113 protein-coding genes (2 of these 113 cut by a window edge) are annotated in these 112,568 nt (G+C 54.9%); 81 read left to right on the plus strand and 32 right to left on the minus strand.

Translation table 11 applies throughout. From position 1 onward, the window contains the following. On the minus strand, positions 1–1,328 hold the 5' portion of the coding sequence (gene rmuC / locus ABFZ83_RS12375; protein ID WP_411816861.1) for a DNA recombination protein RmuC. It extends 448 nt beyond the left edge of the window; the window shows 1,328 of its 1,776 coding nt (coding positions 1–1,328); the start codon lies at positions 1,326–1,328; its stop codon lies off the left edge, out of view. A gap of 164 nt (positions 1,329–1,492) precedes the next feature. Between rmuC and def the strand changes: the two genes are divergently transcribed. The 3 genes from def to truA are packed head-to-tail and all read left to right on the plus strand — an operon-like array spanning position 1,493 to position 3,760. After that, positions 1,493–2,011 (plus strand): peptide deformylase, encoded by a 519-nt coding sequence (gene def, locus ABFZ83_RS12380; protein ID WP_411816862.1) that lies wholly within the window; start codon positions 1,493–1,495, stop codon positions 2,009–2,011. A gap of 33 nt (positions 2,012–2,044) precedes the next feature. Next, on the plus strand, positions 2,045–2,965 hold the full coding sequence (gene fmt, locus ABFZ83_RS12385) for a methionyl-tRNA formyltransferase (protein WP_411816863.1): 921 nt from the start codon (positions 2,045–2,047) through the stop codon (positions 2,963–2,965). A gap of 42 nt (positions 2,966–3,007) precedes the next feature. Beyond that, complete coding sequence (truA, locus tag ABFZ83_RS12390) at positions 3,008–3,760, plus strand: tRNA pseudouridine(38-40) synthase TruA (protein WP_411816864.1); 753 nt, start codon at positions 3,008–3,010, stop codon at positions 3,758–3,760. On the opposite strand, the gene dapE is transcribed toward truA, so the two are convergent. After that, the gene (gene dapE / locus ABFZ83_RS12395) at positions 3,739–4,893 is read right to left on the minus strand and encodes a succinyl-diaminopimelate desuccinylase (RefSeq protein WP_411816865.1); all 1,155 of its coding nucleotides are present in this window, start codon (positions 4,891–4,893) and stop codon (positions 3,739–3,741) included. The genes truA and dapE overlap by 22 nt on opposite strands. A 48-nt stretch (positions 4,894–4,941) precedes the next feature. Between dapE and ABFZ83_RS12400 the strand changes: the two genes are divergently transcribed. Together ABFZ83_RS12400 and ABFZ83_RS12405 are read left to right on the plus strand one after the other, a co-directional pair. Continuing rightward, the gene (locus ABFZ83_RS12400; protein WP_411816866.1) at positions 4,942–5,409 is read left to right on the plus strand and encodes a cupin domain-containing protein; all 468 of its coding nucleotides are present in this window, start codon (positions 4,942–4,944) and stop codon (positions 5,407–5,409) included. A gap of 36 nt (positions 5,410–5,445) precedes the next feature. Beyond that, a complete protein-coding gene (locus tag ABFZ83_RS12405) occupies positions 5,446–6,477 on the plus strand; it encodes a hypothetical protein (protein WP_411816867.1) in 1,032 nt (343 codons plus the stop codon). Here the strand turns inward: ABFZ83_RS12405 and dapD are convergent. From dapD to ABFZ83_RS12420, 3 genes are read right to left on the minus strand one after another with little or no spacing between them, the layout of a single operon-like run. Continuing rightward, positions 6,463–7,287, minus strand: coding sequence for a 2,3,4,5-tetrahydropyridine-2,6-dicarboxylate N-succinyltransferase (gene dapD / locus ABFZ83_RS12410; protein ID WP_411816868.1), 825 nt, complete (start codon positions 7,285–7,287; stop codon positions 6,463–6,465). The two genes, ABFZ83_RS12405 and dapD, sit on opposite strands and share 15 nt — an antisense overlap. A 9-nt stretch (positions 7,288–7,296) precedes the next feature. Then, positions 7,297–8,049 carry a pyrimidine 5'-nucleotidase gene (locus ABFZ83_RS12415; protein ID WP_411816869.1) on the minus strand — a complete coding sequence of 251 codons (753 nt, stop codon included), beginning with the start codon at positions 8,047–8,049 and terminating at the stop codon, positions 7,297–7,299. 11 nt (positions 8,050–8,060) lie between these two features. Beyond that, positions 8,061–9,083 carry a DUF1036 domain-containing protein gene (locus tag ABFZ83_RS12420; RefSeq protein WP_411816870.1) on the minus strand — a complete coding sequence of 341 codons (1,023 nt, stop codon included), beginning with the start codon at positions 9,081–9,083 and terminating at the stop codon, positions 8,061–8,063. A gap of 77 nt (positions 9,084–9,160) precedes the next feature. On the opposite strand from ABFZ83_RS12420, the gene ABFZ83_RS12425 reads away from it, so the two are divergent. The 8 genes from ABFZ83_RS12425 (at position 9,161) to dut (ending at position 18,064) form a co-directional block, all read left to right on the plus strand. Continuing rightward, positions 9,161–11,413 carry a primosomal protein N' gene (locus ABFZ83_RS12425; protein WP_411816871.1) on the plus strand — a complete coding sequence of 751 codons (2,253 nt, stop codon included), beginning with the start codon at positions 9,161–9,163 and terminating at the stop codon, positions 11,411–11,413. A gap of 92 nt (positions 11,414–11,505) precedes the next feature. Continuing rightward, on the plus strand, positions 11,506–12,063 hold the full coding sequence (locus tag ABFZ83_RS12430; protein ID WP_411816872.1) for an acyloxyacyl hydrolase: 558 nt from the start codon (positions 11,506–11,508) through the stop codon (positions 12,061–12,063). Positions 12,064–12,307: 244 nt separating this feature from the next. Then, positions 12,308–12,865, plus strand: coding sequence for a F0F1 ATP synthase subunit delta (locus ABFZ83_RS12435; RefSeq protein ID WP_411816873.1), 558 nt, complete (start codon positions 12,308–12,310; stop codon positions 12,863–12,865). A gap of 4 nt (positions 12,866–12,869) precedes the next feature. After that, the gene (gene atpA, locus ABFZ83_RS12440; RefSeq protein ID WP_411816874.1) at positions 12,870–14,399 is read left to right on the plus strand and encodes a F0F1 ATP synthase subunit alpha; all 1,530 of its coding nucleotides are present in this window, start codon (positions 12,870–12,872) and stop codon (positions 14,397–14,399) included. 15 nt (positions 14,400–14,414) lie between these two features. Next, positions 14,415–15,296 carry a F0F1 ATP synthase subunit gamma gene (locus tag ABFZ83_RS12445; protein ID WP_411816875.1) on the plus strand — a complete coding sequence of 294 codons (882 nt, stop codon included), beginning with the start codon at positions 14,415–14,417 and terminating at the stop codon, positions 15,294–15,296. A gap of 345 nt (positions 15,297–15,641) precedes the next feature. Beyond that, positions 15,642–17,060: a F0F1 ATP synthase subunit beta gene (gene atpD, locus ABFZ83_RS12450; RefSeq protein WP_411818835.1), complete on the plus strand. Its 1,419-nt coding sequence runs from the start codon at positions 15,642–15,644 to the stop codon at positions 17,058–17,060. Between the two features lie 6 nt (positions 17,061–17,066). Then, positions 17,067–17,462: a F0F1 ATP synthase subunit epsilon gene (locus ABFZ83_RS12455; protein ID WP_411816876.1), complete on the plus strand. Its 396-nt coding sequence runs from the start codon at positions 17,067–17,069 to the stop codon at positions 17,460–17,462. 119 nt (positions 17,463–17,581) lie between these two features. Then, on the plus strand, positions 17,582–18,064 hold the full coding sequence (gene dut, locus ABFZ83_RS12460) for a dUTP diphosphatase (protein WP_411816877.1): 483 nt from the start codon (positions 17,582–17,584) through the stop codon (positions 18,062–18,064). A gap of 72 nt (positions 18,065–18,136) precedes the next feature. Here dut and ABFZ83_RS12465 read toward each other — a convergent pair whose 3' ends face one another. Continuing rightward, positions 18,137–19,477, minus strand: coding sequence for a penicillin-binding protein activator (locus ABFZ83_RS12465; protein ID WP_411816878.1), 1,341 nt, complete (start codon positions 19,475–19,477; stop codon positions 18,137–18,139). Positions 19,478–19,567: 90 nt separating this feature from the next. Here ABFZ83_RS12465 and rsmI point away from each other — a divergent pair, with 90 nt between their 5' ends. The 13 genes from rsmI to ABFZ83_RS12530 all read left to right on the plus strand — a co-directional run bounded on the left by rsmI (position 19,568) and on the right by ABFZ83_RS12530 (position 32,273). Next, on the plus strand, positions 19,568–20,533 hold the full coding sequence (gene rsmI, locus ABFZ83_RS12470) for a 16S rRNA (cytidine(1402)-2'-O)-methyltransferase (RefSeq protein ID WP_411816879.1): 966 nt from the start codon (positions 19,568–19,570) through the stop codon (positions 20,531–20,533). After that, a complete protein-coding gene (locus tag ABFZ83_RS12475; RefSeq protein WP_411816880.1) occupies positions 20,523–20,900 on the plus strand; it encodes a YraN family protein in 378 nt (125 codons plus the stop codon). The genes rsmI and ABFZ83_RS12475 overlap by 11 nt, the downstream gene beginning before the upstream one ends. Before the next feature lie 102 nt (positions 20,901–21,002). After that, the gene (locus tag ABFZ83_RS12480; protein WP_411816881.1) at positions 21,003–21,545 is read left to right on the plus strand and encodes a BON domain-containing protein; all 543 of its coding nucleotides are present in this window, start codon (positions 21,003–21,005) and stop codon (positions 21,543–21,545) included. A gap of 48 nt (positions 21,546–21,593) precedes the next feature. Further along, on the plus strand, positions 21,594–22,538 hold the full coding sequence (gshB, locus tag ABFZ83_RS12485) for a glutathione synthase (protein WP_411816882.1): 945 nt from the start codon (positions 21,594–21,596) through the stop codon (positions 22,536–22,538). Between the two features lie 161 nt (positions 22,539–22,699). Then, complete coding sequence (locus ABFZ83_RS12490) at positions 22,700–23,917, plus strand: glycosyltransferase family 4 protein (protein ID WP_411816883.1); 1,218 nt, start codon at positions 22,700–22,702, stop codon at positions 23,915–23,917. A gap of 11 nt (positions 23,918–23,928) precedes the next feature. Next, entirely contained in the window at positions 23,929–24,894 is a 966-nt protein-coding gene (locus ABFZ83_RS12495) for a hypothetical protein (RefSeq protein WP_411816884.1), read from the plus strand. 125 nt (positions 24,895–25,019) lie between these two features. Beyond that, the gene (locus tag ABFZ83_RS12500; protein ID WP_411816885.1) at positions 25,020–26,201 is read left to right on the plus strand and encodes an LptF/LptG family permease; all 1,182 of its coding nucleotides are present in this window, start codon (positions 25,020–25,022) and stop codon (positions 26,199–26,201) included. Further along, positions 26,198–27,289 (plus strand): LPS export ABC transporter permease LptG, encoded by a 1,092-nt coding sequence (gene lptG / locus ABFZ83_RS12505; protein WP_411816886.1) that lies wholly within the window; start codon positions 26,198–26,200, stop codon positions 27,287–27,289. Before ABFZ83_RS12500 ends, lptG begins: the two co-directional genes overlap by 4 nt. Before the next feature lie 348 nt (positions 27,290–27,637). Further along, a complete protein-coding gene (locus ABFZ83_RS12510) occupies positions 27,638–28,057 on the plus strand; it encodes a flagellar biosynthesis repressor FlbT (protein ID WP_411816887.1) in 420 nt (139 codons plus the stop codon). A 267-nt stretch (positions 28,058–28,324) separates the two neighbouring features. Continuing rightward, positions 28,325–28,744 carry a flagellar biosynthesis repressor FlbT gene (locus ABFZ83_RS12515; protein WP_411816888.1) on the plus strand — a complete coding sequence of 140 codons (420 nt, stop codon included), beginning with the start codon at positions 28,325–28,327 and terminating at the stop codon, positions 28,742–28,744. 68 nt (positions 28,745–28,812) lie between these two features. Continuing rightward, on the plus strand, positions 28,813–30,084 hold the full coding sequence (gene mtaB, locus ABFZ83_RS12520; RefSeq protein ID WP_411816889.1) for a tRNA (N(6)-L-threonylcarbamoyladenosine(37)-C(2))-methylthiotransferase MtaB: 1,272 nt from the start codon (positions 28,813–28,815) through the stop codon (positions 30,082–30,084). 238 nt (positions 30,085–30,322) lie between these two features. Further along, positions 30,323–31,567 carry a signal recognition particle-docking protein FtsY gene (gene ftsY, locus ABFZ83_RS12525; RefSeq protein WP_411816890.1) on the plus strand — a complete coding sequence of 415 codons (1,245 nt, stop codon included), beginning with the start codon at positions 30,323–30,325 and terminating at the stop codon, positions 31,565–31,567. A gap of 13 nt (positions 31,568–31,580) precedes the next feature. Continuing rightward, entirely contained in the window at positions 31,581–32,273 is a 693-nt protein-coding gene (locus ABFZ83_RS12530; RefSeq protein WP_411816891.1) for an inner membrane-spanning protein YciB, read from the plus strand. On the opposite strand, the gene ABFZ83_RS12535 is transcribed toward ABFZ83_RS12530, so the two are convergent. Then, positions 32,270–32,803: an NUDIX domain-containing protein gene (locus ABFZ83_RS12535; RefSeq protein WP_411816892.1), complete on the minus strand. Its 534-nt coding sequence runs from the start codon at positions 32,801–32,803 to the stop codon at positions 32,270–32,272. The two genes, ABFZ83_RS12530 and ABFZ83_RS12535, sit on opposite strands and share 4 nt — an antisense overlap. Positions 32,804–33,113: 310 nt before the next feature. Here ABFZ83_RS12535 and ABFZ83_RS12540 point away from each other — a divergent pair, with 310 nt between their 5' ends. After that, positions 33,114–33,698 (plus strand): MarR family winged helix-turn-helix transcriptional regulator, encoded by a 585-nt coding sequence (locus ABFZ83_RS12540; RefSeq protein WP_411816893.1) that lies wholly within the window; start codon positions 33,114–33,116, stop codon positions 33,696–33,698. A 54-nt stretch (positions 33,699–33,752) separates the two neighbouring features. On the opposite strand, the gene ABFZ83_RS12545 is transcribed toward ABFZ83_RS12540, so the two are convergent. Next, complete coding sequence (locus ABFZ83_RS12545) at positions 33,753–34,280, minus strand: RNA methyltransferase (RefSeq protein ID WP_411816894.1); 528 nt, start codon at positions 34,278–34,280, stop codon at positions 33,753–33,755. Positions 34,281–34,378: 98 nt separating this feature from the next. Here ABFZ83_RS12545 and ABFZ83_RS12550 point away from each other — a divergent pair, with 98 nt between their 5' ends. Both ABFZ83_RS12550 and ABFZ83_RS12555 read left to right on the plus strand, forming a co-directional pair. Continuing rightward, positions 34,379–34,879 (plus strand): universal stress protein, encoded by a 501-nt coding sequence (locus ABFZ83_RS12550; RefSeq protein ID WP_411816895.1) that lies wholly within the window; start codon positions 34,379–34,381, stop codon positions 34,877–34,879. A gap of 2 nt (positions 34,880–34,881) precedes the next feature. Further along, a complete protein-coding gene (locus ABFZ83_RS12555) occupies positions 34,882–35,991 on the plus strand; it encodes an aminotransferase class V-fold PLP-dependent enzyme (protein WP_411816896.1) in 1,110 nt (369 codons plus the stop codon). On the opposite strand, the gene xth is transcribed toward ABFZ83_RS12555, so the two are convergent. After that, positions 35,986–36,789 (minus strand): exodeoxyribonuclease III, encoded by an 804-nt coding sequence (gene xth / locus ABFZ83_RS12560; RefSeq protein ID WP_411816897.1) that lies wholly within the window; start codon positions 36,787–36,789, stop codon positions 35,986–35,988. The genes ABFZ83_RS12555 and xth overlap by 6 nt on opposite strands. A gap of 80 nt (positions 36,790–36,869) precedes the next feature. Here xth and ABFZ83_RS12565 point away from each other — a divergent pair, with 80 nt between their 5' ends. Continuing rightward, positions 36,870–37,679 carry a sulfite exporter TauE/SafE family protein gene (locus ABFZ83_RS12565; protein ID WP_411816898.1) on the plus strand — a complete coding sequence of 270 codons (810 nt, stop codon included), beginning with the start codon at positions 36,870–36,872 and terminating at the stop codon, positions 37,677–37,679. On the opposite strand, the gene ABFZ83_RS12570 is transcribed toward ABFZ83_RS12565, so the two are convergent. From ABFZ83_RS12570 to ABFZ83_RS12590, 5 genes are all read right to left on the minus strand, one after another. Next, positions 37,666–38,262 carry a hypothetical protein gene (locus ABFZ83_RS12570; protein WP_411816899.1) on the minus strand — a complete coding sequence of 199 codons (597 nt, stop codon included), beginning with the start codon at positions 38,260–38,262 and terminating at the stop codon, positions 37,666–37,668. The two genes, ABFZ83_RS12565 and ABFZ83_RS12570, sit on opposite strands and share 14 nt — an antisense overlap. 336 nt (positions 38,263–38,598) lie before the next feature. Next, positions 38,599–39,369, minus strand: coding sequence for an outer-membrane lipoprotein carrier protein LolA (locus tag ABFZ83_RS12575; RefSeq protein WP_411816900.1), 771 nt, complete (start codon positions 39,367–39,369; stop codon positions 38,599–38,601). 110 nt (positions 39,370–39,479) lie between these two features. After that, complete coding sequence (locus tag ABFZ83_RS12580) at positions 39,480–40,151, minus strand: glutathione S-transferase (protein WP_411816901.1); 672 nt, start codon at positions 40,149–40,151, stop codon at positions 39,480–39,482. Positions 40,152–40,161: 10 nt separating this feature from the next. Beyond that, positions 40,162–41,280, minus strand: coding sequence for an NADH:flavin oxidoreductase (locus ABFZ83_RS12585; protein ID WP_411816902.1), 1,119 nt, complete (start codon positions 41,278–41,280; stop codon positions 40,162–40,164). Between the two features lie 296 nt (positions 41,281–41,576). Beyond that, a complete protein-coding gene (locus ABFZ83_RS12590) occupies positions 41,577–43,505 on the minus strand; it encodes an NAD(P)-binding protein (protein WP_411816903.1) in 1,929 nt (642 codons plus the stop codon). 308 nt (positions 43,506–43,813) lie between these two features. On the opposite strand from ABFZ83_RS12590, the gene obgE reads away from it, so the two are divergent. The 6 genes from obgE (at position 43,814) to ABFZ83_RS12620 (ending at position 50,315) form a co-directional block, all read left to right on the plus strand. After that, positions 43,814–44,869, plus strand: a complete 1,056-nt coding sequence (gene obgE, locus ABFZ83_RS12595; RefSeq protein ID WP_411816904.1) for a GTPase ObgE — start codon at positions 43,814–43,816, stop codon at positions 44,867–44,869. A gap of 69 nt (positions 44,870–44,938) precedes the next feature. Then, on the plus strand, positions 44,939–46,534 hold the full coding sequence (egtD, locus tag ABFZ83_RS12600) for an L-histidine N(alpha)-methyltransferase (RefSeq protein WP_411816905.1): 1,596 nt from the start codon (positions 44,939–44,941) through the stop codon (positions 46,532–46,534). 48 nt (positions 46,535–46,582) lie between these two features. Next, positions 46,583–47,110, plus strand: a complete 528-nt coding sequence (gene rsfS / locus ABFZ83_RS12605) for a ribosome silencing factor (protein ID WP_411816906.1) — start codon at positions 46,583–46,585, stop codon at positions 47,108–47,110. A gap of 20 nt (positions 47,111–47,130) precedes the next feature. Beyond that, positions 47,131–47,613, plus strand: a complete 483-nt coding sequence (rlmH, locus tag ABFZ83_RS12610) for a 23S rRNA (pseudouridine(1915)-N(3))-methyltransferase RlmH (RefSeq protein ID WP_411816907.1) — start codon at positions 47,131–47,133, stop codon at positions 47,611–47,613. Beyond that, positions 47,610–48,836, plus strand: coding sequence for a murein hydrolase activator EnvC family protein (locus tag ABFZ83_RS12615; protein ID WP_411816908.1), 1,227 nt, complete (start codon positions 47,610–47,612; stop codon positions 48,834–48,836). Before rlmH ends, ABFZ83_RS12615 begins: the two co-directional genes overlap by 4 nt. A 27-nt stretch (positions 48,837–48,863) precedes the next feature. Further along, positions 48,864–50,315 carry a S41 family peptidase gene (locus tag ABFZ83_RS12620; protein WP_411816909.1) on the plus strand — a complete coding sequence of 484 codons (1,452 nt, stop codon included), beginning with the start codon at positions 48,864–48,866 and terminating at the stop codon, positions 50,313–50,315. Between the two features lie 31 nt (positions 50,316–50,346). On the opposite strand, the gene ABFZ83_RS12625 is transcribed toward ABFZ83_RS12620, so the two are convergent. Continuing rightward, positions 50,347–51,273, minus strand: coding sequence for a DMT family transporter (locus ABFZ83_RS12625; protein WP_411816910.1), 927 nt, complete (start codon positions 51,271–51,273; stop codon positions 50,347–50,349). Between the two features lie 225 nt (positions 51,274–51,498). Here ABFZ83_RS12625 and ABFZ83_RS12630 point away from each other — a divergent pair, with 225 nt between their 5' ends. The 3 genes from ABFZ83_RS12630 to ABFZ83_RS12640 are packed head-to-tail and all read left to right on the plus strand — an operon-like array spanning position 51,499 to position 54,012. Then, positions 51,499–52,767 carry a divergent polysaccharide deacetylase family protein gene (locus ABFZ83_RS12630; protein WP_411816911.1) on the plus strand — a complete coding sequence of 423 codons (1,269 nt, stop codon included), beginning with the start codon at positions 51,499–51,501 and terminating at the stop codon, positions 52,765–52,767. Between the two features lie 52 nt (positions 52,768–52,819). Next, the gene (locus ABFZ83_RS12635) at positions 52,820–53,332 is read left to right on the plus strand and encodes an RNA pyrophosphohydrolase (protein ID WP_411816912.1); all 513 of its coding nucleotides are present in this window, start codon (positions 52,820–52,822) and stop codon (positions 53,330–53,332) included. After that, positions 53,326–54,012 (plus strand): RluA family pseudouridine synthase, encoded by a 687-nt coding sequence (locus ABFZ83_RS12640; protein ID WP_411816913.1) that lies wholly within the window; start codon positions 53,326–53,328, stop codon positions 54,010–54,012. The genes ABFZ83_RS12635 and ABFZ83_RS12640 overlap by 7 nt, the downstream gene beginning before the upstream one ends. Before the next feature lie 570 nt (positions 54,013–54,582). Here the strand turns inward: ABFZ83_RS12640 and coaBC are convergent. The 3 genes from coaBC to ABFZ83_RS12655 form a co-directional block, all read right to left on the minus strand. Continuing rightward, complete coding sequence (gene coaBC / locus ABFZ83_RS12645) at positions 54,583–55,818, minus strand: bifunctional phosphopantothenoylcysteine decarboxylase/phosphopantothenate--cysteine ligase CoaBC (RefSeq protein ID WP_411816914.1); 1,236 nt, start codon at positions 55,816–55,818, stop codon at positions 54,583–54,585. Positions 55,819–55,920: 102 nt separating this feature from the next. Continuing rightward, complete coding sequence (gene ubiB / locus ABFZ83_RS12650) at positions 55,921–57,486, minus strand: 2-polyprenylphenol 6-hydroxylase (protein ID WP_411816915.1); 1,566 nt, start codon at positions 57,484–57,486, stop codon at positions 55,921–55,923. 9 nt (positions 57,487–57,495) lie between these two features. After that, the gene (locus tag ABFZ83_RS12655) at positions 57,496–58,275 is read right to left on the minus strand and encodes a class I SAM-dependent methyltransferase (RefSeq protein WP_411816916.1); all 780 of its coding nucleotides are present in this window, start codon (positions 58,273–58,275) and stop codon (positions 57,496–57,498) included. 212 nt (positions 58,276–58,487) lie between these two features. On the opposite strand from ABFZ83_RS12655, the gene ABFZ83_RS12660 reads away from it, so the two are divergent. From ABFZ83_RS12660 to ABFZ83_RS12700, 9 genes are all read left to right on the plus strand, one after another. Beyond that, a complete protein-coding gene (locus ABFZ83_RS12660; protein WP_411816917.1) occupies positions 58,488–58,817 on the plus strand; it encodes an integration host factor subunit beta in 330 nt (109 codons plus the stop codon). Positions 58,818–58,883: 66 nt separating this feature from the next. Beyond that, positions 58,884–59,258: a LapA family protein gene (locus ABFZ83_RS12665; RefSeq protein WP_411816918.1), complete on the plus strand. Its 375-nt coding sequence runs from the start codon at positions 58,884–58,886 to the stop codon at positions 59,256–59,258. Between the two features lie 24 nt (positions 59,259–59,282). Then, positions 59,283–59,957, plus strand: coding sequence for a phosphoribosylanthranilate isomerase (locus ABFZ83_RS12670; RefSeq protein WP_411816919.1), 675 nt, complete (start codon positions 59,283–59,285; stop codon positions 59,955–59,957). 35 nt (positions 59,958–59,992) lie between these two features. Next, a complete protein-coding gene (locus tag ABFZ83_RS12675; RefSeq protein WP_411816920.1) occupies positions 59,993–60,616 on the plus strand; it encodes a histidine phosphatase family protein in 624 nt (207 codons plus the stop codon). Positions 60,617–60,646: 30 nt separating this feature from the next. Continuing rightward, positions 60,647–61,945 (plus strand): tryptophan synthase subunit beta, encoded by a 1,299-nt coding sequence (gene trpB / locus ABFZ83_RS12680; RefSeq protein WP_411816921.1) that lies wholly within the window; start codon positions 60,647–60,649, stop codon positions 61,943–61,945. A 228-nt stretch (positions 61,946–62,173) separates the two neighbouring features. After that, entirely contained in the window at positions 62,174–63,985 is a 1,812-nt protein-coding gene (locus ABFZ83_RS12685; RefSeq protein ID WP_411816922.1) for a hypothetical protein, read from the plus strand. Positions 63,986–64,097: 112 nt separating this feature from the next. Further along, positions 64,098–65,099, plus strand: coding sequence for an amidohydrolase family protein (locus tag ABFZ83_RS12690; RefSeq protein WP_411816923.1), 1,002 nt, complete (start codon positions 64,098–64,100; stop codon positions 65,097–65,099). A 195-nt stretch (positions 65,100–65,294) separates the two neighbouring features. Further along, positions 65,295–65,927 (plus strand): VPLPA-CTERM sorting domain-containing protein, encoded by a 633-nt coding sequence (locus ABFZ83_RS12695; RefSeq protein ID WP_411816924.1) that lies wholly within the window; start codon positions 65,295–65,297, stop codon positions 65,925–65,927. A 353-nt stretch (positions 65,928–66,280) separates the two neighbouring features. Beyond that, a complete protein-coding gene (locus ABFZ83_RS12700) occupies positions 66,281–66,760 on the plus strand; it encodes a YybH family protein (protein WP_411816925.1) in 480 nt (159 codons plus the stop codon). 51 nt (positions 66,761–66,811) lie between these two features. Here ABFZ83_RS12700 and ABFZ83_RS12705 read toward each other — a convergent pair whose 3' ends face one another. Beyond that, the gene (locus ABFZ83_RS12705) at positions 66,812–68,452 is read right to left on the minus strand and encodes a SulP family inorganic anion transporter (protein WP_411816926.1); all 1,641 of its coding nucleotides are present in this window, start codon (positions 68,450–68,452) and stop codon (positions 66,812–66,814) included. Positions 68,453–68,934: 482 nt separating this feature from the next. Between ABFZ83_RS12705 and ABFZ83_RS12710 the strand changes: the two genes are divergently transcribed. The 7 genes from ABFZ83_RS12710 to ABFZ83_RS12740 all read left to right on the plus strand — a co-directional run bounded on the left by ABFZ83_RS12710 (position 68,935) and on the right by ABFZ83_RS12740 (position 74,993). Then, a complete protein-coding gene (locus ABFZ83_RS12710; RefSeq protein ID WP_411816927.1) occupies positions 68,935–69,897 on the plus strand; it encodes a fatty acid desaturase in 963 nt (320 codons plus the stop codon). An 84-nt stretch (positions 69,898–69,981) separates the two neighbouring features. Further along, positions 69,982–71,289 (plus strand): amidohydrolase, encoded by a 1,308-nt coding sequence (locus ABFZ83_RS12715; protein ID WP_411816928.1) that lies wholly within the window; start codon positions 69,982–69,984, stop codon positions 71,287–71,289. 21 nt (positions 71,290–71,310) lie between these two features. Further along, complete coding sequence (locus tag ABFZ83_RS12720; protein WP_411816929.1) at positions 71,311–72,066, plus strand: glycosyltransferase family 2 protein; 756 nt, start codon at positions 71,311–71,313, stop codon at positions 72,064–72,066. A gap of 130 nt (positions 72,067–72,196) precedes the next feature. Then, positions 72,197–72,571, plus strand: coding sequence for a hypothetical protein (locus ABFZ83_RS12725; RefSeq protein WP_411816930.1), 375 nt, complete (start codon positions 72,197–72,199; stop codon positions 72,569–72,571). A gap of 128 nt (positions 72,572–72,699) precedes the next feature. After that, positions 72,700–73,923 (plus strand): argininosuccinate synthase, encoded by a 1,224-nt coding sequence (locus ABFZ83_RS12730; RefSeq protein WP_411816931.1) that lies wholly within the window; start codon positions 72,700–72,702, stop codon positions 73,921–73,923. A 5-nt stretch (positions 73,924–73,928) separates the two neighbouring features. Further along, the gene (ppa, locus tag ABFZ83_RS12735; protein ID WP_411816932.1) at positions 73,929–74,465 is read left to right on the plus strand and encodes an inorganic diphosphatase; all 537 of its coding nucleotides are present in this window, start codon (positions 73,929–73,931) and stop codon (positions 74,463–74,465) included. Between the two features lie 132 nt (positions 74,466–74,597). Further along, on the plus strand, positions 74,598–74,993 hold the full coding sequence (locus tag ABFZ83_RS12740; protein ID WP_411816933.1) for a hypothetical protein: 396 nt from the start codon (positions 74,598–74,600) through the stop codon (positions 74,991–74,993). An 8-nt stretch (positions 74,994–75,001) separates the two neighbouring features. Here the strand turns inward: ABFZ83_RS12740 and ABFZ83_RS12745 are convergent, their stop codons facing one another. Both ABFZ83_RS12745 and ABFZ83_RS12750 read right to left on the minus strand, forming a co-directional pair. Beyond that, on the minus strand, positions 75,002–75,298 hold the full coding sequence (locus tag ABFZ83_RS12745) for a YciI family protein (RefSeq protein WP_411816934.1): 297 nt from the start codon (positions 75,296–75,298) through the stop codon (positions 75,002–75,004). Between the two features lie 2 nt (positions 75,299–75,300). Further along, positions 75,301–76,311 (minus strand): NAD(P)H-dependent glycerol-3-phosphate dehydrogenase, encoded by a 1,011-nt coding sequence (locus ABFZ83_RS12750; protein ID WP_411816935.1) that lies wholly within the window; start codon positions 76,309–76,311, stop codon positions 75,301–75,303. Positions 76,312–76,376: 65 nt separating this feature from the next. Between ABFZ83_RS12750 and ABFZ83_RS12755 the strand changes: the two genes are divergently transcribed. Together ABFZ83_RS12755 and ABFZ83_RS12760 are read left to right on the plus strand one after the other, a co-directional pair. Next, positions 76,377–77,009 carry a TetR/AcrR family transcriptional regulator gene (locus tag ABFZ83_RS12755; protein WP_411816936.1) on the plus strand — a complete coding sequence of 211 codons (633 nt, stop codon included), beginning with the start codon at positions 76,377–76,379 and terminating at the stop codon, positions 77,007–77,009. A gap of 613 nt (positions 77,010–77,622) precedes the next feature. Continuing rightward, on the plus strand, positions 77,623–78,066 hold the full coding sequence (locus ABFZ83_RS12760) for an Rrf2 family transcriptional regulator (RefSeq protein WP_411816937.1): 444 nt from the start codon (positions 77,623–77,625) through the stop codon (positions 78,064–78,066). Between the two features lie 40 nt (positions 78,067–78,106). Here ABFZ83_RS12760 and tsaD read toward each other — a convergent pair whose 3' ends face one another. Then, positions 78,107–79,210 (minus strand): tRNA (adenosine(37)-N6)-threonylcarbamoyltransferase complex transferase subunit TsaD, encoded by a 1,104-nt coding sequence (gene tsaD / locus ABFZ83_RS12765; RefSeq protein ID WP_411816938.1) that lies wholly within the window; start codon positions 79,208–79,210, stop codon positions 78,107–78,109. A 130-nt stretch (positions 79,211–79,340) separates the two neighbouring features. Here tsaD and hemC point away from each other — a divergent pair, with 130 nt between their 5' ends. Genes hemC through ABFZ83_RS12785 form a run of 4 tightly spaced genes read left to right on the plus strand, consistent with a single transcriptional unit; the run spans position 79,341 to position 84,117 of the window. Beyond that, positions 79,341–80,312 (plus strand): hydroxymethylbilane synthase, encoded by a 972-nt coding sequence (hemC, locus tag ABFZ83_RS12770; protein ID WP_411816939.1) that lies wholly within the window; start codon positions 79,341–79,343, stop codon positions 80,310–80,312. Further along, the gene (locus tag ABFZ83_RS12775) at positions 80,309–81,031 is read left to right on the plus strand and encodes a uroporphyrinogen-III synthase (RefSeq protein WP_411816940.1); all 723 of its coding nucleotides are present in this window, start codon (positions 80,309–80,311) and stop codon (positions 81,029–81,031) included. The genes hemC and ABFZ83_RS12775 overlap by 4 nt, the downstream gene beginning before the upstream one ends. 59 nt (positions 81,032–81,090) lie before the next feature. Further along, positions 81,091–82,590 (plus strand): mitofilin family membrane protein, encoded by a 1,500-nt coding sequence (locus tag ABFZ83_RS12780; RefSeq protein ID WP_411816941.1) that lies wholly within the window; start codon positions 81,091–81,093, stop codon positions 82,588–82,590. 6 nt (positions 82,591–82,596) lie between these two features. Further along, a complete protein-coding gene (locus tag ABFZ83_RS12785) occupies positions 82,597–84,117 on the plus strand; it encodes a heme biosynthesis protein HemY (protein ID WP_411816942.1) in 1,521 nt (506 codons plus the stop codon). A gap of 2 nt (positions 84,118–84,119) precedes the next feature. On the opposite strand, the gene ABFZ83_RS12790 is transcribed toward ABFZ83_RS12785, so the two are convergent. The 3 genes from ABFZ83_RS12790 to nth all read right to left on the minus strand — a co-directional run bounded on the left by ABFZ83_RS12790 (position 84,120) and on the right by nth (position 87,419). Beyond that, positions 84,120–85,841, minus strand: a complete 1,722-nt coding sequence (locus tag ABFZ83_RS12790) for an AMP-binding protein (RefSeq protein ID WP_411816943.1) — start codon at positions 85,839–85,841, stop codon at positions 84,120–84,122. 112 nt (positions 85,842–85,953) lie between these two features. Continuing rightward, positions 85,954–86,649 carry an orotidine-5'-phosphate decarboxylase gene (pyrF, locus tag ABFZ83_RS12795; protein ID WP_411816944.1) on the minus strand — a complete coding sequence of 232 codons (696 nt, stop codon included), beginning with the start codon at positions 86,647–86,649 and terminating at the stop codon, positions 85,954–85,956. Beyond that, complete coding sequence (gene nth / locus ABFZ83_RS12800) at positions 86,646–87,419, minus strand: endonuclease III (protein ID WP_411816945.1); 774 nt, start codon at positions 87,417–87,419, stop codon at positions 86,646–86,648. The genes pyrF and nth overlap by 4 nt, the downstream gene beginning before the upstream one ends. Before the next feature lie 106 nt (positions 87,420–87,525). On the opposite strand from nth, the gene ABFZ83_RS12805 reads away from it, so the two are divergent. The 5 genes from ABFZ83_RS12805 to ABFZ83_RS12825 are packed head-to-tail and all read left to right on the plus strand — an operon-like array spanning position 87,526 to position 91,634. Continuing rightward, the gene (locus ABFZ83_RS12805) at positions 87,526–88,071 is read left to right on the plus strand and encodes a DUF2244 domain-containing protein (RefSeq protein WP_411816946.1); all 546 of its coding nucleotides are present in this window, start codon (positions 87,526–87,528) and stop codon (positions 88,069–88,071) included. 39 nt (positions 88,072–88,110) lie between these two features. Then, positions 88,111–88,653, plus strand: coding sequence for a hypothetical protein (locus tag ABFZ83_RS12810; RefSeq protein ID WP_411816947.1), 543 nt, complete (start codon positions 88,111–88,113; stop codon positions 88,651–88,653). Positions 88,654–88,668: 15 nt separating this feature from the next. Continuing rightward, a complete protein-coding gene (locus ABFZ83_RS12815; protein ID WP_411816948.1) occupies positions 88,669–89,109 on the plus strand; it encodes a VOC family protein in 441 nt (146 codons plus the stop codon). Between the two features lie 42 nt (positions 89,110–89,151). Further along, complete coding sequence (locus ABFZ83_RS12820; RefSeq protein ID WP_411816949.1) at positions 89,152–90,117, plus strand: ABC transporter ATP-binding protein; 966 nt, start codon at positions 89,152–89,154, stop codon at positions 90,115–90,117. Next, the gene (locus ABFZ83_RS12825; protein ID WP_411816950.1) at positions 90,114–91,634 is read left to right on the plus strand and encodes an ABC transporter permease; all 1,521 of its coding nucleotides are present in this window, start codon (positions 90,114–90,116) and stop codon (positions 91,632–91,634) included. Before ABFZ83_RS12820 ends, ABFZ83_RS12825 begins: the two co-directional genes overlap by 4 nt. On the opposite strand, the gene ABFZ83_RS12830 is transcribed toward ABFZ83_RS12825, so the two are convergent. After that, on the minus strand, positions 91,631–91,828 hold the full coding sequence (locus ABFZ83_RS12830) for a zinc-finger domain-containing protein (protein ID WP_411816951.1): 198 nt from the start codon (positions 91,826–91,828) through the stop codon (positions 91,631–91,633). The genes ABFZ83_RS12825 and ABFZ83_RS12830 overlap by 4 nt on opposite strands. Before the next feature lie 165 nt (positions 91,829–91,993). Between ABFZ83_RS12830 and ABFZ83_RS12835 the strand changes: the two genes are divergently transcribed. Then, positions 91,994–92,941, plus strand: a complete 948-nt coding sequence (locus ABFZ83_RS12835) for an ABC transporter ATP-binding protein (protein WP_411816952.1) — start codon at positions 91,994–91,996, stop codon at positions 92,939–92,941. Here the strand turns inward: ABFZ83_RS12835 and ABFZ83_RS12840 are convergent. Both ABFZ83_RS12840 and ABFZ83_RS12845 read right to left on the minus strand, forming a co-directional pair. Further along, positions 92,938–93,804, minus strand: coding sequence for a 1-acyl-sn-glycerol-3-phosphate acyltransferase (locus tag ABFZ83_RS12840; protein WP_411816953.1), 867 nt, complete (start codon positions 93,802–93,804; stop codon positions 92,938–92,940). The genes ABFZ83_RS12835 and ABFZ83_RS12840 overlap by 4 nt on opposite strands. 46 nt (positions 93,805–93,850) lie before the next feature. Further along, entirely contained in the window at positions 93,851–94,129 is a 279-nt protein-coding gene (locus ABFZ83_RS12845; protein WP_411816954.1) for an XrtV sorting system accessory protein, read from the minus strand. A gap of 237 nt (positions 94,130–94,366) precedes the next feature. Between ABFZ83_RS12845 and ABFZ83_RS12850 the strand changes: the two genes are divergently transcribed. Further along, a complete protein-coding gene (locus tag ABFZ83_RS12850; protein WP_411818836.1) occupies positions 94,367–95,950 on the plus strand; it encodes a phosphoenolpyruvate carboxykinase in 1,584 nt (527 codons plus the stop codon). A 38-nt stretch (positions 95,951–95,988) separates the two neighbouring features. On the opposite strand, the gene grpE is transcribed toward ABFZ83_RS12850, so the two are convergent. Together grpE and hrcA are read right to left on the minus strand one after the other, a co-directional pair. Then, entirely contained in the window at positions 95,989–96,648 is a 660-nt protein-coding gene (grpE, locus tag ABFZ83_RS12855; protein ID WP_411816955.1) for a nucleotide exchange factor GrpE, read from the minus strand. A 50-nt stretch (positions 96,649–96,698) separates the two neighbouring features. After that, on the minus strand, positions 96,699–97,724 hold the full coding sequence (hrcA, locus tag ABFZ83_RS12860) for a heat-inducible transcriptional repressor HrcA (RefSeq protein WP_411816956.1): 1,026 nt from the start codon (positions 97,722–97,724) through the stop codon (positions 96,699–96,701). Between the two features lie 151 nt (positions 97,725–97,875). On the opposite strand from hrcA, the gene rph reads away from it, so the two are divergent. From rph to ABFZ83_RS12875, 3 genes are all read left to right on the plus strand, one after another. Beyond that, on the plus strand, positions 97,876–98,589 hold the full coding sequence (gene rph, locus ABFZ83_RS12865; RefSeq protein WP_411818837.1) for a ribonuclease PH: 714 nt from the start codon (positions 97,876–97,878) through the stop codon (positions 98,587–98,589). 67 nt (positions 98,590–98,656) lie between these two features. Beyond that, positions 98,657–100,171, plus strand: a complete 1,515-nt coding sequence (locus tag ABFZ83_RS12870) for a mechanosensitive ion channel family protein (RefSeq protein WP_411816957.1) — start codon at positions 98,657–98,659, stop codon at positions 100,169–100,171. 102 nt (positions 100,172–100,273) lie between these two features. Continuing rightward, positions 100,274–100,831 carry a CC0125/CC1285 family lipoprotein gene (locus ABFZ83_RS12875; protein WP_411816958.1) on the plus strand — a complete coding sequence of 186 codons (558 nt, stop codon included), beginning with the start codon at positions 100,274–100,276 and terminating at the stop codon, positions 100,829–100,831. Positions 100,832–100,866: 35 nt separating this feature from the next. On the opposite strand, the gene ABFZ83_RS12880 is transcribed toward ABFZ83_RS12875, so the two are convergent. Beyond that, positions 100,867–101,469 (minus strand): PilZ domain-containing protein, encoded by a 603-nt coding sequence (locus ABFZ83_RS12880; protein WP_411816959.1) that lies wholly within the window; start codon positions 101,467–101,469, stop codon positions 100,867–100,869. Between the two features lie 200 nt (positions 101,470–101,669). On the opposite strand from ABFZ83_RS12880, the gene ABFZ83_RS12885 reads away from it, so the two are divergent. Beyond that, positions 101,670–103,793: a prolyl oligopeptidase family serine peptidase gene (locus ABFZ83_RS12885; RefSeq protein WP_411816960.1), complete on the plus strand. Its 2,124-nt coding sequence runs from the start codon at positions 101,670–101,672 to the stop codon at positions 103,791–103,793. Between the two features lie 65 nt (positions 103,794–103,858). Here ABFZ83_RS12885 and ABFZ83_RS12890 read toward each other — a convergent pair whose 3' ends face one another. Beyond that, positions 103,859–104,053, minus strand: coding sequence for a CsbD family protein (locus ABFZ83_RS12890; protein WP_411816961.1), 195 nt, complete (start codon positions 104,051–104,053; stop codon positions 103,859–103,861). 114 nt (positions 104,054–104,167) lie between these two features. Here ABFZ83_RS12890 and ABFZ83_RS12895 point away from each other — a divergent pair, with 114 nt between their 5' ends. The 9 genes from ABFZ83_RS12895 to ABFZ83_RS12935 form a co-directional block, all read left to right on the plus strand. Further along, positions 104,168–105,436, plus strand: a complete 1,269-nt coding sequence (locus tag ABFZ83_RS12895; protein ID WP_411816962.1) for a dicarboxylate/amino acid:cation symporter — start codon at positions 104,168–104,170, stop codon at positions 105,434–105,436. A gap of 268 nt (positions 105,437–105,704) precedes the next feature. Beyond that, a complete protein-coding gene (ffh, locus tag ABFZ83_RS12900) occupies positions 105,705–107,246 on the plus strand; it encodes a signal recognition particle protein (protein ID WP_411816963.1) in 1,542 nt (513 codons plus the stop codon). A gap of 5 nt (positions 107,247–107,251) precedes the next feature. Next, positions 107,252–107,671: a VOC family protein gene (locus tag ABFZ83_RS12905; protein ID WP_411816964.1), complete on the plus strand. Its 420-nt coding sequence runs from the start codon at positions 107,252–107,254 to the stop codon at positions 107,669–107,671. A 34-nt stretch (positions 107,672–107,705) separates the two neighbouring features. Next, positions 107,706–108,092 carry a 30S ribosomal protein S16 gene (rpsP, locus tag ABFZ83_RS12910; RefSeq protein WP_411816965.1) on the plus strand — a complete coding sequence of 129 codons (387 nt, stop codon included), beginning with the start codon at positions 107,706–107,708 and terminating at the stop codon, positions 108,090–108,092. A gap of 281 nt (positions 108,093–108,373) precedes the next feature. Then, positions 108,374–109,819, plus strand: coding sequence for an alanine/glycine:cation symporter family protein (locus ABFZ83_RS12915; protein ID WP_411816966.1), 1,446 nt, complete (start codon positions 108,374–108,376; stop codon positions 109,817–109,819). 83 nt (positions 109,820–109,902) lie between these two features. Continuing rightward, positions 109,903–110,607, plus strand: coding sequence for a P44/Msp2 family outer membrane protein (locus ABFZ83_RS12920; protein ID WP_411816967.1), 705 nt, complete (start codon positions 109,903–109,905; stop codon positions 110,605–110,607). A gap of 3 nt (positions 110,608–110,610) precedes the next feature. Continuing rightward, entirely contained in the window at positions 110,611–111,225 is a 615-nt protein-coding gene (locus tag ABFZ83_RS12925) for a LysE family translocator (protein WP_411816968.1), read from the plus strand. A gap of 123 nt (positions 111,226–111,348) precedes the next feature. Next, positions 111,349–112,311: a malate dehydrogenase gene (mdh, locus tag ABFZ83_RS12930; RefSeq protein WP_411816969.1), complete on the plus strand. Its 963-nt coding sequence runs from the start codon at positions 111,349–111,351 to the stop codon at positions 112,309–112,311. Positions 112,312–112,548: 237 nt separating this feature from the next. Further along, positions 112,549–112,568 carry the start of a hypothetical protein gene (locus ABFZ83_RS12935; protein ID WP_411816970.1) on the plus strand. Its footprint extends 481 nt past the window's final position, so only the first 20 of its 501 coding nucleotides appear in the window; its start codon is at positions 112,549–112,551; the stop codon falls past the right edge of the window.

A 112,568-nucleotide genomic window follows, 5' to 3' on the forward strand; every position in this document is an offset into this window, starting at 1 on the left:
AGCTTTTCAGCTGCATCGGCAATATGGCGCAGAACGATGCGGCGTAGTTCAGTTTCCTTCTCGCCTTGATTGGTGCGTCCGCGCGCTTCTTGCCACGCATCAAACGCCTCGACCGGAAAACGAGCATCAATGGCGATGGGCGCAACGACGCTTGGCATGGTGATGCACGCATCCGCCGTCCGCCCAGAGCTTAGAGAATGCCCAAGCACATAGCGTTGCGGCGGCAAGGCATCGCGCAATAAATCTGATAGTTGAACGCGGGCAGATGTGACTGCGCCGGAAAATGCAGGTGTCGCAGCGGCTTGGTTGCCTGACGGGATCTGGTCAATCCGTTTGGACAATCTATCAATCGCGCTATTCACAGCGCTGCGCAGGGCATCAAATTGCTCGCCCATGAGGTTCGCAAATTCCGTGAAGTGATCTTCTGATACACTGCCTTCGGGGTCTGGTGTTTCCTGCGCAGCGGCCGCCGCCAGATTGATCCGGTTTTGAAATTCGTCCGATAACGCTGAGAGGCGTTTTTCCATAGCGATCAAGGCTTCGGCCCTGTCGGTCATTTCTGCCTCTTGCTTGCGCAAGCCCAGCGTCATGACTTGTTCTGCTTCGCGATTGGCCCGGCGAAGATCATTTGCCAGTTGTTCCGCATCTTCTGCGCGCTTTAACGCCGCTTTTGCAGTTTCCTCGATCTGAGCGATCCGGTTCTCGTTTTCGGCGAGTGCCATGGCATTCATGACCGGGTGGGTTTCTGGTTCCGGTGCGGGCTCGGGTTCTGCCATCGGTTCGGGCGCTGGTTCACGGTGCGGTTCCGCCACTACCGGTTCGGCGGGGACAGGCGTTTCCGGGAAAAAACCTTCGTCGGCCATATCGCCCATAAATTCCGGTTGCGGCTCTTCTTTTTTGGCAGGCTTTTTCGCGAACAGTCCGGCAAAGGCAGATTTTTTCTGTTGCTTTGCGGTCGGTTCTGGTTCGGGCGCTTCGTGCTCTATCCGGATTTCGGTCTCCTCGACATGTTCGTCATGCCATGCTTCTTGCGGCTCGGCGTCGCCTTCAAAGGTAATCTCTGCGTCGTCTCCGGCGGGTTCGAAGAAATTCTGGTTTTTGTTTTTTTCGCGGTTCTTAGGCGGCGAAACCGTCACTCGCCCGCGAATAATCAGCATCAGGCCGATCACAAAAATAAGGATGAAAGCGCCAAAACCCGCCCACAAAGCGGGGCCGGGCCCATCAATGATTGGTGCCACGCTGGATGACGGGTCGTCGATCACTTCAGCCACGCCTTCACGGCCGTCGGTCTCCGATTGGACCGAAGGTGCCCGCATTTGCATCGTCATACCCCCACTCGGAACGCTACTCAGTGGGGCGAGTTTAGAGGAAAAGCGTATAAAAAGCGAGGGTTTAGCGTTAACCATAATTCGCCCGGCGGTTGCGTGACCGGTGCCCGCGGGGGCGCTAAGGCATCTTGACGATTGTGGGCGGCGGTCATAGGTGAAGACCTATGAGTATTAGACCGATTTTAACCGCTCCCGATCCGCGCCTGCGCGAAGTGTCAAAACCTGTCGATAAGGTTGACGACGAACTGCGCGCGTTGATGGATGACATGTTGGACACTATGTATGACGCGCCGGGTATTGGGCTGGCGGCGATCCAGATCGGTGTGCCGAAACGTGTGATCGTCATGGATCTGGCGGGCGAAGACGAAGAGCCTGCACCACGCTATTTCGTTAATCCGGAAATCCTTGATCCGTCGGAAGAAACCAACTTGCATGAAGAGGGCTGTTTATCCGTGCCCGAATTTTTCGATGCGGTTGAGCGCCCTGCGAAATGCCGGATCAAATTCCTCGATTACGATGGCAATGAACAGGTGCTAGAGGCCGAAGGCTTGCTTGCGACCTGCATTCAGCATGAGATGGATCACCTTGAAGGGGTCTTGTTCATCGACCATCTCTCACGCCTGAAGCGTGATCGGATTTTGAAGAAGCTCAAAAAAGAACAGCGCTTCGCAAAGGCGTCTTAAGCATATAATTTAAACAGAAAACGGAGAGCCGCCATGCGTCTCGCATTTATGGGAACGCCGGAATTCTCCGTACCGGTCCTTGCTGAATTAGTTGCTGCGGGCCACGAGGTGGCGGCTGTATATACGCGCCCACCTCAACCGTCCGGGCGCGGTCAAAAACTTCGCCCTTCGCCGGTAGAAGATTTCGCGCGGGGCCTCGGTATCGAGGTTCGTACGCCGAAATCGCTTAAATCAGCCGAAGAACAACAAGCCTTTGCGGCGCTCGATCTCGATGTGGCGATTGTTGTCGCCTATGGGCTGATCTTGCCGCAGGCGATCCTCGACGCGCCGCGACATGGCTGTCTTAATCTGCACGCATCGCTGTTGCCCCGTTGGCGCGGGGCTGCCCCCATCCAGCGGGCGATCATGGCCGGGGATGAAACGACAGGGGTTCAGGTCATGCAGATGGAGGCCGGGCTTGATACGGGGCCGGTTCTTTTATCAGAAACGGTGGCGATCAGTGCCGACGACACTGCTGGTACGTTACACGATAAACTCTCTGCGGTGGCAGCGCAGCTTGGGCCCCGGGCTTTGGCCGCGCTCGAACGCGGTGCCCTTGGGGCGGTCCCCCAATCTGATGATGGTGTGACCTATGCGGAGAAAATATCGTCACAAGAAGCAAGAATAGATTGGCAAAAATCAGCGGCTAAGGTCGATCAACATATTCGCGGCCTTGCGCCCTTTCCTGGTGCGTGGTTCGAATTTGATGGTGCGCGGGTCAAGGTTCTTTTGTCCGGGCTGGCCGAAGGCGAGGGCGCGCCGGGCGAGGTATTGGCTATCGGTGATAAGGTCACGGTCGCTTGCGGTGAGGGTGCGGTGGCGCTCAAGATGTTGCAAAAATCCGGCAAACGCGCGCAGCCAGCCGAAGAATTCTTACGCGGGTTTCCGCTCAGTGAAGGTGCGCGATTATCCTAGCGCGACTGAGCCTCGGATAAATGGGAAGATCATTGGTGCGCTATGCCGCGATATAAACTGACCATTGAATATGACGGGACCGGTTTTGTCGGCTGGCAGCGGCAGGAAAACGGTCCCTCGGTGCAGCAGGCGATCGAAGAGGCTGTCAAAAATTTCTGTGGCATGGAAACCAATATTCCTGCTGCGGGCCGGACGGATTCAGGTGTTCATGCACGCGGTATGGTCGCACATGTGGATATTGACCGTGCGTTCGAGCCGGGGAAAGTCCGTGATGCCATTAATTTCCATCTTGGGGCGCAACCAATATCGATCCTTTCCGCAGAGGCCGTAAGCGAAGAATTTCATGCGCGGTTTTCGTGTGTTCGGCGGTCATACGAATATCGTATCACCAATCGCAGAATGCCATTGGCATTGGATGTCAATCGGACTTGGCGCATCTGGCCAGCCCTAAATGCAGAGGCCATGGATGATGCAGCGCAGGTGCTTGTGGGGCGTCATGATTTCACGACATTTCGTTCGTCGAAATGCCAATCGGAGTCGCCGGTAAAATCACTTGAGCAAATTTCTGTCATGCGCGCGGGCGAAGATGTTTATATCCGCTGTGCGGCTCGTTCGTTTCTTCATAACCAAGTGCGGTCATTTGCCGGGACGCTTGTTGAAGTCGGCAAGGGAAAGTGGACCAAGCGCGACCTCAAAAAGGCGCTGGAAGCGGCGGATAGGGCCGCGTGTGGCCCGGTCGCGCCGCCCGAAGGGCTATATTTTCTGCGTGCTGACTATGAAGATGTAAACCGCTGATAATATTCGGTAATCAGCAGCTCATAAATATCCGTCAGCGTGCTCAGGTCACTCACGGCAATATGTTCATCGGTTTGGTGCATGGTTGCGCCAACCAATCCGAATTCGGCCACGGGCGCATAATCCTTGATAAAGCGCGCATCCGACGTTCCGCCAGAGGTCGATAATTCCGGTCGCCGACCGGTTTTATCTTCGACGCAATCGGCGATCAGTTTTAAAAACTCTGTGTCCGTCGTTAAAAATGCTTCACCCGATACAACGCAGTCGAGATTATATTCAAGACCGGTTTCTTTCGCCAGATGGTCTAATTTTTCGCGAAGCCAAATCTGGATGGTTTCGCCGGTCCAGGTTGGATTAAACCGAATATTGAAACGCGCGGTGGCTTTTGCTGGAATGACATTATGCGCCGGATTGCCGATATGAATGTCCGTAACCTGAAGGCTTGACGGCTGGAACCGTTCGTAACCTGCATCCAGCGGGGTTTCGCTTAGAAATAGCAATTTGCGCATCAGCGCCGGTGCCGGGTTTTTGGCGCGGTGCGGATAGGCCACATGCCCCTGCAAGCCGGTTACCGTCAGCCAGCAATTAATAGACCCGCGACGGCCAACCTTGACCATATCGCCCATAGCATCAGGATTTGAAGGTTCGCCAACAATGCAATGGCTTAAGCGGATATTCTGGTCGCGCATCCATTCGAGCGCTTTTTTGGTGCCGTTGACGGCCGGGCCTTCTTCATCGCCAGTGATCAGAAACGAAAGCGATCCTTTTACCTTGCCGGCTTCCAATGCTCGTGACGCCGCAGCGGCAAAGGCGGCGATGGCCCCCTTCATGTCCGATGCCCCGCGCCCCCACAACATGCCGTCATGGACGATGGCTTTGAATGGCGGCGTCGACCAATCGCCCTCGTCGCCTGGCGGGACAACATCTGTATGACCGGCAAAACATAAATGCGGTTCGCCTGATCCGATGGTCGCAAACAAATTGTCGACATCTTCAAAGGGGAGCCGCGTGCAGGAAAACCCTAGCGCTTTGAGATTGCGTTCCAAAAGGTCGAGTGCGCCCGCGTCGGTTGGCGTTACCGACGGGCAGCGGATGAGGTCACGTGCGAGTGATAATGGGTCGATTTCATTCATGCGCCTGAGGTAAACTAGGCGCGACGATGAAACAAGGAGGCGAGGACGATGCCAAAGCTAGAAATCGCAAATGCCCCGCAACGCACGGCATGTGCGTATCCAAAACCTTATGCGGAACACTGTCAGGGACGAACCAAAATCGCCATCGGTGATCTTGGTGGGCTTGACCAGTTCGGCGTGAACTATACACGGCTCGCGCCCGGCGCAGCGTCTGCTCATAAACATTGGCACGCCAAAGAAGACGAGTTGATCTACATGATCGAAGGCGAAGCGGTGTTGGTCGAGGATGATGGCGAAACAACGCTTCATGCGGGTGATTTTGCGACCTTCAAAGCCGGCGTGGCCAATGGGCATATGCTGGTTAACCGCAGCGCGATGGACGCGGTTTTTCTGGAGGTCGGGACCCGGTCACCAGACGACATATCAACCTATACGGACCCGGCAATTGATATGAGAATGGTCAAGAATGGCGGGGTTTGGAAGGCGCTGCACAAAGACGGCAAGCCGTATTCTTGATAAATTATCAATGGCTTTTCGCGTATAAGCGAAGGCATGAGTATTGTTCCAATCCATTTCGGGATCGATCTTGAGCCCGACACACCGCTGCCAGAAATTGGCAATGCGCCGTTTGAAAGCATCGGCTTTGCCTTTCGGGATATGTTTGCTCGCCGCCAAGAGATTGCGGACTGCACCCGAGCGGCTGTCCAATATGGCTGGTATGTGCGCATGGATGGCCATATCGAAAAGCTTTACGGCAGCCGCCATGCAATAGCTGACCGATATCAATCCGAGCTTGAAGCGGCGGCCGCTGCTGGAGACGAAATCGGAATGCATGTTCATGTTATGGAAAAACCGGAAGGCGGTGTCTGGCGGGCCAACTACGCAGACAGGGCCCGAACCGAAGACGAAATCGAAAAATCAGTCGAAGCCTATGAGGCATTTTTTGGCCGCAAACCACGATCAGCGCGTATGGGCGATATGTGGGCACAGGGCTATTGTGCAGAAAAATTCGAAGCGCTTGGGATTAGATATGATTTGTCCCTCGAAAGCGGCCTCCGGGCACAGGGTTTCGGGCGACTTTATCCGGGCACAAACAGTAAGGGCGTGCGCCAATCGTTGTTGGCAATGCCAGTGGTGCCGTATCAGCCATCGCGCTCGGAATTTCGTGAACCGGGCGGTGATGACGCGCGGGATATTTGGATGATCCCTTTGTCATCGGCTAAAAGATCGGATGTCTATAGCCCCGGCTATTGGATTATGTCGGCGGCGACCGCAATTTCGTCAGGGTTTAAGCGGAATACGGCGCGCATGGTCCTGCGTCCGCAAACCCAATACCAGCCGGGCGAGGTGCAGGCTGCCCTAAGGTCTTTGTTTGGTGAAATTGACAATCCTTGCGCCTGTCTCGTGATCCGGAACTTTGGCGTTCCGGACCGGGTCCATCATTTTATTGATGTCTTGTGCGAGATGGCAAAAGAACGTCAGATGCAGTTTGTCAGGCCGGATGATTATGTTCGTCTGACCATGGCGCAATCGCAACATGCAATTGCGCCATCAGAATTGCAGAAAAAATCAGTCGCGCAATAGTTCGTTTACGGATGTTTTTGCTCTCGTGCCTTCGTCAACCTGTTTGACGATCACGGCGCAATAGAGGCTCGGCCCGCCTTTATCAGAAGGTAGCGTACCCGGCACCACAACAGAATAGGGCGGGACTTCACCATAGGTGATTTCACCGGTAGCGCGATTAACAATTTTGGTTGAGGCCGTGATAAAGACGCCCATCGCAAGGACTGACCCCTCACGCACGATGACACCTTCAACCACTTCGGACCGCGCACCGATAAAGCAATTGTCTTCAATGATGGTCGGGTTCGCTTGCAGCGGTTCGAGGACGCCGCCAATCCCGGTGCCAGCAGAGATATGGCAGTTCTTGCCGACCTGTGCGCAGGAGCCAACTGACGCCCATGTATCGACCATTGTTCCCTCGCCGACATAGGCACCGATATTCACATAGGACGGCATCAACACCGCGCCCGGTGCAATATAGGCTCCGCGCCGCACTGTGGCCGGTGGTACTGCGCGGAAGCCGGCGTCGCGGAATTCTTTTTCTGTCCAGCCGGAGAATTTGGTTTCAACTTTATCCCACCACGGACCATTTGCCCCGTCGATAAGACGATTATCATTCAGGCGGAACGAAAGCAGCACTGCTTTTTTTAGCCACTGATTGACTTTCCACTTGTCGCCATCCGGTTCCGCAACGCGGGCAGAACCACAATCGAGAAGCGCCAATGCTGCATTGACGGAATCGCGAATTTCGCCTTCGGTGCTGGTTGATACGTCGTTGCGATTGTCCCAAGCGGAATTGATGATGGATTCGAGTGCGGCGTGATTGGTCATTGTGTCTCTTTAATTATCTAGGGCTGCGAGACCGATTTGGCTCGCTTCTAAAAAACGGGTCAGGTCGTCTGTCACATAGTGAATGTGCGGCGCGCTTTCGCCCGGTCGTGCCGGTCTCTTTGCTTGCGGCTCGTCATCCAGCCATGCGGCGTCTGAATGAACCAAAACTGTCGTCATGCCAAGGGCATGGGGCGCTTCGAGATTTTGAATGAGATCTTCAAACATGGCGGCGCGGCGCGGATTGATTTTATGGGCGGCCAGAAATTGCTCATAGGGCGCACGTTGCGGTTTTGGGGTGTAGCCCGCGGCCTTGATGTCGAAAATCTCGTCAAACTGATCAAGAATGCCCAGCGCGCCCGCAACATTCTCTGCATGTTTGACCGAGCCATTGGTGTAAATGAATTTCCGTCCTGGAAGGGCATTAAGCGCCTTTGCAAGCGCCGGGTTTTCGCTGATCGGGGCGAGGTCGATATCATGGACATATTCCATGAACTCATCCGGGCAGACGGCATGTTCATGCATCAACCCACTCATGGTCGTGCCGAAGGTGACGTAATAATCTTTTTGCAGGCGTCTCGCCTCTGCGTGGTCGAGCGTCAGGCGGTCCTTGATAAACGCAACCATTCGCGCATCGATCTGCGCAAAGAGCTGACACTCAGCTGCATAGAGCGTGTTGTCGAGGTCAAAGACCCAATTGTCGATATGGTCCCATTTGCCGATCGGGGTGCGGCCTCGCCCATTTTCCATTTTGTCGTCTGACACCTTGACCCAATCTATGGTGTTTCGGTCGTTGGTTGAGGCGCGGAAAACATTTCCGGCAAAAAGTCAAAGGTCGCTGACTCAGCGCCGCCAATTTCAAAACGGCGGAATTGCGCTTCGTCGAGTTCTTGATCTGCGCAACTAAGGTCGGTTTCTGATGTGAACATGATGGTGTTCACACAGAAAGACTTGCTGCCGCCCGTCAATTTCTTTTCTGACGCTGCATCTTCGATCAAGCCATAAACATAATAATGGTCTTTATCGAGCGCGCCTTTCAGAATTTTCGAACAATCACCGGGTTCGAGTTTCCACCACCCTTTTGAGCGATAATTTGCGTCATCAACAGGCTCGGCAATGGCGCTCCAGACCGGGTTGTCGGTTTTGTTGCAATAGAAAAAGCCAAGCTTCGCTTCGAGGGCATTGGCTTCTTCGATGAGCGCATCAATGACTTCGTCATCAATATTATAACCTTCGGGCAATCCTTTTTTACGGCGGAAATTCGCAAGCGCACGCTGCGTTTCCCGGCCCATCGCGCCGTCGATATTCCCGGCGTCGCTACCAATATCAGTCAACAATCGTTGCACACCGGCGACTTCGGCAGAATAGACCGTATAGGTGCTGGCTTCGGCAAAGTCGGTTTGCCATGCGCCGCCCGCTGCTTCGGTGACTTCGACGTTGAAGAATTTTCTCTGCCGTAACGGATCATCGCGGCAGACATCCTGATTTCGCAGGTTAAAGAAACCGGTATTCTCTACACAAAGCGCGGTGTCACCTGACCAGGTCCTTTGTGGGCCCTTGTGGCCAGGAATGGCTTCGGCATAAACAAAATACCGGCCGGGCTTGGCTTGTTCGGTCAAAACCACCTTGCACTGGCCCGGGCGCAGACGCCACCATCCCCTTGTGGCGAGCCGATCACCATCCACATATCCTATGCTCGCCGAGAGGGCATAGCTCGATTTATTGCAAAAACTGTATTTGGCGGATGCGCCGCCAGCACTTACAACAAAAACCAGAAGTGAGAGAAAAATGATACGCATTGCGCCTTGCCCACGGTTTACCGATTGGTCGTGATCGTAATTCAGCCGAAACTGCCCGCGGGATCAAGCGCACGACTATGAATAAGATGCAACAGCTTCTTTATCCTGAGCTCGCGTCAAGCGCGACAGCGCCTTCGGGTGATGCCGACGCGGGCCCGCGGGTGAGCGTTCTTTTTCCGCTGCCATTGCCGAAAGCCTATGATTATCTTTGCGATAGCGAGGAATTGCCGCCGGTGGGCAGTTTCGTCTCCGCACCCTTTGGCCCGCGCGAGGTAACCGGCGTGGTCTGGCCTGCCAATAAAGGCGAGGCCAAGAAAAAGAACGCCAAGGTTCAAAACCTTAAAACCATCAGCCGCGTGTTTGATGCGCCGCCGCTCGCGTCTGACCTTGTGGATTTCATTGATTGGGCCGCGGATTATACGATGTATCCCAAAGGCGCGATCTTACGCATGGTGATGCGGGTTAAAGATGCGTTTGACGGCCCGCGCATGCAGACCGCCTTTGTTGCCACTGGGGAAAAGCCGGCGCGCATAACGCCTAAGCGTGAAGCCGTCTTGGCGGCGGCTGGCGCTGAACCACAAACGGCTGCGCAATTGGCTGAAGCCTCGGGGATGAGCGAGGCGGTGGTGCGCGGGCTCGTCAGCGCAGGAAGCCTTGCCAAGGTCGAGGTCGATCCGGACCCGCCTTTTGATGCGCCGGATTTGATGCGCGCGGGGCCAACGCTTTCCGGTGATCAGCAATATGCCGCTGACTTTGTCGCCGAGATCATTGCCCGTGATGAGCATAAAGCCATTCTGGTCGATGGCGTGACCGGCTCCGGTAAAACGGAAGTTTATTTTGAAGCCGTGGCTGCGGCGCTACGCAAAGACCCGGATGCGCAAGCGCTGATTTTATTACCTGAGATTGCTTTGACCCTTCCCTTCCTTGAGCGGGTTGAGGCGCGCTTTGGGGCCGCGCCTGCGCCGTGGCATTCTGATTTGACCGGTGCCCAGCGGCGGCGCACTTGGCGACGCGTCGCAGAAGGACAGGCCCGATTGGTAGTCGGCGCGCGGTCGGCGCTCTTTTTGCCGTTTCCAAAATTGCAATTGATCGTCGTCGATGAGGAACATGACAGCGCCTATAAACAGGAGGAGGGCGTGATCTATCATGCCCGGGATCTGGCGGTGGCGCGTGGCGCGCGTGCGGGCTTTCCGGTTTTGCTGGCGTCGGCCACGCCATCACTTGAAACGGTCGTGAATGTCGATGAGGGCCGCTATGAAGCGGTGGGGCTGGCGGGGCGTTTTAATGATGCGCAGATGCCGGACATTTCACTGATTGATATGCGCGAAGATGCGCCCGATGCGGGAAAGTGGCTTTCGCCGCGATTGGTTGATGAGATCAATGCGAACTTATCCGCAGGCGAACAATCCCTGTTGTTTTTAAATAGGCGCGGCTATGCGCCGCTGACATTATGTCGGCGCTGCGGACATAAAATGACCGCCCCCGGATCAGATACGATGTTGGTTGAGCATCGTTTTGAAAATCGTTTGGTGTGTCATCACACAGGGTTCTCGATGCCAAAACCATCCGTATGCCCCGTATGTAAGGCGGTGGATTCTTTGGCGGCCTGTGGGCCGGGCGTTGAGCGCGTTGCCGAAGAGGCAAAGGAGCGTTGGCCCGACGCACGGATTGAGGTTTTGTCCTCTGATACTGCGCCGGGGCCGCGCACTATGCGTGCGGTGCTTGATGCGATGAAAGCCGGCGAGATTGATATTCTCATCGCAACCCAGGTTGCTGCCAAAGGACATCATTTTCCCAACCTTACGCTTGTCGGGGTGGTTGATGCTGATCTCGGGCTGGCGGGCGGTGATCTGCGCGCCGCAGAGCGGACCTATCAGTTGTTGTCACAGGTCACGGGCCGCGCGGGACGCGCAGAAAAGCCCGGCCGCGCCATGCTTCAAACCTATCAGGCGGATGCGGCGGTTTTACAGGCCTTGGCCTCGGGTGATCGCGATGCTTTTTTGGCGGCGGAGGCGATGGGCCGGCAGGAATTGGGTTTCCCGCCCTATGGCCGATTAGCCGCCGTGACATTGCGCTCACCCGATGAAGTGGCGCTCGACCGCGCGGCAAACGCTATGCGCGCAACGGCTCCGGTCGCTGATGGTATCGAAATTCTTGGCCCTGCGCGAACGCCGATCTATCGGTTGCGCGGGATCGCGCGCATGCGTCTTTTGGTCAAGGCACGGCGTAATGTGAATCTTCAGGCGTATTTGTCGGATTGGCTGAAGCGAACAAAAAGCCAAAGCGGCGTGCGGATTACCCTCGATATCAATCCCTATTCCTTTATGTGATCCGAATACACACAAATTTTGTGCGCTAGTAACCCTTGATTAACTCTATAAGCCTTTAAATTGGCGACAAGATTTGAGGGGGCCGTAAAGGCATGAGAATTATATCCGCAATTGCGGCGTTTTTATCCGTGTTCGGCATTGCGTCTGCAAGCTATGCAATCGTGCCGGTTGATGAAGTGCGTGCGGGTGTTTACGCGCAAAGCTGTTGCGGTATCGGATCCTCAAAAGAACAAGGTGTGGCGATCAATGCCGAAGCCGTGTTCGAGTCGCCTCGAATTTTGTCCGTACTCGGTTCACCGCGCCCTGTGATCGGTGCCACCGTCGCAACAGATTCTGATGCAACCAGTCAGATATACACTGGCCTTGAATGGCAGGTGAATGTCTCTCGCTGGTTTGTTTCTGCTGGTGCTGGTATAGCTGTCCATAATGGCGAAACTGACCGTTATGACCCGGTCGCGGACATCAATCGCGTAGACCACACCGTATTTTTCGGCTGCCGCGCGCTGTTCCGCCTTGCGGGCGATGTGGGGTATCGTTTGACCGACACGATTAGTGCGTCATTCCACTTCAATCACATCTCCAATGCCGGTCTTTGCAATGAAAATGAGGGTTTGGACCAGATGGGCCTTCGTCTTGGTTTCCGCCTCTAGGCAAAAACGCCCGCTTTGACCGCGCGGCATAAAAAAGACCAAAAAATTTTCCCCAGAATGTGCCTCCGTCAATCTGCCTCATGCAGCAATTGTTGCGTCACGGCGAGGGCCATGCTATCGCCTCGCCCGTTCTCGCATTGAAGGCGTGCGCAAGTTTTCGCGCTGCCTTCTTTTAGTATGTAATTTCATGGGCTTAGGTGTCGCCTTGTGGTGACGCCGAATTCAGCAGGAGCTAGCAGCGCACGTGTCAGCCAACCTTGCCTCAATATCCGGTGTCGCCGGTCGTTATGCGAACGCCTTGTTCGATCTCGCTACAGAAGCGGGCGCAGTCGATGCGGTCGAAAATGAGCTGAAAAGCCTGCAAGCGGCGATTGACGCCTCTTCAGAACTGAGCGCTTTCCTCCGTAGCCCTGTCTATGGTGTCGCAGAGCAGCTCGACGCGATGACGGCCCTTGCGGAAAAAGCGGGTTATTCCACGCTGACCGCGAATTTCCTTAAACTCGTTGCGAAAAATGGCCGCCTATCTGCGCTTTCCGATGCGATCCGCGCATATTTGGCGCTCGCAGCGAATGCGCGCGGGGAAGTCAGCGCTGATGCGGTGACCGCGGCCCCGATGAATGATGAACAGATCAAGGCGCTTCGCCTGGAAATTGAACGGATGGTCGGTAAGGCCGTCAATCTCGAAACCCGCGTCGACCCGGATTTGCTGGGCGGTCTTGTCGTCAAGATCGGCTCGCAGATGGTAGACGCATCACTGCGTACCAAACTCAATCGTTTGAAGACCGTTATGAAAGAGGCCTGAGGCTATGGAACTCAATGCGGCGGAAATTTCCTCCATTCTAAAACAGCAGATCAAAGATTTTGGCAAAGATGCCGAAGTCTCTGAAATCGGTCAGGTGCTATCCGTCGGTGACGGTATCGCCCGTGTCTATGGCCTCGACAATGTTCAGGCCGGTGAGATGGTCGAATTTGCCAATGGCATCAAAGGCATGGCCCTCAACCTCGAAGCTGACAATGTCGGTGTCGTTATCTTCGGCGAAGACCGCGAAATCGCAGAAGGCGACGTGGTCAAGCGGACCAAGTCAATCGTGGACGTTCCTGTGGGCAAGGGCCTTCTTGGCCGCGTTGTTGACCCACTTGGAAATCCAATCGACGGCAAAGGCCCGATTGAATCAACCGAGCGTCGCCTCGTTGACGTGAAAGCGCCGGGCATTTTGCCGCGTAAATCGGTTCACGAGCCAATGCAGACCGGTATTAAAGCCGTTGACGCAATGATCCCGATCGGTCGTGGTCAGCGCGAATTGGTCATTGGTGACCGTCAGACAGGTAAAACAGCGATCTGTGTTGATGCGATCCTTAACCAGAAAGACATCAACGCGTCTGGCGACGAGTCGAAAAAGCTTTACTGCGTTTACGTCGCGATTGGTCAGAAACGTTCAACGGTTGCGCAGATCGTTAAGACTCTCGAAGACAACGGCGCGATGGAATATTCTGTCGTTATCGCCGCGACCGCTTCTGAGCCTGCGCCGCTTCAGTTCCTTGCGCCATTTGCTGGCTGTGCGATGGCTGAATATTTCCGCGATAATGGCATGCACTCGCTGATCATCTATGATGATTTGTCAAAGCAGGCTGTTGCTTATCGCCAGATGTCACTTCTTCTTCGTCGTCCACCAGGTCGCGAAGCGTATCCGGGTGACGTTTTCTATCTTCACTCTCGCCTTCTCGAGCGCGCTGCGAAGCTCAATGACGATCACGGTGCTGGTTCGATGACCGCGCTGCCGATCATTGAAACGCAGGCGAATGACGTGTCGGCCTATATCCCGACAAACGTGATTTCGATTACTGATGGCCAGATCTTCCTTGAAACGGATCTGTTCTATCAAGGTATCCGTCCTGCGGTGAACGTGGGTCTATCGGTTTCTCGCGTTGGTTCATCCGCGCAGATCAAGGCCATGAAGCAGGTTGCCGGTAAGATTAAAGGTGAGCTTGCTCAGTATCGTGAGCTTGCTGCGTTCGCGCAGTTCGGTTCGGACCTTGATGCGACGACCCAGCGTATTCTTGCCCGTGGTGACCGCCTGACTGAGCTGATGAAGCAAGGCCAGTTCTCGCCGCTACAGGTCGAAGAACAAGTCGCCGTCATTTTTGCCGGTACGCAAGGCTATCTCGACGGTATCAAGGTTGATCAGGTTGGTCACTTTGAGCGCGAGTTCCTGCGTAAGCTGCATGCGGATCATTCTGATATTCTCAAGACCATCCGGGATACCGGCAAGCTTGATGACGATACGCAGGCGAAACTCAAAGACGTGCTCGACACGTTTTCAAAGAACTTTGCATAAGGACGCGGTGCCTCCATGCCCTCGTTAAAAGATCTTAAAAACAGGATCTCGTCGGTTAAGTCGACGCAGAAGATCACCAAGGCGAAGCAAATGGTCGCCGCAGCGAAACTGCGGCGTGCCGAAGAGCGCGCCAAGGAATCTCGTCCCTATACTGAGCGCATGGAAGCGGTTCTTGCGAATCTGTCTTCCAGTGCGAAGGACAATCCGAACGCGCCGGCATTGCTGCGCGGGACGGGCAAGGACGAAACACATCTTTTGATCGTCGCAACGGCGGACAAGGGTCTTTGCGGCGGTTTCAACTCGTCGATCGTTCGGCTAGCGCGCGAACGCATCACCGAGCTTCAAAGCCAAGGCAAAAAAATCAAAATCATTACCGTTGGGCGTAAAGGCGATGATCAGCTAAAACGTCTTTATGGTGATCTGATCGTTTGGAAGACCAACTTCCTTGATATCAAACAGGTTGGATTTGCGCAGGCGCATGAAATCGCCAATCAAGTTCTTTCAATGTTTGATGCCGGTGAATTTGACGTCGCCACACTGTTCTTTGGCAAGTTCAAAAATGTCGTGACACAGGTTCCAACGGCGCAGCAGATTATTCCCGCCCAAGCACCGGAAGGTATTGAGCCGCCGGATCTGAAAGGCGCGATCTACGCCTATGAGCCAGACGAAGACGAAATTCTTCGGGCGCTCTTGCCGCGCTATGTGGGTGTTCAAATTTTCCGTGCGCTTCTTGAAAATGTTGCCTCTGAACAGGCCGCGTCCATGTCTGCCATGGATAACGCGACCCGTAATGCTGGCGAAATGATCGAAGCGCTGAACCTGAAATACAACCGCGCCCGTCAGGCACAGATTACGACGGAGCTGATCGAGATTATTGCAGGTGCTGAGGCGCTGTAGCGCACAGCATCGAAACGAAACTGGTTCGCGGATGCGGCCAATTTGGAGGAAGATTTAGGATAAAATCGCGCAAAGCTTGCGTTTGATGAAATTTAGCCCCTAATATTGTTGCGGTGCAGCAATTTTGTCCGGAATGCCGGTGTTGGGGGGCATTTGAACGTCAAATCGCAGATTGTTCGATTTATCCTGGTGGTTATGCGCCTTTTGGTTGGAAAGCGGTCCTACACCGCGCTTCCGGCCCCAAGGCCAGAGCCAAACATTATTAACGACGGGCATCGTTTTGAAGGCAAGACGATAACAGCCCGGTACCAGAGTGAAGATCGTTTAAAGGCGAAGGACGAAAATATGAGCAACGAAGGCCGAATTTCCCAGGTGATCGGTGCGGTCGTGGACGTTGAGTTCGATGGCGACTTGCCGGGCATTCTGAATGCGCTGGAAACTGACAATAATGGGCAACGGCTCGTTCTCGAGGTTGCTCAGCATCTCGGTGAGAACACTGTTCGCACCATCGCGATGGACTCAACCGAAGGGTTGGTTCGTGGCGCGAAAGTTGTCGATACTGGCAATGCGATTTCTGTTCCTGTTGGTGACGGCACATTGGGCCGCATCATGAACGTGATCGGCGAGCCGGTCGATGAGATGGGCCCGATCCCACACACGGCGAAGCGCGAAATTCACCAAGAAGCGCCGCCATTCATCGAGCAGTCAACGGAATCAGAGATCCTCGAAACCGGGATCAAGGTTGTTGACCTCCTTTGCCCCTATGTGAAGGGTGGTAAAATTGGTCTCTTCGGTGGTGCCGGTGTTGGTAAAACCGTTTTGATCATGGAGCTGATCAACAATATCGCTAAAGCGCATGGTGGTTATTCTGTGTTCGCTGGTGTTGGTGAGCGTACCCGTGAAGGGAACGACCTCTATCACGAGATGATCGAATCCGGCGTGAACAAAGAAGGCGGCGGCGAAGGTTCAAAAGCGGCGCTTGTTTACGGTCAGATGAACGAGCCACCCGGAGCCCGTGCGCGTGTTGCGCTTTCGGGTCTGACGGTTGCGGAGCACTTCCGTGACGAAGGTCAGGACGTTCTCTTCTTCGTTGATAACATCTTCCGCTTTACACAAGCCGGTTCAGAGGTGTCTGCGCTTCTCGGCCGTATTCCTTCGGCGGTGGGTTATCAGCCAACACTCGCAACCGACATGGGTGCGATGCAGGAGCGGATTACCACAACAACAAAAGGATCGATTACATCGGTTCAGGCGATTTACGTTCCTGCGGACGACCTCACCGACCCTGCGCCGGCGACATCGTTCTCGCACCTTGATGCGACGACCGTTTTGAACCGTGCGATTTCTGAAAAGGGTATCTACCCTGCGGTTGACCCGCTCGATTCAACATCGCGTATTCTCGATCCGCGCGTCATTGGCGACGAACATTACGAAGTTGCTCGTGACGTTCAGGGTATCTTGCAGCGTTACAAAGCGCTTCAGGACATCATCGCAATTCTCGGCATGGACGAGCTTTCAGAAGAAGATAAGCTGGTTGTTGCGCGCGCCCGTAAGGTTGAGCGCTTCTTGTCACAGCCATTCTTCGTTGCGGAAATCTTCACCGGTTCACCGGGTAAGCTGGTTCCGCTTTCTGAAACAATCAAAGGCTTTAAAGGTCTTGTTGCTGGTGATTATGACCACCTGCCAGAGGCAGCGTTCTACATGGTCGGCGACATCAACGAAGCACTTGAAAAAGCTGAACGTCTCGCAGCGGAAGCGGCATAAAAACCCATGGCTGGAAAACTCCCTTTCAACCTAGTGTCGCCGGAAAAGGAACTGATCTCGGCTGAGGTCGATCAGGTCGATATTCCGAGCACAGAGGGATGGATCGGTGTTCTGCCGAACCATTCCCCGCTGATGACGACATTGGCACCGGGCATGGTTCGTATTCTCGATGGTTCAAATGAGAAGCGGGTGTTTGTCCGTGGTGGTTTCGCTGAAATCTCTCCTGCTGGCCTGACGGTTTTGGCCGAAGAAGCGATTGCATCAGAAGATCTCAATGCCGCGGAAATTGCTCAGCGTATCAAAGATGCTGAGGAAGACCTTGCCGATGCGGACACCGATGCAAAGCGATTAGCGGCGAACCAGTCGCTCACAAGCCTCAGGGAATTAGAGGCGGCTCTATAAGATCAAAACGCGGCCTTCGGGCCGCGTTTTTTTTTGCGCCATTTGGGAAAAGAAATCCCCAATTTCTTTTGCGAACAGGCGATAATCGGCAAAATCAAAGCATGATATCGGAGCCGAAAATGTCCGCGACAGCCCTAAAACATGAACCCGCACAAAGTAATTTGGTCGTGCAAATCAAAAGGTTACCTCATGGGGAGGGGCTTGATCTTCCGCGCTATGAGACCGAACTGGCCGCAGGCTGCGATGTTCGGGCGGCGGTCGAGGCGGCGATTACGCTCAAACCCGGCGAGCGCTATATGGTGCCCACGGGGATCGCGATTGCGATGTCGCCCGGGTGGGAGGCGCAGATGCGCCCGCGTTCAGGTTTAGCGGCGAAGTTCGGTATTTCCTGCGTTAACGCGCCCGGCACCATCGATGCGGATTACCGCGGCGAGTTAAAGGTCATTCTCATCAATCATGGTGCTGAGGATTTTACGATCAATCGTGGCGACCGGATCGGCCAGATGGTTTTTGCGCCCGTTTTCCAAGCCACCTTCGAAGAGGTTGAGGAGCTTGATGAAACCGTCCGGGGTGCGGGCGGGTTTGGCTCGACCGGCGTTTAAGCCAAAAAAGTTTCGATAAAAAAGCGGCCTCAACGGGCCGCTTTTTTTTGACTTTGCGTTTGTTCGCGCGTCCTAAAAGCCCGGCGCAAAACTCCGCTGTGCGGGGTCGATCACTTTGATGCCGCCCGGTTGAATTTCCAAAATCGCAAGACCGCGTTCGACCGTGCCGTCGGGGTTTAGCCTGAACAAACCATCCGCACCGAAATAGCCATTCGGATCGGTGATCGCTTCATCCGTAAACGGCGTACCGCGACGGCGATGGGTTGCGGCCAGGCGCGCCGACAACAATGTCGCGTCATAGGCAAGGGACGCAAGCCGTGGCGGCGGCGAGCCAAATGCGCCCCCAAAATGGTTTTCAAAATTGCGGGTGATCTCTGGGTCCGGACCGGCAAACCATCCGCCACGAAGGGCCGGTTCCCGCGTCAGGCGTGGATTGTTCCAGCTCGATACACCGAGAATTTTCACGCGGTTAATATCAACATTGTAATAGGGCAATAGCGGCGCAAGCGCGCGCAAAAGCGTGCCTTGTTCCGGCATCAAAACTGCCTGATAGCCTTGTGTGTAACCAGCTTCTTCCGGTGGCGGTGTGTCGCCATTGGCTTCGTAATCATGGCGCATTTCGACCGGAATGATTTCCATCGAGTACTGAGCAAGTCGCTTTGCCGGTGCAAGCATCGCATCCGGGTCTTGGTCATACCGCTCTTCGTGAACGATGACGCCGCCGCGGGTAAAGACTTCTTGGGCGAACGCCCCGGAAACGCGGTCGCCATAATTCGTACGCGGCGCAAGAACACCGAACCGCGTCAAATCTTGCGACATGGCAAATTCGGTAACACGGGCAATCTCAAGTTCCGGCGGAAAGCTAAGAAGATAAACGCCATTACCCGCTGCCGTTAGATCCGATGAAAACGCGATCATTGGCTTACCGGCAGCGCGCGTCACCACAGAGGCCGCTTCTACGGATTCGGAAAATAGCGGTCCAAGAACGATGTCCGCACCGTCCGTCAGCGCAGAGCGCGCTGCGGCGGCGGCACCTTCGGCATTCCCGCGCGTATCTTTCGGCATCAGGAGAAAGTTTTCACCGCCGGCGTCGAAAACCGCCAATTGCGCTGCGTCAAACATCGCCGAGGCGACACGGCGCGCGGCTTCGCTGTCTGCGGAAAACGGTAATAAAAGCCCAACGCGAATAGGGTCTTCGTCGCCCATATGCGGCGGACGAACGAAAGCGCGACGATCATAACGTTCGGCTTCCTGGCGATAATCATCCTGAATAGGGGCGCGATCTTCAAATTCCGGTTGGGCCGGTTCAGCGATTGTCGGCCCGGTGCGGGGCGGGGCGTCACTGGCGCAGGCGGCAATCGCACCAATCAGGAACAGCGCCAAACTCGTCTTCACAAATGTCGTCAATCGCATTCGATATTTTCCCTCGTCCGAGCCCCTCAAGGCCTGTTCGACCGTAAAACCCTAGGCGGGCGACATTAGCGGCGGCTGGTGGCTACGTAAATGTCCAGCGTGGCCCCGACCCGTAATGTTCTGGCAATACTGACCGATGCCCGACCAGCCCGATATTGGCCCAATACTGGATTGACGCCAGACGCCGCACCGTTCATGCCTAATCTGATGATCGGTAAGGACATATCACCAGAACCCGGCCTTTATGTGACAGCAACGCCAATTGGCAATCTTGCTGACATAACCTATCGGGCAGTGGCGATTTTAAAGGCCGCTGACCTCATTCTCTGTGAGGACACGCGGCAAACCGCAAAGCTTTGCGCCGCTTATGGGATCGATACCAAGCGGATGCCCTATCACGATCATAATGCGAGCCGGGTTCGGCCGGGGATACTCAAAAACCTCGCCGAAGGGGCGGTAATCTGTCTTGTGTCTGACGCCGGTACGCCGCTGATCTCTGATCCCGGTTATAAGCTGGTGCGGGATGCGCGCGATGCGGGTATTCGGGTATTCCCCGTTCCCGGTGCTGCGGCGGCGATTGCTGCGTTAAGCGCGGCGGGCGCGCCCAGCGATCAATTTCATTTTGCGGGGTTCTTGCCGTCCAAACAGGGGGCGCGGAAAAAATTGCTCGATGCGCTGGCGGGCATTGATGCGACCTTGATCTTTTACGAAAGTGCGTCTCGCCTTAGCCCGGCATTGGCGGCCATGGCCGAAAGCTTTGGTGACCGACGCGGGGTTGTCGCGCGCGAGCTTACGAAAATGCACGAAGAGTTTCGCGAGGATACGCTTTTAAATCTTGCGCAGGTCTATGCGGAAAAACCGCCTAAGGGCGAGATCGTGATTGTCGTCTTCCCGCCGGAGGCGATGGCGGCAGGCCCTGAAGATATCGATGCGTTTTTGACCGACGCCCTGACCCGCATGAGCGTCAAAGAGGCGGCGACCGAGGCCGCACAGCGTTTAGGCATTTCGCGCAAAGAGGCCTATAGCCGGGCGCTTGAACTCAAAGATGGCAAATAGGCAAAATAGCAAAGCCCGCCGCCAAGCGGAGCGGGGTGGCCGTCTTGCGGAAATTTGGGCAGCGTTGTTTTTGCGGCTCAAAGGCTTTTCGATCCTTGCCCAGCGGGTGCGCACCCCTGTTGGCGAAATCGATATCGTCGCCCGGCGCGGTTCGCTTTTGATTTTTGCCGAAGTGAAAGCGCGCCGCGATGTGTCGCTTGCGATTGCGGCAGTCACGCCCCAAAACCAGCGCCGAATTGGCCGCGCGGCGGGCCTGTTCCTTTCGCGTCATCAGGGCCTTGCGCAGTGCGCCGTCCGATACGATATCATCGCCATTGCGCGCTGGCGGGTTTGCCACGTGAAAGATGCGTGGCGTGATGAGTTTTAGGGGGTGATGACGCGGTTTTCTAAACTGCCGAAGAAGCCCATGCAGTAAAGATCGTTTCGGATGCGCCCTGAGTGTTCCGGTCGCCTGATAAGGAGCCTTCCCATGATGAATTCCGTTCTGTCCCGTATTGCCCTGTTGTTCGCCGCGCTGGCGATGAACGCATGTGCGTCCAGTCGTTCTCTTGATCAAAGCTTTTCTGACCTGTCTGGGAATGCGTCCTTGAAAAGCGTCCTTTTTGCGGATCGGACACATGATTATGGCGATGTCGATCTTACCCTTTATGAGGGGCGCTTATTGCTGACCGGTACGATGTTGTCCGAAGAGGGCCGCATCAAATTGATTGAAAATGCCTGGAAAGCGGACGGCATCAAGGAAGTGATCGACGAGGTTCAAATCGCCGAAAAGACCTCTTTCGGGCAGGGCTTCGAGGATACGCGGATCGATCAGGTTTTGCGGGCAAGACTGATCGGTGATGGCGTCGTCACCAGCAGCGATTATAAAATCGCCGTTTCAGGCGCTGTCGTCTATTTATTGGGCGCGGCCCGAAGTCAGAAAGAGCTAGATCAGGCGCTCCAGCTCGCGCGCTCTGTGGCCGGCGTTGAAAAAGTCGTGAGCTATGTATCCCTGCGCAGCGTAGTGCAGTAAGACCCCAGCATAAGTTCTTATTCGATAGTATAATTCAGGTTTTTTAGAATGTTGAAGATCGCCATCCAGATGGACCCAATCGAAGCGGTAGATGTTAATGTCGATACGTCTTTTGACATGGCGCTTGAGGCCTTTGGGCGCGGTCATTCAATCTGGGTTTATCAGCCCGCGATGCTTCAGCTTCATAATGGTGTTGTTTCTGCGCGGGCGCGCAAAGTTGAGCATCTTGATCGAAAACAGGGCGAGCATGTCACGTTAGGTCCTGCGGAGCTAATAAACCTCCATGAATTTGATGTGGTCCTTATTCGTCAGGACCCGCCATTTGATATGGCCTATATTACGGCAGCGCAGATATTAGAGCGCCTGGTGCCAGACGTCCTTGTGCTGAATAATCCGCGCTCTATTCGGGATGCGCCGGAAAAACTTTTCGTGACCGAGTTTAAAGATCTGACACCGCCAACGCTCATTACGAGTGATGAATTGGCGATCCGCGAGTTTCGCAAAGAGCATGGTGATGTGATCATCAAACCGCTCTACGGCAATGGCGGGGCCGGTGTGTTCCGTATGGCCCCTAATGACGGAAACTTTAATTCATTGCTTGAGATGTTTCTGGAAACCTATCGCGAGCCGATTATCGCCCAGAAATTTGTTCCCGCCGTCGTCAAGGGCGACAAACGGATCATCCTCTTGGATGGCGAGGCTGTTGGCGCGATCAACCGGGTTCCGGCGGCGGGTGAAACCCGCTCGAATATGCATGTTGGCGGCCGCGCAGAAGCGGTCGAAATGTCGGAACGGGATCAGGAGATTTGTGACCGGATCGGGCCGGTTCTCGCGGAGCGTGGTCTGGTATTTGTCGGTATTGACGTAATCGGCGAATATTTGACGGAAATTAATGTAACCTCGCCAACCGGTGTGCAAGAAGTGCGTAAATTTGGCGGAGCCGATATTTCGTCATTGCTTTGGGATTGGGCCGAAGGGCAACGCGAGGGTTAAAATCGCTCGGCGATGTCGTTCATCAGTTGATCACCGCGTCAGTTAGTGCTCTTTTCCGAGGCTGAACGGCAATGTATCAGGCGTGAACAAATGAGGCTGTGGGTTAGGCACCGCGCCGATTGACGACGATAAAGGCCAGGAAAGCAGTCCCGAGCGAAATCATGAATGCGCATTCACCGAACTCTGACCGCAAATTGCGGATCGCCCTTTTTTCCGGCAATTATAATTACGTCATGGATGGCCCCGTCCGGGCACTGAACACCTTGGTTGCCTATCTCGAGCGGATGGGCCACGAGGTTCTCGTTTTTGCGCCGACTTCGCGCGAGCCTGCCTTTGATCACTCAGGCACCTTGCTGTCGGTGCCCTCACTCGCTTTTCCCGGAAAGCGCAGTGAATATCGTTTCGGTTTTGGCCCACGCGGTGAGGCCAAGCGCCGTCTGGAGGCATTCAAGCCGGATCTCGTTCATATTGCGGCACCGGACTATTCGGGTCTGTTTGCACTGAACTTTGCCCGTAAAAACAAGATCCCCGCCGTCGCGTCGTTTCACACCCGATTTGATACCTATCCGCGCTATTACAATATGCGCTGGCTAGAGCAATATCTGACCAAATATCTGCGTTATTTCTATAATCGCTGTGAGCATGTTTATGCGCCGTCGCAATCAATGACGGACGAGCTGCGCGAAGATGGGATTGGCCGTGACATTCGCCTTTGGACCCGTGGTGTCGATGGTGATCTGTTCAATCCGAATAAACGTGATTACGCCTGGCGCGAAAAGAATGGTTTCCAGACGGATGATGTGGTCGTTGCGTTTGTGGGCCGTCTGGTGCTTGAAAAAGGGATTGACGTTTTTGTGGACGCGGTAAATCGCGCACGGAAAGTCTACCCATCGCTGAAACCGCTTGTGGTAGGCGAAGGGCCGGAACGGGAAAGCTTTGCAAAGCAGCTACCGGATGCGCATTTTGCCGGATATCTTCAGGGTGAAGATCTTGCGCGTGCTTATGCGAGTGCGGATATGTTCTTTAACCCAAGCATTACCGAGACCTTTGGGAATGTGACCTTGGAAGCAATGGCGTCTGGCTTGCCTTCGATTGGTGCGGCCGCTGCGGGTAGCAAATCGCTGATAAAGGATGGCACCACCGGCTTTTTGGCGGCCCCGAACGCAGAAGGCTTTGCGGAAAAACTGGCCGTATTGGCGAAGGATGCGGAATTGCGCAATCGCTTTGGCGAAACCGCGCGCGAGCATAGTAAGCGTTTCAGTTGGGATGCAGTATTGGCCGAATTGGTGGGGCATTATTTCGAGGCGCTCGAAAGTTTTGATCCATCAAAACCCGCCAAACAAGAACTGGGCGCGACCTCTCAACAGCGCGTCGCCTAAGATCCCGGTTAATGATGATCGCGCAGACAATGAAATCCACGGCATTAAAATTGCGCGATCAGTGGCGCATATTGCGTGAGCGCGATGATGTTCAAAAAGCGCTGAAATATATTCAGTACACCCTTTTAGGGCTGATTGTCGTTTATCTCCTGCACAAGCTGACCCAGGTTGGCTGGCTGGAGGTCATCAACGCCTTACCGGAATCGCCGTGGTTTTATTTCTTTTTTCTTTTGCGTTTTCTTGCCCTGCCGATTTCGGAAATCGCCATTTACGAAATTGTCTGGTCCCAGCCGCTGGTTCGGCATTTTTTCGTGTTCATTCGAAAGCGCGTTTATAATTTCGCCGTGATGGGGTATTCCGGCGAAGCGTTTTTGACGATTTGGGCCCGGCGCTGTCTGTCTTTGTCGAACCGGAAAATTCTTATCGGTGTCAAAGACAATAATTTGCTCTCGGCATTTACCTCTAACGCGGCGACGGTCATTCTCGTGGTCTTGCTCGCGGTGACCGGCGGGTTGAAGGCCGGGATCGAAGCCTTTCCCGGCGCTGGCTGGCTATTTGGACTGGCATTTTTGTCGGCGGCCACGCTGTCGGTCCTGGTGATGGTTTTTCGCGATAAATTGATGGCGCTGCCCAAAGGGGTGATGCCAAAGCTGATCGGGGTTCATAGCGGGCGGCAGGCGCTGATCATCTTATTGCATGCGGCCATGTATGCGGCGGCGTTGCCGGGCGCGCCGATCATGGCCTGGATGACTTTTATTGCGATGCAACTGGTGCTGAGCCGGGTGCCGTTCCTGCCTAATCAGGATATTGTGTATCTCGGCGCGGCGCTCAGCCTGTCGCCGATTGTTGGTGCCCCCGAAGCGGCAGTAGCGGGGATGTTAGTTGCAGAGGCCGGCCTTTCCCAGATATTCAATATTCTCATGTTTTTTGCGACTGCGCATTTAGCCCGAACGGGATTGCGGCCGGCGCAAGTTTAATATTGGGTGTTTTTGCGTCTTTGCCTTCCGAATTGGCCCGGAATTCGCTACAGACGCTTGATCTTAAAGACTGTCGGCAAACCGGCAGCTAATTTTAACTTTGCCGGGCGGGTGCGTTCTCACCTATGCATCTTATTGATCGCTACATTCTTCGCGCCGTCGCGACGCCCTTGATTTTGGCGTTATGCGTTGCTGGTGCGCTTTTGCTCCTTGAGCATATGTTGCGCCTTTTCGACTTTGTTTTGGCTGAACAAGGGCCCGTTGACGTCGTCTGGCAGATGCTCGCGAACCTGATCCCGCATTATTTGGGGCTTGCGCTGCCGCTTGGGGCGTTTCTCGGGATTATGCTGGCTTTCCGCAATCTCTCGATGTCGAGCGAGCTTGATGCGCTCAGCTCCAGCGGGGCTTCTTTCGGGCGGCTCTTGCGCCCCATTTATGGACTCATGTTCGTCCTGATGGTCTTTGACTTCCTGTTGGTGTCCTACATTCAGCCATTCGCCCGCTATGAATATCAACAAATCCGCTTTGACGTGACCAGCGGGGCCCTCGGGATAAAAATTCCCGCCGGTGAATTTATTAATATCAGCGATGACGTGACGATCCGGTTGGCCGAAATTAACCCCGCGACCCGTGACGCCAATCACGTTTTCCTCGAACGCCGCAGCAGTGACGGCAGCAAGACAATCATCACTGCGCGCTATGGCGCTATTTCGACGACCCCGGAAATCACATCGTTGCTCCTCAAATTGCAAGATGGTCGGCAGGTCATCATCAATGAGCTTGGCGACCGGATTCAGACGCTTAATTTCGATAGTTTCGATCTGGAGGTCGATCTTCCGGCGATTGGGGTCTTCCGGGCGCGCGGCGGTGACGAGCGCGAAGCAACCTTTGACGAAATTGTTCGGCTCTTACAAAATGAAACGCCGCAATCATCCGAGCTTTACAATGATTATCGCAGCGGCCTCCATTGGCGCATTCTTCATCCGCTCAGTTTTCTGGTCTTGCCGATTCTGGCGATCGCAATGGGCGTAACGGGCCGCCGCCGGGCGTCGAACCTGAAACCTGTGCTTGGGGTCGCGATCATGATTGTCTATCACGAGGTTCTGGAAGAGTGGGGCAAGGTCATGGCCGCCGACGGTGAGCTTTCGCCATTTGTTTCCATGTGGGGTGTGTTCTTTGCCTTCACGCTGGTATCCGGCATTCTTTATTCCGGCTCGATCGATCAGGCGCGCTCGGCGCGGGTGATGTCACGGCGGGCCGATGAAACAATCCGGATCGCGGGTTCCGCAGCGGAGCCTAGCCAATGATCACCATGCAGAACACTTTTATGCACTATGTGGGGCGGATGTTTGCAATCCGCTTTTTGGGCTTGTTGGTGTTCTTTGTCATCATCCTGCAAATGCTGGATTTGCTGAACCGGTCCGATGATATTCTCAGCGCCGAAGGGGCCGGCATGGATTCTATGCTGCGCTATATTTCGTTGCGTGCGCCCCAGATCGTCAGCCAATTCACCCCCTTTGCCGCATTGCTCGGGATTGTTCTAACCCTTGCGGGGCTTAGTCATACCAGTGAAATTACGATTATGCGTGCGGCCGGAATGTCTGTGCACCGGGTCTTGTTCCCGCTTGGGGTTTCCTGCGCAATCATCACGCTGGCGCATTTCACCTTCCATGAATTGGTCACGGTCAAGGCGTCGGAATCCCTCGATTATTGGGAGGTCAATGACTACGCCGTCGGCCTGCCGCCCGAAAGCGATACCCGTACGGATATTCGCATCAGCTATGATGGTGAAATCATTGCTGCCGATAGTGCGGTCCGGGTTGATGGTGCGGTGTTGTTGTCCGGCGTGACGATCTATGACCTTAATGATGATGGAATCATTACCGGCACGATCACCGCCCGAATTGCCCGTTATGAAGAGGGTGCGTGGCGGTTATTTGGTGCGCGGGAGCTAGATGCGGAAACGACGCAGGCCGCCGCGTCGGAAACCGTCATCTGGACCAATAGTTTGGACCCGGAACTTCTGTTTGCGATGACGCTTGAGCCAGATCAAACAACGATCCCTGAACTCGCCGCAAAAATAAACCAGCTCAACCAAGACCGGGCCGATACGCGCGCGCCAATGACATCCTTGCTCGGGCGCTTTTCAAAGCCAATGGCGACGCTGGTCATGCCGTTACTGGGGGCAATCGCCGGCTTTGGCGTTCACCGCCAGGGCGTATTGCTGATGCGTGCGGTTACGGGCGCGGCATTGGGCTTTGCGTATTTCGTCGCCGAGAACCTTGCGCTGGCCCTTGGGGCGCTCGGCGTAGTGCCGGCCATCATTGGCGCGTTTTTCCCGCTCGCTATTTTCATGGTGGTGGGCTTTTCGATTATCCTCTCGATGGAGAATTAGTGCGCTGGTACTAACGATTTCGCCCTCCAGCAGAATGCTTCACGGCTGGCCCGTATTTGGCTTCATTTCTATGGTTCATGGCAGTTTATATTCTAAATCTTCGCATCTAAAGTTGCGAAAAACACAATAAAAATTTTTGTCCCGTCCAAATCGTGCGGGTTTTGTCCTGAATTATTAGGGTGTGTGTACTATTCTTTATTTTGATAGTCTCAGAAAACAGGGTGTATAGTTGAGATAATTACAATTTTTTATTGCATTCCTATTACGAGCGTGTAATGTGCGTTTGCACGCATAGGTAGACAGTCTTTCGGTGAAAATGCATCGGTATAAGGCTGGGGGGGGCAATAATTGGCTGGCTTAATTCTAAAATTACGTCCGCGCGAAGAGCTATTGATAAATGGCGTTCTCATTGAAAACGGGGAAAGAAATACGCGCATTCGGATCAAAACAGAGGGCGCTAATGTCTTGCGACTACGGGATGCGCTGAGACCCGAAGAAGCCACAACGCCGGTGACCCGAGCCTACTATATCGCACAACTGGCAGTTGCAGGGCAGATCACCAATGACGAGGCGGCCTCGATTTTGTCGGTCGCGATCAGGGCAACCCGCGAGTTCCTGCCTGAGACAGATATTAGCGAATATGTCGAAAATCACGACTTTTATTCTGTCATGCGCGCTTTGCGGCAAGAAGCGTTGGCCGAGCGCGACGGGAATCCTTTAACGGGCTCCGATTGGCACCCGGAATTGTTGAAGCAAGCAGCCAGTTAACCGCCAGTCGGGTGCCGGCCAGGATGGTTTCGTTGCAGAATGCGGCGCATAAAAAAATTGGTATTTATTATTTAAATTGGCGCTGTTGGGCGAGTGTCGATTAAGTAAATCTCGGCCTGCCATTACCTGTCCTAAGTATAATACAAGTAAAGTTGTGAAAAACGCAATTCAGGTTGCGATTAATCGGGTTGTGTGGTTAAATATGCGCACGCATGAGTGGAATATCGCTCTAGAATAAAGACTTCAGTCTTTCCGGGAGCAGAACGAATGGCTGGCCTAATCATTAAATTGCGGCCCCGAGAGGAGCTGCTAATCAATGGCGTTCTAGTTGAAAATGGGGACCGAAACACGCGTTTGCGCATCAAAACGGACGGGGCAAATATTCTTCGCGTCCGTGATGCCCTGAGACCTGAAGAAGCCACGACCCCCGTAAAACGAACCTATTACATCGCCCAACTGGCGGTTGCGGGGCAGATCACCAATGTCGAAGCGGCGTCGATCCTGTCGGTTGCGATCAGGGCAACCCGCGAGTTCCTTCCTGAGGTCGAAATTAGCGAATATGTCGAAAATCACGACTTTTATTCAGTCATGCGCGCCTTGCGGCAAGAAGCATTGGCCGACCGCGTGGTGAATCCCGACGCGGATTCCGATCCGCACCCAGAACTGTTGAAAAAAGCCGCCGAATAGCAGGTTTTGCACAGGAAGTTCATGCCCCAACCTTGTGCTTGGGGCGATGATGCCTCACATAGCGCCGCATGGCTAAATCCACTGATTTCATAACGCTCGGTTGCCGCTTGAATGCGGCGGAAAGCGAAATGATGCGTCGCCTGGCGTCTGAAGCCGGTTGCGACGATGCAATCGTGGTGAATACCTGTGCGGTGACGAATGAGGCTGTTCGGACTGCGCGTCAGCGGATCAGACGGGCCAAGCGTGACCGGCCGGATGCGCGGGTGATTGTAACCGGCTGCGCCGCGCAGGTTGATCCGGATGCGTTCAACAAAATGCCCGAAGTGACTGCGGTCATCGGCAATCAGGAAAAACTTGAAGCCGATCAGTGGCAGCAATTGGCGAATGATCCTGCGCCGGTGATGCAGGTCAATGACATCATGTCAGCGCGGGAGACTGCGGGGCAGTTGATCGACGGATATGGCGATCGGGCCCGTGCTTTTGTTCAGGTTCAAAATGGTTGCGACCATCGCTGCACGTTCTGCATCATTCCTTATGGGCGGGGCAATTCCCGATCTGCACCGGTTGAAGAGGTCATTGAACAGACCAAGCGCCTGACCGATGCGGGGCACCGGGAGATCGTTTTGACCGGTGTTGATATTACGTCCTATGGGGCGGATCTCGACGGCACGCCGCGGCTGGGCGATCTGGTTGCCGCGATGCTGGATCGGGTCCCGGCGCTTTACCGGCTTCGGCTCTCGTCGATTGATGGCGCAGAAATCGACGAAGCGCTCTTTGAACGGATTACCGAGGACGAACGGGTCGCGCCGCATCTTCATCTTTCGCTTCAGGCCGGCGACAATATGATCTTAAAGCGGATGAAACGCCGCCATAGCCGCGAACAAGCGATTGAGCTTTGCGCTGCGGTGCGGGCGAAACGCCCGGACTTGGCGGTGGGCGCGGATGTTATTGTCGGCTTCCCCACGGAAACCGAGGCGATGTTCCAGCGCTCTATCGACATCGTCAAAGAGGCGAACCTTCAATATCTTCATGTGTTTCCCTATTCCGCGAAACAGGGCACGCCGGCGGCCCGTATGCCGCAGGTGGCGGGGAAGATCATCAAGGAGCGGGCGGCGCGGTTGCGCGCGGCGGGGCATGAAAACCTCGTTGCCTTTCTTGATGGGTTGATCGGCACCCGGCACATCGCCATTCAGGAAAGCGGCGGACGCGCGCGTTTGGGTAATTTTGCGCCGGTGGTTCTGGGCGACCGATCTGCTGCGGTGGGCGCATTGGTCGAGGTAGAGATCACAGGCCGCGATGGTGAAAGCCTGTTGGGCCAAGCCGTTAGGCCATTGTCATGAGCGGCATCCACGAAAAAAGCCGCCCTTTTCGGGGGCGGCTCTTTTTCGACATTTGGTTGGCGTTATTTGCCTGGTTTGCCAGTAGGTTTCGTAGCAGGTTTGCTAGCTGGTTTATTAACGGCAGGTTTAGCATTTGGTTTGGCGTTTGCCATTGTCGTCTCCATGAATGGGCTGAACAATTTCAGCCACGCATATATAATTGCACCGTATAGAAACTTTTCAAGAGGGTTTTAGGGCTGTGGCCAATAATTTTTTGTCAGGTTTGTTTGGAAAGAAGAAAAACAAAGAAGACGCTCCCGCGTCAGACGTGCCAGAGACAGAAGGGGCAGACGGGGTAGAAGCGCAAGAGCCCGCCGCGCCGCCGCAAGAGCCTGAGCCGGGCATAACCCCCGAAGCGACCGAAGACGCTGTGGCGGAACCGTCGGTAGCGGAAGAAACCCAAGAAGACCTAGAAACGCCTGAACCCCCGGCCTCGGTAGAAGCAAGCACCGAACCCGCGCCCGAGGCGCAGGACGATGATATACTTCCCGCACGGAGCGAAGCCCCTGCGCCGGAAAAGAAAAAGGGGTGGCTATCGCGCCTCAAGGCCGGATTGTCGCGCTCATCGGAGAAGCTGACCGAAGGCGTCACCGCGATCTTTACCAAGCGCAAGCTTGATGACGACACGCTTGAAGAATTGACCGATTTGTTGATTACGGCCGACCTTGGTGTACCGGCGGCGACGCGCGTGACCGAAGGGCTGGCCCGGGACAAATTCGATAAAGATGTCACCGATGAAGAAGTGCGGACCGCACTGGCGACCGAAGTCGCGTCGACTTTGCGACCATTGGAAAAACCGTTGGCCATTGATAAGGCCCGTGCGCCGCACATCCTGTTGATGGTTGGGGTCAATGGTGCCGGTAAAACTACAACCATTGGTAAGCTCGCGCGAAAATTCCGCGATGATGGTTTGTCGGTCATGCTCGCGGCAGGCGATACATTCCGTGCGGCGGCCATCGAACAGCTCGAAGTCTGGGGAGAGCGTTCAGGGGTGCCGGTCATCTCGCGCAAGGTCGGATCGGATGCGGCGGGGCTGGTGTTTGATGCCGTCAAAGAAGCCAAAGCAAACGGCATTGATGTTTTGATGATCGACACAGCCGGACGGTTACAGAATAAAAAAGAACTGATGGACGAGCTTGCGAAGATCGTCCGGGTTATCAAAAAACATGACGAAACCGGGCCGCATGATGTCATTCTGACCCTTGATGCAACCGTCGGGCAAAATGCGCTTAGTCAGGCAGATGCATTTTCGCAAATCGCTGGTGTTACCGGTCTTGTGATGACCAAGCTCGACGGTACGGCGCGCGGCGGTGTTTTGGTGGCGCTTGCGGATAAGTTTGGTTTACCTATTCATTATATCGGTGTCGGCGAAAGCGTAGACGATCTTGAAGTTTTCAATGCCGACCAGTTCGCCAACGCTCTTGCGGGGATCGCCCGCGCCTAATCGAGGATTATTCATGACGACCGTAGAAAAAGGACAACGTCTGACCGGCGGCGCAAAGCTCGCGGTTGATATGGGGCCGCTCGCGGTGTTCATGATTGCCTATTTTTTAGGCAGACGGCTTGCGCCCATCGTCGGCAACCTTGTTGGGCAGGATTGGACAATTGCCGAGGGCGAAGAAATGTTTCTCGCGGTGGGGTTGTTCATGCCCGCCTTTTTCGTCGCGTTCATTTATTCTGTATGGAAAGAACGCCGGGTTGCGCCGATGTTGTTGGTAACGGGCGTCATTGTCGGCGTTTTAGGGTCGTTGACGTTGGTGCTGCATAACAAGGCTTTCTTTTTCATGAAGCCGACAATTGTTTATGCCTTGTTCTCAATCATTCTTGCGGCCGGCATTTATACGAAACAAAACTTTCTCAAAATTGTTTTCGATGGTGCGCTCGACTTGCCAGATGATGCATGGCTGACACTGACAAAACGATATGCGGTGTTCTTTGCGCTTCTCGCAGCTGCGAACGAGATTGCGTGGCGTTATCTGATGCGTGATTGCGATCTTGCGGGCGCATCGAGTTGTGGTGCCGGTGAAAAGATTTGGGTCAATCTCAAAGTGTTTGGCTTTACCGCGATCAGTTTGGTGTTCACCGCCTTCCAGGCACCCTTGATCGCAAAACATATGTCGGACGACGAAAAAACCGACAGCGCCGCCTAAAGACCTTCGACCGGATTGGTGAAGGGGGCAAAATCGCTGCGGTCTTTTGTCTCGTTAAATTGGCGCAATGCCCATTCAACAGTTGGGAAGGCAAGATCTTCCCAAGGAATGTCTTCCCAAGAAAACAGTTTTACGTCCTGGCTTTCTGGTCCCGGCGCGATGTCAGGTGTTTTTAGACGCGCCCGGAACATAAGTTGAATCTGCGAAATCCGTTCAATCGAATAAAATGCCAATAGCCGATCGATCTCGATATCGGCGCAGGCTTCTTCCATGGCTTCGCGCGCCGCGCCGATTTCCGCAGATTCACTAAGCTCCAGATAGCCCGCTGGAAGCGTCCAATAGCCAAGCCGAGGCTCAATGGCCCGTTTACAGAGCAGTATCTTGTCTTCCCATGTCGCAACGGACCCAACGACGACTTTCGGGTTCTGGTAATCGATAAATCCGCACTCCGCACAAACCGCACGGGGAAGATTGTCCCCTTCCGGAATTCTTGTCTTAAAATTCGGTTTACGGGGTGTTTCGGTGCTCATAATCCTGATCCTGACAGAAAATTGATCGCCAGCCTGCGGAATATCCGTTTAGACCCTATTAGATTGTCAGTTTGGTGTTGCTTTTTTAACGATGTCGGACGATATGCATAGGTCTAAATGATCCGCAGGCTATAACCGTCCGCATCGGGCACAATTTTGCACAGTATAGAGAATCATGCAAAGAACTGGTTTTCCTTCGCAAGCATCCGGTGCGTTAGCCGTAACAAGACAATTTCCAAGCGTAATATTGTCGCTTTGCGGGGTTCATGCGGACAACAGTCTCTATCGAGCCAAAAAAACGGAGAATTAAATGGCTTACTCGCTTAAAAACTCACCGGGCCACCTGCTGCGCCGCGCGCAACAATATGCTCACGACCTGTATTCAACTGAGGTTGGTTCATCTGGTCCAACGCCACGCCAATACGAAGTTCTTCACGTTGTCGCTAGCAACGAAGGCTTGAGCCAGACTGACCTTGTTCGTCACACAGGCATCGATCGTTCGACACTCGCCGACATGATCGCACGTATGATGAAAAAAGGACTTCTGTCTCGCAAGCGCACCAAAGAAGATGCGCGTGCGAATGCTGTCTCAATCACTGCCGCTGGTAAGCGCATGTTGAAATCTGCTGATGCCAAAGTTGCAAAAGCAGAAAACAAAGCACTCGCTGTTCTTCCTAAGACACAGCAAACTGCATTCATGAAGGCGCTTCGCACATATGCTGAAGCCCTCGACAAAATGGACGAAACAGCAGCTGCACCGAAAAAACGTGCCGCAGCCAAAACGACCAAGAAGAAAACCACTGCTAAGCGTAAAACAACTGCGAAGCGCAAAGCCCCTGCAAAACGCAAGGCACCTGCGAAGCGCAAAGCGAAACGCAAAACAAAGCGTCGTTAATAAAAATCGGATTATTCCGTATAAAGCGCCGTCAGCATTCGCTGGCGGCGTTTTTTAATGTCTGAACCTGACTGACTGCCATTCTTTTTTTGGTGGTAATGGTTCGGTTGGTCCACCTGCGGCAACGGGCCGTGGTCTGAACCCGCCCATGCTTAGCGTTCTGTCATACATAACAAGTGCGGCGGCGACCGATAGGTTCACACAAAAGCGCATGGGAATTTTGATGATATGTGTGCAGAGGGCCTGCGCCTCTGGCGTCAGACTGCCTTTTTCCGGACCCAGAATGTAGGCGGCTTTTTGAGGATGCCGAAAACTCGGCAGGTCGATCGCATCGTCAGTCAATTCGACGCCGACCATGACGCATCCTTTCGGCAGGCGAATGTCTTCCAGCGTGTCCCATTCATATAATGGCATGTGCGACGCACTTTTTGCGGTGTCGGCGAGATTGACCTCGCGGGCCCGGTGATGGGCGTTGACCGAAAATGCGAAACTCGCATTAAACGCATGCGCGGTTCGGAGCACCGCGCCCAGATTCATGGGTTTGGAGATGCCTTCTGAACCGATCCCGAAATAACCGCGCATGTTTTTTTCCAAATTTGCTAATATGAATAAGGCGGTAGCGTCTGGACGGTAGGTCGGTCAAGTAGACGACGGACAGCAATTCAGGGCAGAGTAGGCGAATGATGAGCGACGAACCTTCGATAGAAGATGACCGGATCAAGTTTCTGGTGATCGCCGATGACTGCCCCGAGGCGCGGCTTGCGGCGTTTTTTGCGGGGCGACGCGCAAAACGATCAAATGCGCGGGTGATTTTGTTGTCGATTTTAGAGCCGCCCGAATTTGGCCATTGGGCCACCGTCGCGGAAACCATGCGCGCCGAAGCGCACGAAAAAGCGCAAGCCTTGCTGCGCGAGTTCGCCGCCGAAGTGAAAGCCCAATCCGGCGAAGACCCGGAAGAAGTCATTCGCGAAGGCATCGACGTCGAAGAGATTAGAAAGCTGATTGACGAAGACCCGGCCATTTCAATTTTGTTTCTTGGTGCATCGACCGAAACGAGCGGTCCGGGCCCTTTGGTTTCGTCGCTCGCGCAAAAACCTGCCTATCTGGCCGCCCGGCCGATACCGGTGACGGTCGTGCCCGGCTCCATGTCGCGGGATGAATTGCGGCGGTTGGCGGGTTGAAAATGACGAAATCAGATTTCCATCTGCCGGGGAAACATTATTTCCTTTCGCATTCTGTGGGCGCGCAACCGAAATCCTATGCGGACCGGGTTGCGCAGATCTATACCCAGCCCTGGCGCGAAGCCGGCTTTAATGTCTGGACGCCGTGGCTGGAGGCCGTTGAGGATTTCAAAAACGGCCTTGCGCCCATCATTGGGGCAAACCCGTCTGATCTTTGTCCGCTGGCAAATGTGTCGAGCGGGATTGCGAAGGTCATGATGGCCCTGCCGGCGCGTAAGGGGCGCACAAAAATTGTTCTGACCGAAGATGATTTTCCAACGGTTGGCTTTGCCTTGGCGCAGGGTGAGCGGCTCGGTTATGAGCTTGTCTTTCTGCCGGGCGGCGAGGCGCTTGCGGATCCGGATCATTGGGCACCGGCGTTTGCTGATGATGTGCAAATGGTGGTGACGACGCAGGTCTATTCAAACACCAGCGTTCTTGCACCTGTCGAAGAAATTGCGAAACGCGCGCGCGCGGCGGGCGTTTATTCCCTGATCGACATTGCGCAGGCGGCGGGCGCGGTGCCCGTTCGGTTAAATGAATGGCAGCCGGATTTTGCGGTGGGCACGTCCCTAAAATATTTATGTGGCGGGACGGGCGCGGCTTTTCTCTGGGCGTTGCGCGAAAGCGCGGCGCAGGTTGCACCGCTTGATGTTGGATGGTTCTCGCATCAAGACCCTTTTGAATTCGACATTCATCACTTTGATTATGCCGACGGGGCAACGCGTTTTACTGGCGGCACGCCATCAATTGCGCCGCTTGCCGGGGCCTGTGCGGCCCATGATCTGATGAATGCGATGGGTGTTGATGCGATCTATGCGCATAACCAAAAACTTTTATCGCGATTGTTTGATCACCTGCCGCAATCCGCGTTTCATTCGACCACGCGGGCGGGGGCACGCGGCTCTGCGGCCCTGATCAAGGTTCGTGATTATGATGCCGCGGCAAAGGCATTGGCCGCCGCGGGCATATGTCATGATACGCGCCTGGGCACTGTGCGTTTGTCTGTTCATCTTTATAATGACGAACAGGATATCGATGCGCTGGCAGAGACGATAGAGCCGTTTTTATAGTGACAATTTGAGCGAGACGGGCGCGTGGTCCGAGGGGCGTTCCCAGCCGCGGGCGTCGTCATGAATTTTATACGCGTCACGGCCGCCGGTAATCGCTGCTTTTTTCAGGGACGGGCTGACCCATATATGATCGAGCCGACGCCCGCGATTGGACGCGCGCCAGTCCTTGGCTCGATAGGACCACCATGAATAAAGTTTTTCCGTCTCCGGAATGATTTCCCGTGCGACATCTACCCATCCATGCGAGTTGATCACTTCACTGAGCTTTTCAACTTCGACGGGCGTATGCGACACAACTTTCAGGAGTTGTTTATGCGACCACACATCATGTTCGTGGGGCGCAACATTGAGATCGCCAACCAAAACCGATTTCGAGCGCGGCCCTAATTCGCTGAACCAGCTTGTCATTTCATCAAGAAAATCAAGCTTATGGGCGAATTTGTCGTTTTTCACCGGATCGGGTTCGTCGCCGCCTGCGGGCACATAAAAATTATGGACGCGGATGCCGCCGGGCAGGCTCGCGGCGATGTGGCGGCAATCACCCTTTTCGCAAAATTCGCGCTTCTCGACTTTCCCCAAGGGTAATTTCGATACGATCGCAACCCCATGATACCCGGCCTGACCAGAAACTGCATGGTGTTCATAGCCCGCTTCGATCAGCGCCTTGCTGGGGAAATTATCCTCAAGGCATTTAATTTCCTGCAGGCAAAGAACATCCGGCGTCTCTTCGTTCAAAAATCGTACGACCTGATCGATCCGTAAGCGGACCGAGTTAATGTTCCATGTGGTGATTTTCATGCGCTAAGCCAATTTGAGAGAGTTTCCGTGAGGTTGAATTACGGGGGCATTCATAGCGGGTCAAGGCGACAGTTTTACGGATGATTGCGGTTTCGTATGACGTAATCTATCACGCGGGGATGGAAATGATCGCCGCCCTGATGCCGGATGGGGTGCCGCTCTGGGCTGCGGCGGCCGCTATCTTTGCGAGTTTTTTTACCTCGGCGCTGACCGCTGCGTTCGGGCTGGGGGGCGGTCTGGCGCTTCTGGCCATTATGAGTTCGGTTTTCCCCGCGACAGCCGTCATCCCCATTCACGGCGTGGCGCAGGCCGGGTCGAATGCGGGCCGGTTTTACCTCCAGCGCAAAGAAGTCGTGTGGCCTATCGTTTTGTGGTTCAGCGCGGGCGGCGTTCTAGGCGCTGTGTTGGGCGGGCGATTGGCGCTGGAAATGCCGGTCTGGCTTTTACGGGGCGGGGTCGCGTGTTTCATCCTTTATACGGTCTGGGGCCCGCGCCCGGCCAGTTTCGCGCCGGGGCCCAAGACATTCTTCACCACCGGCGCGATTGCTGCGTTTCTGACGATGTTTTTCGGGGCCACAGGGCCGATTGCGGCGACCATGATCGGGGCGGCCAATCTTGACCGCCTCAAAACCGTCTCGACCCATGCGGCGGCCATGGTGCTCCAGCATTTGATGAAGATCGTGACCTTTGGGCTGTTGGGGTTCGCCTTCGCAGACTGGCTCTGGGTTATTCTGGCGATATTGCTCGCGGGATTTGCCGGGGCCTATGCGGGGACGCATTTTTTGCGCCGCATGCCCGAGTCAATATTTCGTCGCGGGTTCAAAACGATCCTTACTCTAATTGCGCTTTACCTCTTTGGTGTCGCGCTTGTGGATCTTAGAACAGGTTAAAGGACGATCCGGTAATGCTCACCGGCCAGCGGCCAAATTCGAACAGACGAAACTTGGCTGCGAAGGGGTGGTTTTCCGCATCAAAATCCGTGTCCTCAGCCGCGACCAAGGCAAGCGCGGCACCATTCGCCGCTTGAACGGCGGCACCGACACATAGGGTTTTGATCGCCTCGTCATCGAGATCGCTCAAATAGGCAAGTTCCTCGACCGCATCTTTCGCCGGGTCTGCAACTTTCTCGGCGATCAGCGCCATGCCGATCCGCAGGGCGTCTTCGGAAAGCATCTCAAGCGCGCGGCCGGTGAGGTCCGCCCGCAGGGATTCTTCTGCTTCCCAAGCAGGGCTCTGCCAATCGAGGCTTTCGGCGGCTGCGGCCGCATCACCCCAATCGAGCAACATGGCGATTTCAACATCGGGAAAGCCAAGCCCGGCGATATAATCATCCGCCGCCGCGAGGGCTCCCGGTGTCATCTTGCCGCCGATATTGGCGAACCAGGGAATACGATCCAGCGACCGCGCAAAACGCGATAGGCGGGCAAGGCCCGGGAGTTCACGTTCCAATTCTTCGAGTTCGATTTCATCCATTGCGCAGCGCTCTTTCTGTTTCCCCTATTTAATGGTTTGCGCAGGGCGTTTCATCAACTGGCAACGAAGATATTTTCATCGCAAAAAAAAGGCGTCCGACCCTAATCGATCGGACGCCAAGCTGCGCTGTTGCGCCTACGCCGGGAGGGGATATTCCGGCGACACGAAGGCATTCGGGCCTGCAAGCGGGGGGGCAACGCCGGCCCAACCAATTCGCCCATCGTGTACTGTTACATTAACGCATCACCGAGCGGTTTTTCAAGAGAAAAGGCAAAAAAAACTTGCATGTGACACTGTTACAAAACAGAAAGTTTGGCCCCGCTTTTTGGTAAATTTCTACCGATCAAGGAAACGGCCGCCGGCTTCTGGTGCACGGAACAAGCTGTTTGCGAGGCGCTCTCCGCTCTTAACATCGTTAAGCGTAACGACGGTGATGCCGCCTTGGGCGTCATGAATGATCCAGCGGCGCAATTCAAAATCCGGTGCTGTCGCAATCAACGTCAATTCGCCTTCGGTCTCTTCATCGCTCGATGAAAATGTCACTGCAACATTGTCGATACCGCGATCGACCTGCACAACTTTTGCGTCATCGCGGTCAATTTTCTTGCTCAACAAAAATTTGAGCGGCGTCCGGCCAACCGGATAGGAGTCAGTTGTTTCCAAGGCTTCGTCACGGACATAAACCATGCCGCCATTGGCAACGATCAAAAGCGGCGTGGGCGGATCATATTCGAACCGCAGAAAGCCCGGGCGGCGCAGGTAAAATTTGCCATCGGAGATCGCGCCCGATGGTGCGATCTGGGTAAATGATCCGTTCAGCGTGTCCAGATTTTCAATATAATTGATCAAGCGCGCTGCGACCGCTTCGTCGCTTTCATCTTCGAAAACCAGCGGGTCGTCAAAAGTCTCTTCAGCCGCGATGGTTTCGGCCTCAATTGCGGTTTCACCGTCAATGATTGCCGGCTCTTCGATTACGGGCTCTTCGGCCAGCGGTTCCGCTGTGCTTTCCGCCGCCGTCGCCGATTGAATAGCGACCGGCACGGTTTGCGCAGGGCTTGAAAGATCGGCGCAGATAATGGCCATGGCGGACATAATGGCGAGGCTCATAAAGGCTCTTCCCTGAAAAAATTCGGTTGCGACGACACCTTATCTAGTGTCGCGCAATGTCGAAAGGAAGCCATGATTATGGCCGGCAGATGGCAGCGCGCACAATTCCGTTATCGCATGAGCGCATAGGGGCCGCCGCGTTCGAGCGCGGTTTTATAGGCGGGCCGTGCGTGGATGCGGTCGAGGAAATGGGCAATATTGGGGAATTGTTTTGCCGACCCGGCGCGGGCAAAGAAGCCCTCCATGGGGAAACTCATAATCACATCGGCTGCGGAAAATTCATTGTCCGCCAGCCACTCGCTTTTGCCAAGTTCCGCTTCGAGAAAATCAAACAGCCCCTTCAAGGTGTGATTGAGATAGGCATCGCGGACACCATTGGTGAGTTTCTTGGCCACAGGCCGGACGAAAAACGGCATGGGCGCTGTTTCCATTTTATTGAGGAAAAGCGTCATCACCAAGGGCGGCATGTAAGAGCCTTCGGCGGCGTGTAGCCAATAGCGATAGGCATCAAATTCTTTTGTGCCCGGTGTGGGGCGCAACCGCCCCTCACCATGCTGATCAATAATATAATCGATCATGGCACCGGTTTCAGCAAAGACCCGGCCACCATCCTCAATGACCGGCGACTTGCCCAATGGATGAACCTTTTTGAGCGATGCCGGCGCGAGATTTGTTTTCGCGTCGCGTTCGTAATGTTTGATCTCATATTCAAGGCCAAGCTCTTCGAGCAGCCAAAGAATACGTTGCGAACGCGAATTATTGAGGTGGTGAACGGTGATCATAAATCTTGCCTTAGGATAGAGACGTCAGAGCGTCTTTCGTGAAGGGTTCCAATTCTTCGTTTCGGCCGTCACGAACTTTGGCAACCCAGTCAGGGTCTTGCAATAGCGCGCGGCCAACCGCGATGACGTCGAACTCTTCGGCTTCCATGCGGGTGATTAGCTTGTCGAGGCTTGCGGTCTTGGATGACTCGCCCGCAAACGCGCCGATAAAATCACCCTGAAGGCCAACAGACCCAACCGAAATTGTCGGTTTGCCCGTCAGTTTCTTGGCCCAGCCCGCAAAGTTAAGGTCAGAGCCTTCAAATTCCGGCTCCCAGAAACGGCGCTGCGAACAATGGAAAATATCAATGCCTGCATCGACCATAGGCTGCAGCCATTCCAGCATTTCTTCCGGTGACTTTGTTGCCTGCGCGGTAAAGTCTTGCTGTTTCCATTGCGACAGACGAATGATCAACGGGAAGTCCGGGCCGACCTTTTCGCGGGTCCGGCGGATGATCTCTGTTGCGAAGCGCGTACGACCATTCCAGTCGCCGCCCCATTTATCGGTACGCTGATTTGTTGCGTCCCAGAAGAAATTGTCGATCAGATAGCCATGGGCACCGTGGAATTCCGCGCAGTCAAAGCCGAGTTCCTTGGTCGCGACGGCGGCGTCAACATATTCGTTGATCGCGGTTTCAATTTCCTCTTCGGTCATTGGGTCCCAAAGCGGCTTGCCGGGAATTTTCATGCCCGATGCCGACCAAGAGGGAATGTCGGGATGGTTGGTGTTTTTCGGATTGCGGAAGGGGCCTTCGTGCCAGATCTGCAGGCCCATTTTGCCGCCTTCTGCGTGAACCGCGTCGATCACCTTGCGCCAACCGGCCTTGGCTTCGTCGGTGACGATGTTCGGCACATTCGGTGTCCCGGCGGCGGTTGTCTCATTGGTATGAACCCCTTCAGAGAGGATCAGACCAACGCCGCCCGCGGCCCGGCGCTGATAATAGCCGACGACATCATCGCCCGGAACGCCATTGGGCGAGAACGAGCGGGTCATCGGGGCCATGGCAATACGATTAGAAAGCGCGAGCGATCCAAGCTGCGCCGGTTCGAAAAGTACTTTGGTATTCGAAGTCATCTGAAATCCTGTCATGCTACATTCGGGAAGATTACCCGCCAGCGGCAGATAATACACGCGCGCTATGCAGCAAGGGTTGTCCAAGCACACGACTTTGTGAGATTTGGCGTTTTTTTCGCCAAGTCTAATCGATGTGTCTCTGATATGCGCGCCCCTTGGGGTGAGGCAGGGCAGGTGAGGAAAAACGTCAGGGGGGCAAACCAATCCGGCGATCCGCACAATCGCGTAACATTGCCGAGGAGCAGCCGTATCGGTGGGCTTGTGCGCAAGTCCGCCGATCTCTGGCGCGATCGGGCCAATGCCCGGTTACTCTAAAGCATGTCCATGATCTGGCCTGCGGCGCGATAGGCTTCGTGCATTGCATGCGCCATCGACATTTCGCCGAGCAGTTCGGAATGCGCAAAGACAATGCGGCCATGCGGCTTGCGGATCACCTCCGACGGCGGCGGCGCGCCATTGCGACCGAAATAGAAACCCGGCTGCGGCGCTACATAAGCATGGCCCCAGCGATTCAGAACTATCCCCGCAATGTCGCGTTTGGCATCGAAGCCCGCGGCGGCGAACCCTGCGGTCAGTTGTTCTCGTAGCTGACGTTCAAAGTCACTATAGCTTGTGGTAAATAGTTGGGCGCGACCCGCTGCGCCCTGTTGCGGTCCCGGTAATTCAGGGTGCAAAAACGGAATGTAAAATGTGAGTACGGTCGGGCTGTCCGGCGTGAATGTCCGCCCGTTGTCCATGACTACATTCCGTCGTATCGAGGTTTGCCAACCGAGCGCGTCGAACCAGCGCGTATTGGTGTAGCCAAGCTTGTCGAAAAAGCGCCAATTCCGTAGCGCCACATTCGCAACCATAACCGGGCCGTGGTGAAAGTCGCTATATGCCTCGCGATGACTGTCTGGCATGTCGGCAACAATATTGCGGTTTACCCATCCGCCTACAGCCATGACGACCGTTTTTGCGCGCGCCCGCCGTACTTCGCCGTTCCGAACATAGCTGATAATTGCATGATCGGCCGTCGCGGGATCGCCGGAATGCCGTATGTCGAAAGCGGTGCAGCTCGTTCGGATACGGATTTTATTACCCTGCTGGTCGAGCCTTGCGGAATTGATCGTGCCGCCGACAGAGGCGAGGCTTCCTTTTTTCTTGGTCCGGATTGCGCCGGGAATCATGCGGTTGAGCATAATGCGCATAAAGGCAGTGTTGCCGCCGGGAAAGGAGACTAAACCGATGTCAGGAGATGAAATTACTTTGTCTTTGATTGTCGTTCCCGGCAGCCTTAATCGGTGTGCGGCATATGCGGAAATGCCGCTGCCGCTCACGCCATAATTACCGACGGCAATGCCGGGATCGATATATTGGCGGACCTCATTGCCATAGCCGAGTTTGTCTAAAAGCTCGTAATAGGTGAGCGTATCAAGCCAAGCTTCGGGATTTGGAACATCCGTGAGCACATCGCGGCGGTCGGCGACGAAATCGTTTAAATCCTTTTGTGCTGACGCGGCCCAAGGGGTTTTTGAAAAGCCATCCGTGGTGGGATTGTCGACCCAGCCTTTGCCCGGAAAATGATAGCCGGTTGCATATGCCTTTTCCCACGCTGGGGCCATTGGTGCGAAATGATAATCCGTGAGCGCATATTTTTCTGCCCCGCCACCCAGGGGTTCGAGTTCATATTGCGTAGGCAAGCCGAACTCTTGGTAATAGTCGGTGAATATATCGTAGGTGCCTTCGCCGAAACTCCCGCGGACATAGCCCGGTAACGGAACAATTGCTCCATTTGAGCCCTGCGGTGCGATCAGGCGTTGGCCGTCGACGTCGAATTCATTCTGTTTCGCTTCGCCGCCGACAACCGGGTGATTATCGAGCAAAAGGCAGGTACGTCCATCAGGTGCGCGCTTTGAAAATTCGTAGGCCGCCGTCATGCCCGAAAATCCACCGCCAACAATCACGAGGTCAAATTCTTCGTCGACCGGCTGGGTTGTTGGATCTACATAAAGGCGGTCGCGAATACCATGCGCATCATCAACAACCCTCTGCGTATTGCCGTTAGACCATGCATAATCACCAACCCCGCCAAAGCCCGTCCATGGTGACCCTGACGGTGCCCAAGGCGTTTCGCTTTCAGCCCCGCCGCACCCTGCGATCAGCGCGGCACCGCTTGCGGCTAATGCGCCGTTGAAAAAGTCGCGTCTCGTGATACGACTATTCATACCGAGCAAATCGTCGTTTCGCTGTGCGCTCATGGTTTCATCCCCTGTTCATTGTCGGCACAGTCCAAAGAATATTGGCGATTGGACAAGCGCTGCGCTCTGCCGGTCCTTTTTCGGCCCCTTGCAAATGTGCGGCTATTGTAAATCGCTCTATAGGCCGTAGGTGTCCGGATACGGGTAAATGCCGATCTTGACGGGTGATTTCTGGCGCTCAGCGGGCGTTTATTTTTATTACCCGAGTGTGCACCGTTTTTAGCAATGTGCTTTCGATAAAGATCCCTCGCGAACATCTGCGCCAGATTGGTGTTGGTGCTCGGAGCCTTAAAGGTGTAGATGGCACCATGAAATTTCTTGATCGTACAAAAATCTATGTGCAGAGCGGGGCAGGCGGTAATGGCTGCCTATCGTTTCGGCGCGAAAAGTTTATCGAATTTGGCGGACCGAATGGCGGCGATGGCGGCGCGGGCGGCCATGTCTGGGCCGAGGCCGTCGAAAATCTCAATACCTTGATCGACTATCGGTATCAGCAGCATTTCCGCGCTGAGAATGGTCGCCCCGGCGAGGGGTCCAACCGTACGGGCGCATCCGGCAAGGATCTGGTGATTAAAGTGCCCGTGGGCACGCAGATCTTCGAAGAAGATGAAGAGACGCTGATCGCCGATCTGGATGAGCCGGGCGAGCGGGTCTTGCTCGCGAAGGGCGGTAATGGCGGCTTTGGCAATGCCCGTTTCAAATCCTCGACCAATCGCGCCCCGCGCAAGGCCAATCCGGGCCACCCGGCGGAACAGCGCACGGTCTGGCTGCGGCTCAAGCTGATTGCCGATATTGGCCTTCTTGGGTTGCCGAATGCAGGCAAGTCCACTTTCCTTGGTGCAGTTTCGGCTGCGAAACCAAAAATTGCTGATTATCCGTTCACGACCTTACATCCCAATCTTGGGGTTGTGCGTGTGGGCGAAGGGCAAAGTTTCGTGCTCGCCGATATTCCTGGATTGATCGAGGGGGCCCATGAAGGGGCAGGTATCGGTGATCGGTTCCTTGGCCATGTAGAGCGCTGCGCGGCTTTGTTGCATCTTGTTGACGGCACGCAAGATGATGTGGCCGGGGCGTATCAAACCGTCCGTGGTGAGCTTGAAGCCTATGGGCAAGGCTTGGCGGATAAGCGGGAGATTGTCGCGCTTAACAAAATTGATGCGCTCACGCCGGAAGAAATCGAAGAGCGCAAAGCGGCCCTTTCAGCGGTCGCGAAAACGGAAGTGCACACAATTTCCGGTGCGTCGCAAATCGGCATCCAGCCCCTGTTGGGACAATTGATGTCGCTCGCCACGGATTCGCGCGCCGCCTATCGCGAGGCCGATGCTCCGGCACAAGCCAACGAAAAAGAAAGTTGGCAGCCATAAAATCTGCCGGTTGGAATCGTCACACACGGCCTCTATGTAAAGGGGCGAAATCGGAAACCGGACCCAGATGTGGCTATAGCCAAAACAAATGCGCACCGGAAAATCGGTATTTTGGGCGGTTCCTTTAATCCCGCCCATTCCGGCCATCGCGAAATTTCCATCGCCGCATTAGAGCGTCTTGGGCTTGATGCGGTCTGGTGGCTTGTGACGCCCGGCAATCCGCTCAAGGACAGCAATGTTTATGCGCCCTATGAAGAGCGTCTGAAAATGGCGCGGGCGGTAAGCGATCATCCGGATATTGTTGTCAGCGATTTCGAAAAACGCCACGGCCTGACCTATACGGTCGATACGCTGGAGGCGCTTCAGGCGGATAATTCCAATTGCGTCTTTGTCTGGCTTATGGGGGCTGACGGGCTGGAAAATTTCCATAAATGGAAAGACTGGAAGAAAATTGCGGCGTTGGCCCCGATGGCGGTGTTTGCCCGCCCCGGATACCAAGACGGTGCGCTATCAGGCCCCGCCGCCAAAGAACTCGCGGCGTTTCGGCTCAATGCCGATCAGGCTGAAAGCTTAACCAGCAATGATGCCCCGGCCTGGATCTATTTTCCGGATACGAACAATCCCATCTCATCCACCGAATTGAGGAACAGAAAAATCCTGCACTCAACAACAACCGATCAATCATCTGACCTGACAGCGCCCCATGGCGCGCTCGCTTATTTTCTGGATCTGCATCCGGATTTAGGGGACTTTCATGCGGACGCCATTGAAGGGTTGAGCAAAAAACAAAAATGTATCTCGCCGAAATATTTTTACGATGAGCGCGGATCAAAGATTTTCAACGGTATTACCGAAGTCCGTGAATATTATCCGACCCGCACCGAGCGGCAGATCTTTCTTGAAAATGCGCAGGATATAACCGATGCGATTGGTTCTGGTGCGAGCATTTTTGAATATGGCTCCGGCTCCAGTGAAAAAATCGAATGGCTGGTAAAGGGCCTGAAAGATCCCATGGCCTATGTGGCAATGGATATTTCGCGCGATCATCTGATCGAAAGCGCGAGCGTCATGGCGGAACAATTGCCGATACCGGTTGCCGCGATTTGCGCCGATTTTCATGCGCCAATCAGCTTTCCTGAGGGTATTCTTCCGCAGCCGGAGCATTGGCTTGGATATTTCCCCGGCTCTACCATCGGAAACATGTTGCCGGAAACCGCGGTCGGATTTTTGCGCAGGGCCTCGGATACGCTGGGCGAGAATGCGCGGTTCCTGATCGGGGTGGATCTGGTCAAGGATAAATCAGTTCTCGAAGCCGCCTATGATGATGACCAAGGCATTACGGCCAAATTCAATCTGAATCTTTTAGTCCGCATGCAGCGTGAGCTTGGTGCGCGGATCGATCTTGATCACTTTGAACATTACGCATTTTATAATGAACAGTTGAGCCGCATCGAAATGCATTTGCGCGCGACACAGCCGACCGAAATCGTGATCGACGATCATGTCTTTTCTTTTGCCAAAGATGAGACATTGCACACGGAAAACTCGCACAAGTTTACGTTAGAAAAATTTTCCCAACTGGTTAACCAAACCCCGTGGCACGTTGAAAAATCATGGACGGACCCCAAAGGGTGGTTCGCGGCGTGCCTTTTGAGCAACAGATAATTTTCTGCCCAGTGGTTGGAGCGGTGCCGGAACGGCATTATATTGTTAATGCGGGAGCTTTTCCCGCGTAGTGAATGGAGAAATACGCTGGACGCACAGCACGGCACGGCAGCCACCGGTAAGGCTGCACTTGGGCTCGTTCGAGATTCAGACAGGACAGACCTGTATGAGACAGACGGCAACGATCAGAAGAGTAAGGCCGTTTTGGCTAACCTCTCTCCTGAACAGCGCAGTCAGAAAATTCTCTCCCTCATTTTGCAAGAACTGGAAGACGATAAGGCTGAGAATGTCGTCACCATCGATCTTGTCGGCAAAACGGATATTGCTGACGCGATGGTGGTTGCTTCTGGCCGTTCACAACGTCATGTCGGCGCGATGGCCGACAAGGTTGTGAGCTGCCTCAAGGCCGCGGGTCTTGCCAATCCGAAAGTTGAGGGTGCGAGCGCTTGTGACTGGGTACTGATCGACGCGGAAGATGTCATTGTGCATCTCTTCCGACCAGAAGTTCGTGAGTTTTATAACCTCGAGCGCGTTTGGTCAGAAGCTGCCCATATCGCAGCCAAAGCAGACGCCTAATCATCAGGCGGTAAAGACCTATGCGAATTGTGATCGCCGCTATCGGCAAAATGCGCGGCGGTCCCGAAGGCGCGCTGGTGGATGATTATCTCTCCCGATCGAAAGCGATGGGGCGACGCCTTGGTTTTGGCGATGTAAAGCTGGTCGAAGCCGAAGCGCCAAAAGCGCTTTCCGGTGATGCCTTGAAACAGCGCGAGGGGGAATTGCTTTTAAAAACGGCCCCCGACAATGCGCGGATCATCGTGCTGGATGAGCGCGGCGAAAATATCTCAAGCAAAAAACTAGCCCGCTATATGGGAGAAATGCGCGATCAGGGGGCGGGCGATCTCGTCTTCATGATTGGCGGGGCCGATGGTCATGGGCCGGCGGTTAAGGCGCGTGCGGCTCGGTCTATCTCATTTGGTGCCGCGACTTGGCCGCATATGCTTGTCAGGGCGATGCTGACAGAGCAAATATATAGGTCAATGACGATCCTGTCCGGCCACCCTTATCATCGCTCATGAATAAACACCTTATCGCCGTAGCGCTGTTGTCGCTCTGCCCGCTCTCGGCGGTGGCGCAGGTGAATGCGGATGATCTGGAAAAGGTCGAACAGCAACTCAAGGAACGGGCCGACGAAGAAAAGCGCCTGCGCAAGGAAGTCGCCGCAAAACAAAAAGAAGTTGCCGCGCTGCGCAACCGGTTGATCGAAACCGCAAACTCGCTGCAACAGGCGGAGCGGGAAATTGCCGATCTCGAAGCGTCGATCAATTCTCTCGAAATAGAAAAAGCCGAAGCGGAAAAAGCGCTTCAGACCGAGAGCAGAAATTTAAGCGAAGTGTTAGCGGCCCTGCAGTCGCTGGAACTTTCGCGCCCGCCGGCTTTGTTGGTAACACCAGAAGATGCGAATAAAGCGGCGCGGGCGGCGATGCTTCTTTCTGATGCTGCGCCCGAGGTCGAGGCGCGTGCCGCGCGGCTGCGGGCTGCGGTTGAACGGCTGACAAGTCTGGCCGAAGAGCTGGCGCAGGAGCGCGCCAATCTGGCGGTGACGAATAAAGAACTTGCCGCCCGGCGGGATGTTCTGGCTGACCTGATGTCGCAAAAGGAACAAGAGCGCGATGTGGCGGCGGCACTGGCTGCGTCGGCCCAGCGCGAAACCGCCCGCATTGCGGCGCAGGCAACGACCTTGCGCGAGATGATCGACCGCCTGACCCGGCTGGCCCATTCGATAACGCCGCGGCTAAAACCGCCGGTGCCCAAGAAAAGCCCTGTTGCGGACAAGCCCACGCCCATCCCGCCCAGTATCAAGACCATCGCGCCGGAGCCATTTGTGGCGGCAAAAGCGTTCGGACAGGCCAAGGGCGCGCTGCGGCCCCCTGTCGCGGGTCGGTTAACCGGCCAGTTCGGAAAACCAAGGCCAGAGGGCGGAATCTTCGAAGGAATCAGATTTGCAGCGCGAGATCAGGCGATTGTGACTGCGCCATTTGAGGGCAGAGTGGCTTTTGCCATGGAATGGCAGCCAGTTGGTAATATGATCGTTCTGGACGTAGGCGAAGGCTACCATATATTATTAATAGGTGTCGGGCGTATATTGGTGGAGGAAGATCAATATATTGCGGCCGGGGAGCCGATTGCCGAAATGACCCGCGGGGGCGCGGAATTGGATCTTGAGATCCGAAAAGATGGAGAGCCTGTTAACCCTGTGTTGTGGCTCTCGCGTAAGAGTATGGAAGGTCTGGCACCATGAGCCAGACGAATAAAGGTGTAGGAACGAATGAGACAAAGCCCCAAACAAGCTGTCAGGTCAGGTAAACCTCTGAAAAGCGGAAAGCGTTACTCCGGTGGTGCGCTCATTATGGCCGCGTGCGGTGGCGCGTTGGTCTTTGGTGCCCTATCGAGCGCAGTTTTTGCGCGGGCGTCGATTTCAGCGGATACGTTCCGGCAGCTTGATTTGTTTGGTGAGGTCTTTGAGCAGGTCCACGAGAATTATGTCTCTGATCCCGATGACGCGGAACTGATCAAGGGGGCCATTGATGGCATGCTCGATACGCTGGATCCGCATTCCAACTACCTCTCTGCGGATGATTACAAGACCATGCAGGAGCAGACACGCGGATCGTTCGCGGGGCTCGGCATTCAGGTCATCATGGAAAATGAAGGCCCCGATAAGGGCTATGTCAAAGTCGTCGCGCCAATCGACGATACGCCAGCACAGCGCGCGGGCATTCAGGCCAAAGACCTGATTGTCAAGATTGACGGCGAAGATGTCATGGGCATGTCGATTGACGAAGCGATTTCCAAGCTGAAAGGCAAGAAAGGCACCAAGGTCGATATTGCGGTCGTGCGTGATCGCGAGAAAGAACCGTTCGATCTGACGATCGTGCGCGATACCGTTACCGTGCAATCTGTTGTCTCTCGGGTCGAAGGTGATTTCGGTTATGTCCGGATCGCGACCTTTAGCGAGCAGGCTGATGACGGCATCATCAAGGCGCTGAAAAAATTCGACAAGGAAATTCCCGGCGGTCCGAAAGGGCTGGTGCTTGATTTGCGCTCGAACCCCGGTGGCCTTCTTGATCAGGCGGTGGCGATTTCCGATCTGTTCTTGAATGGCGGCGAGATTGTTTCGACCCGTGGGCGCCGGGCGCGTGATTCCATGCGTGAGATGGGTACCCCTGGCGATAAATTCGACGGCAAACCGATTGTTGTGCTGATTAATGGCGGCTCGGCGTCGGCCTCTGAAATCGTTGCGGGTGCGCTTCAGGATCGTAATCGCGCTTTGTTGCTGGGTACGAAATCCTTCGGCAAGGGCTCGGTTCAAACGGTGATCCCGCTGCAAAACGGCCTTCAGGGCGCGCTTCGATTGACAACCTCGAAATATTACACGCCGTCTGGCCGCTCAATTCAGGCCATGGGTATCGATCCCGACATCGAAATGCCGGTGATTTATCCGGGTCAGGACGAAGTGTTCGAGCGTCCATCCGAAAGTGACCTTCCCGGCGCGTTGGCGGCTGAAAGCGAAGTTTCTGATGCGACGGTCGAGGAGCTAGAGAGCGAACAAGAAGCAACGACGGCGAATGGTCCAGCGGTTGAGCCCTTCATGTGCGGCTATAAAGAAGATGGCGAGACACCACGCGACTGTCAGCTTGAGCGTGCGCTTGAGATCTTGGCCGACGCAACGATCTATAGCCAAGCGCTTGCAGATGCGGGTGCGGCCCGTACGGAATAATTGATTCCGAACCTGAATTTCAAAGCCGAGGTCAGTTTTCTGCCCTCGGCTTTTTTGTGCCTGCTGGTTTGATTTTCATATCCCGGCTGCGCGCCATGATGAACATTCCCGACACTACAATCAGGCCCGAGCCAATAATCATGGAAAGGGTCAGGGTTTCGCCAAAGAGAACGATCCCGCAGGCGATCCCGAATAACAGCCGCGAATAACGAAATGGCGTCACGGCCGAGACTTCACCGGTCCGCATGGCCTTCATCAAACAGGCATAACCGGAAACGCCCGCAATGATGGAGCCGGCCAGAATAAGCATGGTTTCCGTTGATAAGCTCACCAGCGGCACACGTTGATAGAGCGAAAACAGAATACCGGCGACGATGACCGCAAGGAACCCATAAAGGCCTAATATGGCAGTGCTGAGGGATTTTGGCGCAGCGCGGCTTGCGAGATCGCGGCCCGCAAACCCCAACATGCCAAGAACCGCCAAAATCGACAGCAAGGAAAAACTATCCGCACCGGGACGGATAATGACAATTACGCCGACCATGCCGATGATGATAGCGGTCCATCTGCGCCAGCCAACTTGCTCGCCGAAAAACAACGCCGCGCCCGCGACCACCACAAGCGGTGTCGCCTGTAAAATGACAGTGGCAGCAGAAAGCGGGGTCAGGGAAATCGCCAGCACATAGAAAAGCCGCCCGCCGATCTCAAACCCCGCGCGTGCGCGCATGGGCGGCGAAATCACATCCGGTACAAAAAGCGGTTCTTTATTGATGATGAGGACAGAAGCAAAAATTATTGCGCCCCCAAGGCCAAACAACATCAAGATCTCACCAATCGGCAGGGTCTTCGAGGCGGCCTTGATAAAAACGTCTTCAAAGGCAAAGGCCGCCATCGAGGCGATCATCCAGAGCCCGCCGATTAAATTGGCCCGGCGATTGTCTATGGTTGGAGCTGTCACGCGGTTTTCCGTTCGATAAGGGGCGATTGCGCCTATAGGGCCTTGATCCTGCGTCGGCGGCGAGGGGCTGAATTGTCGCGATGCGCAGCATTTCTTGCGCGCTGGCGGTTAAATATGGGGGCGCGGGGCGCGCTGTTTTCATTTGGTTAACCCTATTTTTCGTAATTTGTCTGAGATTAAGACGCTGGGCAGGGGAGAATGGCCCGGTAAATGGAATAGGAACGAATGCAGCGCCGCCGACGATTTCGACGACCGGTTTTCAGCCGCCTGACCTGGGCGTGGCTGAGTGCGTTCGTTATTACCGTTACGATTGGCGGCTTCGTCATTCGCGATGCCATGAATGGTGGCGGCGTGGCGCGCATTGCGCTCCCCGTTGACGAGATTGAAACGGTTGCCCGCGTCGCCGAAGTGCACCGCAAAAACGGACCGCTTGCGACGGTGCCCGCGCTGCGGGATGGCGACGGTTCTGCGCCCGCAGAAGAAACCACCGATATGCTCGCGAGTGGTGATGCCTTTGGTCAGGATGAAGACAATTCACTGACGCTGATCTATCCCGGCCTCGACGATCCGTTCGGCGATGACGAGTATTCGGGCGACGATTATTCCGGTGATGAAATCGTCATTACCATAACCGGCAATGATAAACCCGCAGCGCAGCCACAACTGGCCTCGCTCGGCCCTATGGTTCAGCCGATCCCGGATCCTGATGCCGCATTGATGCGCCAGACCGCATTGGGCCAGATCCCGAAAATTTCGCCCGACGGTCGCAAGGCCGTTGAATATTATGCAAAGCCTTTTGATGGCGGACATTCCACCCCAAAGATCGCGCTGATCATTGGTGGGCTCGGCCTCAATTCCGCAATTACCGAACGGGCGATTGATGATCTGCCGCCTGAAGTTTCTTTGTCCTTTGCACCCTATGCGAAAGATCTCGAATTCTGGACAGAGAAAGCCCGCAATGCTGGCCATGAAGTGCTGATCGAACTCCCCATGGAAGGTTATGGCGGCAACCAGCAAGCGTTGGGCGCAGCGTCGCTTTTAACCTCGCGCACCCCGCAGGAAAATCTTCAGCGTATGGATTGGTTGATGTCGCGCTTTGGCGGGTATTTCGCGGCGACAAATTATATGGGCGCAAAAATTTCCGCCGATGAAGCATCGATTGTGCCGATCTTGAAAAAATTGAAAGAGGCCGGTGTCGGCTATGTGGATGATACCGGCGCGGCGAAACAATATGCGATTGGCCTCGGCCTGCCGATTACGACCGTAACGGGTATCATTCCTGCCGCTGCAAGTAAAGAAGACCGGTCAAAAGTCCGGCGAGAGCTTGCCAAGCTGGAACGGATCGCCGAGCAGGATGGCCGTGCCGTCGGCAAAACCTATGCCTATGCGACGACCATTGATGAAATCGTCGAATGGAGCCGACGCCTGGAAGAAAAGGGCATAACCGCCGCGCCCGCCTCCGCCCTATTGCAGACAAGCGCCGTAGCCCGCTAAGGGAAGGCTAAAGCGGTGGTGTCTCACCGCATTTGCATTTGCGAGTAGGTTTGTGAGTCAAAAAGATCTTTTCAAAAAATTCCGCCCCAATGTGGGTGTGGTGCTGTTCAATCGCGACGGGCGCGTCTGGTATGGCCGCCGGGTTGGCGATTTCGCCGATCTTGGGGAAACCCCTGAATTATATCGCTGGCAAATGCCCCAGGGCGGTATCGACGCCGACGAAGATATTGCCGCTGCGGCCTTCCGTGAGCTGAAAGAAGAAACCGGCGTTACCTCGGCGCGGTTGCTGATGATCACGCCCGGATGGCTCGCCTATCGTTTTCCGCCGGAATACAAAAAGAAAAACTGGAAAGGCCAGCGCCAAAAATGGGTCGCCATGCTGTTCGAAGGCGACGATAAAGAGGTCGATCTGTGTGCCGATGATGTGCAGGAGTTCGATGACTGGCGCTGGGGCGAGCTTGAAGAAGCGCCAGAGCTGATCGTGCCGTTCAAACGCCATGTCTATCATGATCTGATTGCCGGTCTTGTGCCGCTGCGTGATTTTCTGCGAACGGCGAAATGGTGACCTACGCCGCTGATTTTCTGCTGGACCGTTTGCTTTATCGTGACGGGCTGATGTTGATCATCGACAAACCGGCGGGGCTTCCGGTTCATGCGGGGCCATCGGGCGGCGATAATCTAGAGAATTATTTCGATGCCCTGCGCTTTGGCCTGCCGCGCCCGCCTGCGCTGGCCCATCGGCTTGACCGCGATACATCCGGTTGTCTGGTGCTGGGCCGTCATCCTAAGGCATTGCGGAAATTACATCGTTTGTTCTCCGAAGGGCGCATCGATAAAACCTATTGGGCGATCACGCGCGGCGTACCGGAAAAACTGTCGGGCACCATTGACCAGCCGCTTAAAAAGCAATCGCGTGGCAATGGCTGGCGCGTTGAAATCGCCGATGACGGTCAGCGCGCTGTTACCACCTATCGCGTCATCGCGCGCGCCGACGATATGGCGCTGATCGAGGCCAAACCAAAAACCGGCCGCACCCATCAAATCCGTGTACATCTTAATGCCATCGGCGCGCCGATTATTGGCGATCCACAATATGGCGAGCAGACCCCGGATGACCGTGCGCAGCCCATGATGCTCCATGCCCGAAAGATCATTGTCCCGATCTCAAAGAACAAAGATCCGGTCATGGTCGAGGCCACACCGCCCGCCGCGATGGCGACAGCGCTCAAAAAATTAGGCCGTTAGCGCCGACACCATCGAATTCCAAATTGTCAAAGAGCCCGACCAGGCCGCAAAAGCGCCCGGTCCGGCGCTGAAAGGACCCTCAGAGGTTTCGCCGCCCGTCATGGGTCTGGCGCAATGGGAATGGGTCACATCTCAACGCGGCCACCACCATAAGGCCGCGCGAACGCCCGTGGATATCTATCAACCAAATGCGGGATTCCTTGCGGAATACATTCTTTTTGATGTGCTGGGTTCGGAGTTTCGTGTTTGGCTTGTCTGTGGATTGCGGGGCGTGGCCTGCAATGACGGTGGCGTAAGGGTGTGCGCTATCCGTGGGCGTCATCCCGGGCCTGATCCGGGATCGAGCGGTCACGCGCGATGCTGAGGGGGTGGTGCCTGTTGGTGGATTGCGGGTCGGAGCCCGCAATGACGGTGGGGTGAGGGGCGTTCTATCCGTGGGGCGTCATCCCGGGCCTGATCCGGGATCGAGCGATCATGCGAGAGGGGAATGGGTGTGCGCTCGTGGGTGGATTGCGGGTCGGAGCCCGCAATGACGGAGCGCCAAGGCAAAACCCCTACGCGCGGGTCCGCTTATTCCGCGGCTTTGACGATGGTTGGTTTACTGATCGCCTGGGCGATGCGTTCGGCGAGGCCGCGGGCCACTTCGTCTTTCGACATTTCCGGCCATGTCTCGTCGCCTTTTTCGGTAATCAAGATCACCGTGTTGCGCGTGCCGCCCATGGCGCAGTTCGCGCCCGGTGACACATCATTAGCGACAATCCAGTCACAGCCCTTGCGGGCCATCTTGGCCTCGGCATGGCCAAGAACATCATCGGTTTCCGCCGCAAAGCCGACCACCAATTGCGGGCGACCTTCTTTGAGCTGGGCAATGGTTTTTAAAATATCCGGGTTTTCCGTAAGCGGAAGATCCGTCAGGCCGCCCCGTTCTTTCTTGATCTTGTGGGCGGTTTCAATCGCCGGGCGATAATCCGCGACCGCCGCACAACAGACGGCGCAATCCACCGGCAGTGCATTCTGGCTGGCAGTCATCATCTCGCGGGCGGTATCGACCCGGACGGTTTCAACCCCGGCGGGGATATGTTCATGGGTCGGGCCGGTGACCAAAATTACCTCTGCGCCCAAATTGCGCAGCGCCGCCGCAATGGCATAGCCCTGCTTGCCCGACGACCGGTTGGCGATATAGCGCACCGGGTCAATCGGTTCGACCGTGGGGCCGGCGGTGACGAGAACCCGTTTACCGGCCAATGGTCCATTGGTGTCTTTTAGGAAAAACGCCTCGATCTGATCGGCGATGTCGGTCGGTTCGGCCATGCGGCCGGGGCCAAATTCGCCGCACGCCATCTCGCCATCGGTCGGGCCGACAATGAGCGCGCCGTCATTTTTCAAGGATTCAAAATTGCGCTGGGTGGCTTTGTGTTCCCACATGCGCACATTCATGGCGGGCGCGAACATGACCGGTTTGTCGGTCGCCAACAGCGCCGTGGAGGCCAGATCATTCGCGAGGCCATTGGCGCATTTCGCCATCAGATCCGCCGTCGCCGGGGCGACCACCACAAGATCGGCGGCGCGCGATAATTCGATATGGCCCATCTCGGCTTCGTCGGTCAGGTCAAAAAGCTCTGAAAAGCATTTCTCTCCGGTCAAAGACGACACGGACAAAGGCGTAATGAACTCAGCGCCAGCGCGGGTCAGGATCGCCCGAACGCGCACGCCGCGTTTTGATAGTTCACGGATCAGCTCAAGGCTTTTATAGGCCGCGATGCCGCCACCGATGATAAGAAGAATGCTTTGTGTATTTTTATCCATAACGTCGCTATAGATAGTCTTTCGTCTTTATAAAGTCACCCATTGCGCGGGCGGAATAACCCAGTCTTTTTGCCTATCCGGCGGGCCGGGGCAAAGATGATTTTAAAGCGCGTAAAAAATTGCGCCAGCCAGAATGATTGCTGCAACGCCCACAAACCATAATGCGCCGCGGGTCTTGCGATTTTGCTTTTCTAGTGCCGCTTCGATTTTCTCATTGTCCCGCGATTTAAACCCTTCCGGGTCTTCGGCAATGATTTGCGCGGCCTTGCCCATGGCCTCCACATAGGTCGGTATATGCGGCGCAATTTCCATGGCCTTTGTGGTTGCGGTTTTTAATTTCTCTGCGTGGGCCTTGGGGCCGATCGCGTCCTGAATGGCCTGTTTGACGACCGGGGTCGCCGCAGCCCACATATCGATCTCCGGGTCGAGCAATCGCGCCACCCCTTCGACCGTGACCATGGTCCGTTGCAACAAGACCAGCTCGGGCCGCAAATGCATGTCAAAAAGGGCGGTCACGTCGAATAATTGTTGCAGCACGCGCGACATGTCCACCTGTGCCGCATTGCGCCCTTGTAATGGCTCACCGACAGCGCGCAGGGCCTGGGCGAAGGCATCAATCGAATGGCCATTGCCGACATATCCGGCCTGGAAGTGAACTTCCGCCGTGCGCTGATAATTGCGGGTGATAAAGCCGTAAATGATCTCGGCGAAAACCCGGCGCGTGTCTTCGCTCAGGCGGCCCATAATGCCGAAATCAACCAGTGCCAGACGGCCTTCTTCATCGACGATCAAATTGCCTTGATGCATGTCTGCATGAAAGAACCCCATCTGAAGGGCCTGTTTCAAAAAGACATCGATCACCAGCCTTGCCAGCTTTTTTCGGTTGATCCCGCGCGCATCAAGCGCTTCAATATCGCCCAGCGGGGTGCCTTCGATCCACTCAATGGTCAGTACCCGGCGCGCCGATAGCGGCCAGACCACTTCGGGAATTCTGACATCCGGTTCGGATTGAAGATTATTCGCAAGCTCCGATGCGGCCCCGGCCTCCATCCGCAAATCAAGCTCTATGGCCGCCGCGGCCTTGAGTGTTTCGATAAACTTTTCAGGCTCCATCCGCCGTGCGGTCGGCGAGATTTTGCGAATGGCTCTGGCGGCGCGGCCAAATGCGCGAAATTCCTGTTTCGCTTTTCGTTCAATCTGGGGGCGGAGGATTTTTACGGCAACCGTTCGGCCATCCGCCAATGTGGCCTTGTGGGCCTGCGCGATCGACGCCGCCGCAAGCGGTTTTGAAAACGTGCTGAACAGCGCATCGGTCGGTTTGCCAAAGGCGCTTTCGATTTCGGCGCGTGCTTCCTCGTCCGAAAAGGGCGGCATTTTATCTTGCAGGCGGCCAAGATCATTGGCCAATTCAAAGCCGACAATATCGGGCCGTGTGGCCATGAATTGCCCCAGCTTCACATAGGCCGGCCCAAGAGATTCGAGCGCATTGGCCATGCGTATGCCGGGGCGTTTTTCCTTGTCTTTTGCGCCAATGCGCGAGATTGCACCCACCACGCGAATGGGTGGCGGCAACAAATATGCAAATTCTCGCGGGATCAGCGCATCATGTCGGCTCAATGTCCAACCGGCGCGTGCGAGGCGTGCATAATCTGTCAGTGCAATGATCATGAGAAATGCCTATACCCGCCAGCCAGAGTGAATGGCCGCTATTCCGCCGGAAAGGTTTTCATATTTCACGCGCGTAAAGCCTGCGTTTTTGATTTTGGCTGCAAAGGCTTCTTGCCCGGGGAAACGTCGGATGGATTCGACGAGATATTGATAGGACTCCCGGTCATTCGCTACGCGCTCACCAAGCCATGGAATGACATTGAATGAATAGGTGTCGTAGATTTTCTGCATCGTCTCGGTGATTGGATGCGAAAATTCGAGACACATAAACCGCCCGCCCGGTTTCAATACCCGATAGGCGTCGCGCAAAGCCGTATCGATATGGGTGACGTTACGAATGCCAAATGCGATAGTATAGGCATCGGCAAAACCATCCGCAAACGGAAGGGTTTCGGCGTCGCCGGTAACCCGCGTGATCCGGTCACCAAAGGCGGCGGCATCACTTCGGGTGGTGCCGGCTTTGAGCATTTCAAAATTGATATCGCACAGGGTTGCGGTCGCGCGCGGTTTTGTGTCTGCGCCAGGGCGGGTGTCTGCGCGGCTCAAAAAGCTGGCCGCCACATCGCCCGTACCGCCCGCGACATCTAAAAGATGTTCGCCGGGGCGCGGCATGATGCGATCGGTCAAAACGGCCTTCCAGACCCGATGGATGCCGCCCGACATCAGATCGTTCATCAGGTCATATTTCGACGCAACGCTATCAAAGACGCCGCGCACCAGCCGGGCCTTTTCGTCCGTCTTTACGGTCCGAAAGCCAAAAGATGTTTCTGTGTCGCCATTTTCGTTCATAAAAAACGCTTAAAGCTTTGCTTGGTCATAGAGAAGCGCCTTGACGCCGCATGTCTGTTTTGACAGTGTTAACTGGTTGAAATCAGCGGTGTTTTCGATTCCTCGCCGCCCCGACCCATATTCCGGAACCCAAATGGGGAGGGTGTGTTGCAAAAGCGAGGTCTTACCATCGCGAATTCGGGATAAAAACGGGTCGAACAACGGGGCAGCCTATGATCAAGTCGGAACTGGTGCAAAAGCTTGCCGACGAGAACCCAAATCTGTTTCACCGCGATATCGAGCGCATTGTCTCGATCGTGTTTCAGGAAATATCAGACGCCCTCGCAAGGGGCGATCGGGTTGAGTTACGGGGCTTTGGGGCGTTTTCAGTGAAACACCGGCCCGCACGGGTGGGGCGTAACCCCCGCAGCGGCGAGGCCGTGCACATCGAAGAAAAATGGGCACCCTTTTTCAAATCCGGCAAGGAGTTGCGGGATCGCCTGAATGCGGAAGGCCGGTTCTCCCGCGGGCAATCGCAGGGCAGTGATGGTTCAGGTGAATAGACGTCAGTCTGGGCTTATGCGTATTATCGATACCGCCATAACCGAGCTTGAACGGCAATATTGACCATGAAAAAGTGGCTCTTTCGGATAATCTGGGTGCCGGTTCTTGTGATCGCGGTGCTCTTTCTGGTGGCCAACCGGACGCCGGTTATCATCAGCCTTGATCCGTTCAATCCTGACAATCCGGCTTTATCGACCCCGCCCATCTTTTTATGGGTTTGGTTGATGCTGATGTTGTTCATCGGTTTAGCCATCGGGTCTTTCGGCTCGTGGCTGTCAGGGCGTGAATCCCGGGCGCAGGCGCGCGACAACCGCCGCGAAATCAAGACCCTCAAAAAAGAGCTCGCGGTGATGACGGCGCGGGCCGAGGCGGCCACGAAAACCCCGGACGACGAAAGCGATCCGGATGATCCCCCCAAACTCGAAGCAAAATCACTGTGAGCATATGTCTTGTGAGCTGAAATTATGAGCGGCCCCCAAGTTAAGATCTGCGGCGTAAAGGATATTGAAACGGCGCTCGCTGCGGCCCGCGCTGGCGCGGACTTTCTGGGCTTTGTTTTCTTCCGAAAAAGCCCGCGCTTTATCCAGCCAGAGAAGGCCGAAGAGATCATTTTGGATCTGAAAGAAGCCAGCTTTGAAGAGGGATTTGCCCTGCCCAAGCTGGTTGGCTTGTTTGTGGACGCGGGCGAGAAAGAATTGTCCGAAGCGCCGACCCTGTTGACCCATTTTCAATTCCACGGCCATGAAAGCGCCGAGCGGTGCCGCGAATTGGGCGAAGAATTTGCGGTCGAGATCATCAAGGCGCTGCCCGTGTCAGAGCCGGACGATGTTTTAAAAGCCAGCGAGTTCGAAGGGGCAGCGGACATCATTTTGTTCGACGCAAAGCCGCCGCCCGGCGCAGGCCGTCCCGGCGGGCATGGGGTCTCTTTCGATTGGTCCGCGGTCTCAAGCTATGAGGGTGAAACGCCGTTTATTCTGGCGGGCGGATTGACGCCGGACAATGTGGCCGACGCCGTCGCATCACAAAAAGACCATTCGGGCTTTGTCGGCGTGGATGTTTCGTCTGGCGTAGAAGACGCGCCCGGCAAAAAGAGCCCGGCGCTTATTTCCGCTTTCATTTCTTCTGCGAAAGGGGCCTGATCGGCACATCGCTATAGCCAAGGGGAGGGGCATTTATGGTGCGTTTATTGTGCGCAGCATTTTTTCTGTTGTCGGCATGCACCGGCGGGTCGAACGCCGCGCCGAAGGACGGCCCCGATAAAGCCGAGGCGCTGTTTCAGTCCCTCCGGGCGGGCGGTCATGTATTGGTCATGCGCCATGCCAATTCGCCATCGGGGCAAAAAGCGCCTCTCGGCCTGTCCGCTGGCTGTACCCTCGGGGATGGGCGCGGGCTTGATGCGCTCGGGTTCTATCAGGCGCGCGGATTAGGCGAGGTGTTGCGCGCGCAAGAGGTGCCAATCGCCAAGGCTTATACCAGCCCCATGTGCCGCTCGTGGGATACGGCGGCGCTTGCGGCCGCTGGCGCACCGGTTGAGATGAGCGAGACCCAAATTTCCGAAGACCCGAGCGTTGTTTCGGCGTTTAAGGCGCAAATCACCGAAGAGATCGCCTCCGGTGGCGGCAATATCATCCTCGCGAGCCATTCCAACATTGCGCCGTTTTATGGGGCGACGCCGCGCGCAACCGAGGAAGAGGTGCCATCCGGCGTGATCTATGTGATTGATCCCGCGACCTGGCAGGCCATTGCCCGCATTGATTTGGTCTCTGCCGCCGGGCAGCCATCGGTCGCAGTAGAATAAATTTCCCACGGGCGCTATGTGTGGCACGAAATGCGGCCCCCGCCGGCGGGCCAGACAAGTGAGTGCATATCCGTGACAGAACAAACGAGCCCAAATTCCTATCGTACCGGTCCTGACGCCGAAGGCCGCTTTGGCAAATTCGGCGGCCGCTTCGTTGCGGAAACGCTCATGCCGCTCGTGCTGGCCCTCGAAAAAGAGTATGGCCGCGCCAAGTCTGACCCGGCCTTTCGGTCTGAACTGGACTATTATCTCAAACATTATGTGGGGCGTCCGTCGCCGCTCTATTTTGCGGAACGGTTAACAGAGTATTGCCGCGGTATGGCCGACAAAAAGTCAGGCACTACCGGTAAGAAAGGCGCGAAAATCTACCTCAAGCGCGACGAGCTGAACCACACCGGCGCGCATAAAATCAATAACTGCATGGGCCAGATTTTGCTGGCGCGCCGCATGGGTAAGACCCGGATCATCGCCGAAACCGGGGCCGGTCAACACGGCGTTGCGACGGCCACGGTCTGTGCCCGGTTCGGTCTGCCCTGCGTTGTCTATATGGGTGCTACCGATGTCGAGCGGCAAAAACCCAATGTCTTTCGGATGAAGCTATTGGGCGCAGAGATCGTACCGGTGACCTCTGGCCGTGGGACCCTGAAAGACGCCATGAACGACGCTTTGCGCGACTGGGTAACAAATGTGGACTCAACTTTTTATATTATCGGTACGGCCGCCGGCCCCCACCCCTATCCCGAACTCGTGCGTGATTTCCAATCGGTGATTGGTCACGAATCCAAAGAACAAATGGTCGAGGCAGAGGGCAGACTGCCCGACGCGATCATGGCCTGTATCGGTGGCGGCTCAAATGCGATTGGCCTGTTCCACCCCTATCTCGACGACAAAGACGTTGAAATCATCGGCGTCGAAGCGGCGGGCCATGGCGTTGAAACCGATCAACACGCGGCGTCTCTCACGGGCGGGCGTCCGGGCATACTCCACGGTAACCGGACATACCTCCTTCAGGATGAGGATGGCCAAATTCAGGATGCCCATTCGATCTCAGCCGGGCTCGATTATCCGGGCATCGGCCCCGAACATTCATGGCTTCATGAAACGGGCCGGGTGAATTACATCTCCGCCACCGACCAAGAGGCCCTCGACGCGTTTCAGCTCTGTGCAAAGTTGGAAGGTATCATCCCCGCGCTCGAACCGTCCCATGCGCTCGCCCGCGCCATCGACAAGGCACAGGAAATGGACCGGGATCAGATTCTGTTGCTGAATATGTGCGGCCGCGGCGACAAAGACATCTTCTCAGTGATGGATGCCCTTGGCGCGGAGTAGGTTGGGCACCCTAATTGGTTTTCCTGTTTTTTCGCCGCAAAGGTAATAGTAGTTGCCTAACTTCTTATGGGCATCGGATAATATCATCCGTGTGGGTAGCAACCATATACTGCTCGATATACGCTTGTGCTGAATTGCGGACATGAAGCGAAGGGCTGATGGCGCAGGCGCTGTTGACAGCCCGAAAGGGCTATTACAGGATCGCCCTTGCATGAAGGGGGAGATTTCATGACATTCAGATTTTTCAGTGCCGCTCATTTCTTTGGCTTTTGTGCAATTTTGATTGCCATATCGATCACGCCAAATCGGACCTACGCTGCTGATATAGAGATCGCGCGATCCGGGTCGATTGTGGCACTGATCAATCCGCAAAGGGCCTGTGGCCAACAGGTCGGGATGGCGATTACCGCTGAAAGTCTTGATGATCTTGAAAACGAAGCGGTGATGGTTGCGCTCGTGAAAAAGAGCGGCGAAGCCGTGGCGGCCAAATGTAACTATGTGAAAAGCCTAAAAATTATTGGCTATGTCGATCGTAAACCGGTTATGCGCGCTGGTGCCGCCGCTGGTCAGGGGTGGGACGATTATTTCTGGTACTGGCTGCCTAATGTGGGGCGCACTAAATCGGCGGCTCCCGTTGCTACACGGCGCACAAATTCGGCACCGGCCGTAGCCGCAAGGCGCGCGACACCGAACACACAACCCACAGGGAATGCGCTTGAGGCAGAAGTGGCTGCGCGACGCGATAAGCAGGTCCGCGACCGCGCAGTGGCGCAAGCCAAACAAACCGGGGCACCAGTCACCGCCGCGGATTATCTCGCGCATTACGCCTATCTCGAAGCACCCTCCGCACACCCATCAATCTGTGGTGATTTCGCCCTGCGGCAGCCCTTCACCGAGGGCAAAGGTGCTCCGACGACGCTCGCCGCGACCGTCAATCAGCTCTCTGGCGGTGACCCGCAGGCCTTGATGCAAAGCCACCGCAAGGTTTTTGCAGATTTTTCTACTCAGCGCGTGAAGTTCGATAATCATTGCGCCGCTTCCACCAAGCTGGGCGAGCGAAAACTGTGCGACATGAAAGATTTCAATTGCGCCGTTTTGACCGCGTGTATGCGCTACCTCAATCCCGCTGCAAGCGCGGAGAGCCAGGCGATTTTCCCAAAATGTATCAATCGCGAGACCCGGTCGATTGCAATGGCGCGGCAGCAGACCTATGCGGCGCGCATTATGGTCAAGGGCAAGGAAGTACGGTTCTATCTCGGCAAGAATTTCGGGGCCGATGATACCCACGGCGATTGGTGCGGCAAAAACCTATGGGGCAAGGTCGAATATCCACAAGACTACAATGTGCTGCCGGCGCTGGCGAAAACGATAGGCGGGGTGTTGAACGAAACGCTTTCCGCGCGTTGCCCGCGTGCAGAAACGGTTGTCGTCGGGCTTTATAACTACACGGATAAGTATGGGCCGCGTCAGGTCTCGGCGAATGGACAATATCTTGAGGCCTATAAGGACGGCACTGTCTGGAACACCAATTTGCACCCCGATTACGTTCAGACGCTTCGCGCAAAAGCGAATTTGAGCGCGCTTTGGTCGATGGTCTCAAATCCGACTGAGCTTGGTTATGCCACCGGCATGGCGCGTTATAATGATGCGGCCTCAAAGAGCGCGCTTTCGCGCTATGCGGTTTACGCGCGTGAGGGGAAGGTATGCAAGATGCGCCAAGCGGTGCGGCATTGCTATGTCTCGACGACTTGGTCGCCGTCTTATGGCGGGCGGATTGGGCGCACCATGATTATCAATCAGCATGCGACCCATTGGTCATCGTGCCAAGATCCCTGCAAAAACCATGAAGGCTATTGCAATATGGAAACCGGCGCGCGCTACAAAACCGCGGAGGCCGCCGAACGCGCCAATTGCCGCCCGGCCTCGCAAGGCGAAATCGACGCAGCGATTGCTGCGGTACAGGTGGATAGCTCGGTCCAGGCCTACCCATATGAAGTGCTCTATCTTCCTTATGACCAGATCCCGCCGAAAGGGCAGTGAGGCTATTTCACTTACGCGCTTTGCGTTACGATTGATCGGGTAACCACAACCCATGCGCGCGGTTGTTCGCGGTCACGGCTCGCGTTACAGTTTTGACCCGGGGGAGGGTGTTATGATCCGATTAGCAATTTCGTTTTTTGCCTGTGTACTGATTATTGGTTGTGGCGATCAAACCACAGAACCCAACAGCGAGGCATATACCGGGCCGATCATTGACGTTCATCTCCATGCCTATCCCGCTGATGGTAATGGCCCGCCCGGGCAAAAAACCTGTAGCGGTTTCGCCGCAGATCTGCGGTATGATCCGGCTGTGCCGTGGCGGGAGCGTTTGGTCCAGCGCGGATTTTCCGATTATTGCGATGGGTCAATCGTTGGGGCGGCCACGGATGAAGCGGTCATGAACGAGACCCTAGAAGCCATGCGGCGCAATAATGTTCGCGGGGTGTTGTCAGGGCGCGGCGACCTTTTTGAGACCTGGTTAGAGGCCGGTGGTGATCTTTTCATTCCCGGGCATGCCTTATCGAACCGGCCGGATGATCTCAGCGCCGATGCGATTGGGGCGCTTGTCGATCAGGGCAAAGTCAAAGTGCTGATGGAGGTTACGTCGCAATATAACGGCATCAAGGCCGATGATCCGCGCCTTGCGCCCTATTGGGCGATGGCGGCTGAAAAAGACCTGCCGGTCGGGATACATATTGGCGTCGGGCCGCCGGGTGCGCCCCATCTATATCCTGAATTCACGCTTCAATCGCCCCGCACCTTGGAGCCCGTATTAAAGCAATATCCGAATTTGCGTGTTTATGTAGTCCATGGCGGTTTTCCGTTTACGGATGACCTGTTGGCAATGCTCTTTATGTTTCCGCAGCTTTATATTGATGTGGGTGTTTTGCAAATCGCGGCGACACGTAGCGCCTATTACGACTTTTTGGAGGCTGTTGTGGACGCCGGTTATGTCGACCGGATCATGTTTGGTTCGGATCAGATGAATTGGCCCGCGCTGATCGACGAGGGCATTGCGGCAATTAATGACGCGCCATTTTTGACCTATGAGCAAAAGAAAATGATCCTTCACGACAATGCGGTGCGATTCCTCCGCCTGGAGAGCGAAGGCTAGGGAAAACACTGAACTGCGGAAACGGGCAAGTTTACCCTTGGTGGAATTCAGCCATAGCTTGTGCCGAAATCGTTAATCGCATCATTTCCGACGTATAAATACTAAATATTGTTCATGCTTAATCGAGTGCTGTTGACACTCCTTTACCTGACAGAACAATATTATGCGCTCATTTAGTAGTGTCTGGAGGGGAGTATGAAGGTCATTATTGCCGGTCTGGTGGCCGCGGTTTTTGCGATTAGCAATGCGAGCGCTGCACTGCTGTGGAGCTATGAAGCAGAGTCGGATGTAACTTCGCCCACGGGGTCGAATGACGGCGGGATTTTTGTCGGTGCCGGGATCGCACCGGATACGAGTTTTTCTGACCTGTTCGCGGGTACAGCACCGGTTGTCGGTGCTGACACGCTCATCACTTCGAATAATGTCAATACGATTTCGTCGGGTGCGGATTTTGATGCCTTCGCCACATCAATAACGGATGGTGTGGACCATAGCTTCTTCTTTTCGGTTTACCTGAATAATGGTGGGACGCCGGCTCTTGTGAACTTTTTATGGGGACCGGAATCGGATCTGATTGGCACGACCGCTGCCGCGAGTACGAATGGCATTGATTTAGAGGGCTATGTGATTTCGTCGATTGTGCTCACGGTGACAAATGTAATCGCCCCTGCAAGCGCGGATGGTTTTAATATTTCGGCCGATCTGCGCATTGATGTTTATGGCGATCCGGTATCCGATGTGCCATTGCCCGCGGCGTTTCCATTGTTCCTTGCGGGTCTGGCCGGGATCGGTGCGATGCGCCGCAGACAGATAAAGGCGACGCGTTAATCTCGCTTTTGGGCGGCGCTGCGCCGCCGCCCTGCCGTATAACGCTCCGAACCCCGCTATTCGAATAAAAGAGCGTTCCTGTTTACCCACCATATCTTGATGTTGCGGTGCATCCAGCGCCCATGGCCTATGGCCGGTTAGACAGGCTTCGCTATCGGTTGTGGTCTGACCGCGCCTGCGACCATAGATTGACTCTTTCCAGCCTCAGGCGCATCATCTTCTTCTCTATCAATGCGCTCCGTATACGCGCAAATAGATCGCGGGGGTCGTGTTCTTCGCGGACTAAAAGCCAAGTTGTTTACGCATTCATTACTTGAAAATTAAACCAACTGCTTAGCCCTCGGGAGGGACCCATGCGCTATTCGAATTTTCTCAAAATTGGTGCCATTGCTTTTGTTGTCGCGCTTGCACCGGTGACGTCTGCATCGTCTTCAGATCACGATGAAATCGCAAACGCGGTGATGGCGCTTGCCAAGTCGCAATGGGCTGCGGAAATGTCCGGAAAATCCGCACGGGAACAAATGCAAACGGTGGCTGATGATTATACCGAATTCAATCCGGCATTCCTGACCCGTGTCGATGGCAAGGCAATGATCACCCGGGTTGCTGCGGTTGAATCAACCGAGAAAACGGTTTTTGCAGATATGCAGAACCCCAAGGTGCAGGTCTATGGGGATACGGCTATCCTGACCTATAATTATGCGGGCATGATGAAGGGCCCGGACGGAACGGTGAAACCCAATATCGCAAAATCAACCCGCGTTTATGTGAACATGGGTGACGCGTGGAAACTTGTCCACGCGCATTTCTCGACCATTCCGAGCGGGAACTAATTGGGACTTTAGGAATTAAACCCGATAACTTTGGGGGAGTGGCGGCGGCCTTTAATGGCCGCCGCCAAATATTCCTGTACGGACGGAATAATCAACCGCCAGCGCATATTCCGGGTCATCATTGGAATCGACCATCAATTGTCCCGCGCGATTGAGTAAGCTGTGGCAATCGCGAGAAAGATGTCGAAGGCGCAAGGTTTTTCCAAGCGCTTCATATTTCGCGGCCATGTCTTCGATGGCCTGCAGCGCCGATTGGTCAACCACCCGCGAGCGCATGAAATCGACAATTACCATGTCGGGGTCTTCTTCGGGCGTGAACAGTTCCATAAATCCGTCGGTCGAGCCAAAGAACAGCGGGCCTTCCAGCTCATAGACCTTTGCGCCGGCTTCGGTCACGCTTTCGCGGGTGATGGCGTGAATGCGCTTTGCATTGTTCCAGGCATAGGCGAGGGCCGAAACAATCACCCCGACGACCACTGCGACGGCGAGGTCATGCATGACCGTGACGATGGTGACGAGAACGATCACGAATGCGTCCGTCAGCGGAATGCGGCGCATGATCCGGAGTGACTGCCACGCAAACGTACCGATAACCACCATGAACATTACACCCACCAGCGCCGCCAGCGGGATCTGCTCAATCAGGCTCGACCCAACAAGGATAAAGGCCAAAAGGAAAAGCGCCGCCGCAATGCCCGAAAGGCGTGTCCGGCCACCGGATTTCACATTGATCATCGACTGACCGATCATCGCGCAGCCGCCCATGCCGCCGAAAAAGCCGGTAACCAGATTGGCCGCCCCTTGGGCCAAACATTCCTGTGATGCGCCGCCCCGCTTATTGGTTATTTCGCCTACGAGATTAAGCGTCAGAAGGCTTTCGATCAGGCCAATCGCCGCCAGAATGAAGGCGTAAGGCAGGATAATTTTCAGGGTCTCAAGATTGAGCGGCACCGACGGAATGTGGAATGGCGGCAAGGTCCCCTGGATCGAGGCGAGGTCGCCAACCCGCGGCACATCAAGACCGAAGCCGATGACGATCGCCGCAACGATCCCGATGCCGGCCAGCGGCGCGGGGATCGCTTTGGTGATTTTCGGGATGCCCCAGATGATCGCCATGGTCAGCGCCACAAGGCCGAGCATCAGATAAAGCGGTGTGCCGGTCATCCATTCGCCGGAGCCGCCAATACCGTGGCCGCCCCCATCTGCGGTGCCGGGGACCTGAAACTGGCTAAGCTGGGCGAGGAAAATCACAATCGCGAGGCCATTCACGAAGCCAAGCATGACCGGGTGGGGCACAAGGCGAATAAATTTGCCGAGGCGGAAGATGCCTGCGAGCAGTTGAAGGATGCCCATTAAAACGACGGTCGCAAAAAGATATTCGACCCCGTGCTGGCTGACGAGGGCGACCATCACAACGGCCAGCGCACCGGTCGCGCCTGAAATCATGCCCGGACGGCCGCCAAAAACCGCCGTGATCAGCCCGACGATAAAGGCCGCATATAGCCCCACAAGCGGGTGCACATGGGCCACAAAGGCGAAAGCCACCGCTTCGGGGACAAGTGCCAGCGCCACGGTCAGGCCGGCTAGCAGCTCGACTTTGATCTGGTTCGGGGTGAGTTCGGCAAAGCTGGAATTGCTCCAGTCTTTTTGCGTGAGGCGTTCTGCGAACGCGGCGAGGGTCGTTTTCGTCACGATCGGGCCCGTTTCGTTAGTGATTCAATGAAAGCAGGTGCCTACATAGGGGAAACATGCTGCAATGCAACAACACCGTGCCATGGGTGGTTAGAAATTAGTCACTTTTTAGAGACATGTTAGGGGCTAAGCCGACTTCTGTGCTTTCTGGCGTGATTTTGGCCCGCGTTGTAATCATAAACAAAGCGTGACGATACAACGGTTGGCCTTTCCGCGCGAAATTGGCTAAGCAGAGTCACCGAAATAGTTGAAGTATGGTGCCGGTTCCTTTGGCATCGCCCAAAAAACGAGTTTTATCCCGATACATGTCTAGCTCAATTTCTGCTGCCGCGAGTCAATCAACCGCGAATACGAGAAATCCATGCGCCGAAAATGGCGTAAAACCAGCCGTTCAAATTCCCGCAAATTCGGATGAAGAATGCCCACGAAAGGCAATGTTGCGCCGAATTGCTACCCACTGCAAAAATTTTCAGGGCGCGCATTTGCATCGCAGCTTGTCTCAAGCGGGGCTGAGTATTGCGCTTTATGCGGGCGTAATCGCGGCATGTTTCTGGGCCGTGTCATCAGGGTTGTGGCCGCTCGTGTTTTTGCTGGGCCCGCTCGCCGGCGGATTATTGGTCAAGCTGTTCACGATCCAGCATGATTGTGGTCATGGCAGCTATTTCAAATCAAAACGCGCAAATCATGCGCTCGGCTTTTTCATCAGTATTCTTACCTTCACGCCTTATGGCTTTTGGCGCGACGCCCATAACCGGCACCATGCAAGCTCCGGTGATCTTGATCGGCGCGGTATTGGCGGTGTCGATACGCTTACGGTCGAGGAATATCGCGCCCTTTCGCCAACGAATAAGTTCTTGTACAGATTTTACCGTCATCCGGTCGTGATGATCGCATTCGGTGCGCCAATCTATTTCATTTTCATGCAGCGCATTCCGATGGCCGGGCCGATGCCATTCACCGAAACCTATCAAGGCATGCGCCTTGGGCAAATTTGGAAAAGCGTTGTCGCGCTGAATATTGCGCTCGTGCTGTTCTATGGGGGGCTTTCGTTCCTTTTCGGGTTTGGTGCGGTGGCGCTGGTCTTTGGCGTGTCGGTGACGGTCGCGGCCTGGGCCGGGACCTGGCTGTTTTTTGTTCAGCATCAATATGAAGACACCTATTGGGCGGCACGGCCAAAATGGAATTATGCGGAGGCCGCAATTTATGGCTCATCGCATTACAAGCTGCCGACACCTTTGCGCTGGCTTTCCGGCAATATTGGCCTGCATCATATCCATCACCTCGCGAGTTTGATTCCGAATTATCGCTTGATGGAATGTTACCGCGCCAGTGAGGATCTATTGTCCCTGCCGGTTATGACAATCAAAGACAGCCTGAAATGTGCGCGCCTCGCACTTTGGTGTACAGCGCAACAAAAGATGGTCAGCATCTCCTCGCTGCGCTAAACTGCTGCCGCAGGGCAAGCTGCCAATAACAATTTCAAAGATGCGCGTGGGTTTGCGCATCTTTTTCTTATGGAAGGTGAGGGAATGAAACTGATCACAACATTGATGGCCAGTGCTGTACTCTTGAGCGGATCAGCATTTGCGCAATCGGGTCTGCGTGCGGATATCGAAGCGGATTACGAAGCAAATCTCGAAGAGCTGTTCATTCATTTTCACAAAAACCCCGAGCTTTCCCATCGCGAGTTCAAAACCGCAAAACGCCTTGCGAGTGAAATCAGGGTGCTCGGTTATGACGTGACCGAGGGCGTTGGCGGTACTGGCGTTGTCGCGGTTCTGGAAAATGGCGAAGGCCCGACCATTATGATCCGTGCAGATATGGATGGATTGCCGGTCAAGGAAGATTCCGGTCTTTCCTATTCATCGGTCGCCACCCAGGAAGACATTGACGGCGAGGTCAAGCCGGTGATGCACGCCTGTGGCCATGATGTGCATATCACTTCGCTTGTGGGGACAGCACGGCAGATGGCAGCCCGCAAAGACGCATGGTCCGGTACGCTTGTGTTGATTGGTCAGCCTGCGGAGGAGCGGATCTCTGGTGCGCGCGAGATGATCAATGACGGGCTTTATAAGCGCTTTCCAAAGCCTGATTATGCGTTGGCATTTCACGTATCCGCCGATACGCCGATCAACCGCATTCAGGTGCCGCTTAATATCAGTTCATCGAGTTCCGATAGTGTCGATATCATCGTTCGCGGTGTTGGCACGCATGGGGCCGCCCCGCATAAAGGCATTGATCCGGTTCTCGTCGCATCGCAAATTGTTGTGACGCTTCAGTCAGTTGTCTCGCGTACGATCGCGCCGCTCGACGCGGGCGTGATTACTGTTGGCGCAATTCATGGCGGGTTCAAACACAATATCATTGGCGACAAGGTCGAGATGCAACTGACGGTACGCTCAGACGATCATGAAGTGCGCAAACAATTGCTCGATAGTATTGACCGCGTTGCTGAGGGCGTTGCCGTATCGCTTGGTGTGCCGAAAGATTTGATGCCCGAGGTTATTCGCTCAAAGACCGAAACCACGCCGCCGACTATCAATGACGAAGAAACAGCCAGAAAAGTCCGCGCTGCAATTACCAACGAGATGGGCGAAGATGTTTTGATCGATGTCCCGCGCGAAGGTATGGGGGCGGAGGATTTTGCCTATTTCGTGACGCCGGAAAGTGGCGTTAAAGGCGTTTATTTCAGCGTTGGCGGAACGCCTGAAAAAGACGTCGAATCGGCACCGTCGCATCACTCGCCATTCTTCAAGATTACGCCAGAGCCGGCGATTAAAGACGGCGTCCGGGCTATGACCGCATCGGCGATTTCGCTGTTTAATCAAGAACAGTAAAGCGAACGGGGAACCGCAATCATGCCAACCCCCTATACGCCAAAGCCCTATACGATAGTGATAACGAGCTGCGGGCGCTTTGATCTTTTGGGTCAAACGCTCGCCTCATTATTTGCGCATCTCGACCGGCCGCCGGCAAAGACAATCCTGATCGAAGATTCAACCGATCAGGCTGTGAAAGCGGTCGCGCAGCAGGTCTCCCATCCCATTGATGTTATCGTCAATGACCAACAGCTTGGTCAGATTGCGTCAATTGATAAAGCCTATGCATTGGTCGAAACGCCGCTCATTTTTCATTGTGAAGATGATTGGGCGTTTCACCGCTCAGGCTTCATCGCCGAGTCGGAGGTTATTCTAGACGCACACCCCAATGTTGCGATGGTGGGGCTCAGGGCGCGGGATCAGCTCAATAAAAAAATCCAACATATGCCGCAGCGCCAGCTTGATGGCCTTGCGTATTTTCTGCACGATCCAAGTCTGCACCCGGAATATTTTAGCTATTCCTTCAATCCCGGTTTGCGCCGTCTGGCGGATTATCATCGTATCGGCCCCTTCGCGCCCATCGGCGGCGAGGCCGATATCAGCTATGCGTTTAAAAAGGCCGGTTTTCAGAACGCCAATCTGGAAGAGCCCGCGGTTCGGCATATCGGCGATGAACGTCATGTTCATGATCCGCAACAACCGCGCCGCGCCAAAGGCGGTCTCGCGCGGATCCGGCGATCCATTCAAAAACGCATTAAGCGCCTTAGCCGCGCCTTCGAAGAGCGGTGCCGCTAGCCGCCCGATTTCCGCCCCATTTGCGCCGCGAAATGACCTTGCTTGCGCTCGACGGAACGGCGCGCGGTCCGGCGTTTCATCTTTGTGTCGTTACTGGCTTGGGGGCCTGTTTCAGTGAGGAGACACTTCGATGAAGAAGAAACTGGTAGTTGGATTAGTTGGTTTGTGTCTGGCGGGGATGAGCGCACCAGCATTTGCGGGGCAATGGAAGCTAAATCCGCGGGCCTGTCCGGACCTGCGAGAAGACCGAGCGGATCGGCGTGAAGACCGCCGCGATGCGCGCCGCAATTATGGTTATCGTGACCGCGCCGAGGACCGTTGGGACCGCCGCGAAAACCGCCGCGACGAAGCGGTGACGATTTGTCCTATCAGTGCGTTTTACTATGAGGGCAATCGCCGGGAGGCACGCCGTTATGCGAAGGCCCGCCCGCCTTTGGCGTGGGATCGCCGGGCGCGCATGTATTATCGCTATAATAACGGGATCAAAATTTATGTGCGGACATAATCCGTAAAGAGAAGGCTTTATAATCGGCTGAGGCGGAGCGATTTTCGGCTCCGCCTTTTTTATATATTGCACTGGCGAAATCCGGCCCATCGCGCTATAGGCGCGCGATGCAGCGGAAAGGATTGATTATGGCCAGTGAAAAAGACGTGAAAAAGGTGGTTCTAGCCTATTCGGGCGGGCTTGATACGTCGGTCATCCTTAAATGGCTGCAAGTTGAATATGGCTGCGAAGTCGTAACCTTCACGGCTGACCTCGGTCAGGGCGAAGAGCTGGAACCAGCCCGCCGCAAGGCCGAGCGCGCCGGGATCAAAGATATCTATATCGAGGATGTCCGGGAAGAATTCGTCCGCGATTTCGTATTTCCGATGTTCCGCGCGAATGCGGTCTATGAAGGGCTGTATTTGCTAGGCACCTCGATTGCCCGCCCGCTGATCGCAAAACGGCTCGTGGAAATCGCCAAGGAAACCGGCGCAGATGCAATTGCCCATGGCGCAACCGGGAAGGGGAATGATCAGGTTCGTTTTGAATTAAACGCCTATGCGCTCAACCCCGACATTCGGGTGATCGCACCATGGCGCGAATGGGATTTGAACTCGCGCGAAAAGCTGATTGCGTTCGCTGAAGCGCACCAGATCGAAATTCCAAAGGATAAACGCGGCGAAGCGCCGTTCTCGGTGGATGCGAATTTGTTGCACACCTCGTCTGAGGGCAAAGTGCTTGAAGACCCGGCGGTGCCTGCGCCTGATTATGTTTATCAGCGCACCGTGGACCCCGAAGCTGCACCGGATCAGCCAGAAATCATCGAAGTCGGATTCGAGCGCGGTGATGCGGTTTCGATCAATGGCCAAAAGCTCTCACCGGCTGAGCTGTTGACCAAGCTCAATGAATTGGGCGGCAAGCATGGTATTGGCCGTCTTGATCTTGTTGAGAACCGCTTTGTCGGCATGAAGTCACGCGGGATCTATGAGACGCCGGGCGGCACCGTGTTATTGGCGGCCCATCGCGGAATTGAGCAAATCACCCTCGATCGCGGCGCGGCGCATCTCAAAGACGAATTAATGCCGCGCTATGCTGAACTGATTTATAATGGTTTCTGGTATTCGCCGGAGCGCGAAATGCTGCAAGCGGCCATCGACAAAAGCCAGGAACATGTATCCGGCAGTGTCACGCTTAAACTTTATAAGGGATCAGCTGATGTCATCGGCCGTTCTTCCGAAAATACGATTTACTCCGAAGCCCACGTCACCTTTGAAGAAGACATGGTCTATGACCAGAAAGATGCCGAAGGCTTCATCAAACTCAATGCGTTGCGCCTCAAATTGTTGGCGCGGCGGAATATGAAAGCGAAGTAAGAAAAATGGATCTCACAAAGGTGCCGACTGGCGAAGACGCGCCAAAAGACATCAATGTCGTTATCGAAGTGCCGCTCGGCGGCGACCCGATTAAATACGAAATTCACAAACCGTCGGGCGCGATGTTCGTTGACCGCTTCCTTTACACGGATATGCGCTATCCTTGTAATTACGGTTTCGTGCCGGGCACGCTCGCCGATGATGGCGATGCGGTGGATGTCATGGTTGTCGGCAATCGTCCGCTCGTGCCGGGTTCTGTGGTCGCCGCGCGGCCTGTTGGCGTTCTGATGATGGAAGACGAAGCCGGCATGGACGAAAAGATCCTCGCAGTGCCAAGCCCACGCCTGACGCGCTATTATCAGAAAATCGAAACCTATGAGGATCTGCCCGATATTCTGACCGAGCGGATCAGCCATTTCTTCGAGCATTACAAAGACCTTGAGCCAAATAAATGGGTCAAGGTTGTGGGCTGGAAAGGGCCAGATGTGGCGGAAAAGCTGATTATGGACGGGATTGAAGCCGCGAAAAAAGCCGGCGAGTAAACACCTCGTTTACCTCTTTTTATGACGGGCGCTTCGGGTTATCATCGAAGCGCCCGTTTTTATTGGGCTAGGCTCTTTATTTGGGCTAGGCATCGCCGAAATGGCGATGCGGGGGAATAGTCGAGGGGTGATATGAGAAATATCGAGGCCATGTTTGGCGGTGTGCTGGCGCTGGTTGTGCTTGGCATTGCCTTTTACGCGATGATGAATGCCAATCTCGGCTCCGGCGGCAAATTGGCCGATGCGCCGACCTCAAACGTCATTGTTTCCAAGAGTGCTTCCGGTAGCGATATGACCCCGACACTGACCGCAAATGGCGGTCAGGATCTGGTTTGCGAGTGCTATGACGCGGCATTTGCCCTTGCGGCGAAGATCGATGTGCTGTCGCCGGAATATCGCACGGGCTTTCAGCAATGCCGCGCGCGCGGTGGTGTCGATGCCGGTGATGCGTGGACCGCAGGTTGGAACGCCCGGCTTTCCGGACGTCCCTATGAAGCCAGCTGCAAGGCCTATAAACGCCGCCGCTAGACGGGCCGTTAGGTCTTGGAAACAAAAGCCCCGGCCGCGAGTGCCATGGGTTGAATTTCAACGCTCTCAAATAGCCCGGCTTTGGCATAGGGATCGTTCTGCGCAAATGCCTCCGCTGCCGCTTGATCTTCGGCCTCGATAATCAGGACGGAACCTTTCGGTTTGCCATTGTCATCAAGCATCGGTCCCGCAACCAAGCCGCCGGGGCCATAGGCATTGAAGTAATCGAGATGCGCCGGACGTGTTTCCATTCGCAGCTCAAGCGAATTGGGTTTGTCACGGCAAATCAGAATGAAATTAGGCATTGTTACGCTTCCGTTGTGAATGGCCGCGCCAGTAACGCGGCGATGATTTCGTCTACTGTCCGCCGGCCACTAACAAGTTCCGCGACCGCAGAACAGATCGGTGCATCAATGCCGGCTTTCTCCGCCAGCGCATGGATTGCACCGGCGGTGGCAACGCCTTCGCTGACGCTATTGCGGCCGGCGAGGGCTTCGTCGAGTGATTTACCTTTTCCCAGCTCAATGCCAAGGGACATGTTGCGCGATTGCGGCGATGACGCGGTTAAAATCAAATCCCCTAAACCGGAAAGGCCGGCCATGGTCTGGGCTTGGGCCCCAAGCGCCACGCCGAGCTTTTGAAACTCCGCAAAGCCGCGCGCGATCAATGCGGCGCGGGCGCTCTCGCCCATGCCGCGACCGGCAACAACGCCAGCGGCAATGGCCAACACATTTTTGACTGCACCGCCCAATTCCGCGCCGGTCAGGTCGTCCGTCAGGTAGGGCCGGAAATGCGGCGCGCCGATTGTGGCCATCCATTTTTGACCAATGGTTTCATCTGCGCTGGCCAGGGTCACGGCGGTCGGTAGGCCCATGGCGACATCGCGTGCAAAGCTTGGGCCCGATAGAACCGCCGGTATGGCTTCCGGCCATACCGCCGATAAAACTTCCGTCATTAAAAGGCCGGTGTCCCGCTCGATGCCTTTCGAGCAAAGCGCAACCGGCAAGGCGCTTTCGCCGGCCAAAGCCCGTAATTCCGCGAAGGTCGGGCGTGAAAACTGGGCCGGAACAACGAAAAGTATGGCCTCGTTTTCAATGGCCATACCCAATGATTCGGTGGCTTTCAGGGCTTTGGGTAAGGGAACATCCGCCAGGTATTCGGTGTTCTCATGACGCGCATTGATGGCCTTAACGACCTCAGGTTCCCGGGCCCAGATGGTGGTCGGTATGCCGTTACTGGCGCACAGAGAAGCGAGCGCCGTACCCCAGGCCCCGCCGCCAATAACGCCAATTGATGTAAATGCCGAAGTTGATTTCATTTGATTCATTGCGAATTGAGGATTGAACGGTTTATAAAGACGTTAACATAAACATGCGGTGATTGATGCCAGCAGAAAATCTCGACGATACAGCCAAGCAGATTCTAGATGCCGCGAGTCGGCGCTTTCTTCATTATGGTTACGGTAAAACGACCATGTCGGAGATAGCGCAGGACTGCAACATGTCCACCGGCAATCTCTATCGCTACTTCCCATCCAAGCTTGATATCGCAGAAATGTTCGTGCGTGTCCTCAGGATGGAACAAGTGAAGAAATTGCGCGAGGTGGCGGATGCCCCGGACTTGCCGCCCGCGAAAAAGCTCCGGTCTTTCTTTCTCACCAAATTCACGCTCGCTTATGAGCGTTTCCACGATAAGCCAAAATCCTATGAGCTCTCGAATGAGCTTATGAATTCCCGCCCTAAAATCGCGATTGAATGGGAAAATGCCGAGGGGCGCGTCCTCGCTGAAATCCTGCGCCATGGTGTCGATGAGGGCGATTTCGCGATCGATAAACCGGACGAGACGGTCAAAATCCTACAAGACGCCGCCTATCGCTTTACCAGCCCATCGGTCTTTCATGAGGGGGAGTATGATGTCCTCGCGCGAGAGCTGAACGGCGTTGTCGACCTGATCCTTGATGGATTCGCGTGGCGGGCCGCTAAACAGACCGCCCAAAAGGCGCGAGAAAATGCCTAAGTTTTAGTGTAAAGCTCCACCCATTTGATCAAATCGGCGTGAGGTGTGTTGGTTTATGGCATGAAGATGCTGTTTAAGCCATTGAAAACGCTCGTTATTTTGCGGTGCGACAAAAAATGACCATTAAACAATGAATAATATTCATATCGTTCATTGACAACTCTTCAGAGGGGTCCTATGTCCCCCTTCAACAGGGCGGCACAACAATGATCGCCTTGCTCCTGAGGAAGAATTCTCAGGTTAAGAACAAACTTATACGAGAGATCAAAATGACCAGCCTTCGCAATTTTGCTGTCCAAGTGGCAGCGACAGTGACCCTTACCTGCGTACTTGGTGTCCTGCTTTTCAATGTCGCTGATTTGGCGACACGCGGCGTTGTCGTCGCTTAAAAGTTTTCTACCCCGATCCTGCTGAGAGCTAGTCCCTCCCCTTAGGACGCACCCTCCCCTTTCTCAGCAGAGACTATGGCGCGAAAGCCCGCCCCGGCTTTCGCGCCCTTTTTGTATCTGATCGCGGCGAAATTTCCGGTCGGATTTCAATTTGAAACAGTGTTAGTAACGAAATCACAATTCAAGTGGCGTAGCGTAACCCGAACCCGTTTTCGGAGGTCACCATGCCTGGTTCCAGTCGATTTGCCGTTGCTGTTCATATCCTGACCTTGATGGCGCTAGAGCGTCCCAAGCCGCAAACATCCGATCGTCTGGCGGAGAGTGCGAACACCAATCCCGCGGTCATTCGGCGCTTGCTGGGCGCGCTATCGCAGGCCGGTTTGACCCATTCCCGACTTGGCAAGGGCGGCGGTTCCACGCTCGCGCGCGGGCCAAAGAAAATCAGCCTTTTAGAGATTTACGAAGCGGTCGAAGAGCCCGGCCTATTGGGGATGCCCCGGACTGCGCCAGATCGGGCCTGCCCGGTCGGTCGCCATATCGAAGATAGTCTGACGGTGATTGCTGAACGGGCCGAGCAGGCGTTTTTGGAACGCCTTTCCGAGGTCAATTTAAAGCAGGTGGCCAAGGAAATTGCTGCAGCAAATGCTGCAGCAAAAAGCGCAGCATAAATTCGTTTTATCGCGCAGCATTTGGCGCAAAAAATCGCCCTCAGGCTTTGGGTCCCTTGCGCCCGCTGCCCAGCTTGCCGCCATCTTTGTGCGGTGCCAGCGGCCAACGCGCGCGCGGCGCTAAACCCAAGGATTCATCTAGGGTTGGCGTCATTCCGGCAGCAATTCTTTCGGCCCCGGCCCAGGCGATCATGGCACCATTATCAGTGCAATATTTCGGTGGCGGCACCATTAATTGCCATGAATTTGCTGCGCACAAATCCTGCAGCATTTTTTTGACCGAACAATTCGCTGCAACGCCCCCGGCGACCACCAATCGGCGGTCTCCTTCGGGCGGTGAAATCATCTCCATCGCTTTTTCTGTGCGCTGCGCCAAATGCCGTGCGGCGGCAAACTGAAATGACGCGGCGATGTCGGCAACGTCCTGACCGGTTGGTTGCTCTATGCTTGTCGCCGCTTCGCGAATGGCGGTTTTGAGACCCGAGAATGAAAAGTCACAACCCGCCCGTTGCGCCAATGGCCGCGGAAGATCAAACCGGTTCGCGCGTCCGCCAGTTGCGGCGGCCTCCACCATCGGGCCGCCGGGCGCGCCCAGCCCCAATAGTTTCGCCGTCTTGTCAAAAGACTCGCCAGCGGCGTCGTCAATGGTCGTCCCGAGCCGGACATAATCGCCGACGCCCCGCACATGAATGAGCTGCGTGTGACCGCCAGAGATCAGCAAAAGCAAGTAAGGAAATGCCGCCGGTTCGGTCATGCGCGCTGATAACGCATGGCCTTCGAGATGGTTGAGCGGCACGAGCGGCAAATTATGGGCAAGGGCGATTGCCTTGGCGGTGGTCAGGCCGACCATCACGCCGCCCACCAAGCCGGGGCCCGCAGTCGCCGCGACCGCAGAGAGACGGTCAAACGGAATGCCGGCCACTGCAATGGCCCGTTCGATGGTGCTATCCAATCGCTCTACATGGCTACGGGCCGCAATTTCCGGCACGACGCCACCAAACGCCGCATGGTCATCATGTTGCGCCCAGACCTCGTTCGATAATATCTGACAGCTTCCATCTGCGCGGCGGCAAACCACAGCCGCTGCGGTATCGTCACAGCTCGTTTCAACTCCGAGCACAAAAAGGTCGTTAGAAGTAGTCATAGGTACGATTTGCGCATTCCGCTAAGATCAATTACGCGCTTGGACCGCAAAAGTACCCCTAAATGCAAGCGTTCAATTTCATAGAGGCCGGTACTGCCTTTTAAGCCATTTAGTTTCGAAAGAAAAACGAGTGTCAAATAACAACGTCTTTGCCATTGCTACCCGCCGATCGCCACTGGCTTTGGCGCAGGCCCATATGGTGCAGGCCATGGTCGCGGCTGCGCTGGGTGAGGCAGAGACTGCCGCCGAAATGGTCGCGCCGATCCGGGATTATGTCAGTTCCGGTGACCGTAATCTGGCGGGATCGCTCGCGGAAATTGGCGGCAAGGGGCTTTTCACCAAAGAAATCGAAGATGCGCTCTTGAGCGGCAATGCGCGATTTGCGGTCCATTCGATGAAAGATATGCCCGCCATATCGCCACCGGGCCTCGTGACCGCTGCGATCCCCCGGCGCGAGGATCCGCGCGATGTTTTTCTCAGCCCCACCAGCGATAGCCCGTGGAATTTACCGCAAGGCGCAAAGATCGGCACGGCATCGGTGCGCCGGCTGGCCCAAACTTTGGGTCGCCGACCCGACCTCAAGCCGGTGACCTTGCGCGGCAATGTGGGAACGCGCCTCGACAAGCTGGATCGCGGCGATGCTGACGGGACGTTTCTGGCGCTTGCTGGGTTGCGTCGGCTCGGGCTCGAACGCCATGCGACCTACATCATGCCGCCCGAAGAAATGTTGCCCGCGGTCGGGCAGGGGGCGCTTTGTGTTCAGGCGCGGGAAGATGACGATGAAGCGCTGGCGATTGCTGCGCGGTTTAATTGTCCCGAAACCGAAATTTGCGTCGCTGTCGAACGGGCATTCCTTGCAGGTCTTGATGGCTCTTGCCGCACGCCTATTGCGGGGCTTGCGACCATCACGGGCGGCGAAGTGCATTTCCGCGGCGAGCTATTATCGCTCGACGGGCAAGAGCGTTTTACGACCGAGCGTAATTTTCCGTACACGGCAAATGGGATTGAGGAAGCGGCGTCCCACGGCGCAGAATCCGCAACCGAAATTCGCGATCGCGCAGGGAATGCATTTTTTGATGCGCTTGGCGGGAGCGCGGGGTGAGGGTCCTCATTACACGCGCCGCACCCGATGCGGAACAATTCGCAGCGCTCTGCCGCGATCAGGGGCTAACGCCGATCATATCCCCCGTTATGGAAATCGACATTCAATCCCGCGCGGTTGATCTATCGGATAGTGATGCCCTTGCCTTTACCTCCGCAAATGGGGTGCGGGCCTTCGTTCATAATTCTGATCGCCGTGATCTTTTGGTTTATGCGGTTGGTCCCGTGACGGGCAAGGTCGCGCGCGAGGCGGGTTTTCAGCATGTCCGTGAAGCGGGCGGTGATGTTCATCGCTTGCGTGATCATATTGTCTCCGAAAGGACTAGCTTTTCACAAACGTTATTGCATGTCGCTGGCAAGGACCGGGCGGGCGATCTCGTTCAGCTGTTGAAGTACGAAAATATTTCGGCCCGGCGCGAGACGCTTTATGCCGCCAATGCCGTTTCAACGCTTTCCGATGATGTGATCGCGCAATTGCGCGCTGACCCACCGGTCGAGTGGGCGACATTTTTTTCGCCGCGAACTGCCGCGTTGTTTTTGGAACTCGCGGCGAAAGCGGGCGTTTTAGAAAAGCTGAAAAAAATACGGGCAGCATGTTTGAGCGATGCGGTCGCAGCGCGAGCAGGATCGGCCAATTGGCACACATTGCACATTGCGCCTGACTATTCCGCGACGAGTCTTTTGCAGATGATTCTGCATTCCAATGCGGGTTCTGCTTGAGCGTAGGCCGTCCGGCGCTTATCTAGGATAGGTCGCAACATCGCTAAAGGGAGTACCGCGTGAGCCAGGACGACAATAAGCCCGATCAAAAGGATAGCGAGAACGCGATACCCGAAGTCGAGGCGGAAGTCGTCAGCGATGATGAAACTGTCTCGCCCGCTTTTGACGACGAACCGGTCACCGAAGAAGAAAAGATTTCTGAAGCGGAGGAAAGCGCGGCGGAACCCGCAAAGCGCAAATCCACTTTAACGCCGGGCGTCATTCTTTTTATTGCTTTTGCCATCGCGGCGCTCATCGCTTTTGGCTATTGGCGAATGCAATCGGACCCCGCGGATGAAACAGCGCAGACACCCGTAGCGACACCGGCCGTCGATGATGACCCAACGGACGAAGAGGCTAGGAGCCAAGACGAGCCCGCTACGACGGATAAGACCTCGAACCTTCCGGCAGACGACCTAAAGCCAGAGCCGACCGAAGCGGAAGCAGACGACACATTCTTGCCGCCGGTGGGCGATGACGCGGCGAAGCTCGAAAACAATTTCGGTGATGAGGCCAAGACGCCAGCCCCGACCGAGGCGCAGCCAGAAGAAACACCTGATCCGTCAACGGAGCAAGACGAGGCGATTGCGCCGACCGAGGAAGCCCAGGTCGAGCAAACGCAGGCCGAGGAAGCCCAGAACGAGGATCGTGACCCGGCTGAGGATCTCGGCGAGGATGTTGTCGCGTCAGAGGATGTGCCGGAAGCGGCACCGGCGGATAGTGAACCCGCTGAAAGTGAGCCCGAACAATCTGCTGCGGTGATTGATGCGCCTCAGCCAGATAATACGTATCAAGAAGAAATCGCGGCGCTGAAAGATGAATTCAGCCAGCAAACCGATCGGTTGAACGCAGCATTGACTGCTGAGCGCGAGAAAAATGATGCGTTACTTGGCGAAATAAATGCCTTGCGGCAGGACCTTTCATCGGCGCTCTCATCGCGCGATGCACAAATAGACCGCGAGCTTAGTGAGCTTCGCGCCGCAGTTGTTGATCTGCGTGAGCGCCAGCCAAAAATTACGCCGGAACAAATCAAGGCTGGGTTGTCTCTCGATACATTAAAGCTCGCAATCGATCGGGGCACCCCTTATGCGACTGAGCTGGCCGATGTCACTGCGCTCGCGCCGGATCTTACCGCACCTTTAAGCCGCCATGCGCAAACGGGTATTCCTACGATTGCTGAATTGCGCGACCGTTTTGATGCCGCCGCACGAAAAGCTATCGCGGCGGATGCGCAAGCCAACGCCGGTAGCGGTGTCGCCGGTGTGATGGCGCGCGCAAAGAATATCATTTCGGTACGCCCCGCAGAGCCGCGCGCGGGCGACAGCGCGGCAGCCATTATTTCGCGGGCCGATGCGGCCCTTGATGATGGTGATGTCGCTTATGCGCTGATCGAGATCGAAAAACTTTCCGATGCCGCACAGGAAAGCATGAAGGATTGGATTGCCGACGCGACCGCGCGCGCCAATGCATCTGCAACGCTTCGGGCGCTTGACGCCCGTTTGGCAAATGCGGTGGAGTAAAGCATCATGATCCGTATTCTGATATTTCTATTGTGCATCTTGCTGTTTGCCGGTGCGGTCACCTATTTCGCAAGCCTAGATAGCCGTTTTACCGGTGAGGTCTTTGGCTATCACTTTGATGGTCCCTCGGGCTTGATTATTGGTGGCGCTTTTGCGCTCCTGTTGGTGACGATTTATCTGACGCACAAGATCAAGGACATTATGGGCTTGCCGGCGCGCATTCGCGCACGGGAGGCGGAAAACAAACGCACACGCGGTGTTGCAGCCCTGACCCGCGGATTAGAGGCCGTTGCGGTCGGCGATGGTGAAGACGCAGCGCATCATGCGCGCGTTGCCCGCCGGCTCCTTGATGATGTCGCGGTGACGCGGCTTTTAAGTGCGCAGGCAGCACAGTTGTCGGGTGATGATAAAGCCGCACAAGAAGGCTTCTCGGCCATGCTCGAAGCGCCTGAGACGGAATTTTTGGGCCTTAAAGGGCTTTATGCGCAAGCGATCAAAGCGGACGATCCCGATAAGGCGCGCGGATATGCAGAGCGCGCCTTTCAACTGCGCGCCAATGCAGATTGGGCATATCATTCCGTGTTCGAATTAGGGCTAGAGCGCGGCGCATGGGGCGATACCCGCGCAGCACTCGAGCGAGCGGAGAAAAATAAATTAATCGATCCGGAAAAAGCCCGTCGCGGAAAAGCCGCTTTGCTGACCGCCGATGCCTATGCATTACAGACCGTGGATCGAACCACAACACTAAGCGAGCTTGAAACCGCACTTAAATATGCGCCAAGCTTTGCACCGGCGGCATTGCTTGCGGCGCGGCTTTATGGCGACGAAGGCAAGGTCGGCAAAGCTGCGAAAATCATCGAAACCGCATTCGCCGATGCCGCGCACCCGGCGCTGATTAAGCAATATGATCGTCTTTACAAAAATGAAGATAACGCAAAACGCGCAACCAAACTTCGGAAACTCGCGGAGAAAGCCCCGCAAAGTGACGAAGCAACATTGCTACGTGCGCGCGCGGCTAATCTTGAGGAAAACTGGCAAGATGCGGTGGATATCCTCGAGCCAGTATTAAGCGAAACGCCAACAGCGGCGGCATTTAGCCTGATGGCTACGGCAATAACCGAATTACATGGCCGAGAGGCCGCGCAAGTGTGGCTTGAGCATGCGGCGAATGCACCGCGTGACCCGCGGCCCGGATCGGACGGAGAGTTCAATCTCACGCGCGTAGGTTGGGCGCGACTCGTTTGTGAATATATGGAACATGAGCGGTTGGCACCGCCGCCAGTCGAAGAATTGACCAGCAAGCTTTCGATAGAAGAAGTTCGGTTGCTTACGGCCCCGCCAATTCCAGAGCCCGAAGACGACACCAGCGCGGAGGACGACGCGGTGCCACACATCGTCGATGGTGACGCCAGCGAAGAAGACGCGCCGAAAGATGCAGCAATCGAAGAGGAAACAGAAGAAGAGGCCTTGATCCGCACCGAAGAAGAAGCGGAGCAAGCGATCAAAGCCTCGCGCGAAGTTTCCTGACGTTATTCCGCCGCTTTTTTGGGTTCGTCTTTCTCGTCATTGGCCGCGTTTTTCTTGGCCTTCATTTCTTTCTTTTCGCGTTTCTCGAGCGCTTTTTCTTGGGCCGTCAATTTTTTCTGTTCTTTTTTGGATGGCTTTTCCGCCGGGGTATCCTTGGCGGCTTCCATCGCAATCAGGCCTTCTTCGGCGAGGGTGCGGACAGAAAGAAAATCGATTTTCCCTGTGCCGAGCACCGGAATTTCATCGACAATGACGATCTTTTTGGGGACCGCAATTTCCGGCACGCCATGGGATTGCGCCCACGCCAATAGGAGGCCGCGCGGTGCGTCCTGGCGATCCGTAACCAGAATGATTTGCTCGCCCTTTTTCGGGTCCGGTAAGATCGCGGCTGCATGAAGATTATCTGGCCAAACGGCTGAGGCGCAGTTTTCAACCACCGCGAGCGAAACCATTTCGCCGCCAATCTTCGCAAAGCGCTTTAAGCGACCGCGGATCGACATATAACCCGCTTCGTCAAAAGAAACGATATCACCCGTATCGTGCCAGCCGTCCTCCGGCGGGACGACGACGCCCGGATTATCTTGCGAAAGATATCCGTTCATGATGTTTGGCCCACGGACGAAAAGACGACCGGCCCCGTCGAGCCCCTCTACCGGGTCAAGCCGATATTCAACTGCGGGCAAGAGTTTGCCAACGGTGCCTGAGCGGATATCGCCGGGCTGGTTTGCGGCCAAGACGGGCGATCCTTCGGTCACGCCATAGCCTTCGAGAACTTCAAAGCCAAAACGTTTTTCCGCGGCTTGACGGGTTTCATCGCGAACACGTTCTGCGCCGCAAACGGCAATCCGCAAAGATGACATGCCGCCATCCGCGCTGGCGCGCATATATTGCGATAAAAACGTATCGGTTGCGAACAACACCGTAGAGCCGGTTTCAAAAATCCGCTTAGGGATGATTTTGGTTTGTAAGGGCGAGGGGTGGAATACAACCGGATAGCCGTTCAATATCGGCCATAAAGCACCAGCGGTGAGCCCGTAACAATGGAATGTCGGCAGCGGATTGAAGAATATATCCGTTGGCAATAGGTCAACATGGGCCGAAATCTGTTCGATATTTGCGATAATGTTCCGGTGCGACAGAACCACGCCTTTGGGGATGCCTTCCGTGCCTGAAGTGAACAGAATGACGCCCGGCGCGTCCGGGTTCGGTGTTGAGGCGAGAATGGTCGGGAATAATGGCCCCAATAACGCCAACGCTTTGTCGCGGCCATTGATCTGTTCACGAACGTCTTCGAGATAGATGATGTCAACGGCGGCCGAAAGTTCTTCGATGAGGCTTTCAAGGCCCGCCATCTCGACGAATTTCTTGGCCGTTACAATCTTTGAAACCTGCGCCGCTTTGCATGCGCCCAGAAGGTTTTTAGAGCCCGAAGTAAAGTTCAGCATGGCTGGCACGCGCCCGCGCGACAAAAGCGCAAATAACGCGATGACCGCCCCGGCGCTTGTGGGCAATAGGATGCCGACATGTTCATTATGATGGGTCAGGCGACCGAGTGCGCCACCCAGCGCGAAAGCGCCGCGTGTGATTTCTTTGAAGGTGAGCTTGCGCCCATCACCATCCGTAATCGCAACTTTGTCTGATTTTTGACGCGCTGCATTTTCGAGATATGCCTGAAAAATTGCGCGGCGTGAGCGGCGTTCTATGCGCCGTACTGGATCACCCATGACTGTACCTGTTTGTTTCCTAGCCCCGTCCACATCCTATGGTAGGGGCGCAAAAATTGCCAGAAGCCAATCGTGGCCGGTAGCCAAGGGGATTCGCAGAAGTTCTTGGGTCCTATAACGCGCCGGAAATTTCCCTGACAATGTCGCGCGCTGCTTTGGCCGGGTCGCTATTGGCGATGATAGGGCGACCAACCACCAACTGATCCGCGCCTGCGGCGATCGCGCTTGCAGGAGTTACCACTCGTTTTTGATCGTCCATCGCACTGCCGGCGGGCCGCACGCCGGGCGTTACGATTTTTAACGCATCCCCAAAACGAGACCGGATGGCTTTGGCTTCCTTCGCAGATGCAACAACGCCATCGGCACCGGCTTCCGCCGCAAATTCTGCGCGCTTCAACACAAGATCTTCCAGACGCATGTCGATCCCGGCTTTGGTCAGACTGGCCTGATCGAGACTGGTCAACACGGTGACGGCAAGAATTTTCAAACGCGGATCATCGCCTCGTCCCTGGACCGCACCTTCCAAAACATCCGGCTCGGCGTGAACGGTTAAATAATCACCCCCAAGGGCGGCAACGCTTTTCACGCCTCGCTCGACCGTTGCGCCGATGTCGTGAAACTTAAAGTCGAGAAACACTTTCTTGCCCGCGTCTGATAAACGCGATGCGAGGTCAAGCCCGCCAATCGGCATGAGCTGATAGCCGATTTTATAAAAGCTGCCTGCGTCACCGATCGCATCAATGGCGCGCTGCGCGTCTTCAACAGACGGCAGGTCAAGCGCGATAATCAGGCGGTCATTCGGGGTCATTTTGCAGTAGCTTTCTTTGTGGGTCGTTTCGTTGTGGTTCTAAGCTTAGGAGCGTTGGCGAGCTTCTTTTTGGGCGCTGCCTTTTTCTTGGTCGCTTTTTTTTTAGCGGGTTTTGGTTTGTCCGGCGACAAGACTTTCTCTTTGAAACCGCAAAGATCAACTAGATCGCAACGCCAACATTCTGGCGTGCGCGCCTTGCAGATATACCGGCCATGCAAAATCAGCCAATGATGCGCATCCTGGAGATATTCCTCAGGGACAATTTTTTCCAGCCCCAATTCTACATCGAGCGGAGTTTTCCCCGGCGCAATGCCGGTGCGGTTTCCGATCCGAAATATATGGGTGTCGACCGCAATGGTCGGCGCGCCAAAGGCCACATTCATCACCACATTGGCGGTTTTGCGGCCAACCCCCGGTAGTTCCTCTAGCGCTTCGCGCGATTGCGGCACTTCACCGCCGAATCTGTCGATCAACATCTGAGACAGCGCGATGACGTTTTTGGCTTTATTGCGCCAAAGGCCAATCGTTTTCACATATTCGCCAAGTTTTTCTTCGCCCAGCGCCACCATCTTTTCGGGCGTATCTGCGACTTTGAAAAGGTCCTTCGTCGCCTTGTTGACGCCGACATCGGTGGCTTGGGCCGATAGGGCGACCGCAACCACCAGCGTATAGGGATTGGTGTAATTTAATTCCGTTTGCGGTGACGGTTCGGTCGTTGAGAGGCGCTCAAACATCTTGCGCGCATTGTCTCGGGTCATTTTGCGGGGCATAGGCGGCCTTTTTGATTCTGGTTGCGACCATAACGTCCGCCAAGCGCAGGTAAAGTTCCGCTTTGCGCAATTGCGACCATGTCCCTTGTGGGCGTATATTTTTTCTATGACCCAAATATCCGCCATGGAAACCATGCCGCCGCTGTCCAAGGGACGCAGCCTTGAGGCGCCAAGCCTCGAGACGATGGGCGACGCGAAAAGCGATTTTGATGCTGTTCTTTATCCGAACCGATCCTTGCCCAATAAAGGCTTTGTGATCGTCATGACGATTGTCGCGGTGTCCCTGTTCTCTACTGGGCTTTTCTTTTCGACTTTGGGTGCGTGGCCGGTTTTAGGGTTCTGTGGGCTTGATGTTCTGGCGGTCTGGGTTGCGTTCAAGCTCAGCTATCGGCAAGGGCGATTGCGCGAACGGGTGCGCATTGCCAATGGCGAGATGTGGGTTTCCCGGGTAATGCCATCGGGGCATGAAATGCGCTGGCGGCTCCAGCCCTATTGGACGCAAGTGAAAATCGACCAGCCTGTCCGTCATGAAAGTCAGGTCCGCGTGATCAGCAAAGGACGAACATTGATTTTGGGGGCATTTCTGTCACCAGAGGAGCGGGGCCGGTTTGCCGAGGCGCTAACAAGTGCCTTGGGTCGCGCGCGCGGTTAGGCTACACGGTCCCATCGAAACCGTTTTTGGATAGAAATTATGCTCGGTACGTTCCTGATTTTGCTGGGTCTGCTTGCGCTTGGTGTCGGCCTTTATTGGTACTGGCGCAGAAAAGTCGCCGCCGAAATCGCGGAAGGGGCGGCGTATGAATGGGCGTTTTACCAAAAAAATGAGCCCGAATTTGTCGCAGACCTGACCGAGGATCAATTCAACGAAATTTATCGCCGCGTGAATGAGCCGCGTTTCCCCGGCTATGCACTGGCGGCGGTGGCGACCTTTCTCGTCTCGCTTCCCCTGACATTGGGGCTTTTGGGTTTTTCGCAATGGGTTGGACAAAAGCTGGGTATTCTGCCCCAGCCTGTTGAAATTGTGCGATATGTCAATCTTGGCGAAGTCAAAGTCGCGCAATCATGGCAATGCGGGCCGGAATGTCAGCTTTATGTTGCTGAGGCATTTTCCGGTTTTTACTTTTTCTTCGGGATTGTCATTGTCTGGTTAGTCATCGTCTGGTTTTTTATGCGGCGGTTTCATAATCGCCGTCCCGGTTATTTGCGCGACGAAATTCTGCGCGCAAAAAGTTAGTAACAGGAGATAGTCTTGCAGTATCTACACACCATGGTCCGTGTACGCGATTTAGAACAATCACTTGACTTTTATTGCAACAAGCTCGGCCTTCAAGAAGTGAACCGCTATGACGTTGAGGCAGGGCGCTTTACGCTGGTCTTTCTTGCGGCACCAGAGGATGTCGCGCGAGCAAAAGAGAAAAGCGGCCCCATGGTCGAGCTTACCTATAATTGGGACCCTGAGGAATATGATGGCGGGCGAAATTTCGGCCATCTTGCCTATCTGGTTGATGACATTTATGCGGCCTGTCAAAAGTTGATGGATGCGGGCGTTACCATCAATCGTCCGCCCCGCGATGGTCATATGGCTTTCGTCCGGTCGCCAGACGGCATTTCGATTGAGCTATTACAACGCGGTGAGGCGCTTGAGCCAGCTGAGCCATGGGCAAGTATGGAAAACACTGGCACCTGGTAAGGCCTATTCAGGCTAGGGTATTCCTCAGACGAAAGTATCTTGATGGCTGGTCGCTCGCACTCTTCCGACCCTGTGGTTCTTGACCAAATTACAAAGCGTTACGGCAATTTCACTGCGGTGGATAATCTGTCGTTTCGGGTCGCGCAAGGTGAGATATACGGGTTTTTGGGCCCCAATGGTGCGGGCAAGACCACAACGCTCCGTATGCTGCTTGATATCGTCAAGCCGACGACCGGCAGCATCAGCGTATTGGGCGCATCATCTGCGATTAATGTTCGCCGCAAGATTGGCTACCTGCCGGAAGAGCGCGGTCTCTATCGCAAAATGAAGGCCGTCGATTCAATTTCCTATTTTGCGCAATTGCGCGGGTTGCCATCCGGAAAGGCGAAGCGGCGCGCGAACGAGCTGCTTGAACAATTCGGGCTTGAAAAATTTGCCAAGTCAAAAAACGAAGCCCTCTCAAAAGGCATGGCGCAAAAAGTTCAGCTCTTGGCGACCATCGCTCATGAGCCGGAACTTTTGATTTTGGACGAGCCCTTCTCCGGCCTCGACCCGATCAATCAGCAAACGCTCGAGGCTTTGATTTCCGATCAGCGCGCGAATGGCCGGACGATTATTTTCTCTACCCATGTTATGCAGCATGCGGAACGGCTGTGTGATCGGTTTCTGATCCTGGCGCATGGGCAAAAGCGGTTCGAAGGCACATTAGAGGCGGCGCGGGCGCTTTATGGGCACCGGCTTCATGTGCGCAGTGCCGCACCCCCTGAAGCGTTTGAGCGCCTTGCCGGTGTGATTTCTGTTCGTCTCGAAAAGGCCGGGGGTGACGAAAATCTCTATGAGATTGAGCTTGCGGACAATGCCGATCCGCAATCATTTCTGCGGCAGGTCGTCGGGGCCGGTATCCAGATCAGCCGTTTCGAACAGGCGGGCGCGACCTTACACGAAATTTTCGTATCGCTTGCGGGCGATGAGGCGGCAACATCGGATCTGGCGGAGGCCGCGGAATGACACAGATTTTGCTGATCGCATGGCGCGAATATAAACAATATGTTTTCTCGCGCGGGTTCCTGATTTTTCTGGTGATGTTACCGGTCAGTCTGGTGGCGTTTAGTGCGGCGATGGGCCTTGTCGAGCGAAACAAGCCCACCCGTGTTTTCGTGGTTTACGATGTAACGGGCGAATATATTGATGACATAGATCAGGCGATTGAGCGGCGACATCTCTTCTATAGTCTCGCCGCGTGGGATACCTATCTTTCGCTTAGCGCGACGCCTGAAAGTCTGGCGGATGGATTGATCGAATATCCATTTGCGCCTGATGCGGTGAATGATGCTCGGGCGGAGGCATTTCTGGCCGCTGGAGGCTTTGATGCCGCGAACGCAGCGGCGGGACCGCATTTGCGTCCGGGCGTTCCCGCATATGAGGCACCACGCCAACAATTCGAGCGTATTGACGCGCCGTTAGAGGCGGGCACATCGCTTGAGGAGGCCGAAGCAATCTTGCGGCCCTATCTTCTTGATGAAACGCGAGTTGAAATGCCGGACGGTTCGACCGCACCGCTTTTTGCGGCGATTTTGATCCCGGCGGATTTTGGCGCAGGGGAAGACGCTGCGGCGGCCCAATATTGGAGCCGCAATCTGACCGATAATGCATTGGAAAGCGTCGTCGGGGATGCGCTTGATCGCGCCGTTAAACGGCAAGCGGTTGCCGATTTCGGATTGTCGCAAGAGGCGCTGGATAAGGTCGATGCGGTGGAGGCACCCTTACTTTCCTATCGTCCTGATCGCGCGCCAGATGAAGCAGAACTTGGTCTTGAAGACCGAATAGAAACCGCATTGCCCGCCGCGCTGACCTATATGTTGGTGGTGATTATATTTGGTGTCGGCAATCTGTTGCTGACCAATACGATCGAAGAGCGCTCGAACAAGATCGTCGAGATTTTGTTGTCGTCGGTGACGGCGGGGCAGCTCATGACAGGCAAGCTGATTGGTATTGCGGCGGTGGGCCTGACAATGCCGGCCATGTTTTTGGTAGGTGGACTTGCGGGATCGGCGACCCTCGCGACGGATGAGAATGTTTTGTCGCTTGCTATAGGCTCGCTATTCTCTTCACCCTTATTGCTGATTTATCTTTTCTATTTCTTCTGCGCCTATGCGATTTTCGCGATGATCTTTCTCGCGATTGGCGCGGTGTCGAACTCGTTGCAAGACGCCCAGTCTTATATGGGGCCGGTGATGATTTTGGTGTTTGCGCCCATGCCGTTCATGGTGATGGTGTTTCAAAACCCAAATGGGTTCGTGGCATCTGTGCTGACCTGGATCCCCGTCTATACGCCCTATGCGGTCATGATGCGCGCGGCCGCTGATCCGCCCTTTTGGGAAATTGCAGGCGCGACGTTGTTGATGCTCGTTTTTGCGATTTTCCTGATGCGGATTATGGGCCGCATCTTCCGCAATGCAATTTTGCAATCTTCACCGCCAAAGGCGCGCGAGGTCTGGCGTTTGGCGCGGAAAGAAAAGCCTTAGGCGGTTTGGCCGGCGGCTTCTGGCTTATAGATGAATTTACGGTCGCAATAGCCGCATTCGGCTTCGCCATCCTCAAGCGAATACCAGACGACCGGATGGCCTAGGGCACCATCGCCGCCGTCACAGGAGACGCGCAGGCTGTCCACATAGATGACTTCTGGATCCGGTGTGATGGTTGTCGTCGATTCGCTCATGGGTCTTTTCTTCATGAAGATGAAACTTGGTGACTGTGCTTGCCGCTGATGGGCGCTTTCGTCAAGACCTCCCGCATATGTGTGGTACGATTAACGGGCCGCGTGGTTGACCCGTTTGGCGTGCAGCGCGATAAGCGCAGGCAGCACGAATAAGTGAGAATTTCCATGGATTTCAACTCAAATGCCGAATATGCGATTGCCGCCCGCGGGGTACGCAAGGTCTATGGCGGTACGGGCAAGGCCCCTGCGAAGGAAGCCCTGAAGGGCGTGGATATCCTTGTAAAGCGCGGGTCGATTTTTGGGTTATTGGGGCCAAATGGGGCCGGGAAATCCACCTTTATCAATATTCTGGCGGGTCTCGTGAACAAAACTGCTGGGGACGTTTCGGTCTGGGGTTTTGATATTGATCGCAATCCCCGACAGGTGCGGGCGTCGCTTGGGGTTGTGCCGCAAGAAATCAATATGGACGTGTTTTTCACGCCGCTTGAGGCGCTTGAAATCCAGGCGGGCCTCTATGGGGTGCCAAAGAACAAACGCCGCTCCAAAGAGATCCTCGAAGCGCTGGGCCTCGGCGATAAGGCGAATGCCTATGTGCGGATGTTATCCGGGGGTATGAAACGCCGGTTGCTGGTGGCAAAGGCGATGGTGCATTCACCGCCAATCCTCATTCTAGATGAGCCAACGGCGGGCGTTGATATCGAGCTGCGCAAGCAATTGTGGGACTATGTTCTGAAGCTCCATGAAATGGGCGTCACCATCGTGTTGACGACGCATTATCTCGAAGAGGCCCAAGAGCTTTGTGAGGAAATTGCGATCATCCACAACGGTAATGTTGTTGCCTGCGAGCCAACGGAAAAGTTGATCTCGTCGCTTGACCGCAAGACCTTGATGGTCACACCGAGTGAGTCCGTTGATATCAAGCCGGACCTTGGACCGCTGGAATATGAGTTAAAGCCCGATGGCAGTCTCGCCATTGCGTATCAGCCGAGCAAAACACAAGTCGCCGATATTCTTGAACGGCTTTCAGGGGCTGGGATTGCGGTAAAAGATCTTTCTACCGTCGAGGCGGATCTTGAAGATGTGTTCCTTGAGCTGACCTATCGCACCGACTAATCGCTGATCGGTTTCCACATCGCGTGATCATCCGGCAGTCTCATCGCATAGTCTCTAAGGGCGGCGGCGACTTTTTTCGGGTCGCCCTGTAGCGCATGTGGCGGGATCATTGGACCCAGAGTGATTTTGTAGGTCTTGTTCTTTTTGTTCAAAAGTTCATGGAACAGCGTGATGTCACGCAGCTCCGTGTTCAATCGCCAGAACCAATAATAGAGCCATGAATTACGCATTCCGATATGTACCGGAACGACCGGGCAATCATATTTGCGCGCGAAAATAGCAACTGACGCCAGCCATTCCTGCTCGGTCAGCACCTTTTCGTCACTCATGAAGGCCAGCCGTCCGGAGGGAAAGAGAACGACGCATTTTTCCTGTTTGAATGCTTTGATCAGGCTTTCCAATGTCTCGCGGGAGCGTTGGGCTGTTCGTTTTTCAGGGACCCATTCGACCGGGATAATCATATCGTCAAGGCCCGGTGCCGCGCGCAATGCATCGCGATTGGCAAAGAAGGTCATATCGGGACGTTTGTCTTTGATTGCGTCGAACATGGCAATTCCGTCGGGAATGCCCGTTGGGTGCGTTGAAGCAATCAGTACACGTCCATGTTGTGGCAGGTTTTCGAGACCATCGATCTGAATATTCAGCTTGAGAAGATCGCTGATATAATCGAACACCGCCCGGGCAGAGAGATCGCCGATGGCATCGGCCATTCTGACCGCCGGTTTATAGAGTAAGAGCGGATAAAGTGCGGCTTTATATAAAGGCCAAAGCGCTGACTGACGGAGATGTTCAGCCCGTTCCTCGATCAACTCGTCAACGATATGTTTCTCGGCGGGCGTTTTCTTGTGGCTTTTATCGTTCATTCCGAGGTCCGGTGTTAATCCGCATTTGAGTAATCAATACGCGGGTTCACCGTTTCGCAAAATCCTGTCCCTTTTGCGATTGGTCGTCCGTTTCCTCGCGATAGGGCTCGCTCGCCAGATGGAGAACCAAAAACGCCCCGGAAATGAGCAAGACGATTGCGGGTAGGTCACTGCCATTGTCATCGAACCAATTCGCGACAATGCAGACCCAGGCAATGACGAGATAAGGTAACAAAGGCGGGTTTTCGTGGCGCATCCGATTGATAAACAACGACGCGGCCGCGATGAACAGCATGACGGAAAAGAGCTGAAATGATGGTCCCATATTCTCCGTTCTCCCGCAATTACCCTCCTATATTGTCGTTAATATCGACTTACCCGCGAGGGTTAATGAAAATGTCGCGGTAATTTTTCGGAAATTATGCAAGCCATAATATGGCCAGCGCCGGGTTTTGGGCTTAAGACCGAAGATGTGCCCGCGGAAAAACCGACAGGGCGCGTACTCATCAACGGGTGAGGCTTCGGGAGGAAGTAAATGAGCCTATCAGTAACGGCGACGCCAATGGCGCGCCGCTTTGAAGATTGTGCACCTGCACAATTAATGAATCTTACAGCAGCGGCACTTTTTCAGCATGCGGTTGAGCGTGGTGAAGGCAGTATCGCGAAAGATGGCCCGCTTGTCGTCAAAACTGGCGAACATACCGGGCGGTCTGCACAAGATAAATTTATCGTTCGTCATCCGGCCCAAGAAGACAAAATCTGGTGGGATGCGAATAAATCAATGTCCATTGAGGCGTTTGATCAATTGCATCAAGACATGCTCGCCTTTGCCTCAGAGCGGGATCTGTTCATGCAGGATCTCGCCGGTGGTGCCGATAAGGAATACGGCATCAAGGTGCGTGTATTTACCGAATATGCGTGGCACGGACTATTTATCCAGCATCTTCTTCGCCGTCCGCCATTGTCTGAGCGGCCATCGGTGAACGAGAAAAACGGAGCGCCGGGATTTACGATTGTTGATCTGCCGAATTTTGTGGCTGATCCGGAAAAGCATGGTTGCCGCTCAAAGACTGTGATCGCGGTTGATTTCGAGCGCCGCATCGTTCTGATCGGCGGCACGTCCTATGCGGGGGAGATGAAAAAATCGGTCTTTACGATTTTGAATTACCTCTTGCCGGAGCAAAATGTCATGCCCATGCATTGCTCGGTCAATGTTGGCAAAGACGATGATCCGGCGATTTTCTTTGGTCTTTCCGGTACCGGCAAAACAACGCTTTCGGCTGATCCTGACCGCATCCTGATTGGTGATGATGAGCATGGTTGGGGACCGAACGGTCTGTTCAATTTCGAAGGCGGCTGTTACGCAAAGATGATCCGCCTTTCGCCCACCGCAGAGCCGGAAATTTTTGCAACCACCAAACGCTTTGGTACGGTCCTCGAAAATGTGGTGATGGACCCGGAAACCCGCGAGCTTGATCTTGATGATGCGACGCTTGCGGAGAATTCTCGTGGGGCCTATCCGATCGACTACATTCCGAATGCCAGCCTTGACGGTATTACGACACATCCGAAAAACATCATTATGCTGACATGTGATGCTTTTGGTGTGATGCCGCCAATTGCCAAATTAACGCCGGCACAGGCCATGTATATGTTCCTGTCGGGCTATACGGCAAAAGTGGCCGGTACAGAAAAAGGACTTGGCAAAGACCCTGAAGCCACCTTCTCGACTTGCTTCGGTGCGCCGTTTATGCCGCGTCATCCGTCAGAATATGGTGCTCTGCTTGGCAGGTTGATTGATCAGCATGACGTTTGCTGTTGGCTTGTTTCCACCGGCTGGACGGGCGGGCCTCATGGCAAAGGCCGCCGGATGCCGATTAAGGATACGCGCGCATTGCTGACGGCGGCGCTGAATGGTTCGCTGAAATCAGCGCCAATGCGCACAGACCCGATTTTCGGGTTTGAGGTGCCGACCGAAGTTGCTGATGTCGATACGCGTATTTTGACACCGCGCGAGACGTGGGATGATCCGGCAGCCTATGATGCGCAGGCGAAAAAACTCGGCGAGATGTTCGTCGAGAATTTCCGTGTTTACGCGCCTTATGTGGATGATGCGGTCAAAGCCGCAGGCCCTACACTCGACTAATGGTCGAGGGCTAAGAAAGTCTGAGACGCGAAAGCGTCTTAGACTTTTGTATCAAGGCGCGGGCCGGACGAATTGTCGTTGCTTTCGCCTTCACCGGCTGCGCTGCCGGGACCGCTGGAAACAGTTACCATGGCGGCGCGAAGAACCCGGTCCCCAATCGTGAAACCTGGCTGGGCAACATCAACCACATGACCGTTCGGAATTTCCGTATGCGGTACTTGTGCAACGGCCTGATGCAGGTTGGGATCGAATTTTTCTCGCTCAGGATTGATCTTGCGAACCCCATGACGGTCGAGCGCCGTTAGCAGGTCTTTTTCCGTCATGCGCAGGCCATCAATGAGGCTCTTGACGCTTTCGCTTGTCGCCTCGCCTTGGCTGCCATCGGCGGCGCGCAGCGCGCGTTCAAAATTGTCGGTGACGCCGATAAGGTCGCGAGCGAAATTGGTAATCGCGTATTTACCAGCATCCGCTTTTTCGCGCTCGCCGCGGCGGCGGGTATTTTCGAGTTCTGCCGCGAGCCGCAAAAGCCGGTCATTGAGCGTGTCGATTTCTTTGCGCGCCTCTTCAAGCGGGTCTGAATCGCCATCCGCCGCAATCGCAGCCGCAATTTCTTCGTCGGTTAGCTGCTCTATCGTTTCGTCGTTCTGGTCGTTTTTCGAAGCGGGCTGATCCGCGAAATCTGATTGATCACTCATCATACTACTTTTTGCAGGAGGAACATGGTTGCGCATTTAGCCCTGCCGGCCGGTTATTTCAACATCCGAGACAGGACTTCGGCTGTGTAATCCACAATTGGGACGACCCGGGCATAATTCAACCGTGTTGGGCCGATTACGCCCAAAACCCCAACGATTTTGCGGTTCTCGTCACGATAAGGTGCGGTAATGACCGACGAACCGGACAGGGAAAACAACCGGTTCTCCGAACCGATAAAGACTTTTACCCCTTCGCCTTCGCGGGCGGCATTCAAAAGTTCGATGACGTCCCGCTTGCGTTCAAGGTCGTCGAGCAACATGCGAACCCGCTCAATATCTTGCTCGGATTCATCAAGCAGATGCCCGCGGCCGCGAACGATCAACTGCCAATTCTCGTCGCCCGCCTTTTCCGCAACGCCTTCACGCACCAGACGCGTTGTCAGTTCATCCAGTTCCGTGCGGTTGGATTCGATTTCCTTGACGATGCTTTCGCGGGTCTCGTTCAGGCTTCGACCGCGCAGGCGTGCATTGAGGTAATTTCCGGCGGAAACAAGCGCCGATGGCGGCAGATCATCGGGCGCATTGATCACCCGGTTTTCGACCCGGCCATCCTCAAACACCATAATGACCAATGCCTTGCCGGGGCTGGTGCGGACAAATTCGATCTGGCGCAAAGGGGCGTCGGATTTTTGGGTAACGATCAAGCTGGCAGTTTGGGTCAGCCCCGAAAGCCGCTGCGCTGCAATTTCAAGCGGGCTGTCCGGGCCTTCTTCGCGGGTCTCGGCTTCGATTGCGCGGCGTTCCTCTTCGGAGAGGTCGCCAACCTGCATCAGGCCATCCACAAACAGGCGCAGGCCCAGCTCAGTCGGCAGGCGCCCCGCTGAAATATGGGGGGCATGCAAAAGCCCCATATCAGTCAGGTCCGCCATGACATTCCGAACCGTCGCAGCCGATACCGCGATGCTGGAATCGTGGCTTAGTTTGCGCGAGCCGACGGGCTCGCCAGTTGCGAGATAGGTCTCAACGAGGCTTCGAAAAATCGCCCGTGAGCGTTCATCAATGTCAGTCAGCGTTGCCATAAACTTTCTATGACTCAGTTTGCGTCACTACTTAAGAAAATAAGTCACTTATGGTCACAAACAAGCCTATCCGGTGTGGTCAGGCGCTAGAATGGGTCGACAGCGTACCCGCCAAGGGGCTAGTTAGGCGCAATAATTTATGGAGAATATGATGAGACCTTCTGGCCGCGCTTTTAATGAACTTCGTGACGTTTCTTTTGAGATCGGCGTTGCCAAACATGCGGAAGGTTCCTGCCTCGTAAAATTTGGTGATACCCACGTCCTCTGCACGGCGAGTTGGGATGAAACGACACCGCCATGGCTGCGTGGTGGTGGTCGCGGTTGGGTGACGGCGGAATATGGAATGTTGCCGCGTTCGACCGGCGAGCGGATGCGCCGCGAAGCAAAGAAGGGCCAATCGGGCCGCACGCAGGAAATTCAGCGCCTGATCGGGCGTTCATTGCGGGCGGTGGTCGATCTCAAGGCACTGGGCGAGCGGCAAATTCTGGTCGATTGCGATGTTATTCAGGCTGATGGCGGCACACGTACGGCGTCGATCACGGGTGCATGGGTTGCGATGAACATGGCCTGTAATTGGGCCGTGGAGCAGGGGATCATCAAAGCAAGCCCGATTGTGGATCGCGTTGCGGCGATCTCGTGTGGCCTTGTTGCGGGTGCACCGGCGCTTGATCTTGATTATGACGAAGATTCCACGGCCCAGGCGGATGCGAATTTTGTCATTACCGGCAAGGGCGGTCTTGTCGAGGTGCAAGCAACGGCCGAGGGTGATCCGTTCACAGATGAACAGTTTTTGGCCTTGCTGTCGCTTGCCAAGGCCGGATGCACGACCCTCGCCGGACAACAAGCAGAGCTGGCGGCTGGCTAGCCTGCACTTTGCCTGACTAACGGAACCTGATAGACATCATCCATCTTAGGTTGGATGGTGTCATTGCATGCAAGAACAGGATACGGATCAGAATCCGCCGCCCGCGCCAAGCGACAGCGCGCCTTCGATGGAGCCTGCGCCCGAGCCCGGAACGCCGCCTGATTTACAAGAGGCCGATCCAGCCCCGGCCGAGATACCGGAAGATGGTTCCGCACTAGACGATCTCGTTGGTGGCGATGCCATCCGTGAAAAGCTCGAAGCCCTTTGGAATACGCTGCAAAGCCAGATGCTGACATTGGGCGTCGCCATTGAGGCGGGGGTGCTGTTCGCGGCTATTCTCCCGGCGGCATTTTTCGGCCCGCGCCTGCGTAAGCTTATCCAGACACAGATTGCGCCCCGCGCGCCTTATGGCGTGTTGCGCCGCGCCGCGAATGCTCTTGCCAATTTGGCGACGCCACTGGCGCTCTATCTGTTTTTACAAATCGCGGTTTTCGTTTTAAGCGCGAGCGGAAACTCAACGGCGCTTGTCTCTGCGGGTGTGAGCCTGTTGACCGCTTGGATTGTCATCCGTCTCGTGACCTTGGTGATCCGCTCGCCCTTCTGGTCAAAGGTTGCGTTCTATGTGGCATGGCCAATCGCAGCGCTTGATGCGTTTGGTGTGCTTGATGATCTCGTTCTGCAACTGGAAAGCTTTTCGCTGCCAATCGGCGTCGATGAAGACGGCGTGCAACAAACATTCTCTGCGCTTGATGTGTTGCGCACGATCGCCGTCTTTGGTGTGTTGTTCTGGGCGGCGCGTTTCATCAATTCATTAATCAAGGGACGGATTAATGCGATTGACGAGCTGACCGTTTCGTTCAAAGCGCTGCTTTCGAAAATTCTCGATGTCCTGCTGCCGATCGTTGCATTGGTTGTTGCGCTACAGATAGTCGGATTTCCCTTTGGGACGCTGGCAATTTTTGGTGGTGCTGTCGGTCTTGGTATCGGTCTGGGGATGCAGCGTACGGTTTCGAATTTCTTTGCCGGGTTTACGCTGATTGCTGACAAGTCGATCAAGCCCGGCGACGTCATCGAAATTGAGGGCACCTATGGCTGGGTTACGAAAATGAATGCCCGATATGTTTCCTTGCGTACCCGTGATGGCATGGCGCATCTCGTGCCGAACGATAAGTTCATCGAAGAAGGGGTCGTGAATTGGTCGCATGATGATCGTGTTGTTCGAATGCACGCGCCGTTTGGCGTGTCTTATGGCACCAAAGATTTGCGCGGTCTGGCGCGCGCCGCAGAGGAGCGCGCATTGACGATTGATCGGGTGCTAAAAAACCCGGCACCGCGCTGTAATCTGATGGAATTTGGTGACAGCTCGATCAATTTCGATCTGCGCTTCTGGATCAACGATCCCGCCAATGGCACCGCGAATGTGCGCAGCGATGTTTTCATGGCGATTTGGGATATGCTTGGTGAAATGGGTATCGAAGTCCCATTCCCGCAGCGCGATTTGCATATAAAATCAGCGCCGGAAGGCGCAAAAATTGCGATAGAAACGCGCGAAGAGGCCAATTCAAACCCGCGTGATGGTTAGATCACCACGTTTTCCAATTGTTGCAGTGCCCGTTAGGCAGTCTATACTCTGACGGGGTCGATGATTTATGCGATTGGGCTTAGCTCATTCTGGAGAAAGAGTATGTTTAGGTTATTCACACTGGGTGGTCTTGCGATCTTGCTGGCCGCATGCGCCACTGCGACGCCTTATGGGCCAGCTACATCAAGTGGCGGCTACGGATTTTCCGATCAGCGTATCGAGAACAACCGGTATCGGATTACCTTTCGGGGGAACTCGCTGACATCACGGGAAACCGTCGAGAACTCGCTGCTCTATCGGGCAGCAGAACTGACGGTTGAACTTGGCTATGATTACTTCATCGCCGTTGAAAATGACACTGAAGCCCGGACGTCCTATTCGTCGTCTGCGCCGCCAGCGTTCTACGGGCGTTATGGTTATGGTCATCCGTTCCACCGTCCTCATTACGGCTTCCCTTATTATGCCTATGGTTTCGGCTGGGGTGATCCGTATTATGACAATTATACCCGCGAGATCACACGCTATTCAGCGGTTGCATTTATTGCGATGTATAAAGGCGGAAAACCGGCGGACAATCCAATGGCATTTGATGCCCGCGAGGTCATGGCCAATCTGGGGCCGGTCGTCCTCGGCGCGGATCGAAATAATCCGGGATACTAAGTTTAAAACCGCCGGTGTCAGTGCCGGCGGTTTTTTTATACGGCGCGCAGAATGTGTGTCGTATCCGCGTCAGCTGATCCGGCATCGGTCGTATTCGTTTCATAAACGACGACAAATCCGCGTGGCGTGTGCCGAACAATGACGCCGCGACGTCTTCCCACATGAATTGAAGAGCCCACTGGCGGACGGCGCGGCGCGTCAACCGATACACCGTTTACGGATGTATCAACAATTTTGACAAACAACGACGCACCATCATCAAGCCGACAAACGGTCCGGCTATTACCTTCGCGGTGACGCGGCGACGCGCGGCGATCACCAAGCCCGTCAGAAAATGTTGGATTGGCGAGCATCATTAACTGTTCGGTTAACAGGGCGCGGCGACGTTTCGACAATAGGAAAGAGCCGGCGAAACCATCAGGGAATACCCGGGCAACCGTGCATTCAATAACGTCGAGCCCCTCGATGGAGATCACCGCTGCATCACCGACAACAACATTCGCGTCGGTAATGATTGCCATGTCGCCTGGGGACATGTTTAACAGCCGGCCCTCATATTCATCGACCGCATTAATCACAATTCGTACCGGCAGGCTTAGGCTGATCCTGCGATACCGTCTTGCGTCATTCTTAAACATCGTATGGTTGTCCTGAATTGTGTCTCTGCGCCAAGCCGTTGCAAGCTACTGGCCAACGGCAAAACCTTTTCTAACGGGAAAGGTAGAATTTTATTGATCGCAAATAACGAACGCTTTGCCGTACCGTAACTTTGCTTCATGGCTAAGGGTTTGTATGGTTAAACCGTTTGTTTTCCTCACCCATCCGGAGACTTCCTGACATGCTTAAAAAACTGCTTAGCGCGGCTGCGCTTTTCGCCCTGATATTTCCTGTCACGGCCGGAGCGCAGCAGGACGCAGAAGATCCGTTTCTCTGGCTAGAAGAGGTCGAGGGCGAAAGCGCGCTCAACTGGGTTAAGGCACAAAACACGCGGTCTTTGGCTGAACTCGAAGCCGATCCGCGTTTTGATGATATGTATCAAGAGGCCTTGGCGGTTTTGACTTCCGATGCGCGCTTGCCGCTTGGTGATATCCACGGCTCATATGTTTACAATTTCTGGGTCGATGAAACCCATGTGCGGGGCATTTGGCGGCGCAGCAAGTTAGAGGCTTACGCCTCCGGTGCGCCAAATTGGGAAACGGTTCTTGATTTTGACAAATTAGCTGCCGATGAGGGCGAGAACTGGATTCACGGCGATATTGTCTGTCTCAATCCTGAATATCGCCACTGCATGATTGAAATGTCTTATGGCGGCAAAGACGCCGCTGTCTGGCGCGAATTTGATACCCGGACCAAGACCTTCGTCGAGGGCGGCTTTTACCTGCCGGAAGCAAAGAGCTTTCTCGATTGGGCCGATAAAGACACGCTATTAGTCGGTACCGATACCGGTGAAGGATCACTGACCGATTCCGGTTATCCGCGCACAATCCGTATCTTGAAGCGTGGGCAGACATTAACCGATGCGCCGGTTTGGTTTGAAGGCGAGGCATCGGATGTGTGGGTGTACCCGGTGGTTGAGCACGACGACGACGAGACCTATTTGTTCGCAGGGCGCGGGAAATCGTTTTTCGAGACAGAGATGTTCTTTACCAAGGCGCTCGATGGCGAAAAAGAAAAGCTGAATATCCCTCTGAATGCGGATTATTCCGGTGTGTTTAGCGGGCGTAAAACAAACCCGCTAGCGATTTTTCGATTGCGCAAGGATTTCGACGCGGGTGAGCGAACGTATTTTTCCGGCTCGCTTGTTGGTGTCGATCTTGAAACCGGCGCGCTGACCGAAATTCTGCGCTCAAGTGATAAGCAACCGATCCAAAGCGTTGGCATCGGTGAAGATGAGATCTTTATTCAGTATCTTGACGATGTCTCCGGAAAGGCGGCGCGATTGCGGCCCGGTGGCTCGAAAGGTGGCTGGCAGAAGAAACAGATCAAGTTGCCTGAAAGTGGTGTGATTAACCTCGTCTCGGTTGGTGATGACGAGGCCGTCTTTACCTATGAGAGCATGAATTCCCCCACTGCGCTTTATTTTGTGTCGGACCGCAACAAGGCGGAAAAGATCGACCAGATGCCTGCATTCTTTGATGCGGAAGGGGTTGTGGTTGAGCAACGTTTCGCAACGTCCAAGGACGGCACGAAAGTTCCCTATTACGTGATGGGCAAAGAGGATGTTCTTGAGAGCGGGAACGCGCCGACCATTCAATATGGCTATGGCGGGTTTTTGGTTCCTATCCTGCCGATCTATTACGAAGATCCGTCGCGGCCCCAACATGGGGCATTGGCGGGCTCAATGTGGGTCAAGCGTGGCGGCGTTATGGTGCTGTCGAATATTCGCGGCGGGTCGGAATATGGCCCCGGCTGGCATCAAGGGGCGCTAAAAGAAAATCGTCAAAAGGCATTTGATGACTTCATCGCAATCTCGGAGGACCTGATTGAGCGCGGTATAACTTCGCCAGAGAAGCTAGGCGCAATCGGGCGGTCTAATGGTGGTCTCTTGATGGGGGCGATGTTGACTCAGCGTCCAGACCTTTATGCGGCGCTTGATATTGGCGTGCCGCTTTTGGATATGAAGCGCTACAACAAACTGCTCGCCGGTGCGTCATGGATGGGCGAGTATGGCAACCCGGATCTTGATGATGAATGGGCGTATATTAGTCAGTATTCGCCCTATCAAAAAATTGTTGCGGATCAGCCTTATCCGAAAGTGCTGTTCTACACCTCTACCAAAGATGACCGCGTTCATCCCGGACATGCGCGCAAGGCGGCGGCCAAGCTCGATGATCTAGGATATGAGTTCTATTATTATGAGAATATCGAAGGCGGTCATGGCGGCACAGCGAATCAAGACCAGCTCGCGCATCGTACTGCGCTTGAATATGTGTATTTTGCAAAGATGCTAATGGGTGACTAACCTATAGCCTTTGGTTATCGGAATCGAAAAACCGCCCGCAATGACGGGCGGTTTTTTGTTGCGGCTTATGAGTTTTTCCATTCGTCGACTTGCTTCTCCGCTTCTTCGCGTGCAACGCCGTATTTCTCTTGGATCTTGCCCACCAGTTGATCCTTGTTGCCCTCAATTTCGGCAACCTCATCATCAGTGAGTTTTCCCCACTTTTCTTTCACGGAACCTTTCAGCTTGTTCCAATGGCCTTTTAATTCGTCTTTGTTCATCTCCGCGGTCTCCTTTTGGTTTCGGTACGAGAACACCAAGGGCGTATTCACCGTTCCCTTTTCTGCCGAATTTGGTTTAGTGTTGCGTTTTTTTAACGGCTGAGGGTGGCGCGAATGGGATGGTGGTTCGGAATTAAGCTTTGGAAGCGGGTTTTCCTTGGATTGATATTGGGGGTCGCATTCGGGCTGTTTGTTTCACAAACCATGGACCCAGTTGCGGGCGAAGCGCTTCTCGCCAAGGTTCGCGTTATTGGTGATATCTTTATTCGCCTGATCCGAATGATCGTCGTGCCGCTAGTCTTTTTCACGTTGGTGGCTGGCATTTTCGCCATGGGCGATCCGAAAAAATTGGGCACGATCGGCGTAAAGGCATTCTTGCTTTATTTGGTAACGACCTTTTTCGCGAATTTGATTGGTCTCGGTATGGGGACGCTGTTGCGGCCCGGTGCTGGTGTAGACCTCGGCGGCGCAGAGCCGAAACAGATGGGCGAGATGCAGCCAATCGGCGAGCGCCTCATGGCGATCATTCCTGAGAACCCGTTCATGGCGCTGGTTGAAGGTGACATTCTTGCGGTTATCTTTTTTGCGATCTTGCTGGGTATCGGTCTGTTGATGGCCCGGGAAAATGGCCAGCCAGCCGGCCGGTTTTTTGAGGCGATTTCCGACGGTATCTTGAAGGTGACCCATATCATTATGGAGCTGGCACCGTTCGGCGTCTTTGGCCTGATTGCCTACACCGCCGGTACGCAAGGCATTGCGACATTCCAGGCGATCCTCACACTTACGATTGCAGTTTACGCTGGTTGTGCGCTCCACATGGCAATTGTCTATGGCGGTTTGGTGCGGGTTTTCCTTGGCTTGCCGTTTGTCGGCTTCTTCCGCGGTATTCTTGATCCGATGATGGTGGCCTATTCGACTTCGTCGTCTTCGGCGACATTGCCGGTGACCATTCGCGCCGCCACCGAAAATCTCGGCATCAAGAAATCTGTCGCCGGTTCAGTGCTGCCGCTGGGTGCCACGATTAATATGGACGGCACATCGCTTTACCTTGGTATTGTGGCTTTGTTCACGGCGCAGGCTTTTGGCTATACGCTTGAGCCGCAGCATTATTTCCTGATCGCGTTGACATGTGCGCTGGTTTCCATCGGCACGGCGGGCGTTCCCTCGGCGTCGCTCTTTTTGTTGGCGATTGTCCTTGAGGTCTTTGATGTCTCGCCGGAACATGTGGCGATTGTCATCGGCTTTATTTTCCCATTTGACCGGATCCTCGACATGATGCGCACCGTCACCAATGTCTCCGGCGATACGGCCGTTGCGACGGCGGTGGCCAAGTGGGAAGGCGAACTCGACGAGGACGTCTTCCGGTCGCGGCCCCTGAGTTAGCGGTATAGACGGGGAATTTGCACTGATCTGGCGGGGTGTTTTGCGCCCGGCTTGCATGCTGCGCTTGATGGCCCTATAGAACGCCTCTGAATTTCGGGAAAATCTGCTTTCCCGTGTCTACCAGCACGACCTCCGCTCCCTATATGGGCATTGATAGCGGAACGGGGCTGGGGATGCACCGCCGCCGGGGTAACGCCCTCGCGGTGGTTATTTTGCTTATGCGGTATATGCCGCTAATGTTGTTGGTTTCGATACCGAAAGGACATCGATGTTTGAAAGTCTTAGCGATCGATTAGGCGCTATTTTCGAAGGGCTCCGCGGGCGCGGCGCGCTGGAGGAAAAAGACGTAAATGAAGCCCTGCGAGAGGTGCGCATTGCGCTTCTTGAGGCTGACGTTGCGCTGCCGGTTGCAAAGGAATTCATCGGAAAGGTCAAGGAACGCGCGATCGGAGCCGAGGTGCTGCGGTCCGTTACGCCGGGGCAGCAAGTCGTCAAAATTGTCCATGACGCGCTTGTGGAAATGCTTGGCGGCTCGGACAAAACCGACCTCGATTTTGCCACCACCCCGCCGGCGGTGATCATGATGGTCGGCCTGCAGGGTTCTGGTAAGACCACATCGACCGCAAAAATCGCCCTTCGCTTGCAAAAGCGCGAGAAAAAGAAAGTCCTGATGGCGTCGCTCGATACGCGCCGTCCCGCCGCGCAGGAGCAATTGGCGATTTTGGGTGAACAGGCCGAAGTCAAAACCCTGCCGATCATTGCCGGACAGAACCCTCGCGATATCGCCAAGCGCGCATTAGAAGCCGGTCGTCTTGGCGGCTTTGATGTTGTGATGCTCGATACGGCTGGCCGTTTGTCGATCGATGAACAGTTGATGGCCGAGATTGCCGATATTCATGCGGCATCTGACCCGATTGAAACGCTTCTGGTTGTTGATGCGCTCACCGGTCAGGACGCGGTTTCGACGGCTGAGAAATTCAAAGCCCGCGTGCCGGTCTCCGGGGTCGTCATGACACGGATTGATGGTGATGCGCGCGGCGGTGCTGCGCTTTCCATGCGGGCGGTTACTGGTGCGCCGATCAAATTTGTTGGTGTCGGCGAAAAGATTGATGCGCTCGATACGTTCGAACCTGAACGGATGGCCGGCCGCATTTTGGGCATGGGCGACATTGTTTCGCTGGTTGAAAAAGCCAGCCTCGAAATGGACGAGGCGAAAGCGAAAAAAGCCGCCAAGAAAATGGCCAAGGGCGAGTTCGATATGGATGATCTCGCCGATCAGTTCCGCCAGATGCGCAAGATGGGCGGCATGGGTGCGATCCTCGGTATGATGCCGGGCATGGGCAAGATGAAAAAGATGGTCGATCAGGCTGGTGGCCTTGATGACAAGGAAATCCTGCACCAGGAAGCGATCATCAGTTCAATGACAAAAGCTGAACGTAAAAAGCCAGCGCTTTTGAATGCGTCGCGTAAAAAACGTATCGCCAAAGGGTCCGGTACTAGCGTTCAGCAAGTGAACAAGCTGATCAAGGCTCACCGTCAGATGTCCGACATGATGAAAAAGCTCGGCAAAGGCGGCATGAAGGGCATGGCAAAGCAGCTTGCCGGTATGGGCGGCATGGGTGGCGGCCTCGGCGGTATGCTGGGTGGCGGCGGCGGTCCTGATGCTGCGGACCTTATGAAGGGCGCTAAGGGCGGCAAAACGCCGAACCCGGACGATCTTGATTTCGATGCAATCGAAAAGGCACTTTCCGGTAAAGGGGCAATGCCGCCCGGCCTCGGCGGTTTGCCCGGCATGGGGAAAAAGAAGTAACGCTTATGATCACTTCATTTGCATATGCCACGATTTACGTAACCGACCCGGATCGGGCCAAGGATTTCTATACGGAGAAATTAGGCTTTACCTTGCTCGAAGATCAGGAATGGGATGGAAATCGCTGGCTGACTGTTGCGCCGCCGGGAGAGGGTAAGACGACCATCTCGCTCGTCAGTGTTGCGCAATCTCCGGTCATGACAGATGAAGATGTTGACGCATTAAAGAAATTGGTAAGCCGCGGCGTTCTCGGTGCTGGTGTGTTTATAACAGATGATTGCCATGCGGACTATCAGGCGCTGCGGGACAAGGGCGTTGAATTTACGCAAGAGCCGGCAAAGCAACCATGGGGCATTCAGGCGATGCTCAAAGATGATTCTGGAAATTGGCTTACGCTCGTCGAGCCAGTTTCTACCGAAGAATAAAAGACGAAATCGAACAACCTAAAGGAATAAAAAAATGGCATTGAAAATCAGATTGGCTCGTGGCGGCTCTAAGAAGCGTCCGTTCTATTCAATCGTAGTCGCTGACTCGCGTTCGCCGCGTGATGGCCGCTTCATCGAAAAAGTCGGGACTTATAACCCGCTTCTCGCGAAGACCGATGAAAACCGCGTTCAATACAATGAAGAGCGCGTCAAATATTGGCTCGACAAAGGCGCGAAAGCGACCGATCGCGTTGCGCGTTTCCTTTCCGTCAATGGTCTCGTGAAATGGGAAGCTGGCAACAATCCGAAAAAAGGTGAGCCAGGCACGAAAGCCAAAGAACGCGCTGAAGAGCGTGCAGAAAAAGAAGCAGCGGCAAATGCTCCTGCGGAAGACGCTGCGGAAGAAGCAGCGGCTGAATAAAGCTGACCGATTTCAGCTACAGAAGGCTTCGATACGTCTAGCGGCGTGTCGAAGCCTTTTTTGTGCGATATTCGCACGCTCGGCCTGGGGGCTTGAAGGGGCCATTTTTAGCCCCATTGGGTTTAGGGTCTTGCCGCGAAATTAATTAACCATGGCAATGTTGTGCGAATGCCGTACTTCTGTACACACTCTTGCAGGGAGCAGCCAGTGCCGCGTATGTTGCTCCGTTCAACATAGAAACACGCACGCAAAGTGCGTGGCGAATAAGGGGTCGCGTTTAAGTGCAAGAACATATTGCTTTCGTTAATTCGTTAGTTTGGGGATCAGACAGTATTCCATATCCACCAGTCCTATTATTATTGTTGGGGACTGGTCTTTATCTGATGTTTCGTTTGGGTTTCATGCCCATCAAGAAACTACCCTATGCCATCGGACAATTGATCAAAGGTGGCAAACGCCATGATGCGGAAGAAGGGGATGTTTCACCCTTTGGCGCACTCATGACCGCGCTCTCTTCTACAATCGGTACCGGTAATATCGCCGGTGTAGCGGTTGCGATCGCGATTGGTGGTCCGGGTGCCGTTTTCTGGATGTGGGTCACGGCTTTTGTCGGCATGGCGACCAAATATGCGGAAGGCGTTTTGGCGGTTAAATACCGCGAGGTAGACGCAGATGGCCGCCATGTGGGCGGGCCAATGTATTACATCAAAAATGGCATGGGCCCGAAATGGGCCTGGCTTGGTGGGATGTTTGCCCTTTTTGGCATTCTCGCCGCTTGGGGCACGGGTGCTTCGATCCAGTCAAATTCAATCGCTGACGCGCTGAATAATACCTATTCAATATCGCCGCTGATTTCCGGATTGGTCTTGGCGGGCGGTGCCGCTGCGGTCATTCTCGGCGGGATTACGCGGATCGCATCAGTTGCAAGTAAGCTCGTGCCATCAATGGCGGCGGCTTATCTGATCGCCGGTATTGCTGTTCTTGTCATCAATATCGAAACAGTCCCAGCAGCCTTCGCCTCGATTATCACGAGTGCATTTGGCTTTGACGCCGCAAAGGGCGGTTTTGTCGGCGGTCTTTTGTTGATCGCCATGCAAAAAGGTGTTGCTCGCGGGATCTTCTCAAACGAAGCCGGGCAGGGGTCTGCGCCAATTGCTCACGCCGCCGCCAAGAACAAAGACCCGGTCAATCAGGGCGTTATCGCCATGTTGGGGACATTCATCGACACAATCATCGTTTGTTCGATCACCGCATTGGTCATTCTTTCGGCGGGGATTATCCCTGAAGCTTGTGCACCATTCGTTCGTGAATCGCTCACCGTTCTACCGCTTGGTTGCGAAACCGGTGCGCCGCTGACCGTCAATGCATTTAATGATGCCTTGCCGGGGATCGGATCGCATATCGTGACAATCGGCCTGACCTTGTTTGGTTTCACGACCATTCTTGGCTGGAGTTATTATGGCGAGCGCTGTTCAGAGTTTCTCTTCGGTGAAAAGATCATCACACCATTCCGGTTCGCATGGATCGCGGTCACTTTTATGGGAGCGGCCGTGTTGATGCTCGAAGAAGGTGGTGCGATTACCGATGTGGTCAGCTTGTTCTGGCTGATTGCCGATACACTGACGGGCCTAATGGCTGCGCCAAATCTGGTGGCCCTATTGGTCCTCTCGCCATTGGTTGCCAAGCTCACGCGGGACTATTTCGCCCGTGAGAAAGCGGCCGATTAATACCCGATAACAATCCACTGCAACGCTTGCGAGAGCGTTGCAGTGCGGGCTATCTTGACCGCGAAACATCAAAGGAGCGTTTCGTGAATCGAGTAAAAGTCCTGTCTGCGACGCTCTTTATTGCGGCCGCATCACTCAATTCCCCGACAGTATTGGCGCAAGAACCAGCCAAGGATGGGCCTTATGTCCGCTTTGGTGCCGGGATCAATTTCGCCAATGATTGGTCGCAAGACTATAGCTACAATCCGGACGCAACCTTCGTAACGCCGCCGCCCACGGGCCAGATGGTTGAGAACGGCGAAGGCCTTGTTGCGGCGTTTGCGCTTGGCTTTGATTATGCTGACGGCATCCGGACAGAGCTGGAATATCGCTACGCATCCACAAAAATTGATGGCTATTCGGTGATCGATCCTGTTGCCGGGCCAACGCCGACTACCCCTGTGAATGACGATATTGTCGCGCATCTTTTGATGAGCAATTTCTATTTCGATTATACAAACCAAAGCCCGCTGACACCTTTCATTGGTGGCGGGGTTGGCGGGGCCTTCCTTGAGGATGCGAGCGCCAATCGCGACGCGGCGCTGGCTTATCAGGGACGTGCCGGGGTGGCCTATGCGATCGGCGGCGGGTTTTCTGCGGATGTCGAATATATTTATCTGCGCACGAACAAGCTTGTGTTTGGCGTCGATGAGGATGATTTCGTCGCGGGCGGTCCGGCGGGGCCGAGCATTAATGGCGACCGTTACGAGACCTCTTCGGTGATGCTGTCCCTGCGCAAGCAGTTTTAAGTAATGAGCGCCGAGCTCTATCTCGCTTTCGTTGCTGCATCGATCCTTCTTATTTTGACGCCGGGGCCAATGGTGGCTTTTGTTGTGGCCACAACCTTGTCCCGTGGCCTGCCCCATGGCTTTGCGGCGGTGGCCGGTTCTCTGATCGCCTCGGGCATCCATATCGGCGTCGTGGCGTTGGGCCTTACGGCCCTCATGACCTCAGCGGCTTCAGCCTTTTTCTGGATCAAATGGGCCGGAGTCGTTTATCTCACCTATCTGGCGATCAGGGCGTTTCGTGCGCCCGCCGACCCGCTGGAGCCTGAAACGGCGGTTCAGCCCGGCGGATGGTGGCGCAGCTTTTTTGAGGGGTTCTTGGTCAATCTGACGAATCCCAAAGGGCTATTGTTCCACGGTGCTTTTTTGCCCTTGTTCATTTCGCCCGATGCGCCTGTTGGCCCCCAATTCCTGCTGCTCGGGGGAACCTTTTTGATCGTCGGGGCCAGCTTTGACAGCCTTTGGGCGCTTACTGCCGCCCGATCACGCCCGGTTCTGATGCGTTTGGGGCGTTGGCGGCACCGGATCACCGGCGGGGTTCTGTTGACGGCTGCTGCGGGCCTTGCGCTGGTTAGAAAATAGCAATTCTGCTGCAACCGCCAAAATAAATAGCGTTTTCGGTCATCTCGACGCCTTCAAAATCCGGTTCCACTGGGTTAGACCGACGCGAATAATTTTTTCATGGCTCCCAAGGAGATTTATAATATGGCCCGCAAAAAGATTGCGCTTATCGGCGCAGGTATGATCGGCGGCACGCTCGCCCATCTCGCAGCTCAAAAAGAACTCGGTGACGTTGTTCTGTTCGATATCGCAGAAGGTATCCCAGAGGGTAAAGGCCTCGATATTGCTGAGAGCTCTCCGGTAGATGGCTATGACAGCCGCCTCAAGGGCACGCAGGACTATAAAGACATTGCGGACGCTGATGTTTGCATCGTCACCGCTGGTGTCGCTCGGAAGCCGGGCATGAGCCGCGACGACCTATTGGGCATCAACCTCAAAGTGATGAAATCCGTTGGCGAAGGCATTAAAGAGCATGCGCCAAACGCATTGGTCATCTGCATCACCAACCCGCTTGATGCGATGGTATGGGCACTACAGAAATTCTCTGGCCTGCCAAAAGAAAAAGTCATCGGCATGGCGGGAATTCTCGACAGTGCGCGTTTCCGTTACTTCCTTGCTGAAGAGTTCAACGTTTCTGTTGAAAGCGTAACCGCCTTCGTTCTTGGCGGTCATGGCGATACAATGGTGCCGCTTGAGCGCTATTCGACTGTTGCCGGTATTCCGCTTCCTGATCTTGTTGAAATGGGCTGGACGACACAAGACAAGGTCGATTCAATTATCGAACGCACCCGTAAGGGCGGCGGCGAAATTGTTGCGCTACTCAAAACCGGTTCTGCATATTATGCGCCAGCGGCGTCAGCGATCCAGATGGCTGAAAGCTATCTGCGTGACAAGAAACTGGTTGTTCCTTGTGCGGCGTCACTTTCGGGCGAGTATGGCTTGAATGACCTTTATGTTGGTGTGCCAATCGTTCTCGGCGCAGGTGGCTGCGAGCGTATCGTTGAAGTTAAATTCAGCGATGAAGAAAAAGCGATGTTCGACAATTCAGTCGGGGCCGTTCGCGAATTGATGGATGCGTGCATCAAGCTTGATCCAAGCCTCGCATAAGCCATCGCGCAACTGCAAAATTCAAAGCCGATCACGGGAACGTGGTCGGCTTTTTTGTTCTCATGGTTAACGCTTTAGTCATAGCGCTTTTATAGATATGGCTTTCATTCGTGCTCTGGACACGAATATTGCTGATCAGAATTAATCAGCCCGCACAATATTTTTGTGCATTCAAAAAGCATCATGCTTCTCAATTTGTTTTATCAATCCTGGCTTGCCGGGAGGGGGAGTATTTCTATGCGTGCAATAAATGCCGG

It is taken from the genome of Hyphococcus formosus (assembly GCF_046736345.1).
Lineage (GTDB): Bacteria > Pseudomonadota > Alphaproteobacteria > Caulobacterales > Parvularculaceae > Hyphococcus > Hyphococcus formosus.

What these genes read in the sequence shown, in the direction of transcription:
- def (WP_411816862.1), top strand. Translation starts at nt 1,493, where the DNA reads ATGAGTATTAGACCGATTTTAACCGCTCCCGATCCGCGCCTGCGCGAA.
- fmt (WP_411816863.1), top strand. Translation starts at nt 2,045, where the DNA reads ATGCGTCTCGCATTTATGGGAACGCCGGAATTCTCCGTACCGGTCCTT.
- truA (WP_411816864.1), top strand. Translation starts at nt 3,008, where the DNA reads ATGCCGCGATATAAACTGACCATTGAATATGACGGGACCGGTTTTGTC.
- dapE (WP_411816865.1), bottom strand. Translation starts at nt 4,893, where the DNA reads ATGAATGAAATCGACCCATTATCACTCGCACGTGACCTCATCCGCTGC.
- ABFZ83_RS12400 (WP_411816866.1), top strand. Translation starts at nt 4,942, where the DNA reads ATGCCAAAGCTAGAAATCGCAAATGCCCCGCAACGCACGGCATGTGCG.
- ABFZ83_RS12405 (WP_411816867.1), top strand. Translation starts at nt 5,446, where the DNA reads ATGAGTATTGTTCCAATCCATTTCGGGATCGATCTTGAGCCCGACACA.
- dapD (WP_411816868.1), bottom strand. Translation starts at nt 7,287, where the DNA reads ATGACCAATCACGCCGCACTCGAATCCATCATCAATTCCGCTTGGGAC.
- ABFZ83_RS12420 (WP_411816870.1), bottom strand. Translation starts at nt 9,083, where the DNA reads ATGCGTATCATTTTTCTCTCACTTCTGGTTTTTGTTGTAAGTGCTGGC.
- ABFZ83_RS12425 (WP_411816871.1), top strand. Translation starts at nt 9,161, where the DNA reads ATGAATAAGATGCAACAGCTTCTTTATCCTGAGCTCGCGTCAAGCGCG.
- ABFZ83_RS12430 (WP_411816872.1), top strand. Translation starts at nt 11,506, where the DNA reads ATGAGAATTATATCCGCAATTGCGGCGTTTTTATCCGTGTTCGGCATT.
- atpA (WP_411816874.1), top strand. Translation starts at nt 12,870, where the DNA reads ATGGAACTCAATGCGGCGGAAATTTCCTCCATTCTAAAACAGCAGATC.
- ABFZ83_RS12445 (WP_411816875.1), top strand. Translation starts at nt 14,415, where the DNA reads ATGCCCTCGTTAAAAGATCTTAAAAACAGGATCTCGTCGGTTAAGTCG.
- atpD (WP_411818835.1), top strand. Translation starts at nt 15,642, where the DNA reads ATGAGCAACGAAGGCCGAATTTCCCAGGTGATCGGTGCGGTCGTGGAC.
- ABFZ83_RS12455 (WP_411816876.1), top strand. Translation starts at nt 17,067, where the DNA reads ATGGCTGGAAAACTCCCTTTCAACCTAGTGTCGCCGGAAAAGGAACTG.
- dut (WP_411816877.1), top strand. Translation starts at nt 17,582, where the DNA reads ATGTCCGCGACAGCCCTAAAACATGAACCCGCACAAAGTAATTTGGTC.
- ABFZ83_RS12465 (WP_411816878.1), bottom strand. Translation starts at nt 19,477, where the DNA reads ATGCGATTGACGACATTTGTGAAGACGAGTTTGGCGCTGTTCCTGATT.
- rsmI (WP_411816879.1), top strand. Translation starts at nt 19,568, where the DNA reads ATGTCCAGCGTGGCCCCGACCCGTAATGTTCTGGCAATACTGACCGAT.
- ABFZ83_RS12475 (WP_411816880.1), top strand. Translation starts at nt 20,523, where the DNA reads ATGGCAAATAGGCAAAATAGCAAAGCCCGCCGCCAAGCGGAGCGGGGT.
- ABFZ83_RS12480 (WP_411816881.1), top strand. Translation starts at nt 21,003, where the DNA reads ATGATGAATTCCGTTCTGTCCCGTATTGCCCTGTTGTTCGCCGCGCTG.
- gshB (WP_411816882.1), top strand. Translation starts at nt 21,594, where the DNA reads ATGTTGAAGATCGCCATCCAGATGGACCCAATCGAAGCGGTAGATGTT.
- ABFZ83_RS12490 (WP_411816883.1), top strand. Translation starts at nt 22,700, where the DNA reads ATGAATGCGCATTCACCGAACTCTGACCGCAAATTGCGGATCGCCCTT.
- ABFZ83_RS12495 (WP_411816884.1), top strand. Translation starts at nt 23,929, where the DNA reads ATGATGATCGCGCAGACAATGAAATCCACGGCATTAAAATTGCGCGAT.
- ABFZ83_RS12500 (WP_411816885.1), top strand. Translation starts at nt 25,020, where the DNA reads ATGCATCTTATTGATCGCTACATTCTTCGCGCCGTCGCGACGCCCTTG.
- lptG (WP_411816886.1), top strand. Translation starts at nt 26,198, where the DNA reads ATGATCACCATGCAGAACACTTTTATGCACTATGTGGGGCGGATGTTT.
- ABFZ83_RS12515 (WP_411816888.1), top strand. Translation starts at nt 28,325, where the DNA reads ATGGCTGGCCTAATCATTAAATTGCGGCCCCGAGAGGAGCTGCTAATC.
- mtaB (WP_411816889.1), top strand. Translation starts at nt 28,813, where the DNA reads ATGGCTAAATCCACTGATTTCATAACGCTCGGTTGCCGCTTGAATGCG.
- ABFZ83_RS12530 (WP_411816891.1), top strand. Translation starts at nt 31,581, where the DNA reads ATGACGACCGTAGAAAAAGGACAACGTCTGACCGGCGGCGCAAAGCTC.
- ABFZ83_RS12535 (WP_411816892.1), bottom strand. Translation starts at nt 32,803, where the DNA reads ATGAGCACCGAAACACCCCGTAAACCGAATTTTAAGACAAGAATTCCG.
- ABFZ83_RS12540 (WP_411816893.1), top strand. Translation starts at nt 33,114, where the DNA reads ATGGCTTACTCGCTTAAAAACTCACCGGGCCACCTGCTGCGCCGCGCG.
- ABFZ83_RS12545 (WP_411816894.1), bottom strand. Translation starts at nt 34,280, where the DNA reads ATGCGCGGTTATTTCGGGATCGGTTCAGAAGGCATCTCCAAACCCATG.
- ABFZ83_RS12550 (WP_411816895.1), top strand. Translation starts at nt 34,379, where the DNA reads ATGATGAGCGACGAACCTTCGATAGAAGATGACCGGATCAAGTTTCTG.
- ABFZ83_RS12555 (WP_411816896.1), top strand. Translation starts at nt 34,882, where the DNA reads ATGACGAAATCAGATTTCCATCTGCCGGGGAAACATTATTTCCTTTCG.
- xth (WP_411816897.1), bottom strand. Translation starts at nt 36,789, where the DNA reads ATGAAAATCACCACATGGAACATTAACTCGGTCCGCTTACGGATCGAT.
- ABFZ83_RS12565 (WP_411816898.1), top strand. Translation starts at nt 36,870, where the DNA reads ATGATTGCGGTTTCGTATGACGTAATCTATCACGCGGGGATGGAAATG.
- ABFZ83_RS12570 (WP_411816899.1), bottom strand. Translation starts at nt 38,262, where the DNA reads ATGGATGAAATCGAACTCGAAGAATTGGAACGTGAACTCCCGGGCCTT.
- ABFZ83_RS12575 (WP_411816900.1), bottom strand. Translation starts at nt 39,369, where the DNA reads ATGAGCCTCGCCATTATGTCCGCCATGGCCATTATCTGCGCCGATCTT.
- ABFZ83_RS12580 (WP_411816901.1), bottom strand. Translation starts at nt 40,151, where the DNA reads ATGATCACCGTTCACCACCTCAATAATTCGCGTTCGCAACGTATTCTT.
- ABFZ83_RS12585 (WP_411816902.1), bottom strand. Translation starts at nt 41,280, where the DNA reads ATGACAGGATTTCAGATGACTTCGAATACCAAAGTACTTTTCGAACCG.
- ABFZ83_RS12590 (WP_411816903.1), bottom strand. Translation starts at nt 43,505, where the DNA reads ATGAGCGCACAGCGAAACGACGATTTGCTCGGTATGAATAGTCGTATC.
- obgE (WP_411816904.1), top strand. Translation starts at nt 43,814, where the DNA reads ATGAAATTTCTTGATCGTACAAAAATCTATGTGCAGAGCGGGGCAGGC.
- rsfS (WP_411816906.1), top strand. Translation starts at nt 46,583, where the DNA reads ATGCGGGAGCTTTTCCCGCGTAGTGAATGGAGAAATACGCTGGACGCA.
- rlmH (WP_411816907.1), top strand. Translation starts at nt 47,131, where the DNA reads ATGCGAATTGTGATCGCCGCTATCGGCAAAATGCGCGGCGGTCCCGAA.
- ABFZ83_RS12615 (WP_411816908.1), top strand. Translation starts at nt 47,610, where the DNA reads ATGAATAAACACCTTATCGCCGTAGCGCTGTTGTCGCTCTGCCCGCTC.
- ABFZ83_RS12620 (WP_411816909.1), top strand. Translation starts at nt 48,864, where the DNA reads ATGAGACAAAGCCCCAAACAAGCTGTCAGGTCAGGTAAACCTCTGAAA.
- ABFZ83_RS12630 (WP_411816911.1), top strand. Translation starts at nt 51,499, where the DNA reads ATGCAGCGCCGCCGACGATTTCGACGACCGGTTTTCAGCCGCCTGACC.
- ABFZ83_RS12640 (WP_411816913.1), top strand. Translation starts at nt 53,326, where the DNA reads ATGGTGACCTACGCCGCTGATTTTCTGCTGGACCGTTTGCTTTATCGT.
- coaBC (WP_411816914.1), bottom strand. Translation starts at nt 55,818, where the DNA reads ATGGATAAAAATACACAAAGCATTCTTCTTATCATCGGTGGCGGCATC.
- ubiB (WP_411816915.1), bottom strand. Translation starts at nt 57,486, where the DNA reads ATGATCATTGCACTGACAGATTATGCACGCCTCGCACGCGCCGGTTGG.
- ABFZ83_RS12655 (WP_411816916.1), bottom strand. Translation starts at nt 58,275, where the DNA reads ATGAACGAAAATGGCGACACAGAAACATCTTTTGGCTTTCGGACCGTA.
- ABFZ83_RS12660 (WP_411816917.1), top strand. Translation starts at nt 58,488, where the DNA reads ATGATCAAGTCGGAACTGGTGCAAAAGCTTGCCGACGAGAACCCAAAT.
- ABFZ83_RS12665 (WP_411816918.1), top strand. Translation starts at nt 58,884, where the DNA reads ATGAAAAAGTGGCTCTTTCGGATAATCTGGGTGCCGGTTCTTGTGATC.
- ABFZ83_RS12670 (WP_411816919.1), top strand. Translation starts at nt 59,283, where the DNA reads ATGAGCGGCCCCCAAGTTAAGATCTGCGGCGTAAAGGATATTGAAACG.
- ABFZ83_RS12675 (WP_411816920.1), top strand. Translation starts at nt 59,993, where the DNA reads ATGGTGCGTTTATTGTGCGCAGCATTTTTTCTGTTGTCGGCATGCACC.
- trpB (WP_411816921.1), top strand. Translation starts at nt 60,647, where the DNA reads ATGCGGCCCCCGCCGGCGGGCCAGACAAGTGAGTGCATATCCGTGACA.
- ABFZ83_RS12685 (WP_411816922.1), top strand. Translation starts at nt 62,174, where the DNA reads ATGACATTCAGATTTTTCAGTGCCGCTCATTTCTTTGGCTTTTGTGCA.
- ABFZ83_RS12690 (WP_411816923.1), top strand. Translation starts at nt 64,098, where the DNA reads ATGATCCGATTAGCAATTTCGTTTTTTGCCTGTGTACTGATTATTGGT.
- ABFZ83_RS12695 (WP_411816924.1), top strand. Translation starts at nt 65,295, where the DNA reads ATGAAGGTCATTATTGCCGGTCTGGTGGCCGCGGTTTTTGCGATTAGC.
- ABFZ83_RS12700 (WP_411816925.1), top strand. Translation starts at nt 66,281, where the DNA reads ATGCGCTATTCGAATTTTCTCAAAATTGGTGCCATTGCTTTTGTTGTC.
- ABFZ83_RS12715 (WP_411816928.1), top strand. Translation starts at nt 69,982, where the DNA reads ATGAAACTGATCACAACATTGATGGCCAGTGCTGTACTCTTGAGCGGA.
- ABFZ83_RS12720 (WP_411816929.1), top strand. Translation starts at nt 71,311, where the DNA reads ATGCCAACCCCCTATACGCCAAAGCCCTATACGATAGTGATAACGAGC.
- ABFZ83_RS12725 (WP_411816930.1), top strand. Translation starts at nt 72,197, where the DNA reads ATGAAGAAGAAACTGGTAGTTGGATTAGTTGGTTTGTGTCTGGCGGGG.
- ABFZ83_RS12730 (WP_411816931.1), top strand. Translation starts at nt 72,700, where the DNA reads ATGGCCAGTGAAAAAGACGTGAAAAAGGTGGTTCTAGCCTATTCGGGC.
- ppa (WP_411816932.1), top strand. Translation starts at nt 73,929, where the DNA reads ATGGATCTCACAAAGGTGCCGACTGGCGAAGACGCGCCAAAAGACATC.
- ABFZ83_RS12740 (WP_411816933.1), top strand. Translation starts at nt 74,598, where the DNA reads ATGAGAAATATCGAGGCCATGTTTGGCGGTGTGCTGGCGCTGGTTGTG.
- ABFZ83_RS12745 (WP_411816934.1), bottom strand. Translation starts at nt 75,298, where the DNA reads ATGCCTAATTTCATTCTGATTTGCCGTGACAAACCCAATTCGCTTGAG.
- ABFZ83_RS12750 (WP_411816935.1), bottom strand. Translation starts at nt 76,311, where the DNA reads ATGAAATCAACTTCGGCATTTACATCAATTGGCGTTATTGGCGGCGGG.
- ABFZ83_RS12755 (WP_411816936.1), top strand. Translation starts at nt 76,377, where the DNA reads ATGCCAGCAGAAAATCTCGACGATACAGCCAAGCAGATTCTAGATGCC.
- ABFZ83_RS12760 (WP_411816937.1), top strand. Translation starts at nt 77,623, where the DNA reads ATGCCTGGTTCCAGTCGATTTGCCGTTGCTGTTCATATCCTGACCTTG.
- tsaD (WP_411816938.1), bottom strand. Translation starts at nt 79,210, where the DNA reads ATGACTACTTCTAACGACCTTTTTGTGCTCGGAGTTGAAACGAGCTGT.
- ABFZ83_RS12785 (WP_411816942.1), top strand. Translation starts at nt 82,597, where the DNA reads ATGATCCGTATTCTGATATTTCTATTGTGCATCTTGCTGTTTGCCGGT.
- ABFZ83_RS12790 (WP_411816943.1), bottom strand. Translation starts at nt 85,841, where the DNA reads ATGGGTGATCCAGTACGGCGCATAGAACGCCGCTCACGCCGCGCAATT.
- pyrF (WP_411816944.1), bottom strand. Translation starts at nt 86,649, where the DNA reads ATGACCCCGAATGACCGCCTGATTATCGCGCTTGACCTGCCGTCTGTT.
- nth (WP_411816945.1), bottom strand. Translation starts at nt 87,419, where the DNA reads ATGCCCCGCAAAATGACCCGAGACAATGCGCGCAAGATGTTTGAGCGC.
- ABFZ83_RS12805 (WP_411816946.1), top strand. Translation starts at nt 87,526, where the DNA reads ATGACCCAAATATCCGCCATGGAAACCATGCCGCCGCTGTCCAAGGGA.
- ABFZ83_RS12810 (WP_411816947.1), top strand. Translation starts at nt 88,111, where the DNA reads ATGCTCGGTACGTTCCTGATTTTGCTGGGTCTGCTTGCGCTTGGTGTC.
- ABFZ83_RS12820 (WP_411816949.1), top strand. Translation starts at nt 89,152, where the DNA reads ATGGCTGGTCGCTCGCACTCTTCCGACCCTGTGGTTCTTGACCAAATT.
- ABFZ83_RS12825 (WP_411816950.1), top strand. Translation starts at nt 90,114, where the DNA reads ATGACACAGATTTTGCTGATCGCATGGCGCGAATATAAACAATATGTT.
- ABFZ83_RS12830 (WP_411816951.1), bottom strand. Translation starts at nt 91,828, where the DNA reads ATGAGCGAATCGACGACAACCATCACACCGGATCCAGAAGTCATCTAT.
- ABFZ83_RS12835 (WP_411816952.1), top strand. Translation starts at nt 91,994, where the DNA reads ATGGATTTCAACTCAAATGCCGAATATGCGATTGCCGCCCGCGGGGTA.
- ABFZ83_RS12840 (WP_411816953.1), bottom strand. Translation starts at nt 93,804, where the DNA reads ATGAACGATAAAAGCCACAAGAAAACGCCCGCCGAGAAACATATCGTT.
- ABFZ83_RS12845 (WP_411816954.1), bottom strand. Translation starts at nt 94,129, where the DNA reads ATGGGACCATCATTTCAGCTCTTTTCCGTCATGCTGTTCATCGCGGCC.
- ABFZ83_RS12850 (WP_411818836.1), top strand. Translation starts at nt 94,367, where the DNA reads ATGGCGCGCCGCTTTGAAGATTGTGCACCTGCACAATTAATGAATCTT.
- grpE (WP_411816955.1), bottom strand. Translation starts at nt 96,648, where the DNA reads ATGATGAGTGATCAATCAGATTTCGCGGATCAGCCCGCTTCGAAAAAC.
- hrcA (WP_411816956.1), bottom strand. Translation starts at nt 97,724, where the DNA reads ATGGCAACGCTGACTGACATTGATGAACGCTCACGGGCGATTTTTCGA.
- rph (WP_411818837.1), top strand. Translation starts at nt 97,876, where the DNA reads ATGAGACCTTCTGGCCGCGCTTTTAATGAACTTCGTGACGTTTCTTTT.
- ABFZ83_RS12870 (WP_411816957.1), top strand. Translation starts at nt 98,657, where the DNA reads ATGCAAGAACAGGATACGGATCAGAATCCGCCGCCCGCGCCAAGCGAC.
- ABFZ83_RS12875 (WP_411816958.1), top strand. Translation starts at nt 100,274, where the DNA reads ATGTTTAGGTTATTCACACTGGGTGGTCTTGCGATCTTGCTGGCCGCA.
- ABFZ83_RS12880 (WP_411816959.1), bottom strand. Translation starts at nt 101,469, where the DNA reads ATGTTTAAGAATGACGCAAGACGGTATCGCAGGATCAGCCTAAGCCTG.
- ABFZ83_RS12885 (WP_411816960.1), top strand. Translation starts at nt 101,670, where the DNA reads ATGCTTAAAAAACTGCTTAGCGCGGCTGCGCTTTTCGCCCTGATATTT.
- ABFZ83_RS12890 (WP_411816961.1), bottom strand. Translation starts at nt 104,053, where the DNA reads ATGAACAAAGACGAATTAAAAGGCCATTGGAACAAGCTGAAAGGTTCC.
- ABFZ83_RS12895 (WP_411816962.1), top strand. Translation starts at nt 104,168, where the DNA reads ATGGGATGGTGGTTCGGAATTAAGCTTTGGAAGCGGGTTTTCCTTGGA.
- ffh (WP_411816963.1), top strand. Translation starts at nt 105,705, where the DNA reads ATGTTTGAAAGTCTTAGCGATCGATTAGGCGCTATTTTCGAAGGGCTC.
- ABFZ83_RS12905 (WP_411816964.1), top strand. Translation starts at nt 107,252, where the DNA reads ATGATCACTTCATTTGCATATGCCACGATTTACGTAACCGACCCGGAT.
- rpsP (WP_411816965.1), top strand. Translation starts at nt 107,706, where the DNA reads ATGGCATTGAAAATCAGATTGGCTCGTGGCGGCTCTAAGAAGCGTCCG.
- ABFZ83_RS12925 (WP_411816968.1), top strand. Translation starts at nt 110,611, where the DNA reads ATGAGCGCCGAGCTCTATCTCGCTTTCGTTGCTGCATCGATCCTTCTT.
- mdh (WP_411816969.1), top strand. Translation starts at nt 111,349, where the DNA reads ATGGCCCGCAAAAAGATTGCGCTTATCGGCGCAGGTATGATCGGCGGC.